Annotated in this window: 101 protein-coding genes and 6 tRNA genes (2 of these 107 running past the window's edge); 73 read left to right on the top strand and 34 right to left on the bottom strand. The window is 58.5% G+C overall.

What is annotated here, in order from left to right:
• On the bottom strand, positions 1–601 hold the 5' portion of the coding sequence (locus tag ACMG4N_RS12445; RefSeq protein ID WP_414431874.1) for an alpha/beta fold hydrolase. It extends 332 nt beyond the left edge of the window; the window shows 601 of its 933 coding nt (coding positions 1–601); the start codon lies at positions 599–601; its stop codon lies off the left edge, out of view.
• Between the two features lie 209 nt (positions 602–810).
• On the opposite strand from ACMG4N_RS12445, the gene ACMG4N_RS12440 reads away from it, so the two are divergent.
• From ACMG4N_RS12440 to ACMG4N_RS12405, 8 genes are all read left to right on the top strand, one after another.
• Positions 811–2,610, top strand: a complete 1,800-nt coding sequence (locus ACMG4N_RS12440) for a M61 family metallopeptidase (protein ID WP_414431873.1) — start codon at positions 811–813, stop codon at positions 2,608–2,610.
• Between the two features lie 149 nt (positions 2,611–2,759).
• Positions 2,760–6,644: an ATP-dependent RNA helicase HrpA gene (hrpA, locus tag ACMG4N_RS12435; RefSeq protein WP_414431872.1), complete on the top strand. Its 3,885-nt coding sequence runs from the start codon at positions 2,760–2,762 to the stop codon at positions 6,642–6,644.
• Positions 6,645–6,911: 267 nt separating this feature from the next.
• Positions 6,912–8,042 (top strand): beta-ketoacyl-ACP synthase III, encoded by a 1,131-nt coding sequence (locus tag ACMG4N_RS12430; protein WP_035244038.1) that lies wholly within the window; start codon positions 6,912–6,914, stop codon positions 8,040–8,042.
• A gap of 192 nt (positions 8,043–8,234) precedes the next feature.
• Positions 8,235–8,582, top strand: a complete 348-nt coding sequence (locus ACMG4N_RS12425) for a hypothetical protein (protein ID WP_035244042.1) — start codon at positions 8,235–8,237, stop codon at positions 8,580–8,582.
• 18 nt (positions 8,583–8,600) lie between these two features.
• Positions 8,601–9,458: a DUF692 domain-containing protein gene (locus tag ACMG4N_RS12420; protein ID WP_272998086.1), complete on the top strand. Its 858-nt coding sequence runs from the start codon at positions 8,601–8,603 to the stop codon at positions 9,456–9,458.
• A complete protein-coding gene (locus ACMG4N_RS12415) occupies positions 9,455–10,225 on the top strand; it encodes a DUF2063 domain-containing protein (protein WP_414431871.1) in 771 nt (256 codons plus the stop codon). Before ACMG4N_RS12420 ends, ACMG4N_RS12415 begins: the two co-directional genes overlap by 4 nt.
• Positions 10,226–10,234: 9 nt before the next feature.
• On the top strand, positions 10,235–10,885 hold the full coding sequence (locus ACMG4N_RS12410) for a DoxX family protein (protein ID WP_414431870.1): 651 nt from the start codon (positions 10,235–10,237) through the stop codon (positions 10,883–10,885).
• Positions 10,886–10,976: 91 nt separating this feature from the next.
• Positions 10,977–11,759, top strand: a complete 783-nt coding sequence (locus ACMG4N_RS12405) for a VacJ family lipoprotein (RefSeq protein WP_414431868.1) — start codon at positions 10,977–10,979, stop codon at positions 11,757–11,759.
• Between the two features lie 152 nt (positions 11,760–11,911).
• On the opposite strand, the gene ACMG4N_RS12400 is transcribed toward ACMG4N_RS12405, so the two are convergent.
• From ACMG4N_RS12400 to dusA, 3 genes are all read right to left on the bottom strand, one after another.
• Positions 11,912–12,349, bottom strand: a complete 438-nt coding sequence (locus tag ACMG4N_RS12400) for a TerB family tellurite resistance protein (protein ID WP_414431866.1) — start codon at positions 12,347–12,349, stop codon at positions 11,912–11,914.
• A complete protein-coding gene (locus ACMG4N_RS12395) occupies positions 12,346–13,296 on the bottom strand; it encodes a transaldolase (protein ID WP_414431865.1) in 951 nt (316 codons plus the stop codon). The genes ACMG4N_RS12400 and ACMG4N_RS12395 overlap by 4 nt, the downstream gene beginning before the upstream one ends.
• A gap of 237 nt (positions 13,297–13,533) precedes the next feature.
• A complete protein-coding gene (gene dusA, locus ACMG4N_RS12390; protein ID WP_414431864.1) occupies positions 13,534–14,532 on the bottom strand; it encodes a tRNA dihydrouridine(20/20a) synthase DusA in 999 nt (332 codons plus the stop codon).
• Between the two features lie 283 nt (positions 14,533–14,815).
• On the opposite strand from dusA, the gene ACMG4N_RS12385 reads away from it, so the two are divergent.
• The 4 genes from ACMG4N_RS12385 (at position 14,816) to ACMG4N_RS12370 (ending at position 18,004) form a co-directional block, all read left to right on the top strand.
• Positions 14,816–16,300 carry a SulP family inorganic anion transporter gene (locus ACMG4N_RS12385; protein WP_414431863.1) on the top strand — a complete coding sequence of 495 codons (1,485 nt, stop codon included), beginning with the start codon at positions 14,816–14,818 and terminating at the stop codon, positions 16,298–16,300.
• 23 nt (positions 16,301–16,323) lie between these two features.
• Complete coding sequence (locus ACMG4N_RS12380; RefSeq protein WP_414431861.1) at positions 16,324–17,172, top strand: universal stress protein; 849 nt, start codon at positions 16,324–16,326, stop codon at positions 17,170–17,172.
• 56 nt (positions 17,173–17,228) lie between these two features.
• Positions 17,229–17,573, top strand: coding sequence for a TraR/DksA family transcriptional regulator (locus ACMG4N_RS12375; RefSeq protein WP_414431860.1), 345 nt, complete (start codon positions 17,229–17,231; stop codon positions 17,571–17,573).
• 95 nt (positions 17,574–17,668) lie between these two features.
• Positions 17,669–18,004 (top strand): YnfA family protein, encoded by a 336-nt coding sequence (locus ACMG4N_RS12370; RefSeq protein WP_414431858.1) that lies wholly within the window; start codon positions 17,669–17,671, stop codon positions 18,002–18,004.
• A gap of 75 nt (positions 18,005–18,079) precedes the next feature.
• On the opposite strand, the gene ACMG4N_RS12365 is transcribed toward ACMG4N_RS12370, so the two are convergent.
• Positions 18,080–18,640, bottom strand: coding sequence for a DUF4399 domain-containing protein (locus tag ACMG4N_RS12365; protein ID WP_414431856.1), 561 nt, complete (start codon positions 18,638–18,640; stop codon positions 18,080–18,082).
• Positions 18,641–18,802: 162 nt separating this feature from the next.
• Here ACMG4N_RS12365 and gltX point away from each other — a divergent pair, with 162 nt between their 5' ends.
• The 3 genes from gltX (at position 18,803) to ACMG4N_RS12350 (ending at position 20,774) form a co-directional block, all read left to right on the top strand.
• Positions 18,803–20,287: a glutamate--tRNA ligase gene (gene gltX / locus ACMG4N_RS12360; protein WP_414431855.1), complete on the top strand. Its 1,485-nt coding sequence runs from the start codon at positions 18,803–18,805 to the stop codon at positions 20,285–20,287.
• A 330-nt stretch (positions 20,288–20,617) separates the two neighbouring features.
• Positions 20,618–20,693: transfer RNA gene (locus ACMG4N_RS12355), tRNA-Ala, on the top strand.
• A gap of 5 nt (positions 20,694–20,698) precedes the next feature.
• Positions 20,699–20,774, top strand: a tRNA-Glu gene (locus ACMG4N_RS12350).
• A 209-nt stretch (positions 20,775–20,983) separates the two neighbouring features.
• Here ACMG4N_RS12350 and ACMG4N_RS12345 read toward each other — a convergent pair.
• The 8 genes from ACMG4N_RS12345 to gltA all read right to left on the bottom strand — a co-directional run bounded on the left by ACMG4N_RS12345 (position 20,984) and on the right by gltA (position 28,971).
• Positions 20,984–22,348 (bottom strand): nicotinate phosphoribosyltransferase, encoded by a 1,365-nt coding sequence (locus ACMG4N_RS12345; RefSeq protein WP_414431853.1) that lies wholly within the window; start codon positions 22,346–22,348, stop codon positions 20,984–20,986.
• A 1-nt stretch (position 22,349) separates the two neighbouring features.
• Positions 22,350–22,919: an isochorismatase family protein gene (locus tag ACMG4N_RS12340; RefSeq protein WP_414431852.1), complete on the bottom strand. Its 570-nt coding sequence runs from the start codon at positions 22,917–22,919 to the stop codon at positions 22,350–22,352.
• 59 nt (positions 22,920–22,978) lie between these two features.
• Complete coding sequence (locus ACMG4N_RS12335; protein ID WP_414431851.1) at positions 22,979–23,755, bottom strand: TIGR01458 family HAD-type hydrolase; 777 nt, start codon at positions 23,753–23,755, stop codon at positions 22,979–22,981.
• 72 nt (positions 23,756–23,827) lie between these two features.
• Entirely contained in the window at positions 23,828–24,535 is a 708-nt protein-coding gene (locus ACMG4N_RS12330) for an RES family NAD+ phosphorylase (protein WP_414431850.1), read from the bottom strand.
• Positions 24,526–24,933, bottom strand: a complete 408-nt coding sequence (locus tag ACMG4N_RS12325) for an MbcA/ParS/Xre antitoxin family protein (RefSeq protein WP_297764377.1) — start codon at positions 24,931–24,933, stop codon at positions 24,526–24,528. The genes ACMG4N_RS12330 and ACMG4N_RS12325 overlap by 10 nt, the downstream gene beginning before the upstream one ends.
• A gap of 410 nt (positions 24,934–25,343) precedes the next feature.
• Positions 25,344–26,222: an NAD(P)-dependent oxidoreductase gene (locus ACMG4N_RS12320; protein ID WP_414431849.1), complete on the bottom strand. Its 879-nt coding sequence runs from the start codon at positions 26,220–26,222 to the stop codon at positions 25,344–25,346.
• On the bottom strand, positions 26,209–27,321 hold the full coding sequence (locus ACMG4N_RS12315; RefSeq protein WP_414431848.1) for an SMP-30/gluconolactonase/LRE family protein: 1,113 nt from the start codon (positions 27,319–27,321) through the stop codon (positions 26,209–26,211). The genes ACMG4N_RS12320 and ACMG4N_RS12315 overlap by 14 nt, the downstream gene beginning before the upstream one ends.
• A 366-nt stretch (positions 27,322–27,687) precedes the next feature.
• Complete coding sequence (gene gltA, locus ACMG4N_RS12310; protein ID WP_297764370.1) at positions 27,688–28,971, bottom strand: citrate synthase; 1,284 nt, start codon at positions 28,969–28,971, stop codon at positions 27,688–27,690.
• Positions 28,972–29,425: 454 nt separating this feature from the next.
• On the opposite strand from gltA, the gene sdhC reads away from it, so the two are divergent.
• The 9 genes from sdhC to sucD all read left to right on the top strand — a co-directional run bounded on the left by sdhC (position 29,426) and on the right by sucD (position 40,823).
• Entirely contained in the window at positions 29,426–29,800 is a 375-nt protein-coding gene (gene sdhC / locus ACMG4N_RS12305; RefSeq protein ID WP_273009616.1) for a succinate dehydrogenase, cytochrome b556 subunit, read from the top strand.
• On the top strand, positions 29,794–30,165 hold the full coding sequence (gene sdhD, locus ACMG4N_RS12300) for a succinate dehydrogenase, hydrophobic membrane anchor protein (RefSeq protein ID WP_273009614.1): 372 nt from the start codon (positions 29,794–29,796) through the stop codon (positions 30,163–30,165). Before sdhC ends, sdhD begins: the two co-directional genes overlap by 7 nt.
• A 3-nt stretch (positions 30,166–30,168) precedes the next feature.
• Entirely contained in the window at positions 30,169–31,944 is a 1,776-nt protein-coding gene (gene sdhA, locus ACMG4N_RS12295; protein WP_297764365.1) for a succinate dehydrogenase flavoprotein subunit, read from the top strand.
• Positions 31,945–31,958: 14 nt separating this feature from the next.
• The gene (locus tag ACMG4N_RS12290) at positions 31,959–32,675 is read left to right on the top strand and encodes a succinate dehydrogenase iron-sulfur subunit (protein ID WP_273009610.1); all 717 of its coding nucleotides are present in this window, start codon (positions 31,959–31,961) and stop codon (positions 32,673–32,675) included.
• A 394-nt stretch (positions 32,676–33,069) separates the two neighbouring features.
• Entirely contained in the window at positions 33,070–35,904 is a 2,835-nt protein-coding gene (locus ACMG4N_RS12285) for a 2-oxoglutarate dehydrogenase E1 component (protein WP_286827250.1), read from the top strand.
• A 13-nt stretch (positions 35,905–35,917) separates the two neighbouring features.
• Positions 35,918–37,177 carry a 2-oxoglutarate dehydrogenase complex dihydrolipoyllysine-residue succinyltransferase gene (gene odhB, locus ACMG4N_RS12280; protein ID WP_297764358.1) on the top strand — a complete coding sequence of 420 codons (1,260 nt, stop codon included), beginning with the start codon at positions 35,918–35,920 and terminating at the stop codon, positions 37,175–37,177.
• 93 nt (positions 37,178–37,270) lie between these two features.
• Positions 37,271–38,710 (top strand): dihydrolipoyl dehydrogenase, encoded by a 1,440-nt coding sequence (lpdA, locus tag ACMG4N_RS12275; protein WP_297764355.1) that lies wholly within the window; start codon positions 37,271–37,273, stop codon positions 38,708–38,710.
• 71 nt (positions 38,711–38,781) lie between these two features.
• A complete protein-coding gene (gene sucC / locus ACMG4N_RS12270) occupies positions 38,782–39,951 on the top strand; it encodes an ADP-forming succinate--CoA ligase subunit beta (protein ID WP_286827256.1) in 1,170 nt (389 codons plus the stop codon).
• A complete protein-coding gene (gene sucD / locus ACMG4N_RS12265; RefSeq protein ID WP_272962660.1) occupies positions 39,948–40,823 on the top strand; it encodes a succinate--CoA ligase subunit alpha in 876 nt (291 codons plus the stop codon). The genes sucC and sucD overlap by 4 nt, the downstream gene beginning before the upstream one ends.
• A 166-nt stretch (positions 40,824–40,989) precedes the next feature.
• Here the strand turns inward: sucD and ACMG4N_RS12260 are convergent, their stop codons facing one another.
• Positions 40,990–41,226 carry a PA3496 family putative envelope integrity protein gene (locus ACMG4N_RS12260; RefSeq protein WP_035244089.1) on the bottom strand — a complete coding sequence of 79 codons (237 nt, stop codon included), beginning with the start codon at positions 41,224–41,226 and terminating at the stop codon, positions 40,990–40,992.
• A 499-nt stretch (positions 41,227–41,725) separates the two neighbouring features.
• Here ACMG4N_RS12260 and ACMG4N_RS12255 point away from each other — a divergent pair, with 499 nt between their 5' ends.
• From ACMG4N_RS12255 to sixA, 5 genes are all read left to right on the top strand, one after another.
• A complete protein-coding gene (locus tag ACMG4N_RS12255) occupies positions 41,726–43,351 on the top strand; it encodes a hypothetical protein (RefSeq protein WP_414431846.1) in 1,626 nt (541 codons plus the stop codon).
• Positions 43,348–44,250, top strand: a complete 903-nt coding sequence (locus tag ACMG4N_RS12250) for a TIGR01777 family oxidoreductase (RefSeq protein ID WP_297764343.1) — start codon at positions 43,348–43,350, stop codon at positions 44,248–44,250. The genes ACMG4N_RS12255 and ACMG4N_RS12250 overlap by 4 nt, the downstream gene beginning before the upstream one ends.
• Before the next feature lie 72 nt (positions 44,251–44,322).
• On the top strand, positions 44,323–46,176 hold the full coding sequence (gene htpG / locus ACMG4N_RS12245) for a molecular chaperone HtpG (RefSeq protein ID WP_297764341.1): 1,854 nt from the start codon (positions 44,323–44,325) through the stop codon (positions 46,174–46,176).
• Positions 46,177–46,380: 204 nt separating this feature from the next.
• Positions 46,381–47,412 carry an NAD(P)H-dependent glycerol-3-phosphate dehydrogenase gene (locus ACMG4N_RS12240; protein WP_297764432.1) on the top strand — a complete coding sequence of 344 codons (1,032 nt, stop codon included), beginning with the start codon at positions 46,381–46,383 and terminating at the stop codon, positions 47,410–47,412.
• Entirely contained in the window at positions 47,409–47,885 is a 477-nt protein-coding gene (gene sixA / locus ACMG4N_RS12235; RefSeq protein WP_035244101.1) for a phosphohistidine phosphatase SixA, read from the top strand. The genes ACMG4N_RS12240 and sixA overlap by 4 nt, the downstream gene beginning before the upstream one ends.
• A gap of 330 nt (positions 47,886–48,215) precedes the next feature.
• Here the strand turns inward: sixA and ACMG4N_RS12230 are convergent, their stop codons facing one another.
• Genes ACMG4N_RS12230 through xthA form a run of 4 tightly spaced genes read right to left on the bottom strand, consistent with a single transcriptional unit; the run spans position 48,216 to position 51,882 of the window.
• Entirely contained in the window at positions 48,216–49,430 is a 1,215-nt protein-coding gene (locus tag ACMG4N_RS12230; protein ID WP_297764338.1) for a serine/threonine-protein kinase, read from the bottom strand.
• A gap of 52 nt (positions 49,431–49,482) precedes the next feature.
• A complete protein-coding gene (locus tag ACMG4N_RS12225) occupies positions 49,483–49,986 on the bottom strand; it encodes a two-component system response regulator (protein WP_035244105.1) in 504 nt (167 codons plus the stop codon).
• Positions 49,987–50,037: 51 nt separating this feature from the next.
• Positions 50,038–51,063 carry an ion transporter gene (locus ACMG4N_RS12220; RefSeq protein ID WP_297764334.1) on the bottom strand — a complete coding sequence of 342 codons (1,026 nt, stop codon included), beginning with the start codon at positions 51,061–51,063 and terminating at the stop codon, positions 50,038–50,040.
• A gap of 3 nt (positions 51,064–51,066) precedes the next feature.
• The gene (gene xthA, locus ACMG4N_RS12215) at positions 51,067–51,882 is read right to left on the bottom strand and encodes an exodeoxyribonuclease III (protein WP_297764332.1); all 816 of its coding nucleotides are present in this window, start codon (positions 51,880–51,882) and stop codon (positions 51,067–51,069) included.
• Between the two features lie 300 nt (positions 51,883–52,182).
• On the opposite strand from xthA, the gene ACMG4N_RS12210 reads away from it, so the two are divergent.
• The 6 genes from ACMG4N_RS12210 to ACMG4N_RS12185 all read left to right on the top strand — a co-directional run bounded on the left by ACMG4N_RS12210 (position 52,183) and on the right by ACMG4N_RS12185 (position 57,254).
• Positions 52,183–52,995, top strand: a complete 813-nt coding sequence (locus ACMG4N_RS12210) for an alpha/beta fold hydrolase (RefSeq protein ID WP_297764330.1) — start codon at positions 52,183–52,185, stop codon at positions 52,993–52,995.
• Positions 52,995–53,843: an alpha/beta fold hydrolase gene (locus tag ACMG4N_RS12205; protein WP_297764328.1), complete on the top strand. Its 849-nt coding sequence runs from the start codon at positions 52,995–52,997 to the stop codon at positions 53,841–53,843. The genes ACMG4N_RS12210 and ACMG4N_RS12205 overlap by 1 nt, the downstream gene beginning before the upstream one ends.
• Before the next feature lie 108 nt (positions 53,844–53,951).
• Positions 53,952–54,413 carry a MaoC family dehydratase gene (locus ACMG4N_RS12200; protein WP_297764325.1) on the top strand — a complete coding sequence of 154 codons (462 nt, stop codon included), beginning with the start codon at positions 53,952–53,954 and terminating at the stop codon, positions 54,411–54,413.
• Positions 54,414–54,713: 300 nt separating this feature from the next.
• A complete protein-coding gene (locus tag ACMG4N_RS12195) occupies positions 54,714–55,667 on the top strand; it encodes a hypothetical protein (protein WP_297764322.1) in 954 nt (317 codons plus the stop codon).
• A complete protein-coding gene (locus ACMG4N_RS12190) occupies positions 55,660–56,748 on the top strand; it encodes a diguanylate cyclase domain-containing protein (protein WP_297764319.1) in 1,089 nt (362 codons plus the stop codon). The genes ACMG4N_RS12195 and ACMG4N_RS12190 overlap by 8 nt, the downstream gene beginning before the upstream one ends.
• Entirely contained in the window at positions 56,745–57,254 is a 510-nt protein-coding gene (locus ACMG4N_RS12185) for a DUF2505 domain-containing protein (protein WP_297764316.1), read from the top strand. The genes ACMG4N_RS12190 and ACMG4N_RS12185 overlap by 4 nt, the downstream gene beginning before the upstream one ends.
• 169 nt (positions 57,255–57,423) lie before the next feature.
• Here the strand turns inward: ACMG4N_RS12185 and ACMG4N_RS12180 are convergent, their stop codons facing one another.
• Positions 57,424–58,224: an SDR family NAD(P)-dependent oxidoreductase gene (locus ACMG4N_RS12180; protein WP_297764313.1), complete on the bottom strand. Its 801-nt coding sequence runs from the start codon at positions 58,222–58,224 to the stop codon at positions 57,424–57,426.
• A 101-nt stretch (positions 58,225–58,325) separates the two neighbouring features.
• Between ACMG4N_RS12180 and ACMG4N_RS12175 the strand changes: the two genes are divergently transcribed.
• On the top strand, positions 58,326–58,535 hold the full coding sequence (locus tag ACMG4N_RS12175; protein ID WP_297764310.1) for a hypothetical protein: 210 nt from the start codon (positions 58,326–58,328) through the stop codon (positions 58,533–58,535).
• Here ACMG4N_RS12175 and ACMG4N_RS12170 read toward each other — a convergent pair.
• From ACMG4N_RS12170 to ACMG4N_RS12150, 5 genes are all read right to left on the bottom strand, one after another.
• Positions 58,520–59,848 carry a dicarboxylate/amino acid:cation symporter gene (locus tag ACMG4N_RS12170; RefSeq protein WP_297764307.1) on the bottom strand — a complete coding sequence of 443 codons (1,329 nt, stop codon included), beginning with the start codon at positions 59,846–59,848 and terminating at the stop codon, positions 58,520–58,522. The genes ACMG4N_RS12175 and ACMG4N_RS12170 overlap by 16 nt on opposite strands.
• A gap of 100 nt (positions 59,849–59,948) precedes the next feature.
• Entirely contained in the window at positions 59,949–60,566 is a 618-nt protein-coding gene (locus tag ACMG4N_RS12165; protein ID WP_297764304.1) for a hypothetical protein, read from the bottom strand.
• On the bottom strand, positions 60,563–61,858 hold the full coding sequence (locus ACMG4N_RS12160; protein WP_272974625.1) for an ammonium transporter: 1,296 nt from the start codon (positions 61,856–61,858) through the stop codon (positions 60,563–60,565). Before ACMG4N_RS12160 ends, ACMG4N_RS12165 begins: the two co-directional genes overlap by 4 nt.
• Positions 61,859–62,031: 173 nt before the next feature.
• Positions 62,032–62,511: an EVE domain-containing protein gene (locus tag ACMG4N_RS12155; protein ID WP_297764298.1), complete on the bottom strand. Its 480-nt coding sequence runs from the start codon at positions 62,509–62,511 to the stop codon at positions 62,032–62,034.
• On the bottom strand, positions 62,508–62,888 hold the full coding sequence (locus ACMG4N_RS12150) for a hypothetical protein (protein WP_297764296.1): 381 nt from the start codon (positions 62,886–62,888) through the stop codon (positions 62,508–62,510). The genes ACMG4N_RS12155 and ACMG4N_RS12150 overlap by 4 nt, the downstream gene beginning before the upstream one ends.
• 295 nt (positions 62,889–63,183) lie before the next feature.
• On the opposite strand from ACMG4N_RS12150, the gene prmB reads away from it, so the two are divergent.
• The 3 genes from prmB (at position 63,184) to ACMG4N_RS12135 (ending at position 66,539) form a co-directional block, all read left to right on the top strand.
• Positions 63,184–64,110: a 50S ribosomal protein L3 N(5)-glutamine methyltransferase gene (gene prmB, locus ACMG4N_RS12145; RefSeq protein ID WP_414431840.1), complete on the top strand. Its 927-nt coding sequence runs from the start codon at positions 63,184–63,186 to the stop codon at positions 64,108–64,110.
• Between the two features lie 73 nt (positions 64,111–64,183).
• Positions 64,184–65,275, top strand: coding sequence for a chorismate synthase (gene aroC, locus ACMG4N_RS12140; RefSeq protein WP_297764290.1), 1,092 nt, complete (start codon positions 64,184–64,186; stop codon positions 65,273–65,275).
• A 109-nt stretch (positions 65,276–65,384) separates the two neighbouring features.
• Entirely contained in the window at positions 65,385–66,539 is a 1,155-nt protein-coding gene (locus ACMG4N_RS12135) for an MFS transporter (protein WP_414431838.1), read from the top strand.
• A gap of 4 nt (positions 66,540–66,543) precedes the next feature.
• On the opposite strand, the gene ACMG4N_RS12130 is transcribed toward ACMG4N_RS12135, so the two are convergent.
• Entirely contained in the window at positions 66,544–67,419 is an 876-nt protein-coding gene (locus ACMG4N_RS12130) for a LysR family transcriptional regulator (RefSeq protein WP_084573342.1), read from the bottom strand.
• Positions 67,420–67,578: 159 nt separating this feature from the next.
• Between ACMG4N_RS12130 and leuC the strand changes: the two genes are divergently transcribed.
• The 21 genes from leuC to ACMG4N_RS12025 all read left to right on the top strand — a co-directional run bounded on the left by leuC (position 67,579) and on the right by ACMG4N_RS12025 (position 91,680).
• Positions 67,579–68,997 (top strand): 3-isopropylmalate dehydratase large subunit, encoded by a 1,419-nt coding sequence (gene leuC, locus ACMG4N_RS12125; RefSeq protein WP_414431836.1) that lies wholly within the window; start codon positions 67,579–67,581, stop codon positions 68,995–68,997.
• Between the two features lie 10 nt (positions 68,998–69,007).
• Positions 69,008–69,646, top strand: coding sequence for a 3-isopropylmalate dehydratase small subunit (leuD, locus tag ACMG4N_RS12120; protein ID WP_297764282.1), 639 nt, complete (start codon positions 69,008–69,010; stop codon positions 69,644–69,646).
• A gap of 42 nt (positions 69,647–69,688) precedes the next feature.
• Positions 69,689–70,129: a hypothetical protein gene (locus ACMG4N_RS12115; RefSeq protein WP_414431834.1), complete on the top strand. Its 441-nt coding sequence runs from the start codon at positions 69,689–69,691 to the stop codon at positions 70,127–70,129.
• 45 nt (positions 70,130–70,174) lie between these two features.
• Positions 70,175–71,251, top strand: a complete 1,077-nt coding sequence (gene leuB / locus ACMG4N_RS12110; protein WP_297764276.1) for a 3-isopropylmalate dehydrogenase — start codon at positions 70,175–70,177, stop codon at positions 71,249–71,251.
• 62 nt (positions 71,252–71,313) lie between these two features.
• Positions 71,314–72,426, top strand: a complete 1,113-nt coding sequence (gene asd / locus ACMG4N_RS12105; RefSeq protein ID WP_297764272.1) for an aspartate-semialdehyde dehydrogenase — start codon at positions 71,314–71,316, stop codon at positions 72,424–72,426.
• A 125-nt stretch (positions 72,427–72,551) separates the two neighbouring features.
• On the top strand, positions 72,552–73,565 hold the full coding sequence (locus ACMG4N_RS12100) for an aspartate-semialdehyde dehydrogenase (protein ID WP_414431832.1): 1,014 nt from the start codon (positions 72,552–72,554) through the stop codon (positions 73,563–73,565).
• A gap of 164 nt (positions 73,566–73,729) precedes the next feature.
• Positions 73,730–76,870: a FimV/HubP family polar landmark protein gene (locus ACMG4N_RS12095; RefSeq protein ID WP_414431830.1), complete on the top strand. Its 3,141-nt coding sequence runs from the start codon at positions 73,730–73,732 to the stop codon at positions 76,868–76,870.
• Positions 76,871–77,097: 227 nt separating this feature from the next.
• Complete coding sequence (truA, locus tag ACMG4N_RS12090) at positions 77,098–77,901, top strand: tRNA pseudouridine(38-40) synthase TruA (protein WP_414431828.1); 804 nt, start codon at positions 77,098–77,100, stop codon at positions 77,899–77,901.
• 86 nt (positions 77,902–77,987) lie between these two features.
• Positions 77,988–78,644: a phosphoribosylanthranilate isomerase gene (locus tag ACMG4N_RS12085; protein WP_414431826.1), complete on the top strand. Its 657-nt coding sequence runs from the start codon at positions 77,988–77,990 to the stop codon at positions 78,642–78,644.
• A complete protein-coding gene (gene trpB, locus ACMG4N_RS12080) occupies positions 78,637–79,848 on the top strand; it encodes a tryptophan synthase subunit beta (protein WP_297764259.1) in 1,212 nt (403 codons plus the stop codon). The genes ACMG4N_RS12085 and trpB overlap by 8 nt, the downstream gene beginning before the upstream one ends.
• A 9-nt stretch (positions 79,849–79,857) precedes the next feature.
• Positions 79,858–80,661, top strand: a complete 804-nt coding sequence (gene trpA, locus ACMG4N_RS12075; RefSeq protein WP_414431823.1) for a tryptophan synthase subunit alpha — start codon at positions 79,858–79,860, stop codon at positions 80,659–80,661.
• A gap of 12 nt (positions 80,662–80,673) precedes the next feature.
• Entirely contained in the window at positions 80,674–81,555 is an 882-nt protein-coding gene (gene accD / locus ACMG4N_RS12070) for an acetyl-CoA carboxylase, carboxyltransferase subunit beta (RefSeq protein ID WP_035244153.1), read from the top strand.
• A complete protein-coding gene (locus tag ACMG4N_RS12065) occupies positions 81,548–82,783 on the top strand; it encodes a bifunctional folylpolyglutamate synthase/dihydrofolate synthase (RefSeq protein ID WP_414431821.1) in 1,236 nt (411 codons plus the stop codon). Before accD ends, ACMG4N_RS12065 begins: the two co-directional genes overlap by 8 nt.
• A complete protein-coding gene (locus ACMG4N_RS12060) occupies positions 82,776–83,390 on the top strand; it encodes an SPOR domain-containing protein (RefSeq protein WP_414431820.1) in 615 nt (204 codons plus the stop codon). Before ACMG4N_RS12065 ends, ACMG4N_RS12060 begins: the two co-directional genes overlap by 8 nt.
• 140 nt (positions 83,391–83,530) lie before the next feature.
• The gene (locus ACMG4N_RS12055; RefSeq protein WP_035244160.1) at positions 83,531–84,016 is read left to right on the top strand and encodes a CvpA family protein; all 486 of its coding nucleotides are present in this window, start codon (positions 83,531–83,533) and stop codon (positions 84,014–84,016) included.
• 68 nt (positions 84,017–84,084) lie between these two features.
• A complete protein-coding gene (gene purF / locus ACMG4N_RS12050; RefSeq protein WP_414431818.1) occupies positions 84,085–85,608 on the top strand; it encodes an amidophosphoribosyltransferase in 1,524 nt (507 codons plus the stop codon).
• Between the two features lie 30 nt (positions 85,609–85,638).
• Positions 85,639–86,850 (top strand): O-succinylhomoserine sulfhydrylase, encoded by a 1,212-nt coding sequence (locus ACMG4N_RS12045; protein WP_414431817.1) that lies wholly within the window; start codon positions 85,639–85,641, stop codon positions 86,848–86,850.
• Between the two features lie 92 nt (positions 86,851–86,942).
• Complete coding sequence (locus ACMG4N_RS12040; protein ID WP_297764238.1) at positions 86,943–87,854, top strand: AAA family ATPase; 912 nt, start codon at positions 86,943–86,945, stop codon at positions 87,852–87,854.
• Between the two features lie 3 nt (positions 87,855–87,857).
• A complete protein-coding gene (locus ACMG4N_RS12035) occupies positions 87,858–88,814 on the top strand; it encodes a DUF58 domain-containing protein (protein WP_414431815.1) in 957 nt (318 codons plus the stop codon).
• A gap of 8 nt (positions 88,815–88,822) precedes the next feature.
• Positions 88,823–90,877: a transglutaminaseTgpA domain-containing protein gene (locus tag ACMG4N_RS12030; RefSeq protein WP_414431814.1), complete on the top strand. Its 2,055-nt coding sequence runs from the start codon at positions 88,823–88,825 to the stop codon at positions 90,875–90,877.
• A gap of 68 nt (positions 90,878–90,945) precedes the next feature.
• Positions 90,946–91,680, top strand: coding sequence for a TenA family transcriptional regulator (locus tag ACMG4N_RS12025; RefSeq protein WP_414431812.1), 735 nt, complete (start codon positions 90,946–90,948; stop codon positions 91,678–91,680).
• 100 nt (positions 91,681–91,780) lie between these two features.
• Here ACMG4N_RS12025 and ACMG4N_RS12020 read toward each other — a convergent pair whose 3' ends face one another.
• Complete coding sequence (locus ACMG4N_RS12020) at positions 91,781–92,347, bottom strand: hypothetical protein (protein ID WP_414431810.1); 567 nt, start codon at positions 92,345–92,347, stop codon at positions 91,781–91,783.
• A gap of 140 nt (positions 92,348–92,487) precedes the next feature.
• On the opposite strand from ACMG4N_RS12020, the gene hrpB reads away from it, so the two are divergent.
• Entirely contained in the window at positions 92,488–94,935 is a 2,448-nt protein-coding gene (gene hrpB / locus ACMG4N_RS12015; protein ID WP_414431809.1) for an ATP-dependent helicase HrpB, read from the top strand.
• Between the two features lie 89 nt (positions 94,936–95,024).
• On the opposite strand, the gene acnB is transcribed toward hrpB, so the two are convergent.
• Entirely contained in the window at positions 95,025–97,625 is a 2,601-nt protein-coding gene (acnB, locus tag ACMG4N_RS12010) for a bifunctional aconitate hydratase 2/2-methylisocitrate dehydratase (protein ID WP_297764219.1), read from the bottom strand.
• Between the two features lie 172 nt (positions 97,626–97,797).
• Entirely contained in the window at positions 97,798–98,706 is a 909-nt protein-coding gene (locus ACMG4N_RS12005; RefSeq protein WP_414431808.1) for a lysophospholipid acyltransferase family protein, read from the bottom strand.
• 129 nt (positions 98,707–98,835) lie between these two features.
• On the opposite strand from ACMG4N_RS12005, the gene ACMG4N_RS12000 reads away from it, so the two are divergent.
• A complete protein-coding gene (locus ACMG4N_RS12000) occupies positions 98,836–99,456 on the top strand; it encodes a tRNA-(ms[2]io[6]A)-hydroxylase (protein WP_297764213.1) in 621 nt (206 codons plus the stop codon).
• A gap of 122 nt (positions 99,457–99,578) precedes the next feature.
• Here the strand turns inward: ACMG4N_RS12000 and ACMG4N_RS11995 are convergent, their stop codons facing one another.
• From ACMG4N_RS11995 to ACMG4N_RS11985, 3 genes are read right to left on the bottom strand one after another with little or no spacing between them, the layout of a single operon-like run.
• Positions 99,579–100,310 carry a UDP-2,3-diacylglucosamine diphosphatase gene (locus tag ACMG4N_RS11995; protein ID WP_297764210.1) on the bottom strand — a complete coding sequence of 244 codons (732 nt, stop codon included), beginning with the start codon at positions 100,308–100,310 and terminating at the stop codon, positions 99,579–99,581.
• 2 nt (positions 100,311–100,312) lie between these two features.
• A complete protein-coding gene (locus ACMG4N_RS11990; protein ID WP_297764208.1) occupies positions 100,313–100,909 on the bottom strand; it encodes a peptidylprolyl isomerase in 597 nt (198 codons plus the stop codon).
• A gap of 4 nt (positions 100,910–100,913) precedes the next feature.
• Positions 100,914–101,411 (bottom strand): peptidylprolyl isomerase, encoded by a 498-nt coding sequence (locus ACMG4N_RS11985; protein WP_297764205.1) that lies wholly within the window; start codon positions 101,409–101,411, stop codon positions 100,914–100,916.
• A gap of 161 nt (positions 101,412–101,572) precedes the next feature.
• Between ACMG4N_RS11985 and ACMG4N_RS11980 the strand changes: the two genes are divergently transcribed.
• Complete coding sequence (locus ACMG4N_RS11980) at positions 101,573–103,255, top strand: glutamine--tRNA ligase/YqeY domain fusion protein (RefSeq protein ID WP_297764202.1); 1,683 nt, start codon at positions 101,573–101,575, stop codon at positions 103,253–103,255.
• 241 nt (positions 103,256–103,496) lie between these two features.
• Here the strand turns inward: ACMG4N_RS11980 and folD are convergent, their stop codons facing one another.
• Positions 103,497–104,342: a bifunctional methylenetetrahydrofolate dehydrogenase/methenyltetrahydrofolate cyclohydrolase FolD gene (folD, locus tag ACMG4N_RS11975; RefSeq protein WP_297764199.1), complete on the bottom strand. Its 846-nt coding sequence runs from the start codon at positions 104,340–104,342 to the stop codon at positions 103,497–103,499.
• Positions 104,343–104,585: 243 nt separating this feature from the next.
• Between folD and ACMG4N_RS11970 the strand changes: the two genes are divergently transcribed.
• The 10 genes from ACMG4N_RS11970 to ACMG4N_RS11925 all read left to right on the top strand — a co-directional run bounded on the left by ACMG4N_RS11970 (position 104,586) and on the right by ACMG4N_RS11925 (position 113,779).
• Positions 104,586–104,662 (top strand) — tRNA-Pro (locus ACMG4N_RS11970).
• Positions 104,663–104,688: 26 nt separating this feature from the next.
• A tRNA-Arg gene (locus ACMG4N_RS11965) sits at positions 104,689–104,765 on the top strand.
• Positions 104,766–104,793: 28 nt separating this feature from the next.
• A tRNA-His gene (locus tag ACMG4N_RS11960) sits at positions 104,794–104,869 on the top strand.
• Positions 104,870–105,048: 179 nt separating this feature from the next.
• Positions 105,049–106,362, top strand: a complete 1,314-nt coding sequence (gene tig / locus ACMG4N_RS11955; protein ID WP_297764196.1) for a trigger factor — start codon at positions 105,049–105,051, stop codon at positions 106,360–106,362.
• A 280-nt stretch (positions 106,363–106,642) separates the two neighbouring features.
• Entirely contained in the window at positions 106,643–107,299 is a 657-nt protein-coding gene (gene clpP, locus ACMG4N_RS11950; RefSeq protein WP_297764193.1) for an ATP-dependent Clp endopeptidase proteolytic subunit ClpP, read from the top strand.
• Between the two features lie 131 nt (positions 107,300–107,430).
• Complete coding sequence (gene clpX, locus ACMG4N_RS11945; RefSeq protein WP_035244193.1) at positions 107,431–108,711, top strand: ATP-dependent Clp protease ATP-binding subunit ClpX; 1,281 nt, start codon at positions 107,431–107,433, stop codon at positions 108,709–108,711.
• Between the two features lie 28 nt (positions 108,712–108,739).
• Positions 108,740–111,136: an endopeptidase La gene (gene lon / locus ACMG4N_RS11940; protein WP_297764187.1), complete on the top strand. Its 2,397-nt coding sequence runs from the start codon at positions 108,740–108,742 to the stop codon at positions 111,134–111,136.
• Positions 111,137–111,321: 185 nt separating this feature from the next.
• On the top strand, positions 111,322–111,594 hold the full coding sequence (locus tag ACMG4N_RS11935) for an HU family DNA-binding protein (RefSeq protein ID WP_035244197.1): 273 nt from the start codon (positions 111,322–111,324) through the stop codon (positions 111,592–111,594).
• Positions 111,595–111,604: 10 nt separating this feature from the next.
• Positions 111,605–111,681, top strand: a tRNA-Asp gene (locus tag ACMG4N_RS11930).
• A gap of 166 nt (positions 111,682–111,847) precedes the next feature.
• Positions 111,848–113,779, top strand: coding sequence for a SurA N-terminal domain-containing protein (locus tag ACMG4N_RS11925; protein WP_297764179.1), 1,932 nt, complete (start codon positions 111,848–111,850; stop codon positions 113,777–113,779).
• An 84-nt stretch (positions 113,780–113,863) separates the two neighbouring features.
• Here ACMG4N_RS11925 and ACMG4N_RS11920 read toward each other — a convergent pair whose 3' ends face one another.
• Positions 113,864–114,664: an enoyl-ACP reductase gene (locus tag ACMG4N_RS11920; RefSeq protein WP_366516901.1), complete on the bottom strand. Its 801-nt coding sequence runs from the start codon at positions 114,662–114,664 to the stop codon at positions 113,864–113,866.
• A gap of 135 nt (positions 114,665–114,799) precedes the next feature.
• Positions 114,800–114,871: the 3' portion of an ABC transporter ATP-binding protein gene (locus tag ACMG4N_RS11915; protein WP_414431803.1), read on the bottom strand. The gene runs 1,503 nt beyond the window's last position; only the last 72 of its 1,575 coding nucleotides appear in the window; its start codon lies off the right edge, out of view — the gene reads right to left on this strand; it ends in the stop codon at positions 114,800–114,802.

The raw sequence follows: 114,871 nt of genomic DNA, 5'->3' as shown, positions 1-114,871 counted from the left end.
GTACCTGATCGCGATCATTGCTCAGCCAGTCGAACTCGGTGCTCGGGTCCGGCACTCGTTTGGCCCAGGCCCCGAAGGTCATTCTGCGAATCAGCGGACTGACCCCGCGCTTGCCATTACGGCGACGGGTCAGTTTCACCGGCAGGCCCATCAGGGTGTAGTAGGCTGCCGGGTGGTAATCGCTGGCGCATAGCACCAGCCCCGACAGATTCTCACCGCTGCGTTGGGCTGCTGCGAGGGCAATAAAAGAGCCCATGCTGTGGCCGCCAAGCACGCAGGGCAGACCCGGGTGGGTTTCACGGGCCATGGCGATCACTGCCAGGGCATCCTCAACCAGACAATCCCAGCCGTTGTCGTCGCCGAAATGCCCTTTCGGGCAGGCCTCGCTAACACTCAGGCCATGGCCGCGATGATCCGGACAATACAGATGCCAGCCCTGTTCGTTCAGTGCTTTCGCAAGGGGCTCATAACGGGCACCATGCTCCGCCATGCCGTGCAGCCAGACCAGAATGCCTTTGGACGTTGCTGCCTGGGTAGGCCAGTGGTGGATAGCGGTGGAATGGCCGTCGCCCGTGTTCAGGTAGCGCATCTGCTTGCTCATAACATTCTCCGGCGGCGCGGTCAGTGGACAGGTTGGTGCCTGTGTTATTAAGGCGTCCCTGGCGAGGATAAATGCTCAGCCGGCAGCCTGCCGGCCAGGCTTCCTGAGCCTGTTCCGGACCATGGCATAATAACAGCTATGGCAACAGGGTGATGCAGCAACTACCATGCCGGACGCTGTTGTACGCTGCCCGATTTCCAGGAGAGACCATGATTGAATACCGGATTCGCCCACTGCGCCCTGAAGCTCATCTTTTTGAAGTGACGCTCACCGTGGCGAACCCGACCCCGGAAGGGCAGGCGTTTACCCTGCCGGCCTGGATTCCCGGCAGCTATATGATCCGTGATTTTGCCCGCCATCTGGTGTATCTGGAAGCCAGTTGCCAGGGTGAGACTCTGCCAGTCGCGAAAATCGACAAGCAAACCTGGCAAGTACCGCCCTGCGACGGTCCGGTGCAGCTGCATTATCACGTTTACGCCTGGGACCTGTCCGTACGTGGTGCCCATCTGGATACCACCCACGGCTATTTCAATGGCACTTGTGTCTTCCTGGCGCCCATGGGGCACGAGGATCAGCCCTGTGAAGTGGACATCGAAGCACCGGAAGGCCCCGCCTATCTGGGCTGGCACCTGGCCACCGGGCTGCCGCGGCTGAGTGGTTCGGAGCTGGCATTTGGCCGCTTCCGGGCAGACAACTACGACGCCCTGATCGACCATCCGGTGGAAATGGGCCCGTTCGAGTATGCCCAGTTTGAAGCCTGCGGCGTACCGCATTGGGTGGTGATGGCCGGTCGTCACAGGACCGATATGGCGCGGCTGTGCCGGGACCTGAAACCCATCTGCGAGCACCATATCCGCATGTTCGGCGAACCGGCGCCCATGGACCGCTATCTGTTCATGACCCTGGTCACCGGCAATGGTTATGGTGGCCTGGAACATCGCAATTCCACCAGCCTCATGTGTGCCCGCGATGACCTGCCCAAACGTACCGACGAGCCGGGCAAGGTGCGCGATGGCTATCGCAATTATCTGGGCCTGTGCAGCCACGAATATTTCCATACCTGGAATATCAAGCGGATTAAGCCGGCGGCGTTTACGCCGTTCGACCTGTCTCAGGAAGTGCACACGGAATTATTGTGGGCCTTCGAGGGCATCACCAGCTACTACGATGACCTGTCGTTGACTCGCACCGGGCTGATTGCGCCGCAGAGCTATCTGGAGTTGCTCGGGCAGACCCTGAGCCGGGTGTATCGCGGCCAGGGCCGTCACAAGCAAACCGTCACCGAATCCAGTTTTGACGCCTGGACCCGTTTCTACAAGCAGGATGAAAACGCCCCCAATGCCATCGTCAGCTATTACACCAAGGGTTCCCTGGTGGCGCTGGCGCTGGATCTGACCCTGCGCAACCTGACCGGTGAGGAAAAGTCCCTGGACGATCTCATGCGTTTGCTCTGGGCCCGTTACGGGCAGACCGGCGAAGGCGTGCCGGAGCAGGGCATACAGCCCCTGGCCGAGGAAGTGGCCGGTTGCGACATGAGCGACTTTTTCGAGCGGGCGCTTTATAGCACCGAGGATCTGCCCCTGGCAGAGCTGCTGGCCGAACGGGGCGTGGAGCTCAACTGGCGCAGTGCCGCCGGTCACGGCGACAACGGGGGGAAACCGGGCAAGGAGGGTATTGCCAATCTGGGTGTGCGGGTGGTCGGCGATTCGATGGGCGCCAAGATTGCCGTGGCATTCGAGCAGGGCCCGGCCATGGCGGGAGGCCTGTCCGCCGGCGATGTGATTATCGCCGTGGATGGCCTGCAGGCCACCCAGAGCAATATCGACAACCTGATGGCCAACTTTTTGCCCGGCGAAATCGTGGAAGTGCATGCTTTCCGCCGCGACGAACTGATGAAGTTCAAGGTGAAAGTGGCGCCCAGCGAGCCCAGCACGGCGTATTTGACCATCGCCAAGGGCGGGTTAACCGAGAAGGGTAAAGCCTGGCTGCACTGGGAAGGCAATGAATAGTTAATAGTTGAGAATGAATAACGACAGAAAACAGGCCGTAGGAGCGGCGCTTGAGCCGCGAACCTGCTTGCGAAGGAGATTCGCTGCTCATACCCGCAGGGCGCAGAGAGCGCCGCTCCTACGACGTTTTATGGTTGATTGAATTTTTCATGTCTTTGAAAGCACTTTACAGCCAGCTTGATAACGTTCGCAGAGCGGACCATTTTCGTTTGAAAAAGCGGATTGATGGTCTGTCACGCTTGCCTGCCGACAAGCGCAATGACAAGGCGCTGGAGAAGATATCCACGGCTATTGCCGATTCCATTGCCAATCGGGAAAAACGCCAGGCGTCTCAGCCCGTTCTAAACTGGCCGGACCTGCCGGTAGTTGCCAGTCGCGAGGAGATCAAGACTGCCATCCGCGACCATCAGGTGGTGGTGATTGCCGGGGAAACCGGCTCTGGCAAGACCACCCAGCTACCCAAGATCTGCCTGGAGCTGGGGCGGGGCATCGAGGGCACCATCGGTCACACCCAGCCACGGCGCCTGGCGGCACGAGCGGTGGCAAGCCGGGTAGCGGAAGAGCTGAACAGTCCTCTCGGCAGCACCGTGGGCTTCAAGGTGCGCTTTTCCGAGCAAGTCAGCGAGACCAGCCTGATCAAGGTACTTACCGATGGCATGCTGCTCAATGAGATCCAGCGGGATCGCTTTCTCAACCACTACGACACCCTGATCATCGATGAGGCCCACGAGCGCAGCCTGAATATCGATTTTCTGCTCGGCTATCTCAAGCAGCTGTTGTCGAAGCGCCCCGATCTCAAGCTCATTATTACCTCGGCCACCATCGACCATGAACGCTTTGCCAATCACTTCGGTGATGCGCCAGTGCTGGAAGTATCCGGGCGGACTTTCCCGGTGGAAATGCGTTATCGACCGCCTGCTGAAGGTCAGGAACTGTCCCGACAGATCGAAGAGGTGCTGCAGGAGATTCAGCGCGAGGAGCGCCGTGATGGCCTGCCCGTGGCCCGGGATGTACTGGTATTTTTGGCCGGCGAGCGGGACATTCGCGATGTGCATCATCACCTGAAGCGGTGCGAGCTGAGAGACACGGAAATCCTGCCTCTCTATGCGCGGCTGAGTCAGGCCGAGCAGCACCGTATCTTTGCTTCTCACCGGGGCAGGCGGGTGGTGCTCAGCACCAATGTGGCGGAAACCTCACTCACCGTGCCGGGCATCCGCTATGTGATTGATGCCGGTACCGCCCGGATCAGCCGCTACAGTGTGCACTCCAAGGTGCAGCGCCTGCCGGTGGAGCCGGTCAGTCAGGCCAGCGCCAACCAGCGGGCCGGGCGCAGCGGGCGCATCATGCCCGGTATCTGTTTTCGTCTGTACGACGAAGACGACTTCCTGAATCGGCCCGCGTTTACGGATCCGGAAATTCAGCGAACCAATCTGGCGGCAGTGATTCTGCAAATGGCGGATCTGCGCCTGGGGCGTGTGGAAGACTTTCCCTTTATCGAACCGCCGGACGGTCGACTGATCCGTGACGGTTACCGGCTGCTGGACGAGTTGGGCGCGTTGACGCCGAAACAAACCCTGACCCCCCTGGGTCGACAACTGGCCCGCTTCCCGCTGGATCCTACCCTAGGGCGTATACTGGTAGCCGCTGCACAGCAGAAGGTGCTGCGAGAGGCGCTGATCATTGTCTCGGCCCTGGCCGCCCAGGATCCCCGTGAGCGGCCCCACGACAAGCAACAGCAAGCGGACCAGGCGCACCAGCCGTTCACCGACAAGGACTCGGATTTCCTGTTTTTCGTGAAGCTGTGGCAGTGGGCGGACAGCCAGCGCGAAGCACTCAGCCGCAACCAGTACGAGAAGCTGCTGAAGAAAACCTTTCTGTCGCCCACCCGCATGCGTGAATGGCGCGATACCCACCGCCAGTTATTGTTGCTGTGCAAGGAGCAGGGCTGGGCGCTGAATGCGCCGACTATGAATGAGCAGGGGCTCGCAGAGGGTGCCTATGGGCCCTTGCATCAGGCCCTGTTGCCCGGCCTGCTGGCCAACGTGATGCAGCGCACGGACGAGGGTGAGTGGCTGTCCACACGTAATCGCAAGCCCCTGATCTGGCCCGGCTCGTCGCTGTCGAAAACCAAGGCCCGCTGGCTGATGGCGGCGGAGCAGGTGGAAACCAGCCGACTGTTTGCCCGTACCGTAGCGCGTGTCGAGCCGGAATGGGTGGAGGCCGCCGCCGCTCATCTGGTCAAACGCCAATATTTCGAGCCGCACTGGTCGAAGAAACGGGGCTGTGCCATCGCCAAGGAGCAGGTCAACCTGTTCGGCCTGATCCTGGCCACTGGTCGGCGCGTCAACTATGCCCCCATCCATCCCCAGGAAGCCCGCGAGCTGATGATTCGGGAAGGACTGGTGATGGGGGAGTTGCACCGCGAACCGCCCTTTGTGAAGGCCAACCGGGAGCAGTTCGAGGCGCTGGAGGAGATGGAACACAAGCTGCGCCGGCGCGATATCCTGGTGGATGAGGAGGTCCGGGTGGCCTTCTACGATGAGCGGTTGCCGCAGGATGTGACCAGCCTGGCCGGGCTGATGAGCTGGTATAACAAAAAGGCCACTCAGGCGCAGAAGGATGCGTTGTTGATGGCGCGGGATTTCCTGCTCTCGCGAAGCCCGGATCTGGGCAACGACCAGTTCCCGGATCAGCTGCGCCTGGATGGCATCAGCCTGCCCCTGGAGTACAGCTTTGACCCCACCGGCGAGCGCGACGGCGTCACCCTGATTGTCCCCGTGGCGGTCCTCAATCAGGTGCCGGATACCCGCCTGGACTGGCTGGTGCCCGGGCTGCTGCGGGAAAAACTGGAAGCCCTGATCCGGGCGTTGCCCAAGGCCCGTCGGCGTCACTTTGTACCGGTGCCGGATTTCGTCAGTGCGCTGCTGGAAACCCTGAATCCGCAGGAGCCGTTGTTGTCTGCCATGACCCGGGAGCTGCAACGCATGACCGGTGTACGTATCGAGCGGGAAGAGTGGCAGGATGCCACGCTGCCAGATCATCTGCGCATGTTCATCCAGGTGGTGGACCGGGTGGATGGCAAACGCAAGGTGTTGGCCCAGGGACGCCACCTGGACGAAGTCCGTGACAAGCTGGATGGCGTTACCCGTAACCTGCCGGAACCCGCGGCGGAGGAGCCGGCCCTGCGCGGCCAGGAATGGCTGTTCGGCACCTTGCCGGAAACCAGGGAACAGGATCTGGGGGGCATGGTGGTTCGCCGCTATCCGGCGCTGGAAGGTGATGGTGATGCGGTGGTGCTGCGCTACCGGGATGATGCCGATGACGCGCGCTGGAGCCATCGGTGGGGCACGGCGCGACTGCTGGGCTTCAAGCTCAGTGTCCAGCTGCGGGACCTGCGCAAACAGGCCTCGCAGATGCCCGGTTTCCAGAAGCTCAAGGGCGAGAAGGGCGCCATGGCCCGCCAGGCACTGGATCATGCGGTACTGCGTCTGCTGGCAGAGCATTTCCGGCTGGACGAGCCGGTACGCGATGAGGCCGCCTTCCGGGCCCGTCTGGATGCCCACCGTGGGGATTTCGTGCCCTGGGCAGGCCAGCAATTGACCGCCTTCGGCAAGCTGTTCGCCGATTATCGGCAGCTGATGGGTAAGCTGGAAAAAAACTTCCCGCTGGCCTGGGCCCATGCCCACCGGGACCTGAAGCAACAACTGGGCAACCTGTTCCGTGACGACTTCCTGTTGCAGGTGCCCTGGCCCTGGTTAATGGAGTATCCCCGATACCTGGAGGCCATCGGTCATCGTCTGGACAAACTAGGTGGCCAGATTGGCAAGGACCGCACCCTAACCGCAGAGCTGGAGGCCTGTGACAAGCAATACGCCACTCGTGCTGCGGGTCTGCCCCTGTGGCAGCAGCCGGCGCATCTACAAGAGTATTTCTGGATGTTGCAGGAATATCGGGTGAGCCTTTTTGCACAGCAGCTAGGCACCCGGGTCCCGGTCTCTGCCAAGCGGCTCAACAAGCAGTGGGAACTCTGCTGATCAGCGATCCTCTCTACGAAGCCGTTGTAGGAGCGCCGCTTGAGGCGCGAACCTCGCGTGCGAGGAAGGGTAGGGAGACGATCAGGCATAACAAAACGCTACGCCCGGTTCGCGCCTCAAGCGGCGCTCCTAAAGTGGCCCTGTAGAAAGCCTGACAGCTATCTACTCACCCCCTTTGCGCTGGCCACCCCGAATCCGGATAATCGACCCATTATTCCCATTTGTGGAGCGGGGCCCTTTGCCTCGCTCGAGTGCGAGGACTCGCTTGTGAGCTATTCTGTAGTAATCAGTGGCACCGGTCTGTGGACCCCGGAGCAGACCATCACCAACGACGAGCTGGTGGAATCCTTCAACGAATACGTGAAGCGTTTCAATGAGAAAAATGCCCAGGCCATCGAGGCTGGCGAAGTGGAGGCATTGGGTCCCTCCGATAGCGCCTTTATCGAAAAGGCGTCCGGTATCAAACAGCGTTTTGTGATCGATAAAAGCGGCATTCTCGACCCGGAAAAAATGGCACCGAACATTGCCGAGCGATCTGACGATGACGTCTCCATTCAGGCAGAAATTGCCGTAAAAGCAGCAAAGCAGGCTTTGGAGAATGCCAATCTGACCGCCGACGACCTGGATGCGGTATTGGTGGCCTGTTCCAACATGCAGCGCCCGTACCCGGCCATGGCCGTGGAAGTACAGGCGGCGCTGGGCATGGATCATGGCTGGGGTTATGACATGAACGTGGCCTGTTCCAGCGCCACGTTCGGGATTCAGGCCGGTGTCGATGCCATTCGTAATGGCAGCGCCCGTCGGGTGCTGATGGTGAATCCGGAAATCTGCTCCGGGCACCTGGCCTGGGAAGATCGCGACTGCCACTTCATCTTTGGGGATGTGGCTACCGCCGTGATCCTGGAGCGTAAGGAAGACGCTACCTCCGCCAACCAGTGGGAAGTACTGGGCACGCGCCTGCAGACCAAATTTTCCAACAATATCCGCAACAATTTCGGGTTCCTGAACCGTGCCGACGAAAGCGGCGTTGGCGCTCGCGACAAGTTGTTCCGCCAGGAAGGGCGCCGGGTATTCAAGGAAGTCTGCCCGATGGTAGCCGAGCAGATTTCCTCCCATCTGTCCGATACCGGTGTGGCGGTGGAGTCCTTGAGCCGAATGTGGCTGCACCAGGCCAACCTGAGCATGAATGAACTGATCTCCAAGCGGGTACTGGGTCGCCCGGCCACCCGTGAGGAAGCCCCGGTCATTCTCGACGACTATGCCAATACCAGCTCCGCCGGTTCCATTATTGCTTTCCACAAGTACAACGCGGACCTGCCGGTGGATACCAAGGGGGTGATCTGTTCCTTTGGCGCCGGTTACTCCATCGGTAGTGTGATTGTGAACCGGATCAAGTAACCGCCCGCCGGTTTCACGTCAGCTTCACGAAGGCCGCATTCTGCGGCCTTTTTTCATGCTGCCTGTAACGTTTACCTCACGGCTTCATCTCTATATTGTCTGAATCAGGCGCTACGCAAAACAACGTGGTTTGCCTGAGCCGCATTGTGCGGTTTCGGATACAACCTTAATAATGATGTATGGAGACTGAACATGGCTAAGTTGAGCAAACTGAACCCCCTCGCTGCGACTGTTGGTGCGGCTGTTGTGGCTTCCGCACTTTCCGCCCCTGTGGCGATGGCTGCAGAAAACCCGTTCGCAGCCGCTGATCTGCAAGCCGGTTACCAATTGGCTGGTGCCCATGCTGAAGGTAAGTGTGGTGAAGGCAAATGCGGTGACAAGAAAGCAGAAGGTAGCTGCGGCGAAAAAAGTGGCGAAGGTAGCTGTGGTGAAAAAAGCGCTGAAGGTAGCTGCGGCGAGAAAAGCGCCGAGGGCAAATGTGGCGATGACAAGAAAGGCGAAGGCAAGTGTGGTGAAGGCAAATGCGGCGGTGGTGCCTAATAAGGCAGGAGCTAATGCATGAAACCTGAGACACCAGTGTCCGGAGTGGGCCTGGGTCTTCGGCGGGCCCTGATGGGCCCGCTTTCTCCGACCCTCGACTCTCCGCAAAGTGCGCCCTTTGATTTTATGGAGGTGGCACCCGAAAACTGGATCCCCATGGGCGGCCGTCTGGCCAAGCAGTTCCGTGCTTTCACGGAGCAGTTCCCCTTTGTGACCCATGGCCTTAGCCTGTCCCTCGGCGGGCCTGAGCCTCTGGATTTTGAATTATTGAAATCGGTGAAAGGGTTCCTGAAGGAACACAATATTCGCCGTTATACAGAACACTTGAGCTACTGTAGCGATCACGGCCACCTCTACGATTTGATGCCGATTCCTTTTACGGAAGAGGCAGTACATTACGTGGCAGACAGGGTTCGCCAGGTACAAGATTTTCTTGAGCAGCCCATCGGCATCGAGCACGTGAGTTACTATGCTGCTCCCGGCGCGGAAATGTCAGAAATTGAGTTCGTTAATGCGGTACTGGAAGAGGCAGACTGTGAGTTGTTGCTGGATGTGAACAACGCCTACGTGAACAGCATTAACCACGGTTATGACCCCCGCGATTTTATCAGTGCGTTGCCGGGTGAGCGTATCTGTTACGTGCATATCGCCGGCCACTTTGATGAGGCGGAAGATCTGAAAGTCGATACCCACGGCAGTGCGGTGATTGATCCGGTGTGGGCATTGCTGGAGCATGCCTACCGTGAGTTTGGTGCCTTGCCTACCTTGTTGGAGCGGGATTTCAATTTCCCCGGCAATGAAGAGCTGTTCAGTGAGCTTCAGAAAATTGGCCGTTATCAGCATCAGCAGCCGTCAACGACACGGAAATTGGGATGAGCCAGGCCGATTTTCAAACCCTGCAGCGGCGATTTGCGGCACATCTACGCAATCCGCAAAACCACTCGGCCCCCGGCGATATCGAAGAGCGTCGACTGGATATTTACCGAACGCTTTTTTTCAACAACGTAAACGGTTTTATCACCCAGGGGTTTCCTGTGCTGTATTCCATTCTGGATGCGCAGCGTTGGCAACGGCTGGTTCGTACCTTCTTTGATCAGCATGCCTGTCAGACCCCTTATTTTCTGGAAATCCCCCAGGAATTTGTCACCTTCCTGGCTTCCGGTCAGGGCCTGGAGGAGGGCGATCCGCCTTTCCTGCTGGAACTGGCTCACTATGAGTGGATGGAGCTGGTGCTGGATGCGTCTACAGAAACCTTTCCGGCCACCGGGTTTCATCCCGAGGGCGACCTGTTGCGTGCCATTCCCCAGCTAAGCCCCCTCCATGTTGTGTTGAGCTACCAGTACCCGGTCCATGAAATATGTGCCGAATTTCAACCCCAGACTCCGTTAGAGCAAACATTATGGTTGCTGGTCTATCGGGGCAGGGATGACAAGGTGCGCTTCATGGAAATTAATGCGCCAACCGCCCGGTTGTTACAGCTCATTGATGAAAACCCTGGATTCACGGGGCATGAGGTTGTCGCGGTACTGGCCAAAGAGATGCAATTTGCGGATGTGAGCAAATTGGCGACCTTTTCCCTGGAAATTCTGCAACAAATGCGTGAGCGAGACATCCTTATTGGGACGACACTAAGCAGCCTGTAAGGATTCCTGATGAGCAATGCGTTTTTGGTTTCTATTCATGATGTGCTGAACCGTACCCGGTCCCTGGATTTTCTGGCGCCTCTGGCGCTGCGCTTGTATCTGGCTCCGGTAATGATCAGTGCCGGATACAACAAGGCGGTGAGTTTCGACAGCACGGTCGCCTGGTTTGGAAACCAGGAATGGGGGTTGGGCTTGCCCTTGCCGGCGTTATTGGCTTTTTTGGCTACTGCTGCAGAGCTGTTGGGTGGGATGCTTTTACTACTGGGGCTACTGACCCGGTACATCACATTGCCGCTTATGTTTACCATGCTTATTGCCATGGCAACGGTGCATTGGCAGCACGGCTGGTTTGCAATCGCACCCTCTGACCCTGCTACCAGCACGGCATTACCGTTGGCCCAGGTGGGCTTTCCCGGGGCTCAGGCCAGCCTGGAGAACAGTGAGGCTGTGGGTGAGCGGCTGACACGAGCCAAGAAGATTCTGCGTGAGCATGGTAATTACCCCTGGCTGACGGAAAAGGGCAACTTGGTCGTTCTTAACAATGGCATCGAATTCGCTGCTACCTATTTCATCATGCTTCTGGTGCTGTTCTTTTACGGGGCTGGCCGATATCTGAGCCTGGATTATTGGTTCGCTCGCCGCCTGTCCCGGCCGGCTTAAGGGAGCGATAGCATTGTAGATTGCTCGCCCCCCTGTTCGGGGGGGCGACAGGGTCGCTATAATGCTGCGTCTATGACTTTTCGGGGTGACCGTGCGTTATTTCCTACTGACTGTATTGCTGAGTGTTTCCTGCGCCGTCGCTGGCGCGGAAGGTGAAGACTGGGGTGATGCCTCGTCTCCCTTCGATGCTCCGAAAGGCAGCGAGCCAAAGGATGATGACCCCTGGGAAGACATCAACCGCAAGATCTTTGCCTTCAACGAAACCCTCGACAAGTACGCCCTCAAGCCCGCCGCCAAGGGCTATCGCAAGGCGACTCCCGGCTGGTTCGATGACACCGTGACCCGTGTTTTCGAGAACCTGCGGGATTTTCGTAGCGGCCTGAACAGTGTGCTGCAGTGGCGGTGGAGCCATGCCGGCCATAACTTTGGCCGTTTTACGGTCAACAGTACCCTTGGCATTGGTGGCCTGTTTGATGTGGCCAGCAAGGTCGACCTGGACAAGCACAACACCGATCTGGGCCTGACGTTCGCTCGCTGGGGAATTCCGGAAGGCAATTACCTGGTGCTGCCATTCTGGGGTCCGTCCACCGTGCGTGATGCGGCGTCCATTATCCCGGAAGATTACATGCGTCTGCGGCATTACATTGAGCATGACCTGACCCGCTACAGCGTGACCGCCACCTATGTGGTGGATTTGCGTGCTGATTTGCTGGATCTGGAGCGAAATATTGTTGGTGACCGCTACACCTTCCTGCGCAATGCCTACCTGCAGCGCCGTCGCTTTGAATCCGGCGATGCGCCTTCTCTGCGTTTCCCGGATATAGAACAGCGGGATTCCGAGCTGGAAGACGAGTATGAGGATGAAGGGTGGTGAAAGCAGTTAACAGTGAATAGTTAACAGTGAACAGCGCGCGTCAGGCGTGTTTCAGGTTTTAAACGTATGAGGCCGCGCCCATCAGTTGGGCGCGGCCTCATTGCATGAAAATAAAGACAAACACTACTCGAGCGGCTGTTAACTATTCACTGTTAACTGTTCACTGCTTTCAGTTTCGCCCGAATATAGTCCCCATGCGACACATACAGCAGGTCGCTGACTCGGCGGATCAGGTGTTCTTCGTGGACATCGGCGTGGCCGTCGGCGGCGGCCATGGCCCACATTTCCTCGATCAAGGTGACTCTCGGTTCCGGTCCCCAGTGATCGCGCAGCGGCCGGGTGAACTCGAACAGATCGGTGGCTTCGTCCACGCGATTTTCCAGTTCCGTGAGGATGTCATTCATTTCCTGCGGGTCCAGATGCCAGTGCTTTTCCACTGCCTTGATCAGGCGTTGTGATTCTTCCGGGGCCACGGTGCCGTCGGTGCGAGCCACTTCCAGCAGCAGGGCGGCCGCCGCCCGGTGCAGGTCGTGCTCGCTGGTCTGTTGTTGGGGCTGGTCGGGGCGAAAGAGTCGGTTCAACCAATTCAAATTACACCTTCCTCCTGCAATAGGGTTTCCAGCGCCACCTGGTCGTTGGCGAAGCGGCGGATGCCATCGGCAAGCAGGTCACTGGCCATGGCATCATCATTGAGTTGCCAGCGGAAGGCGGCCTCGGTGACGGCGTGCCAATCGTCTTCCGGGGCCACCAGCTCCGCATCCAGTACTTGAGTCAGACTACCGGTATCGGCGGCCAGTTCCCCCAGCAGGGCCGGGCTGATAGTGAGCTTGTCGCAGCCGGCCAGGGCTTCGATCTGGCCGGCGTTGCGGAAGCTGGCGCCCATCACGATGGTCTCCAGGCCGCGGGCCTTGAAGGTGCGGTAGATCTGGCGAACCGACTGCACGCCCGGATCGTCATCCGGGGTGGCGATGTTCATGCCCTGTTTGCGGTGCCAATCGAAGATGCGGCCCACAAAGGGAGAGATCAGCGTGGCGCCGGCTTCCGCAGCGGCCAGGCCCTGGGTCTGGTTGAAGACCAGGGTCACGTTGCAGCGGGTGCCTTCTTCTTCCAGCACTTCCACCGCGCGGATGCCTTCCCAGGTGGCCGCCGTCTTGATAAGGATGCGTGCCGGGTCCACGTCCAGTTCCCGGTAGATGGCCATCAGCCGACGCGCTTTTTCCACGGTGGCGCGGGTATCGAAAGACAGGCGCGCGTCCACTTCACTGGAAACCAGGCCCGGCACCCGCTCAAGGATGGCCTGACCGGCCAGGCAGGCATAGCAGTCCGTCAGCCAGTCCATCTCGCCGCCATGACCCAGGGCGCGGCACAGGTCCGCTGCCTGTTGCAGCATGGGCCGGTAACGCTCGTCACGGGCCGCTGCCAGCAGCAGGGAAGGGTTGGTGGTGGCATCCTCCGGCGCCAGTTCGGCGATCATGTCCAGATCACCGGTATCGGCTACCAGGGAGGTCCATTGGGCTAGCTGTTCGCGTTTGTTCACGGTATCCGTTCCTTTCAGTGTCATGGCTGGCGACAGGGTAAAGGCCAACTATGACAGGGGGCTTTCTGTGCCGTAGGAGCGGCGTTTGAGCGGCGAATTTTCCAAGTTACGAGGAGCGAGTTACGAGTTGCGAAAACCCACATCGGTTTTGCCTTTCGAAACTCGCTACTCGTAACTCGAAACTGTTTTATTCGCGGCTCGAGCGCCGCTCCTACAACGTATATAGATACCCACAGGCTAAGGCAGTTGTGCCAAAGCGTCCATGAGCACTTGCGGCGTGGTGTCCGGCTTGTGCATGTTTTCGCTCAGGTGGCGGCGGAAGCGGCGGGCGCCCGGTTCGCCCTGAAACAGGTTGAGGATATGGCGCAGGGAATGCTTGGGGGCATGGCCCAGCGCATAGCGACGTTCCACATAGGGCAGAAATTGTTCGGCCACATCCCGGCGGGTGGGCACAGGGTGGTCATCCGCGAACACGATGCGATCCGCGTCGGCCAGGAAATAGGGGTTCTGGTAGGCCTCGCGACCAATCATCACGCCATCCACGTCACCCATGTGCTCGTGCACCTCATCCAGTGACTTCACGCCGCCGTTGAGAATGATCTCCATATGCGCAAAGGCCTGTTTGATGGCGTAGGCACGCTGGTAAATCAGCGGCGGAATCTCCCGGTTTTCCTTGGGAGACAGTCCGGAAAGGATGGCCTTGCGGGCATGGATGGTGAGGCTGGTGCAGCCGGCCTGTTCCATGCAGGTGACAAAGCGATAGAGAAAGTCGTAATCATCCTGGTCATCAATGCCGATGCGGGTTTTTACCGTCACAGGGACGCGGACCGCCGCCTGCATGGCCTCCACGCACTGGCCCACCAGGTCCGGCTCGGCCATCAGAATGGCGCCGATCTTGCCCTGCTGTACCCGATCCGACGGGCAGCCCACATTGAGATTGATCTCGTCGTACCCGTATTGCTCGGCAATCCGGGCCGCTTCCGCCAGATCCTGCGGCTCGCCGCCGCCGAGCTGTAGAGCGACCGGATGCTCTTCGTCATTGAACGCCAGAAACCGCTCACGATCGCCGCGCAGTATCGCCTGGGCTACCACCATTTCGGTATAGAGCAGGGTGTGGCGGGTAATCAGCCGGGCCAGAAACCGATAGTCGCGGGTGGTCCAATCCATCATCGGGGCGACGGACAGGCGTCGATCCGGCTGTGGTAGCGGGGCTGTTGTCGTCACAGTGTCATTCATGCAGGGCGGCAAGCGGGTGTCAGGGGCCGTTATTGTCGCATGTTGTTGCGTGTGGGCGTAGGGGGGACGGCGGTGGCGCCTGTCAAAGCCGGGTTCGCTCTGCTAGACTCCGCGCCTTTCCAGATCACTCGAGACTGTCATGATCCTCCCTCGGCTGAGTCCGCCCTAGTAGACTGCCTGTCCCCGGCTTTGCCGTATGGTGCTTTGCGCCATGTCATCCCGTATTCTGCTGCTCCCGCGCAGCCTCTTTGTTTGTCGTATTCCCAAAACAGGATTGTTCTTCATGCTTCGATCTATTCAGCAGGAATGGTTCAGCAATATCCGTGGTGATTTGCTGGCTGGTTCCGTTGTTGCTCTGGCCCTTATTCCTGAGGCGATTGCCTTTTCCATTATTGCCGGTGTGGACCCCAAGGTGGGGTTGTACGCGTCGTTCTGTATCGCCGTTGTTATTGCTTTTGTGGGCGGTCGCCCGGGGATGATTTCGGCGGCAACCGGGGCCATGGCGCTGGTGATGGTGACGCTGGTGAAAGATCATGGCCTGCAGTATCTGCTGGCGGCGACGGTGTTGACCGGGGTATTGCAGATTGTTGCCGGCTTTCTGCAGCTTGGCAATCTCATGCGATTTGTCTCCCGCTCCGTGGTCACCGGCTTTGTGAATGCGCTGGCTATCCTGATTTTCATGGCCCAGCTGCCGGAGTTGGTCGGGGTGACCTGGCATGTGTATGCCATGGTGGTCGCCGGCCTGGCGATCATTTACCTGCTGCCGTTGCTGACCACTGCCGTGCCATCCCCGCTGATCTGTATTGTTGTGATGACCGGTATTGCCATGTATCTGGGGCTGGATGTGCCCACCGTCGGTGACAAGGGCGATCTGCCGGACAGTCTGCCGGTATTCCTGTTGCCGGATATCCCGCTCAACCTGGAAACCCTGAAGATCATTCTGCCGTACTCTCTGGCCCTCGCCGTGGTAGGCCTGCTGGAATCCATGATGACAGCAACCATCGTGGATGATCTGACCGATACCGATAGCGAAAAGAATCGCGAATGCAAAGGGCAGGGCGTGGCCAATATCGCCTCCGGGTTCCTGGGTGGCATGGCCGGGTGTGCCATGATCGGTCAGTCCGTGATCAATGTGAAATCCGGTGGCCGCAAGCGCCTCTCCACCCTGTTTGCCGGCTGCTTCCTGCTGGTGCTGGTGGTGTTCTTGGGTGAGTGGGTGTCCCGGATTCCCATGGCCGCGCTGGTGGCGGTGATGATTATGGTGTCCATTGGCACCTTCAGTTGGGAGTCCATTACCAACATGGCCAAGCATCCGGCCAGCAGCACCGTGGTGATGTTGGCTACGGTGACGGCTACCGTGGCGACCCATAACCTGGCCATCGGGGTGGGTATCGGTGTGGTGCTCAGTGCGCTGTTCTATGCCAATAAAGTGGGGCGTGTTTTCTATGTGCGCTCGGATCTTGAGGAAACCAACAGCAGCCACCGCCGCTACGAGGTGCTGGGGCAGGTATTTTTCACCTCCGCAGATCAGTTCATTGCCTCCTTTGATTTCAAGGAAGCACTGGATAAAGTGACTATCGATGTGCACCGTTCCCATTTCTGGGATATCACTGCCATTGGTGCGCTGGACAAGGTGATCATCAAGTTCCGACGCGAAGGCACCGAGGTGGAGCTGATCGGCCTGAACGAGGCCAGTGCCACCCTGGTGGATAAATTTGCCGTGCACGACAAGACCGAGGCGGTCGAAAAACTCATGGGCGGCCACTAGCAGCCTGCTAAAGGAGAAGAACAATGAGTGATGTTATTGCCTGTATTGATGGCTCTCCGGCCGCGGCCCGGGTGTGTGATTATGCGGTGTGGGCGGTGCAGCGTCTGAATGCGCCGTTGACGTTGCTGCACGTTCTGGATCACTCCCGTTACCCGGTGGAAAGTGATCTTAGCGGCAACTTGCTGCTGGGCGGTCGCGAGTCCCTGCTCACTGAACTGTCCGAACTGGATGCCAAACGCAACAAGCTGGCCCTGGAGCAGGGCAAGCTGATGCTGGAAGCGGCTGCCGGGCGCGCTATCGAAAAAGGCGTAAGCGAACCCAAACAGCGTCAACGTCATGGTGGCCTGGTAGAGACCCTGGCGGGCATGCAGGAGCAGACCCGCATCCTGGTGATCGGCAAACTGGGAGAGGAACACACCGGCGAGGCTGAGCAGGTGGGCGACCACGTGGAGCAGGTGATTCGCACCATGCACAAGCCGATTCTGGTGGTGCCGTCCGATTTTACCGAGCCCGGCAACATCATGCTGGCCTTCGATGGCAGCCCAACCTGCCGTGACGGCGTGAAAATGCTGGCCGCCAGCCCGCTGTTCCTGGGCTTGCCTTGTCACCTGGTTGCCGTAGGCAAGGACAAACAGCTGAGCGAGGATCTGGCCTGGGCTCGCGACACCCTGGAGCAATCCGGTCACGAGGTGGAAGTGGCGCAACTGGAAGGGGACGTGGAGCCCGCCTTGCATCAATACCAGCAGGATAACGGCATTGATATGGTGGTGATGGGGGCCTACGGCCATTCCCGTATCCGCGAGTTCTTCGTGGGCAGCACCACCAGCAAGATGATCAAGAACGCCACGGTACCGCATTTGTTGCTGCGATAAGCATGTACCCCGGCGAGGTTGATTGCGCCGGGGTTCTTGTCCCCTGGGGGAGCCAAATGGAGCAGGCAGAACAGGAACGTTTTCGCCTGAAATTGCTGGAAGAGAAACAGGCATTAGGCGAAAAGAATGATGCGGCTGATTCAGCCACCAAGCCCGTGGAGCTGGATCAGCAAAGTGTCGGGCGCCTGTCGCGCATGGATGCCATGCAGGGGCAGGCCATGGCCCTGGCAACCCGCCAGCGTCAGCAACAGCGGATGCGCCAGCTTGTTGCCGCCCTTCGCCGTATTGATGAGGATGATTACGGCTACTGCGAGGATTGCGGCAAGCCTGTCAATCCCAGACGTCTCGAGATTGATCCCGCCACCCTGTTCTGCCTTGAGTGCGCCAGTGCCCGCGAATAGGCCTGAGCTTTCGGTTCACTCTTTGTACTCTCTACATGCTTTGCTCCGCTGGTGCGTTGCGGTGTGTTGATCTGACGATATATCGGGAGGTCTCCTTGCCGGAGTTGAAGATTCTGGGGTTGTTTCTGATCACGGCGGTTGCCGAGATCGTGGGCTGTTATTTGCCTTATCTGTGGCTTCGTGAGGGGAAATCCGTCTGGCTGTTGATTCCAGCTGCGTTGAGTCTGGCGGCCTTTGCCTGGCTGCTGTCTTTGCACCCCACAGCGGCGGGGCGGGTCTATGCGGCCTATGGAGGCGTGTATATTTTCGTGGCCATTCTCTGGTTGTGGGGCGTTGACGGGATTCGTCCCACGGGCTGGGATATTGTCGGGTCGCTGGTGGCGCTGACGGGGATGGCGATCATCATGTTTGCGCCACGGCAGATAGGATAACGCCTGAGGCTTGATGCCGGACGTTTGACGCCGAAAGACAAACCCTTCTGGCGTACGACGTCCGGCGCTTAATGCTTACTCAACCGTAATAGTGATTTTTTCGGACATCACCGGCGGTTGATGGGGCACGTGCATGTGGTCACCCAGCAGCAATTGCAGGGTATGGGTGCCCGGTTCCAGTTCCAGCTCGGTCTGGGTCTGGCCCTTGCCGAAGTGCACCACGTTGTCGTTGGCCGGCAGCGGGAAGTCCATGGCAGGCATGGAATCCTTGTCCAGATCGATCAGCAGATGGTGATGACCGGCATGCTCCTGCTCGGTACCGGCGGGCACCACGTCCATGCCTTCCAGGCCGAATTCCACTGTTACGGGGCTGGTCACAGTCGCACCATCAGCGGGGCTGAGAATGGTGGCTGTGGCACCTTCCGGGGCGCTGCTGCGGGTCATGCCGCTATTGCTGGTGGCATCGTTGGCATTGGTGTCTTCGGCCATGGTGGGGTCAGCCTGGCTTTCAGTGGCGGGCGCTTCAGTTGCCGGGGCTTCGGCCATGGGTTCTTCGTTGTTGTCCGAGCAGCCCTGCAGCAGGGTGGCGCCGGCAATCATGGCCACTAGTAGAGAATGTTGAAAGGGAATACGCATGGTTTCTTCCTTTTCTTCCTGTCGCGTTGATGAAGTCTGCAGGCGGTGTGCCGGCAGAAGAATGAGTTGCGTTCAACCTTAGCAGAAAGGCGCAGGTGGATGTCTATATGGATCACGCTTTGGCAGGTATAATCCGCGCCAGTTTGCCTTATTGGAGTCAGCATGACCGTCCGTACTCGCGTAGCGCCGTCGCCCACCGGTGACCCCCACGTAGGCACCGCCTATATCGCCCTGTTCAATCGCTGCTTTGCCCACCAGCACGGTGGCCAGTTCATTCTGCGTATTGAAGATACGGACCAGACCCGCTCCACTGATCAGTCCGAGCAGATGATTCTGGATTCGCTCAAGTGGCTGGGGCTGAGCTGGGATGAAGGCCCGGATGTGGGCGGCCCCCATGGCCCGTATCGGCAGAGCGAACGCAAGCATATGTATGCGGAGTATGCGCAGGCGCTGATTGGGAAGGGCCATGCCTTCAAGTGCTACCGCACCAGTGAAGAACTGGACACTCTGCGTGCCGAACTGAAAGAGCAGGGCCAGAACCGGGCGTTGAAGCCGATGGATCTGGAACTGCCTGCGGAAGAACAGGCAAAGCGCGAAGCGGAAGGGGCGCCTTACGTGATCCGCATGCGTGTGCCCACAGACGGTCGCTGTGAAATTCAGGACATGCTGCGCGGTACCGTGGAGCTGGACTGGGCGCTGGTGGATGCGCAGATCCTGCTCAAGTCCGATGGCATGCCCACCTATCACCTGGCCAATATCGTCGATGATCACCTGATGGAGATCACCCACGTGATCCGTGGTGAGGAATGGCTGAACTCTGCCCCCAAGCACAAGTTGCTGTATGAGTATTTCGGCTGGGACATGCCGGTACTCTGCCATATGCCACTGCTGCGCAACCCGGACAAATCCAAGCTCAGCAAGCGCAAGAACCCCACCAGCATCCTGTTTTACCAGCGCATGGGCTACCTGCCGGAAGCACTGGTGAATTACCTGGGGCGGATGGGTTGGTCCATGCCGGACGAGAGCGAGAAGTTCACCCTGGCGCAGATGCAGGACGCCTTCGATATCAACCGGGTGTCCCTGGGCGGCCCGGTCTTTGATGTGGAAAAGCTGAGCTGGCTGAACGGGCAATGGCTGCGTGAGCAGAGCGACGAGCAGTTCCTGGATACCTTGTTGGACTGGGCCTACAACCGCGATTACGCCATGAAGATCATCCCTCACCTGCGCCAGCGGGTGGAAACCCTGTCGGATGTGGCGGACAAGGCGGCCTTCTGTTTCAACGGCATGCCGGCGATAAGCGAAGCCAGTTTCGAGCACAAGCAGTACGGTGGCGAGGACATGAAGGTGTGGCTCCAATACCTTCTGTGGGCCTATGAGGCGCGCAATGACTGGAACCGTGACGGCCTGTTTGCGGATGCCAAGGCCATTGCCGATGCCCTGGAAGTGAAGATCAAGGATTTCCTGTTCCCTGCCTTCGTTGCCATTGCCGGTACCAGCGCCAGCTTCTCGGTGGTGGATTCCATGGAAATCATCGGCGCCGACCTGAGCCGCGCCCGCCTGCGCAATGCCATCGAGGTGCTGGGCGGTGTGTCCAAGAAGCAGATGAAGAAGCTGGAGAAGGCTTACCGGGATTTGCCGGTAGGCTGAGGCCTGACTGTGGGAGCGTCGCTGGCGGCGCGATAAGGTCAGTTGCGAGTAACGAGTTACGAGAAGCGAAAATCATCGGGCTTTCCCGGGTTTTGGGGTTTGTCTTTCGAAACTCGCTTCTCGCAACTCGAAACTTTGGTTATCGCGCCGCCAGCGACGCTCCTACGGCAGAGGCTGTGGATTTTGTCCAGTTTTTCAGCAGCTTGTTCAGGATGTAGCCAAACGGACTTCATTCTGAAAAAAACACCAGGCCAGCGCTTGACAGAGTAGGGGGGCTGGGTAGAATACGCCGCACCAACCGGGACGTACCTTGTCCCGATTGTCGTATTTGGGGCCATAGCTCAGCTGGGAGAGCGCAACACTGGCAGTGTTGAGGTCGGCGGTTCGATCCCGCCTGGCTCCACCAAATACGTCCCCTTCGTCTAGTGGCCCAGGACACCGCCCTTTCACGGCGGTAACAGGGGTTCGACTCCCCTAGGGGACGCCATATAGAAAAGCCCTGCTCGAAAGAGTGGGGCTTTTTTATTTGTGGGCATCGCGCGCGGATTAGCGCAAGCGGCCAGCTAGCTGCCCGATATGGATGACAGAACCGTAAATCTGCCTCGCCGTCGCTGATTGTGTAGGGTGCACTGAGCCCAAGGCGAACTGCACCATCAAACGCCGGATCGGTGCAGTTCGCCTTGGGCTCAGTGCACCCTACGTCCCGGAATGCAGCAATGCACCTTCCAGTTCCTCCAGCACCGTTTCTCGCAGGGCCATCAGCCGTTGACTGAATTCCACCGGGTAGCTCGATTGCGCGGGATGCAGGCTAAGCAGAGCTTCGGGTAGCTTTCTCAGATGCCTGGCGACGTTTTCCCGGGTAACCGCCAAATCCGGCGCCTCGCGGCAGGGTTCGCCGCCCTGGATAACGGGCTGTAACAGCGGTTCGCCTTCACTTTGCTCGTCCCGGGCGGTAATCCGGTCCTGTTGATAATGTCCCTGCTCATCGGTTTGTCGCCATACCTGCTTGCGGCCCGGGTGTAGTTGCTTGCCGGGGGAGTTTTTCAGCCTGGGATGGCCCGCATAGTCGGTGAGTTTATAGGCCAGATCCAGGGTGGGGGCATCACTGGAGGCGCCCATGCTGGTGCCCACACCAAAACCGTCGATGGGTGCCCCAGCGGCCATTAGGCCGGCAATGCGGTATTCATCCAGACCACCGCTGACCAGGATGCGAACCTGCTGCAGCCCTGCAGCATCCAGTTGCCGACGGGCGTCTTTGGCCTGCTGTGAAAGGTCGCCAGAGTCCAGACGGATGGCTCCCACGTCTAGGCCTTCATCGCGTACCAGTCGGACCACTTTCTCCACGCCTGCCTGGCTGTCGTAGGTATCCACTAGCAGGGTGGTGCCGGGATACAGCTGGGCGTAAGTCCGCAATGCCGCCATCTCGCTGTCATGGGCCTGGATATAGGAATGGGCCATGGTGCCGCGTAAGGGCAGCCCGTGCTGCAAGCCGCCCAGCACATTGCTGGTGCCCGCCAGGCCGGCGGCGCGGTAGGCGCGCACCCCGCGCAGGGCAGCGTCGCTGCCATGCATGCGACGCATGCCGAAATCCACCACTGGCCGGCCATCGGCGGCGAGGACCATGCGCAACGCCTTGGAGGCCAGCACGGTCTCCAGATGCACATAATTCATCAGCAGGCTTTCCAGTAGCTGCGCTTCCATCAGCGGGGCGGTGATTTCCAGCAGGGGCTCCTGGGGGAATACCGGGGTCCCTTCCGGCAGACAGTGGATCTCGCCACTAAAGCGGAAGTCCTGCAGCCATTGCAGAAAACCATCCTGAAACAGGTCCAGCGTCTTGAGCCGGTTAACCTGCCGGGAGGGGAAGTGCAGTTGGCTGACTTGTCGGGCGGCGTACTCCTGCCCGCAGGCCAGCATGACGTTACGTTGTTCTGGCATTTCCCGATAAAACAGGCTGAAGGTCGCTGTGTCATTCATGCCTTCATGCCAGTAGGCCTGCAGCATGGTCAGTTCGTAGAGATCGGTCAGCAGGCCCTGCGCATCATTGTCAGCAGAAAGATCCATATCAGGGGATATCTTCCAGTTCGGCACCGGCTTCCTGGAGAGCCTTCAGAGTCGGGCCTTTCTGATCCGGGAAAACCGGGCGGGTGGCGCTGCAAAGCAGGTGAATCTGAAAGCCGGCTTCACAGGCGTCCTTGACGGTGTGGAAGACGCAGACGTCTTCAGCCAGTCCGCCGACCCAGAGCCGTTTAACGCCCCGTTGCCGTAACCAGCCCGTCAGGCCGGTGCCATCAAAGGCGGAGTAGGCATCCTTGTCAAAGGCGGTACCCTTGCTGACGATGACCGTGCCTGCGGGCAGGGACAGATCCGGGTGAAAGGCGGCGCCCGGCGTGTCCTGAATGCAGTGAGGTGGCCAGGGGCCGCCCTGAGCCTGGAAGGAGCAGTGGTCCACGGTGTGCCAGTCGCGGGAGGCGATCACCGGCAAGTTGGCGTCGGCGGCGGCGTTCATCCAGACGTTCATTACGGGGACTACCTGATCGCCATCGGGCACGGCCAGGGCGCCACCGGGGCAGAAATCATTCTGGATATCCACGGCCAGCACAGCATCGCCGGCCTTCAGGGGAAGATGTCCCATGGTTGCCAGTCCTCTGTTGCTTGTGGCGACTTCCAGTGTCGGAGCCTGATGGCAGTGATTCAAGGGGTGGGCGATTCGAGCAGACTGACGACGCGCTCTGCGACAGTGCCTATGTCGCTTTCCAGCTGGAATTTTCCGCTGATGGCCTGCTCGTCACCGGTCCGGTATTTCCCGGTTTGCACTAGGCAGGCCTGCATGCCGCTGTTCAGTGCCCCTTCCACATCGCCATGGACATCGTCACCGACCATCAGGGTATGTTCGGGGCTGGTTCCCAGGTCGGCCAAAACCTGTTCAAAGAAGGCGGTGGAGGGTTTGCCGGTAATGATGGCCTGGCAGTCGGCGGCATATTCCAATGCCCTGACAAAGGGGCCGGCATCCAGATGCAGGCCGTCATCCAGCTGGTAGTAACGGTTTTCGCCGATGGCAATCAGCGGTGCCCCGTCGTGCAACAAGCGGAATGCCTGGTCCAGATGCTCGTAGCTGAATTTCCTGCCGGCATCGCCGATCAGTACGGCATCGGGTTGCTTGCCTTCCAGGTCAGAAAACTCTTCTTTCAGGTTGGGGTGGAACAGGCAGAAGGGCGTTAGCCCTCGGCGAGTCAGGTAGTCGTGGGCGGCTTGTGGCGCGGTGAACAGTTCTGACTCATCAACCGCCAGGTTCAGACTGGCCAGGTCATTGAGTATCTGGTTGCGGTTGCGCTGGGAGGTATTGGTGACAAAGCGCAGGGGCAGACCGGTGGCGCGCAGGCGTTGAAGGGCGTACTGGGCGCCGGGTAGCAGGCGCGGCCCCTGGTAGAACACGCCGGCCAGGTCCAGGCAGATGGCATGCAGCGGCATAGCACTCCTCCGTGAGAGCCTGTGTATGGCGGGAAATCAGGCTCTACTCAGAGCATAGGCGTGGCGGTGTGGTCAGCTCAAGCGGCGAATGGTCAGCGTGTGGGCAATTTTCTCGCCATCCCAGATGTACTCGTAATGCGCGCTGGGGGTGATGGCCTCCACCGGCAGGGGGGAGAACAGGGCATAGCAGTGGCTGCCGGGGGCACGGACGGATTCGTAGTGAAGGCCGGTTTCGCGTAGCTGATACAGCTGCTGGCCGAGCTGTTGTGGGGCTTGGTAATTGTCCGGAGCATGCCAGCGCGGATGCCGGCTGGCCGGGGTGATATCGCACAGGGTGGCCGAGAAGTGGACCTTGAGGCCACGCATGACAATGCGGTCGTATTTCAGGCCTTCTACCTGCTGGAAATAACGCTGTTGGTGGTAACGGGTTTCGGCAAGGGCCGTTGCCATGCGATCCGCGCAGTAGAAGACGCCGTAGGCACCATCAGAAAAGCGGGAGCCGGCGGGGTTTACGTGGACAAAGGGTCCCAGGGCATAGTTGCAACCGGGAATACCCCAGGGGCGCTCTGCGGGGGGTACCCGGTTCAGGTCACCCACTTCGTTCTGCAGGCGCGGGTTGGTCAGGGCCTGCACGGCAAACAGGGCATCGAAGTCGGCCTGATCTGCCACATCGTCAAAAATGGCGATGGGCGGATATTTGCCGTTGATCAGCCGGTAAGCAATCTGCGAGGGAAAAGTCTGTCGGGGCAGGGCCTGTATATCGGTTTGCGTTATCCCCATTGCCCGCCCCGCAGGCTGTCCAGCTGACGGTGTACTTCGTAGAGGCTGGCCACGCGGCCGTTGCTCATGATGTCCATGGGGGTGGCGCCGTTGAAGAACGGGTTGTGGTTGGCCATGCGCACGAAGCCGTAAACGTTTTCCCGGTTACCGAACAGGGTGCGCAGCGCCTGGTGGATATTCAGCAAGTAGCTGAGACGTTCCAGCAGGTCGTTGCCGACCCGGGCGCTGTCCGGCTGGCTCTGGTACTTGTGCAGGGTGGAGCGGCCCACGCCGAGCAGGGCCATCTTTTCCTTCTCACTGCACTGCCAGTGCTCCAGCAGCTTGAGTACGGCGCGCAGGGCTGCATGGCGGGCGCCGTCGTCCAGTGCCTGAGGGGGCTGTTGTCTGACTGCTTCCATGGTGCCTCCTGACTTGATGGTTCAATAATGATCCTTTTTGTGTTTTTTGTCTATATGTGGATTTATGGGCAGGCCATGACTCTGCTTAGGAAGGAGGCCGGTTGCTTGAGTCGATTGTCCTGTTTTCTGGCATCGAGCACAGAGAGGTGAGGTAAATCGGTGCCGGGCTGCATAGAAGGTAGGCGCGGACACTGATAGTGAGTGGCTACGCGGGCTTTATGCCGGTTCGTGTTGCCAAATGTCTGATGAATGATTGCCAATTTCCTGCCCCAAAAAATGGCAGAGCATGGGTGAAATGGCAGTGATGCAGGGCTTGCGCCCGAAAAGGGTGCGCAATAACGGAAAGATTAAGGGGCATCGGAAAACCCCGCTGTTATCTCGCTGGAATAAAACAACGGGGGCAGGAGGGGTTACTGCGGCTTTTGTAGCCGGCGCAGCAGGGCGGAAGTATCCCAGCGTCCGCCGCCCATGGTCTGAATCTCTCGATAAAAATCATTTACCTGCGCCGTCACCGGCAAGAGGGTGCCGTTGCGAGCGGCTTCTGCCAGGCAGATATCCAGATCTTTGCGCATCCAGTCCACGGCAAAGCCGTGTTCATACTGGTCGTTGATCATGGTCTGGTGGCGATGGCTCATTTGCCAGGAGCCAGCGGCGCCATGCTGGATGGTCTCGAACACTTTGCCGGCATCCAGGCCGGCATTCTGGGCGAAGGCGACGCCTTCGGCCAAGGCTTCCACCAGGCCTGCCACGCAGATCTGGTTGACCATTTTGGTGAGCTGCCCGCTGCCTGCCGGGCCCATCAGATTGACCGCTTTGGCATAGTGGTTCAGCACGGGAACCGCGCGCTGGTAGGCCGCCTCATCACCGCCACACATGATCGACAGCTGGCCGTTTTCGGCTCCCTGCTGGCCGCCTGACACCGGCGCATCGATAAAGTCTGCCTGGCGATCCCGGCAGGCGGCATCCAGCTCCCGGGCCACTGCGGCGCTGGCGGTGGTGTGATCCACCAGCAGGGCGCGTTCGCTGAGAGTTTCCAGTACGCCGCCGGGGCCCAGAGTGACCTGGCGCAGGTCATCGTCATTGCCCACGCAGACGAACACCATGGCGGCGCCTGCAGCGGCCTCTGCGGGGGTGGCAGCGGTACGGCCATTAAAATCCCGGGCCCACTGGTGAGCGCGGCTGGCGGTGCGGTTGTAGACGGTCATGGACAGCCCGGCTTCGGCCAGGTGGCCGGCCATGGGGTAGCCCATGGTGCCAAGTCCGATAAACGCGGCGTTAATTTGTGGCATTGCTGGGATCCTGCTCGGTAACCGTTGCGGGGTCATTGGCCGGTAGCGGGTAGGTGGCAAACCGGGGGGCGGTGAGGCTGCCCAGATACAGGGTATTGCCGTGTTGTTCCACGCTGGTGATGGGGGCGAAGGCGTCGGCGCTGGTGTCCTGCAGGTTGTGAGTGACTTCCCCCTGTTCGTTCAGACCCAGTACGAAACCGTGGTGGGCAGGCTGGGGCTGCAGGAATGAGGGCAACCGGAAGGCCACCTTGCGCAGCAGGGGCTTGTCGGACATGGCGTCCAGCATGGCATTACGCGGGCTGAACAGGGCGACCCAGAAGGTGCCGTTACCGTTGCTGGAGATGCCGTCCGGAATACCGGGCAGGTTGTCGAAGAAAACATCATGGCTGCCGGCTTTGTCGCCTTTCAGCCAGTAACGAACAATCCGGTAACTGCCGGTTTCATTGACCAGGACAAAGTCTTCGTCCCGGGACAGGGCCACGCCGTTGGCGAATTGCAGGCCATCCAGCAGGACCTGGGTCTGATCGCTGGCCGGGTCGTAACGCAGCAGACGGCCGTGGCCTCCGTGTTCGAGAATGTCGTCGCGGGCGTGCAGGGCGGGGCCGAACTTGCTGGACGCATCGGTGAAGTAGATAACACCGTTGCTGTCCGCATCCACATCGTCGGTGAATTTGTAATCCACACCGTTGGCCCGCTGGGAAAGCGCGGCAATGGCCCCGGACGGGCTGATGCTGAGCAGCCCCTTGTAGCCATCGGCCACGATCAGATTGCCTTGCGGGTCAAAATCCAGGCCCAGCGGTCGCCCCTTGGTGTCGGCAATCAGGTCCGGGTTGCTGCCATCCGGGTTGAAGCGGACGATGCGGCCGTCCACGTAGCCCACATAGAGAAAACCGTCACTATCGATAGCCACATCTTCCGGGCCGATGCCGTCGTCAACGGCCAGGGAGCGGCTTTGCGCCAGGGCGGAGTTGCTGGCATAGGGGCCTTCAAGCGCGGGTGCTTCCGGTGCCTGCCAGGCCACTGGATCAATGGATACCGGCCAGAACAACAGATAGCCAACCAGAATGATGAGAATCAGCAGTGCAATGTTTTTTATCATTGGAATCCGGAAGATCGGTTAACGGAACGTCGATGCTTGCATGGAGGGAGCAGTCGCGCAAATGCAGGGTGCTAATCATTGTGGATGAGCGTGGTTGGGGTGGGCGGTAAAGGCAGAATCTGTTTTTACCACAGCGGGCACAGAGTTCACTGAGGAAAAGACATCGCAGCGGCAGGTTTTCTGGGGCGCGCTATGCAGATAGCCAGTTAATTCGCCATGCAAGCAGTGCGTTCTTGTCTCTGAAAAGAAAGGGTTTTACTCAGTGAACTCTGTGCCCTCTGTGGTAAAAAGCCTTTGAACTTAACAGGCAGCAGGCACAAAAAAACCGCCCGGAGGCGGTTTTTTTGTGTGGCGCTAACGAGGCGGTTATTTGCGCTCGTTGACCGGTACGAACTCGCGTTCGGTCTCGCCGGTGTACAACTGGCGAGGGCGGCCAATTTTGTACGGGTTGGAGATCATTTCGTTCCAGTGTGCGATCCAGCCCACGGTACGGGACAGAGCGAAGATCACGGTGAACATGGAGGTCGGAATGCCGATCGCCTTGAGGATGATCCCGGAGTAGAAATCCACGTTCGGGAACAGCTTCTTCTCTTTGAAGTAGGGGTCGCTCAGGGCGATTTCTTCCAGCTTCATGGCCAGTTCCAGTTGCGGATCGTTGACACCCAGTTCGGCCAGAACATCGTGGCAGGATTCGCGCATCACGGTGGCACGCGGATCGTAGTTCTTGTAAACGCGGTGACCGAAGCCCATCAGCTTGAACGGGTCGTTCTTGTCCTTGGCTTTGGCGATGTAGGCGTCGATGTTATCCAGCGAGCCGATTTCGTCCAGCATGTTCAGCACGGCTTCGTTGGCGCCGCCGTGTGCCGGGCCCCACAAGGCAGAGATGCCAGCAGCGATACAGGCGAACGGGTTGGCACCGGAGGAGCCAGCCAGACGCACGGTAGAGGTGGAGGCGTTCTGCTCGTGATCCGCATGCAGGATGAAGATGCGATCCATGGCCTTGGCCAGGGTCGGGCTGATCTTGGATTCTTCACAAGGGTTGCCGAACATCATGTGCAGGAAGTTTTCTGCGTAACCCAAGTCGTTGCGCGGGTACATGAAGGGCTGGCCGAGCGCGTACTTGTAGCACATGGCCGCGATGGTGGGCATCTTGGCGATCAGGCGGTACGCGGTGATTTCACGGTGCTCGGGATTATTGATGTCCAGAGAGTCGTGGTAGAAGGCAGACAGCGCGCCAACTACGCCACACATGATGGCCATCGGGTGGGCATCGCGGCGGAAACCGTTGAAGAAGTTGCGGATCTGCTCGTGCACCATGGTGTGATTCTTCACGGTGCTGATGAATTGATCACGCTGTTCTGCGGTGGGCAGTTCGCCGTAAAGCAGGGTGTAACACACTTCCAGGTAGTCGGACTTGCCGGCCAGTTCCTCGATGGAGTAGCCGCGATGCAGCAGCTTGCCCACTTCACCATCAATAAAGGTGATCTTGGATTCACAGGAGGCGGTGGAGGTGAAGCCCGGGTCGAAGGTGAAGACACCGTTGGCTACCAGTTTGGACACGTCAATAACATCGCGGCCCAGGGTCGGGGTGTAGATCGGCAGGTCCAGGTCCTTACCATCTACCTTGAGAGTGGCTTTCTTCTCGGTCATGGGAATCTCTCCATTGGCGGACGAGGGAACGTTCCTCAAGGCAAGGAAGGTCCTCCAAAGCGCGGGGGAAGGTAAAGTTTTGACACACCTTTGTCAACGCGAACCCGGGAACCGGTGGGTCAGACTTTTGTAGGGTAAACAGCCTGTTACAGCAATAACCGCATTTTGCATCAGGCTGGTGCAAGCTCTTTTTAGGGCGCTCACATCCGGTGCGCCATTGTAAATCAAGGCGTTAGAGGAAAGATACTGTGTTTGAATGGTGCGCAGCGTTTGTTTTGCTCAGGGCGCAGCGATATACTGCCGCCCGGCAGAAACCTCTGACTGGGGGTTTTGTGTGGGCCCACCCCGGCCCAGGCGAGGTTGTTAAGATCAGACTTCACGTTTTGATCTCAACAACTTTGCCAAAGTTCCCGACAACCGCCCCAACCTGGGGCCCGGCTATAAGTAGGCTACCGTGAACGATAAGCGACCCGTTAACCTCGATCTGAGCACGATCAAGTTCCCGGTCACGGCTATAGCATCTATCACCCACCGTGTAACCGGCGTTGCCATTTTCCTGGCGTTGCCGATTCTGTTGTGGATGCTGGATCGCTCCCTGGCGTCTCCCGAGAGCTTTGCGGACCTGAAAGAACTGATGACCTCCCCGCTGGTGAAGTTGGTGGTATGGGCCATTCTGGCTGTACTGCTGTATCACCTGGTGGCAGGTATTCGCCACCTTATTATGGATGCTGGAGTGGGTGAGACCCTGGAAGGCGGCCAGCGCGGCGCCAAACTGGTGTTCATCATCTCTGTAGTACTGATTCTGCTGGTAGGAGGCTGGATATGGTAACCAGTGTGACGAGCCTGGGCCGGAACGGCCTGTATGACTGGCTCATTCAACGTGTGTCTGCCGCTATCATTGGTGTGTACATGATCGGCATGCTGGGCTACCTGATGCTGTCCGGTGACCTGGACTATGGCAGCTGGAAAGCTCTGATGAGCTCTGTCTGCATGCAGATTGCCAACACCCTGCTGGTAGTTTCCGTTGCTGCACATACCTGGGTAGGCCTGTGGGGCGTAACCACCGACTACCTGACCGGCATGACCCTGGGTAAAGCTGCCACCGGCGTTCGCCTGATTGCCCAGCTGGCAATTGCACTGGCACTGGTGGTGTACCTGTTGTGGGGTCTGGTTGTTATTTGGGGAGGGGCGTAATCCATGTCCATTCGCACTATTACGTTTGACGCTATCGTCGTAGGTGGTGGTGGTGCCGGTATGCGCGCCTCACTGCAAATGGCCCAGTCCGGTTTCAAGACTGCGCTGATTTCCAAAGTATTCCCGACCCGGTCGCACACCGTGTCCGCCCAGGGCGGCATTACCTGTGCCATCGCGTCTGCTGATCCCAACGATGATTGGCGCTGGCACATGTACGATACCGTCAAAGGCTCCGACTATATCGGTGACCAGGACGCGATCGAATACATGTGTAATGTGGGCCCGGAAGCGGTATTTGAACTGGACCACATGGGTCTGCCGTTCTCCCGTACCGAAGAAGGTCGTATCTACCAGCGTCCGTTCGGTGGTCAGTCCAAGAACTTCGGTGAAGGCGGCCAGGCGGCCCGTACCTGTGCGGCCGCTGACCGTACCGGTCATGCGCTGCTGCATACCCTTTACCAGCAGAACCTGAAGAACGGCACCCAGTTCTACAACGAGTGGTATGCCTCCGAACTGGTCAAGGACGACGAAGGTAATGTCTGTGGCGTGATCGCCATCGATATCGAGTCCGGCGAGACCGTGTTCTTCAAGGCCAAGGCAACCGTCTTTGCTACCGGCGGTGCCGGTCGTATCTACGCGTCTACCACCAACGCCCTGATCAATACCGGTGACGGTGTTGGCATGGCTTTGCGTGCTGGCCTGCCGGTACAAGACATCGAAATGTGGCAGTTCCATCCCACCGGTATTGCCGGTGCGGGCACACTGGTTACCGAGGGTTGTCGGGGCGAGGGTGGCTATCTGATCAACAAGGATGGCGAGCGTTTCATGGAGCGTTATGCGCCAAACGCCAAAGATCTGGCCTCCCGTGATGTTGTTGCCCGTTCCATGATGATGGAGATCCTGGACGGCCGAGGCGCTGGTCCGGACGGCGACCACGTATTCCTCAAGCTCGATCACCTGGGTGAAGAAGTGCTGCACAGCCGCCTGCCGGGTATCTGTGAACTGGCCATTACTTTCGCGCAGACTGATCCTGTGAAGGAACCGATCCCGGTTGTGCCGACCTGTCATTACATGATGGGTGGTATCCCCACTAACGTTCACGGTCAGGCCATCAAGCTGTCTGGCGGCCATGAAGGTGAAGAGCAGTTCGTCAATGGTCTCTTCGCAGTGGGCGAAGTCGCCTGTGTATCTGTACACGGTGCAAACCGCCTGGGCGGTAACTCGCTGCTGGATCTTGTGGTGTTTGGTCGGGCTGCAGGCCTTTATATCGAGGATCAGCTACGTCAGGGCATGACCCAGTACGAGCCCACCGATGCCAACATCGACGAAGCCATGGCGCGCCTGCGTCGTTGGGATGAGTCTACCAGTGGCGAATCCATTCCGGCCCTGCGCAAAGAGCTGCAGAGTGTGATGCAGAATCACTTCGGCGTATTCCGCAAAGGTGATCTGATGGCGGAAGGTGTAGCCAAGCTTGCGGATTTGCGCGAGCGCATTGGTAAGGCGCATCTTGATGACAAGAGCAAGCCGTTCAACACCGCGCGTATCGAAGCACTTGAGCTGGAGAACTTGCTGGAAGTGGCGGAAGCCACTGCCATTGCAGCAGAAGGTCGTACCGAGAGCCGTGGTGCCCATTCCCGCTACGATTTCCCTGATCGTGACGATGAGAACTGGTTGTGCCACTCCATCTTCGACCCGAAAGCCAAGAAGCTGGGCAAGCGTGACGTGAACTTCAAGCCGAAGACTGTCGACACCTTCCAGCCCAAGGCTCGGACCTACTAACGGAGAGTAATACGATGAAAGTTAGTATCTATCGCTACAATCCGGAAACGGACCGCGAGCCGAGCATGAAGGAGTATGAGGTTGATACCCAGGGTAAAGACCTCATGGTGCTGGACATCCTTGCTCTGGTGAAAGAGCAGGATTCCTCCATGTCCTACCGTCGCTCCTGTCGTGAGGGTGTATGTGGCTCTGACGGCATGAACATCAACGGCAAGAACGGCTTGGCTTGTATTACTCCGTTGTCCCAAGTGGCACCGGGGGTACTGGAAGGCAAGAAGCCGCTGATCCTGCGCCCGTTGCCGGGGTTGCCGGTCATTCGCGACCTGGTGGTGGACATGGGTATGTTCTACAACCAGTACGAGAAGGTGCAGCCGTTCCTGCAGAATACCAGCCCGGCGCCGGCTATTGAGCGCCTGCAGACTCCAGAAGATCGTGCCAAGCTGGATGGCCTGTACGAGTGCATTCTGTGTGCCTGCTGCTCTACCAGCTGCCCGAGCTTCTGGTGGAACCCGGACAAGTTCCTGGGCCCGGCGGCCCTGTTGCAGAGCTACCGCTTCCTGGCGGACAGCCGCGATACGGCTACCGAAGAGCGACTGAGCAAGCTGGATGACCCCTTCAGCCTGTTCCGTTGCCACGGCATCATGAACTGTGTCAGCGTGTGTCCGAAAGGGCTCAACCCGACCCGGGCCATTGGCCATATCCGTTCCATGTTGCTGGAACGGGGCATCTGACCCGAACGAAGAAGGCGGCCATATGGCCGCCTTTTTTGTATCTGTTACCGTAGAAAGTGTCGTTGAATGGTGTCTATTCGACGTTTTGCCAGTGCCGTAATGGATAGAAAAAGTGTTAAGTTGTTTTATCAAATCGGCGTCTAACAAAACCGAAATAAAAGGGCTACACTAGACGGCGATTCGAGGTAATCCCTCGTCGAGACGTGACAGAACACTCACCCTCACCCCACCCGGTGACGATGAGTGGTTTTGTTTCATCTCATGGGTGGGGCAGGGCTTAAAAGGCGCTGTCCCGGACAATACAAAGCGTACGGGAACAGGGTCGCCCCCCTGTGGTCGCAGTGACACCACCTACCACAGAGTGTGACACCTCCCGCTGAAGGAACGAGCTGACATGCAAGACAGTTCCATGCAGCGCCAATGGCAGTCCTCCCATATCGGAGGAGCCAACGCCGCCTATGTCGACGAACTGTACGAATCCTATCTGACTGACCCCAATTCTGTGCCGGAAGACTGGCGCGTCTACTTCGAAAAACTCCCCAGTGTTGATGCCGCCGTCGAATCTGACGTTCCCCATGCGGCTGTTCGTGAATATTTCCTGTTGCAGGCCAAGAATCGTTCCCGGGTGCAAAAGTTCGGTGCCAGTGCTGTCAGCACCGAGCACGAGCGACGCCAGGTGCGAGTGCTGCACCTGATTGCGGCGTACCGCAACCGGGGTCATCAGGTGGCGAAGCTGGATCCACTGGGGATCATGGAGCGCGAAGCAGTACCGGATTTGGAGTTGTCTCACCACGGGTTAAGCCCCGCGGACCTGGATACCGTATTCCAGACCGGTAATCTGTTTATCGGCAAGCCCGAAGCCACTCTCCGTGAGATCGTTGACTGTTTGCAGGGCACCTATTGTTCCAGTGTGGGTGCCGAATACATGCATATCGTCAACACCGCGGAAAAACGCTGGCTCCAGCAGCGCATGGAAGGCGTGCGCAGCCATCCGGAGTACGGTGAAGACGTCAAAAAACATATTCTCGAGCGTCTGTCCGCCGCGGAAGGTCTGGAGAAATATCTGGGCAGCAAGTACCCGGGTACCAAGCGTTTCGGTCTGGAGGGGGGCGAATCCCTGATTCCGCTGATGGACGAGATCATTCAGCGGGTGGGCAGCTACGGGGCCAAGGAACTGGTCATCGGCATGGCCCACCGGGGTCGTCTGAATGTGCTGGTCAACACCCTGGGCAAGAGTCCCAAGGATCTGTTCGAGGAATTCGATGGCAAGAGCTTTATCGAAACCGGCTCCGGTGATGTGAAGTATCACCAGGGCTTTTCCTCCAATGTGCAGACCTCCGGCGGTGAAGTCCACCTGGCCATGGCGTTCAACCCATCGCATCTGGAAATCGTCTCCCCGGTTGTGGAGGGCTCGGTGCGGGCCCGCCAGGATCGCCGGGAAGACCATGAAGGCGAACAGGTCGTACCGATCCTGCTGCACGGCGATGCCGCCTTCGCCGGTCAGGGCGTGGTAATGGAAACCTTCCAGATGTCCCAGACCCGGGGCTTCTATACCGGTGGTACCCTGCACGTGATCATCAACAACCAGGTCGGCTTTACGACCAGCCGTCGTGATGATGCGCGCTCCACCGAGTACTGCACCGACGTGGCAAAAATGGTGCAGGCCCCCATTTTCCACGTCAATGCAGATGATCCGGAAGCGGTGTACTTCGTCACTCAGCTGGCGGTGGACTACCGCATGCAGTTCAAGAAGGATGTGGTGATTGACCTGATCTGCTATCGCCGCCTGGGTCATAACGAGGCGGATGAGCCATCTTCCACCCAGCCGCTGATGTACAAGAAGATCAAGTCCCACCCGACTACGCGAACGCTTTATGCGGAGCGTCTGGTCAGTGAGGGCGTGGTCAGTGAGCAGGCAGCACAGAAAACTGCTGACGATTACCGCAACATGCTGGATGCGGGCGACCACGTGGTGAAATCCCTGGTGCGTGAACCCAACAAGTCCCTGTTCGTGGACTGGTCACCCTACATCGGCCATCAGGTGGAAGATGACTGGGATACCAGCTATCCGCTGAAAAAGTTGCAGGATCTTGCCACTCGCCTGGAAACGCCGCCTGAAGGTCTTGTCGTTCAGCGTCAGGTGAAAAAGATTCTCGAAGATCGCCGCAAGATGACCGCCGGTGCCTTGCCGTTGAACTGGGGGTACGGTGAAACCCTGGCCTACGCCACCCTGATCGATCAAGGCTTCCATGTGCGTCTCACCGGGCAGGATTCCGGCCGCGGCACTTTCTCTCACCGTCATTCGGTGCTGCACAACCAGAAAGACGGTGAGCAGTATGTGCCGCTGCAGCATCTCTATGAGGGTCAGCCACGTTTCGATATTTATGATTCGTTGCTGTCCGAAGAGGCGGTGCTTGGCTACGAGTACGGTTACGCCACTACCACGCCCAAGACGCTGGTGATCTGGGAAGCGCAGTTCGGCGACTTTGCCAACGGCGCCCAGGTGGTGATCGATCAGTTCATTTCCTCCGGGGAGGCCAAGTGGGGTCGCCTGTGTGGGCTGACCATGCTGTTGCCCCATGGCTATGAAGGGCAGGGCCCGGAGCACTCCTCCGCCCGGCTGGAACGCTTCCTGCAATTGTGCGCCGAGCACAACATGCAGATCTGCGTTCCCAGCACCCCGGCCCAGATTTATCACCTGTTGCGCCGCCAGGCGGTTCGCCCGCTGCGCAAGCCATTGGTGATCATGAGTCCCAAGAGTTTGCTGCGGCATAAAAAAGCGATTTCCACCCTGGAAGATCTGGCTGACGGTATTTTCCGTACCGTGCTGGATGACCCGGCAGAGCTGGATCGCGACAAGGTGAAACGGGTAGTGATGTGCTCCGGCAAGGTGTACTACGACCTGCTCGAGAAGCGCGACAGCGATGAGTTGATCGACACCGCGCTGATTCGCGTCGAGCAGCTCTATCCGTTCCCGGAGCAGCGCTTGCAGGAAGTGCTGGAGGGTTACCCCAATCTGGAGAACCTGGTGTGGTGTCAGGAGGAGCCCATGAACCAGGGCGCCTGGTATTGCTCGCAGCACCATATGTACCGGGTGGCCCGCGAGGTCGGAGACCTGCGGGTGCATTACGCTGGCCGTGATATGGCTGCCGCGCCGGCAGCTGGCTCCATGGCCCTTCATGTGGAACAACAGCAGCGTCTGGTCCAGGACGCCTTCGAGATCAAGTAAATAAGGATTAGGCATGGCGACTGATATCAAAGCTCCGCAGTTTCCCGAATCAGTAGCGGACGGCACCGTAGCCACCTGGCACAAACAGGAAGGCGAAGCGGTCAAGCGTGATGAGCTGCTGGTGGACATCGAAACCGACAAGGTGGTGCTGGAAGTAGTGGCACCGGCTGACGGTGTAGTCAGCAAGATTCTCGCAGCTGAAGGCGATACCGTTGAGAGCCAGCAAGTGCTGGGTCATTTCGAAGAGGGCGCCAGCGGTTCGGCGTCATCTGGTGGTGACAAAGCCGATTCGGCTCCGGCGGAGCAGAAAGAAGAGGCTTCGACAGCAGAAAAGGCGCCCGCCAATGAGGCAGCCAGCGACGACGACAGCGCGTCGGACCAGGCCGGCCCGGCGGCGCGCAAGCTGATGACCGAACATGGCGTTGCCGCTGCCCAAGTGACCGGCACCGGCAAAGGCGGCCGCATCACCAAGGCGGACGTGGAAAAAACCATCAGCGACAAGGAAGAGAAGCGGGCCAGTCAACCGGCACCGCAGCAGCCGGCTACCCTGGATGTACCGGCAACGCCGGGTGAACGCGAAGAGCGTCGGGTTCCCATGACCCGTCTGCGCAAGCGTATCGCCGAGCGACTGGTGTCTGCCCAGCAGAACTCCGCCATGTTGACCACCTTCAACGAGGTCAACATGAAACCGATCATGGATATGCGCAAGCATTACCAGCCGGAATTTGAAAAGGCCCACAACGTGCGCCTGGGCTTCATGGGCTTCTTCACCCGTGCCTGTGTGGAAGCGTTGAAACGGTTCCCGGCAGTGAATGCGTCCATCGATGGCGAGGACATTGTCTACCACGGTTACTACGACGTGGGTGTGGCGGTGTCCACCGAGCGAGGTCTGGTGGTTCCGGTGATTCGTGATGCAGACCAGCGCGGTCTGGCGGAAGTGGAATCCCAGATCATCGAGTACGGCCAGAAAGCTCAGAAGGGCAAGCTCTCCATCGAGGAAATGACCGGTGGCACCTTCACCATTTCCAATGGCGGGGTATTTGGGTCACTGATTTCCACACCGATCCTCAACCCGCCGCAGACGGCCATCCTTGGCATGCACAAAATCCAGGAGCGCCCCATGGCGGTGGACGGCAAGGTGGAAATCCTGCCGATGATGTACCTGGCGCTGTCCTACGACCACCGTTTGATCGATGGCAAGGAAGCGGTGCAGTTCCTGGTGGCAGTGAAGAACTTTATCGAAGATCCGGCGCGTTTGCTGCTGGATATCTGAATGTATGCCTGCACGCATCACGTTGGCACGCAACCACGCTAAGGGCGTGCCAGCGTGTTGCGTGAAGCGTGCCAGCGATTGAAGGAATAGATCATGGCTGACAAGTACGACGTCATTGTCATCGGTGGTGGCCCCGGCGGTTATGTGGCTGCCATCCGTTGTGCGCAACTGGGTTTCAACACGGCCTGTATCGAGAAACGTATCAACAAGCAGGACGAGCCCGCACTGGGTGGTACCTGTCTGAATGTGGGCTGCATCCCCTCCAAGGCCCTGCTGGATTCTTCCTGGAAGTATCACGAAGCGCAGAGCTCCCTGGCGGACCATGGCATCAAGCTGGGCGACGTGAGCCTGGACCTGGATACCATGCACAAGCGCAAGGACACCATCGTCCGTAACCTGACCGGTGGCATCGCCCAGCTCTTCAAGGCCAATAAGGTCACGTGGCTGCAAGGCAGTGGGCAGTTGAAGAGTGGCAAACAGGTGGAATTTTCTCCCCTGGACGGTGATGCGCAGACCCTGCAGGCTGAGCACATCATTCTGGCCGCTGGCTCCGTGCCGGTAGAGATTCCACCGACCCCGGTTGATCAGAAGATTATCGTCGACTCTACCGGCGCCCTGGATCTTCCCGAAGTGCCCAAGCGTCTCGGTGTGATTGGTGCCGGTGTGATCGGGCTGGAACTGGGTAGTGTCTGGGCCCGTCTCGGCAGCGAAGTGGTGGTGCTGGAAGCAGTGGACACCTTCCTGCCGACGGTGGATCAGCAGATCGCCAAGGACGCCAAGAAGCAGTTCAGCAAACAAGGCATGGATATCCGCCTTGGCGCCCGGGTTACCGGCTCCGAGATGAAGAAGAACCAGGTCGTGGTGAACTTCACCGACAAGGACGGTGATCAGCAGGAGACCTTCGACCGACTGATCGTGGCCGTGGGCCGTCGCCCCTATACCGAAGGCCTGCTCAGTCAGGATGCCGGTGTCAGCCTGGATGAGCGTAATTTCGTTTACGTGGACAACCAGTGCCGTACCGATGTGCCCGGCGTCTACGCCATTGGTGATCTGGTGCGCGGCCCTGCACTGGCCCATAAGGCCATCGAGGAAGGCGTGATGGTGGCCGAGGTGATTGCTGGCGAGCACACCCAGGTTAACTACGATGCCGTCCCCGGGGTGATCTACACCCATCCGGAAGTGGCATGGGTGGGCAAGACCGAAGAAGAGGTCAAGGAATCCGGTGAAGCCTACAAGACCGGGGCTGTGCCTTTTGCGGCCAATGGTCGCGCCATGGCGGCCGGTGAGACCGGGGGCATGGTGAAGTTTGTGGCCGATGAGAAAACCGACCGCATTCTCGGTATGCATGTGGTGGGGCCTCAGGCCTCAGAACTGATCCAGCAAGGCGTGGTGGCGATGGAATTCGGCGCCACCATAGAAGATTTGCAACTGATGGTGTTCGGTCATCCGAGCCTGTCGGAAACCGTTCATGAAGCCGCCCTGGCCGTGGATTACAAGGCAATCCATGTGGCGCAGCGTCGGCGCAAGAAATAACGCCGCAGAACGGTCGCGAAGTGACGGCGTCCAGACGGGCGCCACTCATTCATTGATATGGAAGTATTGGCATGAATCTCCATGAATATCAGTCAAAGCAGCTTTTTGCTGATTATGGTCTGCCAGTTTCTACCGGTTTCGCCTGCGATACTCCGGAAGAGGTCGCAGCCAAAACCAAAGAAATTGGTGGTGAAAAGTGGGTGGTAAAAGCCCAGGTACACGCCGGTGGCCGGGGTAAGGCCGGTGGCGTGAAACTGGTGAACAGCCCGGAAGAAGCGGCGGAGTTTGCCAAAAAGTGGCTGGGTAAAAACCTGGTCACATTCCAGACCGATGAGCATGGTCAGCCGGTGTCCAAGATCCTGGTGGAAACCTGCACCGACATCGCCAAGGAACTGTACCTGAGTGCGGTGTTTGACCGTGCCTCCCGGCGCGTTGTGTTCATGGCCTCCACTGAAGGTGGCGTGGACATTGAAACCGTTGCCGAAGAAACCCCGGAAAAAATCCTGCGTGCGGAAATCGATCCGCTGGTCGGTGCGCAGCCCTATCAGGCCCGTGACATTGCTTTCAAGCTTGGCCTGGAAGGGAAACAGGTTGGGCAGTTCGCAAAGATCTTTGTTGGCCTGGCGAAATTGTTTGAGGACAAGGATCTGGCGCTGATCGAAGTCAATCCGCTGGTGATCACGGACCAGGGCGATCTGCATTGCCTGGACGCCAAGATCAACGTGGATGGCTCTGCGCTGTACCGCCACCCGGATATCAAGGCCCTGGAAGATCCCAGTCAGGAAGACGAGCGTGAGCGTCGTGCGGCCGAGTGGGATCTGAACTACGTGGCACTGGACGGCAACATCGGTTGCATGGTCAATGGTGCTGGCCTGGCCATGGGCACCATGGACCTGGTGAAGCTGAAAGGCGGTGCGCCGGCCAACTTCCTGGACGTGGGCGGCGGTGCCACCAAGGAGCGAGTTACCGAAGCCTTCAAGATCATTCTCTCCGATGATCAGGTGAAAGGCGTGCTGGTGAACATCTTCGGCGGTATTGTTCGTTGCGACCTGATTGCCGAGGGCATCATTGGTGCCGTGGAAGAGGTGGGTGTCACCGTGCCGGTGGTCGTTCGTCTGGAAGGTAACAACGCGGAGCTGGGCTCCCAGAAGCTGGCGGAAAGCGGCATGAACATTATCGCCGCGCAAAGTTTTGATGATGCTGCCGAGCAGGTAGTAAAAGCAGTGGGAGGTGCCGCATGAGCGTACTGATCGACAAGAACACCAAAGTGATCTGCCAGGGTTTCACCGGCAGCCAGGGCACCTTCCACTCCGAGCAGGCTATCGAATACGGCACCAAGATGGTGGGTGGTGTGACCCCGGGTAAGGGCGGCCAGACGCATTTGGGCCTGCCGGTGTTCAACACCGTGGCCGAGGCGGTTGCCGAAACCGGCGCCACTGCCAGTGTGATCTATGTGCCGGCACCGTTCTGCAAGGACTCCATTCTCGAAGCTGCCGATGCTGGCATCGAACTGATCGTCTGCATCACCGAGGGTGTCCCGGCGCTGGATATGTTGTACGTGAAGGAATACATCACCCGCAAGGGCGGTGTGCGTCTGATCGGCCCCAACTGTCCTGGCGTGATTACCCCGGGTGAGTGCAAGATCGGCATCATGCCGGGGCATATCCACCAGCCGGGCAAAGTGGGCATCGTATCGCGTTCAGGCACCCTGACCTATGAGGCGGTCAATCAGACCACCAAACTGGGTTTTGGCCAGTCTACCTGTATCGGTATTGGCGGCGATCCGATCCCCGGCACCACCTTTATTGATGCTCTGGAACTGTTCCAGAACGATCCGCAGACCGAAGCCATTGTCATGGTCGGCGAGATCGGTGGCACCGCGGAAGACGAAGCGGCTGCCTATATCAAGGAGCACGTGACCAAGCCGGTAGTGAGCTATATCGCCGGTGTGACCGCGCCTCCGGGCAAGCGTATGGGCCATGCCGGCGCTATCATTGCCGGCGGCAAAGGCACGGCGGACGAGAAGTTTGCCGCCCTGGAAGCGGCCGGTGTGAAAACCGTACGTAACCCTGCGGAAATTGGTAAGGCCGTGAAAGAAGCGACTGGCTGGTAATACAATCCTTCGCTGATACACAAAAAAGGCCGGCATTTCGCCGGCCTTTTTTGTGGGGTTTGCCCACACTATTTCTATAGTCTCTGGCAGTGGGAAAAGGGGTCAGCCTTTTCCTCCCGGTTTGAACCCTCCACAGGGGCCATAGAAATAGTGTGAGCAGCGCCCTTCAGTGGAGAATATCGTCGTCCAGATCGAAGAACTCGTACTCGTTGAGTTCCTTTTTCAGGCGACGGGCCTCCAGACGATCTTCGATGCGATGACGCATGTCCATGTTGAACGCACGGGAGCGCGCGCTGCGTTCCTCTTGTTCTTCATCGTCCACGTCGTCATCCAGGATATCGAAATCTTCGTTCATCAGCAGATCTTCCGAATCAAGGTCTTGCTCATTACGATGGTTACTCATGGTGGCCTCCTGTGTCTGACCTCCTCAAACAACCTGTTAATCGGCTAGTCAGGTCCGGGGCACCGGTTTCCTAACGTCCTCAGCGCCTGTATATCTCCAGATTTTCCCGCTTACAAGTTTTTTTTTATTTCCGATGATAAGTGGTGGTGGCTGGAGCACCTGACGGCGCAGCAAGCGGATCTGGCCGGCTGCCGCAGGGCGGAGTGTGATGGAGATCATGCCTGGCCACTGGATAGAAAAATCAGTCACTTAAGTGCTGGAATGCCCGGCCCCGGCTTTGTAAAGTGGAGGCATCGGGATGACCTTTCCGTCTGGAGCCTGCAGAGCCTGTTCCGGCGTGTCCCGCAGGGCGGCTTGTGCAGCCACCCGGTTACCTTGGCCGAGAATCTGCAGAGGCCATATGCGTATTGCTGGCTAGCAGGGCAAAAGCGCCAACAACGCTTCACGGAAGCGTATTCAACGCTCCGTTGAGAGAATCATCTGTTGAGAGAATAAGAAGATGGCAGAACTGCTGATCATTATTGGGGTAAGTGGCTTCATCATCAGCACCCTTGGCCTGATGCACGAGGCGGGTAGCCGGGGACACAGTGCCTTGTTTTTCCTGTTACCCCTGGCAAGCCTGGGTCAGGTGCAGCAGCACTGGGAAGAATATCGCTGGTGGGCGCTGGGGCGAGTAGCGTCTTTGCTGACGGCGGCGGTAGGGGTAGCGCTGTTTCTGGCAACCGGGCAGAGCCCGCTGGAACAGGCTCCCCGACAAAACCTGGCGGGGCAGGCGGGCCAGGTTTTGCGGGGCGATAATATGGCCACCAGTACTGCATTTGTGACTTCTGAGGAGGCCGCGCTGCTGGTTGTAGAAGGTCAGGGAAAAGCCCTGTCTGGCCGTTTGCATGGAAAAAAATTCCGTTATGACCGGGTGGCGCTGATAGACGGAGTCCTGACAGCCAGCCAGGGAAAAGGCTTCCTGCCGGAACTGGAAGTACGCGTTCTTCTGGGTTGGGACCCTGAAGCAATCACCGAGCGCCGTTCAATGCTGGTGAACCCATCCGATGAAGGGGCCGCGGTGGTGCATTTGTCCTGGAAACCGGAGGGGCAGGACTATCCGGAAACCCGCATTTTCTCCGGTGGCTACCGTCTGGAGCTGGCGTTGGCACCGCTGGATACTGATCAGCTTTCTGGTTCCATGGTGCTGGTCATGCCGGACAGCTTTAAAAGCTATCTGGTCGGTGACTTCACGGCGTATTCCAATCATCTTCGCTATCGTAATGGCAATGTGGATTTGCATTTTGACCACGATGACACCCTCGCCTATGTGGCAGAGGAGTATCTGGCGACCCAGTTCCCGGAAGGGATGCTGGAATCCGTGCAGGCGGAGCATGTGCAGCTGCGTCGCGCCGAGGCCACTGGGCAGGTAATGTCCCAGGTAGTCTTGACCAGCGGTGCGGTGGAACAACGGCATGTGCGCCTGGAGAAGAGCGAAGTGGGTTGGGCCGTGGTCCCGGGCTCAATGGAAACACGGGTGATTACTCCGCCGCGGGAGGGCAGCGCAACCCTGAGATCCCCCGTTTTCGAAACGTCGCCCTCAGAACAGGTACAGGCCGTGCCGCCCGTGGAGAAGACCTTTCCGGAGCTTGTTGCCTATATGGACAGAAAGGTACTGCTGGAAACTCGCAGTGGCCGTGAGCTGGAAGGGGTGCTGCGCCGTGTCAGCGGAGACCGCTTATGGCTGGTCATGAATGTGGGTAGCGGTAATGTGGAGCGCAGTGTGTCCGCAGAGGAGCTCAAATCACTGACGTTGTCCAATGGGCAACGGGTTGATCTGGTATCAGAAGGCGACGGCAACGGGGAGGCGGAGGTTGTCTACGACAATGACCCTCGGGTTGAACAACCGTCGCAGCAGGTCAGTAAGGCAGAGGAGCCTGTTGAGGAAATTTCTGCGAAACTGAAGGAGCTCCGTGCCCTGGTGGGTAAATCCGTCACTATCACCGCCAGTGGCGTCGCCACCCGTACAGGAATTTTGCAGGCGGTCACCGAGGATCATTTGACCTTGAGTGTGGCGATGGGAGCAGGCAACATCGAATACTTCTATGACATGAACAGCATTCAAAAGGTTGAGGCAGCACGTTGAAGATACTGATTACCGGAGGCAGTGGATTTATTGGCCAGCACCTATGCCGGAGACTGGCGGCCCATGGGCACGATCTTGTTGTGCTCAGTCGTCGTCCGAGACGGGTCGCCAAGCTGTTGCCGGAGGAAACCCGTATCGTGTCGTCCCTGGATGATATTGCCGATGATGATCCTATCGACGGCATTATCAACCTGGCCGGCGAAAGCCTGTTTGCCGGGCGCTGGACGGAGCGTCGCAAAAAGGTGCTGTTTGATTCCCGTATAGGTGTTACCCAGGGTCTGGTGGCACTGGTCTCCAGATTGCAACGCAAGCCGGCGGTGATGGTGTCCGGCTCTGCGGTGGGCTTCTACGGGGATGCCGGTAATGCGGAGCTGACGGAAGACAGCTCTGCCCGCAAGCGTGATTTCGGTTACTTGCTCTGCGATGCCTGGGAGCAATCGGCACGGCCAGTGTCCCGGCAGGGAGTGCGGTTGTGTCTGGTGCGCACCGGTATTGTGTTGGGCCGTGATGGCGGCATGCTTGGCAAGCTGCTACCGGTTTACCGGCTCGGGTTTGGTGCCATGCTCGGCGATGGTAGTCAGTGGTTGAGCTGGATCCACATCGACGACATGGTGGCGATTCTGGTCCGGGCTGTGGAAACCCCGGGGATTGATGGAGTGTTCAATGCCACGGCACCGGCACCTGTTACCCAGCGTGAGTTCCATCGATCCCTGGCAAGTGCGGTCAAGCGTCCGGCTTTTCTGCGAGTGCCCTCAGTGGCCCTGCGAGCCGGCCTGGGCGAGCAGTCAGAGATCCTGTTGGGCGGGCAGCGGGTCTACCCACGGCGCCTGGAACAACAGGGTTTCGTGTTCCGCTTTCCGGATCTGAGATCGGCCCTGGCTCATCAGATCAAGCGCTGATCCCTGTTCCCCCTTGAAAAAAACACGGCTGCCCCTATTACTCCCGGGTGATTAAACCCAGAGGAGTCAGCCGTGTCTGCAGAAAAACAAACCCATGGTTTTCAGGCGGAAGTATCCCGCCTGCTGCACCTGATGATTCATTCCCTGTATAGCAACCGGGAAATCTTTCTTCGTGAATTAATCTCCAACGCGTCCGATGCCTGCGACAAGCTGCGTTTCAAGGCACTGGATGAGCCGTCGTTACTGGAGTCAGGGAACGACCCGGCCATCAGCCTGCGGATAGACAAGGAAGCGGGCACCCTCACCATCGCCGATAACGGCATTGGCATGAACGAGGAAGAGGTGATCGAGAACCTGGGCACCATCGCCCGTTCCGGCACCGAAAAATTCCTCGCTTCGCTCAGTGGTGATCAGAAAAAGGACGCCCAGCTGATCGGTCAGTTTGGTGTGGGTTTCTATTCCGCATTCATTGTCGCGGATAGGGTAACTGTGGAAAGCCGCAAGGCCGGTACCGATGTCTCCGCCGGTGTACGCTGGGAAAGCGATGGCCAGGGTGAGTTTACCGTGGAGACCATTGACCGGACAGAGCAGGGCACGGCGGTGATTCTGCATCTGCGCAAGGATGCCGGGGAGTTTCTGGATGACTTCAAGGTGCGTCAGGTGGTGAACCAGTATTCGGATCACGTCGCCTTTCCGATCACGCTTGTCACCCCGGCAGACGGCGACGAGGAGGAAAAAACAGAAACCCTCAATTCCGCCACGGCCCTCTGGCAGCGGCCCCGTCAGGAGATCAGTGACGAGGAATATCAGAATTTCTACAAGCATATCAGCCACGATTTTCAGGATGCGCTGAGTTGGAGTCACAACAAGGTTGAGGGCAAGCTGGAATATACCAGCCTGCTTTACATACCGGCCCGGGCACCTTTTGATCTGTATCACCGTGAAGCCAATCGTGGTCTTAAGCTCTATGTGCAGCGTGTCTTTATCATGGACGATGCGCAGCAGTTTCTGCCCCAGTACCTGCGTTTTATCAAGGGTGTGATTGATGCCCCGAACTTGCCTCTGAACGTAAGCCGCGAGCTGTTGCAGGACTATGGCCCGGTACAGAAAATCCGTGCAGCGCTGACCAAACGGGTGCTGCAGATGCTCAAGAAATTGGGCAATGATGAGGAAAAATACGCCACCTTCTGGTCCCAGTTTGGTCAGGTGATCAAGGAAGGTATCGGCGAAGACCGGGACAATCAGGAAGCGGTTGCCGCCCTGTTGCGCTTTGCCAGTAGCAATCAGCCGGGGAAGGTGGCCACGTCGCTGGATCAGTACCTGGAGAACAAGCCGGCTGACCAGGACAAGATTTATTATCTGTTGGCTGACAGTCCGTCAGCGGCAGAGAACAGCCCCCATCTGGAAGTCTTCCGCAAGAAGGGCATCGAGGTGCTGTTGCTCAGCGATCCGGTGGACGAGTGGATGGTCAGCTACCTGGATAGCTACAAGGATGTGAAGCTGGTCAATGCGGCTCGTGGCGAGCTGGACCTGGGTGAAGAGACAGACAAGGCTGATAACGATAATCCGCTGATTGGCCGTCTTGGCAGCATACTGGCAGAACGGGTAGAAACTGTGCGGGCGACCTCCCGTCTGGTGGATTCCCCGGCGTGTCTGGTGTTGGCCGAAGATCAGTTGGGACCACAGATGCGCCGCATGCTGGAAGCGGCAGGGCAACCGGCGCCGGAGAATAAGCCGGTGCTGGAAGTGAATCTGAGCCACGGTTTGTTGCAGGCGTTGGCCGGGATGGAAGAGGGCGATCGGTTCGACGACCTGGCCGCGCTGCTGCTCGATCAGGCTATGTTGGCAGAAGGGCAGTTGCCTAAAGATCCGGCGGCCACCGCGCGACGCCTGCAGGAAATGCTGGTGAAGGCAGTGAACAGTTAACAGCGACCCGATCAGGGTAGCTTATTTCCAACCGCAAGAGGCCGCGCCCAGGATATGGGCGCGGCCTCTTGCGGTTCTGATATGACAATAATTCTCCGTGCAGCGGTTAACGATTCACGGTTCACTGTTAACTGCTCTGCCGCGTTGTATCCCTGACGGGGGGCGCTTATGATGCCTCAAAAGCTGCTATACAAGGCGTTCCGTATGGAGCAGGAAAGACATAACGCAACAATTCTGGGCGGTGGCAGTTTTGGCACCGCCATGGCCAGCATTTTGGCCGCCAATGGCCACCGGGTGAATATCTGGGTGCGTGACCCGGAAACAGCTGCGGCGATCAATCTGGATCGGGAAAACAGCCGCTATCTGCCCGGTGCTGAATTGCCTGCGGGAGTGAATGCCACAGACAGTCTGGAAGAGGCACTGGATCAGGCATCCCTGGTGTTTGTGGCGATTCCCAGCAAGGCGTTTGTGGACGTTCTTCGTCAGGCCAGGGAATGGGTGCCAGCTGGCACCATGGTGATCAGCTGTACCAAGGGGATTTATTCCGAAGGCTTTCTGCTGATGAGCGAAGTGTTGCAGCAGGAGTGGCCGCACGCCCGTATCGGTGCGCTCAGTGGCCCTAATCTGGCCAAGGAAATCGTCGAGCAGAAATTTAGCGGCACCGTGGTAGCCAGCCCCGATGAGGAGTTGTGCCAGGTGGTGCAGACGGCACTTAGCTGCGATTACTTCCGCGTCTATGACAACCCGGACGTCTACGGCGTGGAACTGGGCGGTGCCCTGAAAAATATTTACGCGGTGGCCTCCGGCATGGCCGCGGCCATCGGAGTGGGTGAAAACAGCCGCAGCTTCATGATTACCCGTTCCCTGGCGGAAATGAGCCGTTTTGCGGTGGAGTTGGGTGCCAACCCGATGACATTCCTGGGACTGTCCGGGGTGGGGGATCTGATCGCCACCTGTAGTTCGTCGTTGTCGCGCAACTATCAGGTGGGCTTCCAGCTAGGCCAGGGGAAGAGCCTTGAGGAGGCGGTGGAAAGCCTGGGGCAAACGGCTGAAGGTATCAACACTATCAAGCTGGTGGCGGACAAGGCCGCGGAGCTGGACGTCTATATGCCCCTGGCTACGGCCCTGTATCAGATCGTTTACCATGGCCAGCCGCTGGAGCTGGTTATCCAGCAGTTGATGAGCGGGGAATACAAGCACGATGTGGAATTCCAGCTCGCTGGAGCCAGTGCATGAAGCTTTATCTCAGCCGCCACGGTCAGGCTGTTTCCCGGGCTCCTACCGATGCGCAGCGCCCATTGACCGAGACGGGCAGGGCGGCGCTGCTTGCCCACTGGCAAGGCATGCGGGACAGCGGAATCGCCGTATCGGCGCTGATCGCAAGCCCTTTTGTGCGCGCCCAGCAGACCGCAGATTGTATCGATCAGGTCTATGGTGGCTTGCCCCGACAAACCTGCGAGCAACTAGTGCCGGATGCCAACCCGCAAGCGCTTTTTGACTGGTTGCTTGCCAACCCGCCCGCAGATAACGCCGTGCTGGTGAGTCATATGCCGTTGGTGGCCCAGTTGACCGCAAGCTGGACCGGTTCGGTCGAGCGTATTGGTTTCAATGTGGGGACCGTGGCCTGTCTGGATGTGGAGGTGGCCGCTGCAGCCGGTGCCCGCCTGTTGTGGTTACGCAGCCCTGGCGAGGCCGTTTCTGGCCGCTAATCCGGAAAACCCTACCCTTGATAACGCGTTGCGTACCTTTCGCCGATAGGCGCTGGTCAGGTTGTTTGCGATTGCCCTAACCTGACCTTGATGACACTGGAACGCATGGCAGACTCCTGAACGGTGTCATCGGTACCACCCTAAGGGGGGGAATGTGATGTCTCCTTGCATCACATCAACTTAGGCAGATCCTCGAGCACCAACCTATGTTGGTGCTTTTTTTATGTCTGTTATTCGGCGATCGCTATCCCGGCAGAAACCCTGTTTTCACAGTGAGTTCGCGAGGGGTAATGACACGGTTTTACTTTGTGAAATTGTGGATACTGGGTTTTAACTGGATTCAGAATCCGGTTCCCAGGCTAACCGTTCAATGGGCTGACCATCGGCGGCCACCAGGTTGAGCAGAATTGGCAGACCACCGAGAAATTCCAGCCCCTCTGACTGACGAAGCTCTTTGAGATACTGCTTTACCCGGCCACTGATCCACGGGTGCAGGGTCGCCTTGATGGTGACACCCTTGCAGCGCGAGCCCCTTTGCCGGTGCCAGTCCTGCAGAGCAGAGCGCAGTACCGGAAAGTGGGACTGGAACTGCTCGAAGTCGTCGGCCACCAGATAAATGTCGTACTGGTAGAGATTGCCTCGCCAGCTCATTCCTGCCTTGGTTTCCTTGAGCCGCAGCCGTGGTGCCAGGGTACCGTTGATGCCGGCTTCCCGTGGGCGGTAGCGGGCCCGTTCACGGGTGTAATGCTCCGGGGATTCCAGGTGGTCGAGGGCGTCAACCAGAGCGGCGCCGCTTTCCGGGCGATCTGCCGGGGCCTTGGCCAGCAACTGGCGCAGCAATGGCTGATAATGGCGGAGTGTGACAGGCAACAAGGGTATCGGCTCACGCAGGTGGGCCAAGGCCATAGTGCTGGCATCGTCGCCCTGATAGGGCGGCTGGCCAGTGAGCATTTCGTAGAACACACAGCCCAGGGAATAAAGGTCGGATTGTGGTGTCAGCGGCTGGGAGCGGTGCTGTTCCGGGCTCATGTATTTGGGGGTGCCCATGACGCTGTTAGTGCCGGTGACGCTGGTATCGCTCAGCATGTTGGCGGCGATGCCGAAGTCCATCAACAGCGCAGACCCGTCGGCACGGAACAACACATTGTCCGGCTTTACGTCCCGGTGGATGAAGCCATGCAAGCCGGCGTAGTCCAGGGCGCCGGCCAATTGCCGCAGCACGTTTTCTGCGTCCCTGGGCTCCATGCCATCGCGAATGCGTTGTTTCAGGCTGCCCCCGGTCACGTACTCCATACTCAGGTAATAGTAACCCTCGTGCTCGCCGACGTCGTACACCGGTACGATATGGGGATGATTGAGGCTGGCCACAGTGCGGGCTTCCTGCATAAAGCGTTCGGCAAAGCGTGGTTCCAGGGCGAGGGAGGGGGTGAGTATCTTGATCGCAACCTGACGCTCAAAGGAATGCTGGGTGGCGAGAAAGACATGCGCCATGCCGCCCTTGCCAAGGCGTTCGGTAATACGGTATCCGGGAAGTCTGATGGGCATGCTGTTATCGAGGTCGTCCTGACCGATTATTGTTGTCGGGCCCGGTGGGCATTTACTCGGGCGGTTCACCGTAAAGCGCCTTCATTTCGGCTTCTGAGCGACGGGCCTGGGCCAGTTTCGCTTCCAGTCGCTTCTTCTGTTGATCGAGGCTGAGGAAGAAGCTGACCTTGCTCTGCAACAGTTGCGGATCAATGGGCTTGAACAGATAGTCTACGGCACCACTGCGATAACCTTGTTGCACAAAGCGGGTTTCTTTCGAGATCGCAGTCACAAAAATGATAGGCACATTCTGGGTGCGCTGATGGGAGCGCATGATGCCGGCTACTTCGAAACCGTCCATTTCCGGCATTTGAACGTCCAGCAGGACCAGGGCGTAATCTTCCTTGAGGAGCTTGGCCAGGGCCGCATTGCCGCTGGTCACGCTGTCCAGATCACAGTCCATGTCTTCCAGTACCACCTCGAGTGCTACCAGATTCTGTGGCGTGTCATCCACCAGCAGGATACGGGAGCGAGGTAGCTGCAAATTGTCGTCACTGGAGTCGGCAGTGGTACTCATGATGTGATCCGGTTGGCGTAGTCGCTGAGACTTTAGTCTTACTCGATGTTATCAACTTTTTTCGGGGCCGTCTTGCTCTTCCAGCTTCCATTGTTGCACGGCCATCTGCGCTTTTACCTGTTCCAGCACATCCAGCAAGGTGTCGCGGATCAGCTGGTCGAGCTGCTCGCCTTCTCCCTTGGCGGCACCGATCAGATCGTGGAGAAGTTGCTCCAGCTGGGGTCGGTTGGCGGGTGACGCCAGGTCATCCACCAATTGATCCACGAAAGCGGTACCGGTCTCGCGCACGGCGTCGCCGAGCAGGGCGATAGCCCGTGGCCCGGCCACGGGGATGGCCGCCAGGCGTTTACCGGCCTGGGTTCGGGTGAGCGATTCGTCGGTCAGGTGGGCGAAATATTCCGCCAGTTGATCGCGATACTGGCCGTGGCTTTTCTGGGTGGCGTCGGCGATCCGGGTAGCGATAAAACTCACCAGCTTCTCCTGACGCGGTGCCAGTACCTGGGTTTCGATACGATGCAGTAGCGGGCTGCCGCCACCGATCTCTCGCTGGGCACCGCTTAATACATTGATCACCACCCGGTCGGAGACTTCCTCTACCACGATGCCGTAATACTTGAGGATAGTCTGGCCCAGCCAGGTTTGTGACAGGTCGATAATGCCCATGCGCTGCAGACGCATGACCAGGCCAACCACACGTAGAATCCGCAACCAGCGGAAACTGCCCACCGGAATACAGCCGAGCAGGTCATACCAGTGGGCAAAGGGGTAGAAGAACCACCGGTGGTAGGTGCTACGGGCAATGGCGACAATCCAGCGGATCACGAACTCGGTCAGGTAGACAGCGACGAAACAGAGGTCATAAAACAGAAAATTGCTGTGGATGGTATCCCGGTAGAAGGCATGGAATGCCGGCGTCATATCGGCCAGAAACCCTTGTACCGGCGGCACCTGGAAAAGCCAGTCGAACAGGATCAGGCCAAGGTTGAGGATGACCAGGGCAATCATCAACAGATCGATAACAAAACCGACCGTGTCCAGATTGAGCTTTAGCTTTTCCGGGTGCAGTTTGATCTTCATGGCTTAGCCGCGAAACCTGGCCCATACTGGGCAGTGGTCGGACGGTTTTTCCATGCCGCGCAGGTCATAGTCCACGCCGGTGGTATCGAGCTTTTCCAGCAGCGGGGCTGTGGCCAGTACGGTATCGATGCGCAGGCCCCGGCGTGGCTCGCGCTCGAAGCCACGGGAGCGGTAGTCAAACCAGGAAAAGATGTCATCAGTGTCTGGATTCTGGTGCCGGAAGGTATCGGTTAGCCCCCAGTCGATCAGGCGTTGCCACCATTCCCGTTCTTCCGGCAGAAAGCTGGTTTTGCCTTCGCGCAGCCAGCGTTTGCGATTGGCTTCGCCGATGCCGATGTCGAGATCGGTGGAGGAAATATTGAAATCTCCCATGACGGCCACCTGCTGGTCGGGTTGCTGGTGGTTATCCAGGTAGCTCTGCAGATCCTGATAAAACTTTTCCTTGGCAGGAAATTTCAGCGGGTGCTCGCGGTTTTCGCCCTGGGGAAAATAGCCGTTGAGAACGGTGATGGCAGAGCCATCGGTATGACGCAGGGTGCCGATGATCATGCGTCGCTGGGCGTCTTCATCATCGGTGGGAAAGCCGTACTGAACCGATTCCAGCGGTTCGCGGGTAATCAGTGCCACGCCATAGTGGCCTTTCTGGCCAAAATAGTAGGGGTGGTAGCCCATGTCACGAACCGCCTGCTCGGGAAACTCCGGGTCATGGACCTTGGTTTCCTGCAGGCCGATCAGAGCCGGCTGATATTTATCGATGACTGCCTGCAACTGGTGCAAACGGGCGCGAATACCATTGATGTTGAATGAAATCAGGGTCATGGAGCCTCCTTTGTGCGGGCATTGTACACCAACAAAAGATGACCTAGCGGTTCATCCGGAATGCTCTGTAACAGTTCGCGTCGCCAAAGTGCCCAGCTCTGTGTTGAGAAAGCTTGAATTAGCCCACTAGTCCTGCGCTTTCTCGCCTTGATCTGAACACTTTGGTTTTGCTCCTTTGTCACACAGCTTCCCGAATGAACCACTGGCAGACCACTCTGTGGCGTTATCGGACATGGTCCGGGGTGAACAGTTGCGGCTATCATGTCTCTTTTGTTTTCGTGCCCAATTCAGGGAGACACCATGTCAGCAATTTCTGCCGGTCGCCAGACGCTGGTCTTTGCCCACGCCAACGGCATTCCCGGCCATAGCTATGACACCTTTCTGGCGCCCCTGGCGGACGAGTTCGATGTCATCATCATTGACCGTCTGGGCCACAACCCGGCTTACCCGGTGGATGCGGACTGGCACAGCCTCAGCCTGGAGCTGGAAGCCAGGCTCGAATCCCTGCCCAAGCCGCTGGTTGGAGCCGGACATTCGCTGGGGTCGGTCGTCATGTACCTGGTGGCGCAACGGCGCCCGCAATGGTTTTCCGCGCTGATCATGCTGGACCCGCCAATGATGAATGGTTGGCACGGAGTGATGATGCACGCCGCGAAGCTGACCGGCATGATTGACCGCGTGACACCGGCGGGCAAGAGCAAGGGGCGGCTGGATTACTGGCCGAACTGGGACGCCGTGGAGAGCTACTTTTCCTCACGCGGCCTGTTCAGGGCCTTTGATCCACGTTGCCTGGCAGATTATCTGCGCGCGGGTCTGGAGCCCTGGGAGGGCGGCTGGCGATTGCGTTTTCGCCCGGAGGTGGAAGTGGATATTTTTCGGCATACGCCCACGGCCGCCACACGCATGCCCAGGCTGAAAGTGCCGGGGGCGATTATTACCGGCAAGGGGTCGCCGTCCCCGTTTCTCGATAGCGCACGCCGCCATGTGCGCCGCCACGGCATGCTTCACCGCCTTGCTGATGGGTCGCACATGTATCCACTGGAGAAGCCTGAACAGACCCTGGCCCTGTTCCGCGAAACCCTGCAAACGCTGCAACAGGGGGAGGCGAGTTAATGGCCGCAAAAGAGAAACAATTTCACGTTTTCGGACAGACCCTGGCCGCCCTCAGCTGGGACGGTGAGGGCGAGCCGGTGTTGGCTCTGCATGGCTGGCTGGACAATGCCGCTTCCTATATTCCGCTGGCAGCGCAATGGCAACGTCCCATGGTGGCGCTGGATTTTTCCGGCCATGGTCATTCCGATCATCGCCCGGACGGTGTGGTAACCCACCTGGTGGATCATGTGCGTGATGTGCTGGCGGTGGCAGATCAGCTCGGCTGGCAACGCTTTACACTGGTTGGCCACTCAATGGGGGCGGGGATTGCCTGCCTGTTTGCGGCAGCGTTTCCGGATCGGGTCTCCCGGCTGGTCCTGATTGAAGGATTGGGCCCGCCCAGCACGCCCGGTAAGGACGTGGCCAGCACCTTGCGCAAGGCGCTGGATGACATGATGGCGCTGGCAGACAAGCGTAAGCCGGTGTACGCGGACATTGCCGACGCGGTTGAGGCACGCACCCGCGGTTTCGGTGGCCTCAGCCGTGAGGCGTCTGCGTTGCTGAGTGAGCGTGGCCTGATGCCGGTGAACGATGGCTGGACCTGGCGGGCGGACAGCCGCCTGCGGCTGACCTCGTCGTTGCGGCTCACTGAAGAACAGGTGGAGGGCTTTGTTCGTGCCATTCAGGCACCGGTTTGCCTGATTCTCGGTGAGCAGGGCATGGGCGGCAACGGCATGTTCGATCACCGACTGGACTGGTTGCCGGACGCCACCGTGGTGCGGTTAGCGGGGCGGCATCATTTGCATATGGAAGCGCCGGAGGCCGTGGCAGAGGCAATGAATACCTTTCTTGATGGCAATAACCGCTGACTGACCAAAAGCACCAGACCTGTCCGGGCCAGTGCCTGAAAGGGTCATGTATTGCCTTGCTCAGGCTCGCTAAGCTTCAGAAAAAATGTATTCAAGGAGCGCGTTACGATGAAAGTGGTTGAGGTAGCCTCGCTGACCGATTACGTAGGCAAGGAACTGGGAGCCTCCGACTGGTTCCAGATAAATCAGGACAGGATTGACGCTTTTGCTGACGCGACCCTGGATCATCAGTTCATTCATGTGGATCCGGATCAGGCCAAGAACACCCCTTTCGGCACCACCATTGCACACGGTTATCTGACTCTGTCTCTGCTGCCTTATCTGCAAGCTTCCATTGATGGGTTCTTGATGCCCAAAGGCATGAAAATGGCCATGAATTACGGCTTCGACAAGCTGCGATTCATGGCGCCGGTAAAACAGGGAAAGCGGGTTCGAGCGGTGGCCACCTTGCTGGATGCCACAGAAAAGCGGGAAGGGCAGTGGTTGCTGAAATTCGCCTTTACTGTGGAAATCGAAGGAGAGGATAAGCCGGCACTGGTTGCCGAATGGTTGCTGATGTACTTCGTTTGAGACAAATAGCGCCATAAAGAGCCTGTTGAGAGAATCACAAGGTCTCCTGGTCAGGTCTGTCGTTTTGTGCACGGCAGGCCTGTTTTTTTATCGCACATCTTGCTCTTCAGAGATAACCGCCATGAGCCTTGAAAGTTCGGGTTCTACACAAGGTTGATCAAATAAGCTGCTGATTTGGTTCAAGTTGAGTTGTTGTGCTGGCCGTTATTGCTGCTGGCAAAATACCGCATTTCGACGTACTGTACGGGGGAACTTTCGTATTAGAGCGAATTTGTCATCACCCCGTATCAGGGCTTCCCAATGTTGCACCGTCCCCGACAATGGCTTCGCCGTCTGGTAGATAACCGTTCTGCCATCCGACGTGATCTTCGCCTTAGCCTGACCCATGCAGCGGATATTCCCCGCATGGTTCTGCCATTGGGCCGGGAGCCAGGTGTTCGCTCGGAACTGGCCTGGTCATCCTACTCCAGCCGTGGTGAGGCCCTGTTCTCGCTCTTGCAGTTGCTGGTGCCGGCCACCCGGGAATCCATCAGCCAGGGCACCCTGGTCTGCCATCCTCCGCGGGCCACCCATGAAGCGCGCTCTTCGCGCTGGTTCTTCATCAATGGCATGGGAACGGCCGGGCCAGTGGCACTGCTCAATGCCAGCGAGATCGCACGGATTTTTCGCCGCCCTGTGCACCTGATTCATACCCCTACCTGGGGACTGATCCGCGATCTGGCCGAGTCGATTACCGCACGCACCCTTCGCAAGGACGGCAAGCTGTCGCGCCCGGCGTTGAATATCCTGATGGAAGCGCTTGAAAATAATGATCAGGTGGTACTGGTCTGCCATTCCCAGGGCACCATTGTGGCCAGCTATATCGTGCGCAAGCTGTTACGTCACCCGAGCGCCCGGCAGCTGGTCAAAAAGCTGGAAATCTATTGTATCGGTGGGGTGGCTGATAGCCTGGAAATCGATCCGCAGCTTACGCTTGCGGCCGGTCACCCGGTGCCCTATGTGGAACACTTTGCCAACGGGCGTGATTATTTGGCGCAGATCGGCATCCTTTCCCATCTGGACAGCACCGCCGGCACCGTCTATTGCCTGGCCGACCGCCCCGGGCATCTTCTCAACGAACATTATTTACCTGCCATTGCGCGCGGGGATTTTTGTCAGCGTAGCTCCCGGCTTTACGGGTATGTGCGAGGGCGAGAGCCCGGCCCGAAAGGGGCGCTGTCCGTGGTAAAAAAGGGAATGAAGCCACATGGATAACAAAAACAAGCCGGTGTTGTTGTTTGTCGATGACTCGAAGGTGATGCGTCTTGCCGCAGACAAAATGCTGGGCAGGGAATTCCGTGTGGAAGTCGCGGAAAACGGCGTCGAAGCCTGGGAAATGATCTGCCACAACCCGACCATCAGCGTGGTCTTTTCCGACCTGGCCATGCCGGAAATGGATGGCTTTACGTTACTGAAAAAAATACGCACCAGTGAGGATGACGGCATTGCCGGCCTGCCGGTGATCATCGTTACCGGTGCCGAGAACGATGAGGAAACACGCAGCGAAGCCCTGCGTCTGGGCGGCACCGACTTCATCAGCAAACCGTTCAATTCCACCGATCTTCTGGCCCGTGCTCGTGCCCATGCCCACTACCAGCGTGAGCGCAAGGAGCTGGCTCGCCAGGCCATGATCGATCCGCTCACCCGACTGGGTAACCGTCGTTATCTGCAGCATCGCCTGCGCCAGGAGCTGGCGCTGGCCAGTCGTCAGCAGATCCCGTTATCGGTTGTGCAACTGGAGATTTACCAATTCAATCAACTTTTCGTACAGCTCGGTAAACGCAGAACCGATATGGTGCTGATGAAAATGGCGCAATTGATGCGGGGAGTGGTACGCAAGGAGGATTCGCTGGCAAGAAGCAGCGTAGCCCAATTTACCATTCTGCTGCCCAGTGCCGGTGCCAATGGCGCCCAGCGTTTTGTCGAGCGGGCGTTGAAGGTCAGCGAAAAGCTGGCGTTTCAATTTCGCGGCCAGGCACAGCAATTGCCGCTGTCGGTGGTCATTCATACGCCCACCGCGCATACCGGCCTGATGCCCCGCCAGGTACAGGCGGTATTGGATGAACAGATGAGCAAGGCGCGGCTGGCCGGGCCAGGGGCGGTGGTCAGAGATGGCCCCGATGAGCCTCTGGCCACCGCCCAGGCGGCGCCCTCGATAACCATAGAGCAGGCACTCACCCTGTTGCGGGCAGGCAAGCCCCGTGTGGTGGTGAATGCATTGCCGGAATTGAAACGCCAGCTGGCGCCCCTGTTGAAATTGATTAAGCAGACGCCGGCGGGTCAGGAGACAGCATGAAGGTAATGGTTGACCGGGAATTTCCCGTCGGCGTGGACCGGCTTTATGAGATTCTCACCAGCAAGGCTTATTTCGAACAACGGTTCGAATGGGGCAAAGTAAATGACTACAGTTTCCAGGCCTTCCAGGAGACGGGAGAAGGTCTGCTGATACAGATCGTGCAGCCGATACAGATTCGCACCGACAAGGTGCCGTCATTTGCGCGGCGTTTGCTGCCCAGTCAGGCTGACCTGTTGACGGAATTCCTGTGGCAAGCCACCGGCCGGGCGGGTTGCTATCAAGCCCGCTATCGCTTTCAACTTGGCAATGTGCCGATGAAAATCAGTGGCACCATGCGGCTCGAGGCCGACGGTGAGTCCCAGTCCATCCAGCAAACCCAGGTGGAAATTACCTCATCGGTTCCCCTGGTGGGCAGGAAACTGGTGGATCTGGTAGCGCCGAAAATCGACGATGCTCTGGCAGGCGATTACCGGCATACGCTGCGTTACGTAGAGCAGTTTGCCTGATGTGGCTGTAATAGTTTTTACCACAGAGGGCACAGGGAACACTGAGTGAAAATCGAGCTATGACTGCGATGTTATCGCGGGCAAAGTGGAAAGCGGCGAGGGACGGGCAGGGCTGTTGATCTTTCTCAGTGCCCCCTGTGCCCTCTGTGGTGAAACCAGTCTTTCGCTCTTAACGCCGATACCTCGCCCCTAACTCCCGCAAGGCTCGCTCCCAGCGCTTTCTGAACCAGCGTTTGCGGCGCCATTTGGCCCGGGTATAGCCGGAGGCGATGTGCAGAGCGTTATCACTGTCCAGGGCATTCAGGATTTGCTGGCTGAGCTCCTCTCGGCTGACCGGGCTGCGAGCAATCTTGCGCTGGAAGCGGGCGTCGCTAAGCGGGTCGGTGGCGCACAGGCTGCTGGCCTGCTCCTGATACAGGGGGATCACCAGGGTGGTCACCCTGATACAACTACTGTGCAACTCACTGTGCAGGCTTTCTCCCAGGGCCACGATGGCGGCGCTGGCAGCGCTCTGGGCGCTAGCCAAAGGCCCTGGCAGGATGCCGTATTCCGGCACCACATTGAGAATCCGGCCCCCTTGTTCCTGGCGGTGCATGGCGCTGATCGCGCTCTGGCACAAGTTCACCGTATCCATTAGTTGCTCGTCCAGCACCCGCTGCCAGTGTGCTGTCTGGGTCGCCTCGAAAGGGCCGAGGGTCAGTGGTGCGGGCAAGCTGATCACGGTATCCAACTGTTGCCAGCGACGTAGCACTCGTTCTACACCCCGTTGACGGTCGCGGGCACTGCCGGGAAGACAATCCAGAAAAAGGGCTTCTCGACCAGCGCCGTGCAGGTTGGCACACAGCTGGTTTCCGAGCTGCCCATCAGCGTCTGCCAGGGCCACCCGAAAATGCTCGGCAGCGTCACTGACCAGGGCCTGACCAAGTTCGGAGCAGGCATTGCTGATAAGCAGGGTAGGCTGATGTTTCAAGGGATCTCCGGGAAATAATCACTGAAAGTGAACAGGTGTTGACTTTCTATTCTTGTGAGTTAACATGTGTTCACTAAAACAATTTAAGAGGAGCGTTTCCCATGACTACTATCTCTCGTATCAGTAAAGACATTTTCGCTCTGGTTGTGGCTGTTCTGTTCACCGTGCTGATGGTAGCCGGTCTGGCCGATCAGGGGAAAAATCTGTTCCCGGCCATGCTGGCGTTTGCCGCCATGGTGCCGGTCGTTGGCAGTGCGGCGGTGGCCATCAAGCGTGACTGGGACAACCGCGACCATCACCTGTCAGTTTGACCTTGCCCGGCGTGGGCGCTTGCCGCCTGCGCCATTCTCTCTGCGTCGGCTACCGGCCTCTGCAACACCTGTTCTTCCCCTTCGCTGCGTGCCAGCACCACGGTGACCACACTGTCGCCCCAGACGTTGACCGCGGTGCGGAACATGTCCAGTAGCCGGTCGGTGACCAGAATCAGGCCGATGGCTTCCGCCGGTAGACCGATGGCGGCCAGTATTACGGTGATTGCCACCAGGGAAGCGGCCGGAATACTGGCCACGCCGATGGAGGTGAGCACTGCGGTTATCACGATCATGAATTGTGTTGCCAGGGACAGGTCCATGCCATAGGCCTGGGCGATAAACATGGCTGCCACGCACTCATAGAGAGCGGTGCCGTCCATGTTGACGGTAGCCCCCAGTGGCAGCACGAAGCTGCTGCTCCGTTGTGATACCCCGGCACGGTTCTGCACGCATTCCATGGTCAACGGCAGGGTAGCTGCGGAGCTGGCCGAGGAAAAAGCGGTGAGCAGGGCCGGTGTCATGGCCTGGATGTGCCGAAACGGTGAGCGTCGGGCCAGGAAAAACACCAGTGCCGGCATAAAAACAAAGGCATGCAGGGTGAGTGCGACGACCACCGAAACGAAAAACCAGGCCAGCGGCTCAATGGCATCAAGGCCGGTGCGGGTCACCGTGGCGGCAATCAGGGCGAACACCCCCAACGGTGTGAAGCGAATAACCAGCATGGTGATTTTCATCACCACCTGATAAATCCCCTCAATCAGATCACGCAGACTGCGGCCGGCATCATTACGCTCGGTACGTAGAAAATAGCCGAACAACAGGGCGAACACGATAAGGCCAAGCATTTGCCCATCGGCAGCGGCAGCAATCAGGTTGGGAGGCAGCATCTGCATCAGGATCTGGGTGAAATCCCCGGCGCCTCGCCCTTCGATGCCGGCCAGCACGGCCTCGGTATCACTGGCCAGGCCCAGTAGGTCTCGGGCCGGTTGGCCGTCGATCACTCCGGGGCTGAACAGATTGACGACAATCAGCCCGATGGTCACCGCGACCACGGTGGTGGTCATGTACAGAGCCACCGTCTTCAGTCCCATGCGCCCCAGGTTCTTGCCATCCCCGACGCTGGTCATGCCGTTGATGATGGCGGTGACAATCAGGGGCACGACCACCATTTTCAAGCCATTGATGAACAGACTGCCCACCAGGTCGTAACCGGCCAATACCGGTACTCCGAACAAGGTGCTGGTCTCAGCGGTCAGACTGCCGACAAGGGCGCCGGCCAACATGGCAATAAAGATCTGGTGATGCAGTTTCATGGTCGTCCCTATCGGCTGTTGTTATGACTCAACGCGCGAACAGGGTTACAAGACTACCTGATCCTCTCTGGTGTCACATGGCTGAAATGGCAGGAAAATGTCACAGCAGCTGGCGCAGGGCGGCCGGATTAGGCGCCGTGCGCAGACTTTCCTGGTAAGCCGCTTTCAGGTGCTGGTCCGCTTCCACCGGGCCAAGGCGTTCGCAGAGGAGTACATAGGTCCGATTCAGTTGATCGCGCAGGGCGTTCAGGGCCAGCGGTGCCAGGGGGCGTTCCGGAGCTTGCAACCAGTATTCCATGGTCAGGCGAATTTCCGCGCCGATCTCGTTGCTGCGAAGCTGGGCCGCCAGGTCCAGGCGTAACTGGCTGGCGGCCCGGGCACCGATGCCTTGCCACAGCGCGCGCATGATCAGCTCGAAAGCCTGGCTGCAGGGGTGTTCCCGGGCGGGATTGTCATCGCTTTCGGCCAGCGGATCGTCGGCCAGTTCCTGTTCCGACAGAGTCATGGCCTGCACCAGGCTCATATGGATCTGATGCCGGCGCTCACCCAGGTCGAACAACTGGCACAGCTCACTGACAAAACCCTGCAGGGAAAAACGAGGGCGTTCGGCATAGGTTTGTTGCCAGAGGCTGATTGCCTCCAGCAGCAGAGGTTCGTTCATGTAGGGCGTTAGCCCGGTGGCGATGGCACGCCGACGACGTTGAAGTTCCTGGCTCATGGACGAGACTCCGCCGAGCGGGTCAGTTCACTGTTGTAGAGCGTGTTCTGGGGGAACTCCGGATAGCCGCTTTCCGCATGTTCGCTCAGGTCCAGGCCACGTTGTTCATGCAGGGCCGGTGCCCGCAGGCCAGTGAGTAGCGACACCAGCATGTACATCACCAGGGCAGTGAAGAAGGCCCAGCCAAATGCCACCACGATGCCCAGCAGCTGCACGGTAATCCGTTCCGGGTTGAACAGGTCGCCATCATAGAACAGGCCAGCGGCCAGGGTGCCCCAGGCACCGGCGAAGGCATGTACCGGCACCGCGCCGACCACATCATCGAGACGCAACGCCAGCAACATTCTCGCCCCGAAAGCTGCCAGCGCGCCGGCGACCAGGCCGGTGAGGACAGCAAAGCCAGGGGTCATCACGGCGCAGCCGGCGGTGACTGCCACCAGACCAGCCAGGCTGCCGTTAACGGTTTCCGTCAACAGAATCGGTCGGCGGCTGACCATGCGGTAGATCACGCTGCCCACCGCGCCGGCGGCGGCGGCAAGTTGGGTATTCAGGTTCACCTTGGCAATATCCACGCTGGCAGCCAGGGTGGAGCCGCCATTGAAACCGAACCAGCCGAACCAGAGGATAAAACCACCCAGGGCCACGTAGGACAGGTTATGCCCCGGGATGGTACGGGGCTGGCCGTGACGGTCAAAGCGGCCCAGTCGTGGGCCAACCACCAACACGCCGGCCAGGGCGCACCAGCCGCCGATGCTGTGCACCACCGTAGAACCGGCAAAATCAATAAAGCCGAGTTTGGCCAGCCAACCCTCACTGTTCCAGGCCCAGTGGCCGTAGAGCGGATAGATCAGCCCGGTAATGACAATGGCCCCGCACAGGTAGCCAACGTAACGGGTGCGTTCTGCCATGGCGCCGGAGGCGATGGTAGCGGCGGTGGCAGCAAACATGATCTGGAACAGCAGCATGGCCCAGGTGCTGCCGTCGGCGTGGCTGAGCATGAACTGGTCTTCACCAAACCAGCCGGTGCTACTGGTGCCGAACATCACGCCAAACCCCACAGCCCAGAACACCAGGGTGCCCACGCACAAGTCCATGTAGTTTTTCATCACCACGTTAAGTGCATTCTTGGCGCGGCTCATGCCACTTTCCAGCAGGGCGAAGCCCGCTTGCATGAAGAACACCAGGGCGGCAGCCACGGCAATCCAGACCGTATCAACGGCACTGAGCGAATCCGCCCTGGCCAGGCCGGGGAGAAGCAGTAAGGCAAACCAGGGTAAGCGGCGCTGTGGCATGGTATGAACCCCATTCGTGAGTAGTGACGAAGAGGCAATTGCAACCGTTGTGCCAAGCCGGTGAGAGAGGGTATCCGCGGTGATGTCGTGCTTTTTTCGTATCTGCCTGCGCGGTTTTGGGGCGAAGTCTTGCAATGGTGCGGCACTGTGCACCGCACTGGTTCGCTTGCCTGTCAGGCGCTGATGTTTTCCGGCATACAGAGCTGCTGGACTCGCTGAAACTGACGTTCGGTGACTTTCTGTACCGACAGGCGAGGGCGAACAACCAGTTCCATATCAGCAAATTCAGCGTACTGACGAAGGGTTTTCAGCGACAGGGGTTGCGGATAGGTACACAGATAACGGATATCCACCTGATACCAGCGTGGTTGTTCGCGGCTGCTGCGCTTGTCGAACCCGGCTGAGTCTTCTTCAAACTGGCTGGGGTCCGGGTAGGGGGCACTGACCACGCAGGCTTCGCCGACAATGGCCGGTTGCGCGCAACTGGAGTGATAGATCAGCACGCAATCACCTTCGTGCATCTCGTCGCGCAGACGATTGCGCGCCTGGTAATTGCGCACGCCGTCCCAGCCGCTGGTGCCGTCAGTGCAGGCACGCAGGTCATCAATGGAAAAGGTGTCGGGTTCGGTTTTCAGTAACCAGATCGCGCTCACTGTTCCTCCCGGGGGTGATTTTCCTGCAGGCATGCCTTGGCCTGTGCCAGGCTGCCACACACGTAGACCGGGAATTGTGGTTTGTTCAGGGACAGCATCATGTTGGCAAAGGTACGGTTGAGGACACTTTCCAGCACCAATACCTTGGCCTCAGTAATCTGCTCGAAGTCTTCACCGCAGGCGTACCGGGCAGCGGTAAAGTCCAGCCCGCAGATGCGACCTACATAGATCGCAAGCTGTTTGCGCTGACGATTCATGTTGAACAGGGTCAGTCGCTGGCGATAGATCGACAATTCCACACGCATGTCCACCAGGGTGCCGTTTTTCAGATCCACCAGGGTGAAGGGGCCGTCTTGTGACACCGTAGCTGCAGTCATGCTTAACCTTTCATCTCGGGCTGTTGGCAAGCCTCTTGTGTTCTCAGCGTGCGCTGCAGGCTGCGCCTTTATGCTCTGTGAGTGCTGCCGGGGCATTCAGGGTAGCCCGCAGTTTATACGCAATCCTGTTGTCGCTGAAATGATGGCACTTGATTCTGTCATGTCGATATTGCGGCTAACTGACACCATTTCCAGGATAACGAGCATACCTGTCTCCTGGCCAACAAGTTACCGTCTGGCAGGCTTTCATGGCGGATTCTATGCTAATCTTCGCCGCCTGCTCGAGGAGGATGCCGTGATTAGCCCGCAACAACATAAAGAAGCCGTTATTGCCCTGCAGACAGTCAGGGATTGCCTGCGTTTTGGTGAGAGTGCCCTGCGTGCCGGCGAGGTTTTCTTTGGCCACGGCAATGATGATCCCTGGGACGAGGCGCTGGCCTTGTTGATGCACACCTTGTCACTACCGCTGAATAGCGATCCCCGCATTCTCGATGCCCGTTTGTTGCCCTCTGAAGTCAGTGACTACCTGGACCTGCTGTGTCGGCGGGTGAACGATCGGGTGCCAGTGCCTTATCTGACCCATGAAGCCTGGTTCTGCGGGCTACCTTTTTACGTGGACGAGCGCGTCCTGATTCCACGCTCGCCGTTGGCGGAGCTGATCGAGCAATCCTTCACTCCCTGGGTGGAGCCTGGGCAGGTCCATGCGGTGCTGGATCTGTGTACTGGCAGCGGCTGTATTGCCATTGCCTGTGCCTACGCGTTTGAGCAGGCGAGGGTGGACGGCAGCGATATCAGTGAAGAGGCGCTGGCGGTATGCGAAGACAATATTCGCCGCCATGGCCTGGAAGGGCAGGTGAGAGCTCTGCATTCTGATGGCCTGGCCCAGGTGGATGGCCCCTACGACCTGATCGTCTCCAATCCGCCCTATGTGGACGCACAGGATATGGCCAGCCTGCCGGATGAATACCGCCACGAACCGGAACTGGCGCTGGCCTCCGGCGATGACGGCCTGGACTTTACCCGCCGCCTGCTGCGTGAGGCCCCTGATAAGCTTACCGAACACGGGGTATTGATCGTGGAGGTGGGCAATAGCTGGGAAGCCATGGTCAACCAGTGGCCGCAGGTGCCCTTCTTCTGGTTCGAATTCGAGCGCGGTGGTCACGGGGTATTCATGCTTACCCGCCAACAGCTGCTAGAATACCGCGAACAGTTTTCTTCCTGAGCCGCTGATGCCTCCTTTTACCGGGCAGGTGAAGGGGGGGAAGCACTGGCCCAATGCTTTTTTGAGGATCCGCATGTCCGGCAACAGTTTTGGTGAACGTTTTCGCATCACCACCTTTGGTGAGAGTCATGGCCTGGCACTGGGGGCCATCGTTGATGGCTGCCCGCCGGGGCTGGAAATCAGCGAGGAGGACCTGCAGATCGAGCTGGACCGGCGCAAGCCCGGCACCAGCCGCTACACCACCCAGCGTCGCGAGCCGGATCAGGTGAAGATCCTCTCGGGGGTGTTCGAGGGCAAGACCACCGGCACCTCCATCGGCCTGCTGATCGAAAACACGGATCAGAAGTCCAAGGACTATTCCGACATTGCCACCACCTTCCGGCCTGGGCATGCGGACTATACCTACACCCAGAAATACGGCTTTCGCGATTACCGGGGTGGCGGTCGCTCCTCCGCCCGGGAAACCGCCATGCGCGTGGCGGCCGGCGCCATTGCCCGCAAGTATCTGGAGCAGACCTTGGGTATTCGTATCTATGGCGGCTGTACCCAGATCGGTGAGGTAAAAGCGGAGCAGCTCGACTGGAGCACGGTGAACAGCAACCCCTTCTTCTTCCCGGATGCGGCGAAGGTGCCGGAGCTGGAAGCGCTCATTAATGCCCTGCGCAAGGATGGTTCTTCCATTGGCGCGCGGGTGGAAGTGTTTGCCGACGGCGTACCGCCGGGCTGGGGCGAGCCGGTATTCGATCGTATCGACGCGGACCTGGCCAAGGCGATGATGTCCATCAATGCGGTCAAGGGCGTGGAAGTGGGTGACGGCTTTGCGGTGGTCAACCAGCGCGGTGAGCAACACCGGGATGAGATGACCCCGGAAGGGTTTCTCAGCAACCACGCCGGCGGCGTGCTCGGCGGTATCAGCTCCGGTCAGACCATCCGTGTGGCCATGGCACTCAAGCCCACCTCCAGCATTCTGATTCCCGGCAAGAGTATTGATCTGCAAGGCAATCCGCTGGAAGTGGTTACCAAGGGGCGTCATGATCCCTGCGTGGGTGTGCGTGCCACCCCCATCGCTGAAGCCATGCTGGCGCTGGTGCTGATGGATCACTGCCTGCGCCATCGGGCCCAGAATGGTGATGTGAAACCGCCTTTCCCGCCGATTCCCGGGTAAGTAAGCAGACAATGGGGGATACCAACGGCAGCCTGTGCAGGTTACAGGGTGTTGTTCGTATCCTTCTGGCTCTCCATGTACCGGTTTTGGCAAAGGACTGTGTTTTCTGATGCCCTATTACTGGCGACTGTCAGGCTTCTATTTCCTCTATTTCGGACTACTGGGCACCCTGGTGCCTTACTGGTCCCTGTACCTGAAGGACCTGGGTTTCAGCGCTGCTGCTATCGGCCTGCTGATGGCCATTCCGCAGCTGACCAAGATTGGTGCGCCTAACCTGTGGGGCTGGCTGGCGGATCGTAGTGGCCAGCGGCTACGTATCATTCGTACTGGCAACCTGCTGGCGGCGATCGTGTTCTTGCCGGTGTTCTGGGTCGATCAGTTCTGGTCCATGGCGGCACTGCTGGTGTCGTTCAGTTTCTTCTGGAACGCGGTACTGGCCCAGTTTGAAGTGCTTACCCTGCAGTCTCTGGGGCGTCAGTCTCACCGTTACAGTCTGGTGCGCCTGTGGGGGTCGGTGGGGTTTATCCTGGCGGTGCTGGTGCTTGGCGAGGCGCTGGACCGGCTCGGCACTGACCTGCTGCCCTGGGTGTTAAGCGCGCTGCTGTGGCTGCTGTGGCTGGGTACGCTGACCTTGCCGGCGGGTGACGGGCGGGCGCGTCACCGGGAAGAGGGTGGCCCATCGGTGTGGCGTGTGTTGCGCCGCCCGGCCGTTTCCCTGTTTCTGGTGTCGGCCTTTCTGATGCAGCTCTCTCACGGGCCTTACTACACCTTCTACAGTATCTATCTGCAGGATCTGGGCTTCAGCAAGTTTGTGGTGGGTAGCCTGTGGGCGCTGGGGGTTCTGGCAGAAGTGGGGCTGTTTCTGATTATGCATCGGTTGATGCGGCGTTTCTCCATTCCCTGGATTCTGGTCGCCAGTCTGCTGTTGGCGGCCCTGCGTTGGCTGCTGATTGGGGTGGTGGCCGATTCGTTGTTATGGCTGGCACTTGCCCAGCTGCTCCACGCTGCCAGTTTTGGCAGCTTTCACGCGGCCAGTATTGCCTGGGTGCACAAGCAGTTCGGGGCGTCACTGGGTGGTCAGGGGCAGGCCCTGTATTCCAGCCTGGGCTTTGGCGCAGGTTGGGCGGCGGGGGCCGGGTTGTCCGGGTTGCTGTGGCAGCAGTGGGGGGCGAATCTGTTTTTCGGTGCCGCGCTGGCCGCCGTGCTGGCGGCCATCTTGCTGGTCGTTGGCGGGGTTACCCGTTCCCGGGATGCAGCCGCTTAAACAACTATAGACCGGATGCTTCCAGCGCTTGCAAAAACGCCCTGGCGGCATTGGAGCGAGTGCGTGCAGGGTGGATTACCACGCCCAACTCCCGCTCCGGCAACGGCACATCCACGGCCAATTCCACCACTGAGCCATCCACCATGGTGGCGGGGAGTACGCTCCACCCCAGGCCGATGGAGACCATCATGTGAATGGTTTCCAGATAGTTGGTGGACATGGCGATATTGAGCTTCAGATTGTGCTCGTCAAATAGCCGCTCCACGATGCCACGGGTAAAGGTAACCGGTGACGGCAGGATAGCGCTGTAGCCGGTGAGGGTTTCCAGGGTGATATTGTCCACCTTGGCAAGCGGGTGTTCCGGTGCGCACATGAACACCAGCGGATCGCGCCAGATCACATCACTTTGCAAGCGCTCATCCGGCTGCGGGGGCAGGGTGACTACACCCATTTCCAACTCCCCGTGCAGCACTCCCTCCCAGGCTTCTTCCGAATCGATAAAATGGATGTCAAGTTCCACTTGCGGGTAGTCCCGTGAGAACTGACGCAGCACCGGTGGCAGACGATGCAGGCCGATATGGTGGCTGGTGCCGATGCGCAATTTGCCGGTGACAGAGCCGGACAGGTCGTGGATGGCCCGAGCCATGTCTTCCACGTCCATCAACACCTGTCGGGCCCGGGGCAGCAGGGAGCGGCCCGCTTCGGTAAGCTGAATCTGGCGACCCACCCGGTCAAACAGACGGGCGCCAAGCTGCTGTTCGAGCAGGGCAATACGCTTGCTGATGGCGGGCTGCGTGATGTAGAGGCGCTCTGCGGCGGCAGAAAACGAGCCGGTTTCAGCCACTCCCATGAAGGCGCTCAGGGTCGGTGTGTCTATCATTACCGGGGCATCCAGTTGTTCGGTTGCGAGATAATAATTGGTTATCTTAAAAATGAAAAATATGAATTGGATTTATTGATGGGTGAACCCTACATTAATAGTTATTGACAAACCAGTCGTGATTGCAGCGTTGCTGCAGGGCGACGCAGGGAGAGAAACATGGCCGGCAAGACCCTCTATGACAAATTGTGGGACGCCCATCTCGTCACCGAGCGTGAGGATGGCTCCGCCCTGATCTACATTGATCGTCAGATCATCCATGAGGTGACGTCGCCCCAGGCGTTTGAGGGTCTGCGTCTGGCCGGCCGTAAACCCTGGCGCATTGGGGCCAGTGTGGCGACCATCGACCATAACGTGCCCACTACGCCGTTCAAGTCAGCTGCTGAAATCGTGGATGAAACCTCACGGATTCAGGTGCAGACCCTGCAGGACAACACCCGGGAATTCGGCATTACCGAATTCGGCATCGGCGATGTGCGTCAGGGCATCGTTCACGTGATGGCCCCGGAGCAGGGCGCTGTGGTCCCCGGCATGACCGTGGTCTGTGGTGATTCTCATACCTCCACCAATGGGGCGCTGGCTTGTCTGGCCCATGGTATCGGTACCAGTGAGGTGGAGCATGTGTTGGCCACCCAGACGCTGGTGGCCAAGAAAATGAACAACATGCGTGTCAGCGTGGAAGGCGAGCTCGGCCCGGGTGTTACCGCCAAGGATGTGGTGTTGCATATCATCGGTATTATCGGCACCGCCGGTGGTACCGGCTATGCGCTTGAATTTGCCGGCAGTGCCATTCGCAGCCTCTCCATGGAAGGCCGCATGACCATCTGCAACATGTCCATCGAGGCGGGTGCCCGTGCCGGGATGGTAGCGGTGGATGATGTCACCATTGACTACGTCAAGGGCCGTCCCTTTGCACCCAGTGGGGCAGACTGGGACAAGGCCGTGGAATACTGGCGCACCCTGGTTTCCGACGAGGATGCAGTCTTCGCTCAGGACATCACCATCGACGCGGCGGATATCCGCCCGCAGGTGTCCTGGGGCACCAGCCCCGAGATGGTGGTGCCGGTGGATGCCATGTTGCCGGACCCGCAGGCCGAGAGCGATGAGGTGAAGCGCTCTGGCATGCAGCGCGCCTACGAGTACATGGGGCTGAAACCGGGTATTCCGGTCACGGATATCCAGGTGGACCGGGTCTTCATCGGCTCCTGCACCAATTCCCGTATTGAAGACCTGCGAGCCGCCGCCGAGGTGGCAAAGGGTCGCCGCAAAGCGGATTCCGTCAAGCAAGTGCTGGTGGTGCCTGGCTCTGGCCTGGTCAAGCAGCAAGCTGAGAAGGAAGGTCTGGACAAGGTCTTTATTGCCGCAGGTTTTGAATGGCGGGAGCCGGGTTGCTCCATGTGTCTGGCCATGAATCCTGACCGCCTGGAAGCCGGTGAGCACTGTGCGTCCACCTCCAACCGTAATTTCGAGGGGCGTCAGGGCAATGGCGGTCGCACGCATCTGGTGAGTCCGGCTATGGCCGCGGCCGCTGCGGTGGCGGGCCATTTTGTGGATATTCGCGAACTCGACCAGGCCTGAGGAGCACATCATGGAAAAGTTTATTCGTCAGGAAGGGCTGGTCGCGCCGTTGGATCGTGCCAATGTGGACACCGACCAGATCATTCCCAAGCAATTTCTCAAGTCCATCAAGCGTACCGGTTTCGGGCCGAATCTGTTTGATGAGTGGCGCTATCTGGATGAAGGGTTTCCTGGCCAGGACAGTAGCCAGCGCCCGAAAAACGAGGGCTTTGTGCTGAACCAGCCCCGTTATCAGGGTGCCAGCATTTTGCTTACCCGTCGTAACTTCGGGTGCGGCTCCAGCCGTGAGCATGCGCCCTGGGCGCTGATGGATTTTGGTTTCAAGGCCATCATCGCACCGAGTTTTGCGGATATCTTCTACAACAACTGCTTCAAAAACGGGTTATTGCCCATTGTGTTGTCTGAGGATAACGTGGAAGCCCTGTTCAGAGCGGTGGAAGGGAAGGAAGGCTTGCGAATCACCATTGATCTGGAGCAACAGCAGGTGATCCCGGAAAGCGGGGAGCCGCTGGCGTTCGAGATTGATGAATTTCGCAAGCATTGTCTGCTCAATGGTCTGGATGAAATCGGCCTCACGCTCAACGAGGCAGATACCATTCGTGCCTATGAAGCACGCCGCGCCGAGCGGGAACCCTGGATTTTCCAGTAACAGAGTCCGGGACCATTAAAAGAAAAAACAAGGAGGCGACACATGTTGCGAATTTTATCTTTGCTGTCAGTACTGACTCTGGCCGGGTGTGCGACCGGCATGTACAACGAACCGGACGCGGGTGATGCGGCCAAACTGAGCATGGACAACCAGCTTTCCGTAGCCGCAAAAGGTGATGGCGGTGGTGGCTGGCAGATGCCCAGCAGCAGCTCAGCCAAGGCGGAAATTTTCAAGGTCGACGGTGACCGGATTTCCGAGCAGGGCGGTGTGGAGTCGGTATTCATTGATGCCGGCGAGCGTTCCGTGGAAGTGTTTGCCGACCAGGGCGGCATCCTGCGGTTCGGCAAATTCCGCCATACCTTTGAAGAAAAGGGGATTTACCAGGTGCGGGTGAAGCCGTCGTCCGGCAACAAGGGTGACTACACTCTGGAGCTGGTCAAGGCCTCGGCACCTGACGATGTGCTGGTAAGCAAAAACTTTTAATCAAGCGATCAAGCACTTGGATCAAGTAGTAACAGGAAGCAGGTAATGAACAAGGTACTGGTGTTGCCCGGTGACGGTATTGGCCCGGAAATCGTGGATGAAGCGGTGAAGGTGCTGAATGTCGCCAAACAGAAGTTTGGCCTCGATGTAGAGCTGGACGAGGCCCTTGTGGGCGGCGCGGCGGTGGATGCGGAAGGTGATCCGCTGCCGGAAGGTACTTTGGAGAAGGCCCGCGCTGCGGATGCGATCCTGTTTGGCTCCATTGGTGGCCCCAAGTGGGACACCATCGAGCGGGACAAGCGCCCGGAGCGCGGCCTGCTGCGCCTGCGTTCCTCGTTGGGGCTGTTCGCCAATCTGCGCCCGGCGATCCTGTTTCCGCAGCTGGCGGATGCCTCAAGCCTGAAACCCGAAGTGGTTTCCGGCCTTGATATCCTGATTGTGCGTGAGCTGACCGGCGGCATCTACTTCGGTCAGCCCCGCGGTATCAAGGAAGAGAACGGCGAGCGCGTGGGTTTCAATACCTACGTGTACACCGAATCGGAAATGCGCCGTATCGCCAAGGTCGCTTTCGAGCTTGCCATGAAACGTGACAAGCGCGTTTGTTCGGTGGACAAGGCCAACGTGCTGGAAGTCACAGAACTCTGGAAAGAAGTGGTCACCGAGGAGGCCAAAGCCTACCCGGAGATCGAGTTGTCTCATATGTATGTGGACAACGCGGCCATGCAGTTAGTGCGTGCGCCGAAACAGTTTGATGTGATTGTCACCGGTAACCTGTTCGGTGACATTCTCTCCGATGAAGCCGCCATGCTCACCGGCTCCATCGGAATGCTGCCCTCCGCGTCCCTGGACGAGAACCGCAAGGGCTTGTACGAACCCTGCCACGGCTCGGCACCGGATATTGCCGGCCAGGGTATTGCCAACCCGCTGGCGACCATCATGTCGCTGGCCATGCTGATGCGTTATAGCCTGGAGCGCGGCGATGTGGCTGATGCCATTGAAGCTGCGGTAGAGCGGGTACTGGATCAGGGGTTGCGTACTGCGGACATCTACACCGAGGGCACTCGCAAAGTGGGCACTGAAGAGATGGGTAACGCCGTGGCTGAAGCTCTGGCCCAGGCGTAATAGCGCGTTCACCTGTTTATTCACAGATAGAAAGGGCAATCCTTTCAGGAGACAGTTTTCCAATGAAGAAAGTCGGTTTTGTCGGCTGGCGTGGCATGGTGGGTTCCGTTCTGATGGAGCGCATGATTGCCGAAAATGATTTTGCAGATATCGAACCGGTCTTTTTCTCGACCTCCCAGGTCGGACAGGCGGGCCCCGATGTGGGCAAGGATATTCCTGCCCTGGGCGATGCCAAGAGCATTGATGAGCTGAAAAGCCTGGATGTGATCGTGACCTGTCAGGGTGGCGATTACACCAATGAGGTGTATCCCAAGCTGCGTGAAGCTGGCTGGGACGGTTACTGGATTGATGCTGCTTCTGCGCTGCGCATGGCGGACAACAGCGTTATCGTGCTGGACCCGGTCAACCGCAATGTGATCGACAATGCCCTGGATAAGGGTGTGAAGGATTATGTGGGTGGCAACTGCACCGTCAGCCTGATGCTGATGGCCTTGGGTGGCCTGTTCAATGAAGGTTTGGTCGAATGGGCCAGTGCCCAGACTTACCAGGCAGCCTCCGGCGCCGGTGCCCAGAACATGCGCGAGCTGATCGCCCAGATGGGCAAGATTCATGGCGATGTGGCAGACAAGCTGGCTGACCCGGGCAGTGCGATCCTGGATATCGACAGCCAGGTAGCCGCGACCATGCGCAGCAGCGATCTGCCCACGGACCATTTCGGTCATTCCCTGGCGGGCTCTCTGCTGCCCTGGATCGACAAGGAAATGGAAAACGGTCAGAGCAAGGAAGAGTGGAAGGCTCAGGCCGAAACCAACAAGATCCTGGGCCGAGGCGCGGATCCCATTGCTCTGGATGGCACCTGTGTGCGTATCGGTGCCATGCGCTGCCACGCCCAGGCGCTGACTGTGAAGCTCACCCGCGATGTGCCGCTGGATGAAATCTACGACATCATCGGCAAGGCCAATGACTGGGTGAAAGTGGTGCCCAACGAGAAAGAGGCCACCCTGCGGGATCTGACCCCCACGGCGGTGACCGGCACCCTGAGTGTCCCGGTCGGTCGCTTGCGCAAGCTCAACATGGGCGGCGAGTACCTGAACGCCTTTACCGTGGGCGACCAGCTGTTGTGGGGCGCGGCGGAGCCGCTGCGTCGCATGCTGCGTATCCTTATGGAGCGCTGATAAGTCGCTAACAGTTGGGAAGTGTAAAAACGCGGGCAGGGCCGGGGGATATCAAGGCCGTGCCCGCGTTCGTATTTGTGGGGGCGTGATCCGTGCTCCCGCAGCATCGTTGTAGCGAGGTTTCTATGCGTTCAATCAATCTTGCCATTGTCGGTGCAACCGGACTGGTCGGCGAGGCTATTATCAAGCTGCTGGCAGATCGGCAATTCCCGGTCGGCGAGCTTTTTGTGTTGGCATCTGAAAACGGCGCCGGGGGCAAGGTGTCCTTCGGCGGCAAATCGTTGACCGTCAAGAAAGCTGAGGACTTCGACTTTTCGCAAGTGGAGGTGACGTTGTTTGCTGCCGGGGCCACTGTGAGTCAGCAATTGGCGCCCCGTGCCGCCGAGGCAGGTGCAGTGGCGGTGGATTTGTCACCGGCGTTTCGTTACGGATCTGGTGTGCCGCTGCTGGTAGCCGATGTTAATGATGAGCTGCTTGGTCAGGCCCGGGAAAACAATCTGGTGGCCTGCGCGGATGCCGCCACCGTGCAGCTGGTGCGGGCGCTCAAGCCTCTTGCTGATATGGCCCCGCTGCAGGAAGTGGTGGTGACACAGTTTCAGGCGGTGTCTGCAACAGGCAGGAGTGGGGTAGATCAACTGGCCCAGCAGAGCGTGCGCTTGCTCAATGGCTTGTCGCCCAGTGAGGCGGCCCAGGCCCAGATTGCCTTTAATGTACTGCCGGTCAGCGGACAAGCTCAGGAAAACGGTTTTACCAGCGAAGAGCTCAAGCTGATGCTGGAAACCCGCAGAGTGCTGGCCGACCAACCCTTGTCGGTCCAGGTCACCACGGTGCGGGTGCCGGTGTTCTACGGCCACGGCCAGAGTGTGTCGGTTCGTAGCATTCAGCCCCTGGCAATGGCGCAGGCGCTGGCGGTCTGGGAGGGACAGAATGATCTGGATGTACTGGAAAATGACGACCCCCAGGCAATGTCCCCGGTGGCATCGGTGGAAGGGGAGCCGCGCCTGCGGATTTCCCGAACCCGGGAAGACATGGAAGGCAGCGGCGGTTTGAGCTATTTTAGCGTCGCCGACAATGTCCGTTGGGGGGCCGCTCTTAACGCGGTGAAGGTGGTCGAGAAGTTGCTAAAAGACTATCTGTAATGGATACTTACTGACATTATGTGACGCGGTTTCTAGGTTTTGACTCCAGCCTGGGGCAGAATGTGTGATCAGCGTCATAGGACTGCTTGCCGCCTCGGGTTCGTCCGGTAGCGCCCGCGGGATCGGGCTGAGCGCGGGAAACATAATAAATAAAGGGTTCGACCATGCTTCGAAAACTTGGGTTTGGCTTAACCGCACTGGTAATCATGTCACCAGGCGTTGCGGCGGCTTTAGGGGTTGGGGAATACGAGCTTAATTCCTACCTGAATCAACCCCTGGATATGGAAATTTCCCTGCATGAGGTTGGGGATCTGACCGCAGAGGAAATCCTCGTAAACCTGGCGTCGCAGGCCGAATTCGACGCAGCCGGGGTGGATCGTGCCTATTTCCTCAACCGTATGGATTTTGCGGTTGAGCTGCAGGCCGGTGACAAGGCGCTGCTGCATATCACCACGGATCAACCGGTTCGCGAACCTTATCTGAATTTTCTGGTGGAGTTTCTCTGGCCCACCGGTCGTCTGATGCGTGAGTACACGGTGCTGCTGGACCCGCCCAGCTATGCCGACAGTGCTTCTACAGCTGCACCCACCATCAGCCGGGCGCCACAGCCGGTAACCCGCAGTGAGCCGGAATTTGAGCCGCAGGCTGCACCGAGTCGCCCGGCCGCCCAGTCATCCCCGTCAGAATCTGTAAGCTCGGCTCCCGCTGCCAGCCAGCCTGTGGCGGATAGCGGTCAGCGCAACACCTACACGGTAAAAGCCTCCGATACCATGTGGCGTATCGCTCTGGACAACCGTCCTGCAGAGAGCGTTTCTGTGCAGCAGATGCTGGTTGCTATCCAGACCATGAATTCTGACGCCTTTATCAACAATAACGTCAACCTGGTTCGGGAAGGCACGGTGCTACGCATTCCCAACGAACAGGAAGTGCGCAATATCTCTACCCGTAATGCCATCGTGGAAGTCGCTGACCAGAATCGTAAATGGCGCGAGATGCTGGAGGCCCGTGGCATTGCGGCTCCTCAGCAGCGTGCCCAGCTTGATGGTAGCCGCCAGGTTGCCGGCAGTGATGACGATGAGCAGGGTCCGACCACCGGGCAGGTGAAGCTGGTTTCTCCGGAATCCACCTCTGGTGTGGATGATGGCGACAGCACCGGCTCGGCCCGTGATGGCAGCGCCAGTACTGCCGTGCTTGAGAATGAGTTGGCCATTCGTGACGAGAATCTGGACCGTCTTGACCGGGAAAATTCCGAGCTCAAATCACGCCTGGATGATCTTGAGAGCCAAACTCGCACCAGCGAGCAATTGCTGAAGCTGCGTAACGACCAGATTGCGCAATTGCAGGACGAACTGCGCAAGTTGCGGGAAGAGCAGGGTGTCGCCGTGGAAGGCGATGATCCGCTAATGGAAGAGCCGGCTGAACCAGTGGTGGCTGCGGATGATGAAACGGATGTCACCGCCAGCGGCGACGATGGATTAGCGGCAAGCGGTGATGACGCCTCCGGGCCGACTGCTGGCGACGATGCTGACAGCGCTGCTGTTGCACAAACCGATTCCGGCGTCACCGAGGATGTCTCTGCAGCGGCTGGCGATGGCGACGGTGTTGACGCTGAAGCGCAGGAAAATACTGATGCAGCCGTTACTGCGGCTGAGCCTGCAGTGGAAAAAGCGCCAGAAGTGGCCAAGCCAAAGCCGGTGGCACCTGCGCAGCCTCCAGTCCAGGAGCAGGGCGGTATTGTCGCTTTGTTACTCGATAACCTGATGTATATCGGCCTGGGGCTGGTTGCCATCCTGCTGTTGGTCTTCCTGCTGCTGCGCGGCAAGAAGAAGGATAGCGGCGATGAAGAGTCCGATGGCGCGCTGTTTGAAGACCTGGATGATGAAGGCCAGGACGAATTCGGCCTCAACCTGGACGATGACAATGTCGCCACAGGTGCTGTCGCTGACCACGATGAAGATGCCGAGGTTCCGCAGCAGACTAGCAGCCAGGATCCGCTGGAAGACGTGGAAGTCTATGTGGCCTACGGCCGCTACCCGCAGGCGGTGGATTTCCTGCGCAACGAAATCAACAAGCATCCTCAGCGGGCGGACCTGAAAGTTCGCTTGTTGGAACTGCTCAAGGAAATGAATGACGAGGCTGCCTTCCAGCAGCAGACCAGCATTTTTGCTGGCACGTCCCCCGAGGTTGATGAGGCCATTGCCCGTCTGGGGGGTAGCGCCCCATCCCAGACAGCAGACAGTGATGACGACGCGCTGTCCCTGGATGATCTGGAAATGGGCCTGTCCTCGGGTCTGGATGACGATGTTCCCACCATGCAGGCCGATGAGCCGGAATCGTCTGCTGCCACCTCTGATGACCTGGCGAAAGGGGATCAGGGCGATGAGCTGGCTGATTTTGATTTCGAGCTGGATGCAGATGAGGACAGCGACAGTGAAGATCACACCCTGATGCTGGATCCTTCCGAGGATACGGCCTCTCTGGATGATGATTTCAGTCTGGATTTTGAAGACGACAGCAAGGCGGAAGCTGAGCAGGAAACGCCGCTTTCCGATGCCGACAAGCAGTCCCTGGGTGCCAGCCCTGTTCTGGAGCTGGACGATGTCAGCAGTTCCTCCATGGGCGACGGTGATGCCGAGTACGGGGATCTGAATCTGGATGATATGAGCCTCGAGTTCGATGAGTCCGGTGACAGTGAAGACAGTAAGGAAGAGCTGGATCTTTCCCTGGATGACCTGGACCTGGATGGCGACTCTGGTGAAAGTGTTGATGACACCCTGACGGATCTGGACCTGGAACTGGACGCGGCGGAGAAATCCCTGGCCGGTTCTGCGGACACTGACGCCAAGGATGATCTCGCCGATCTGGATCTGGAGATGCCCGCTGACGAGCCGACCCCGGCGCCGGATCAGGCCGCATCCCTCGAAGATTTGCTGGGCGACGATGATCTGCAGCTGGACGACCAGGACGACAGCCTGTCTCTGGATGAGGAGCCAGTTCAGGAAGAGTCACAGCCTGAAGCGCCAATCCCTGCGCCTGAGCCGCAAGCCCCGGTTGCTGCCGCTGAGCCGGAAGACGACATTGAGCCGTCTGTTGCACCCCAGGCCTCCGGCGATGTTCTGGGTGACGAGGACGATTTCGACTTCCTCGGTGAGACCGACGAAAACGCTACCAAGCTGGATCTGGCCAAGGCCTATATCGACATGGGTGATAGCGAAGGTGCCCGTGATATCCTCAACGAGGTGATCTCTGAAGGTAGCGATCAGCAACAGGCGGAAGCCCGTGAGCTGATGGGGCAGGTTGGTTAACCCTCTGCCGCTAGGAAATAAGGGGGCGATGCCTTAAGGTATCGCCCCCTTTTTGTTTTAGTTGCGAGTTGAACGTTCGGCGTTGAAACAGCGTGTGGTGGTGGGGCGTTGAACGTTGATCGCCCTGCCCGTGAAGCAGGCCTCCACATGCGGGTTTATCTTGTCGGCTGGATGGCACTTCGGTTCGCGATTTAACTTTCAGCTTTGACCTTTCAACTGAGGTTGCCATGGCCCGGATCGCCCTTGGAATTGAATACGACGGTACCGACTTTCGTGGCTGGCAGACCCAGCAAGCCGGTGTAAGAACCGTGCAGGAATGCCTTGAGAAAGCGCTATCGAAAGTAGCGGACCATCCTGTGTCTGTGGTCTGTGCCGGTCGCACCGATGCGGGCGTGCATGGCACCGGCCAGGTGGTGCATTTTGACTCCAATGCCCCCCGGGAAATGAAAAGCTGGATCATGGGAGGCAATACCAACCTGCCTCGGGATGTGACCGTGCGCTGGGCCACCCCGGTAAGCGAAGATTTCCACGCGCGGTTTTCTGCTGTCAGTCGCCGCTATCGTTACGTCATCTACAACCACTCACGCCCACCGGCCTTGTATCGCAATCAGGTGACCTGGAATTATCGGCCGCTCAATCTCAACGCCATGCGTGAAGCGGCTGGCCACCTGGTTGGCAGCCACGATTTTACTGCTTACCGCAGTGTGCACTGTCAGGCGAAGTCACCGCACAAGACCCTGCACAGTCTGAAACTGCATGAAGTTGGCAAGGTGATCGTGCTGGAAGCTCATGCTAACGCCTTCTTGATGCATATGGTGCGTAATATGGCAGGTGTGCTGATGACGATCGGTGCGGGCAAGCGACCAGCCTATTGGGCTCGTGAGGTGCTGGAATCCGGGGATCGTCGCAAGGGGGCAGCAACAGCACCACCCTTTGGCTTGTACCTCGTGGACATCGAATACCCGGACCATTTCGATTTACCCAGAGAGCCGCTTGGCCCCCTGTGGTTGCCGCATTCTCTTGAGGCATAATGAGCAACGGGGCAGTGGTGAATGATTTATGGCTAATGCCCCGAAACATCCCTAATCCGCCGGGCTTTTGATACACTGGAGAACCCATGGCCATACCCCGGGTCAAAATCTGTGGCATCACCCGCATCGAAGATGGACTGGCGGCGGCAAACGCCGGTGCCGATGCCATTGGTCTGGTGTTTTACGAGCCCAGCCCCCGTTACGTGACGGTCGCCAGGGCGGCGGCAATATGTGCGAGTCTGCCACCGTTTGTGACCACGGTTGGTTTGTTCGTGAATGCATCGCAAGCCGCCATTGACCATGTATTGGCTCAGGTGCCGCTGGATCTGCTGCAATTTCATGGTGATGAGCCGGCGCAGTTCTGCTCCCGTTTTTCGCGTCCCTGGATCAAGGCGGTGCGAATGAAAGATGATGTGGATCTGTATCGCTACGCGATGGAATATCGGGAAGCGGCTGGGCTTTTGGTGGATAGCTATGTGCCCGGTGTCCCTGGTGGTACCGGTGAGACGTTTAACTGGGGCAGATTACCCAAGGGTCTGCCCCTTCCCGTGGTGCTGGCCGGTGGCCTGCATCCGGGCAATGTGGCCGATGCCGTAGCACAGGTGCGGCCTTGGGCGGTGGATGTCAGTGGCGGCGTTGAGCAGAAGACTGTTCAGGGCGGCCGCAGTGGAGGGGTCAAGGACCCATCCGCCATCCGCGCCTTTATCAAAAGTGCGAAAATACGAGGAGTAGCTGGTGTCTGAACGCCCTGATTTTTCTGCTTTTCCTGACGCCCGAGGCCATTTCGGCCAGTTTGGCGGCTGTTTTGTTTCCGAGACCCTGATGGGGGCTCTGGACGATCTGGCCGCTATGTATGAGCGTCTCAAGGATGATCCGCAGTTCCGTGCGGATTTCGACTATGACCTGGCCCACTATGTTGGCCGTCCGTCCCCGCTGTACCTGGCGGAGCGATGGTCGAAGCAGCTCGGCGGTGCAAAGATCTGGCTCAAGCGTGAAGACCTGAACCATACCGGTGCCCACAAGGTGAACAACACCATTGGCCAGGCGCTGTTGGCCAAACATATGGGCAAGCCGCGGGTGATTGCGGAAACCGGGGCAGGGCAGCACGGTGTGGCAACGGCCACTGTGGCGGCTCGGCTGGGTCTCAAGTGTCAGGTGTATATGGGCGCTGAAGATGTGGAGCGGCAAAAGCTCAACGTCTACCGCATGAAGCTGCTGGGCGCTGAGGTGATTCCGGTGACGTCCGGTTCAAAAACCCTCAAAGACGCCATGAACGAGGCAATGCGTGACTGGGTAACAAACGTAGATGATACCTTCTACATCATCGGTACCGTGGCCGGCCCGCACCCGTATCCGCTTCTGGTGCGTGACTTCCAGTGCGTGATCGGTCGTGAAGCCCGCGAGCAGAGCCTCAAGCAGGCGGGCAAGTTGCCTGATGCGCTGGTGGCATGTGTCGGAGGTGGTTCCAATGCCATTGGCCTGTTCCATCCTTTCCTCAATGATGATGGTGTGGCCATGTATGGCGTGGAAGCTGCGGGTGACGGTATCGAAACCGGCCGCCATGCAGCACCGTTGAGTGCCGGTCGTCCGGGTGTATTGCACGGTAACCGTACCTACCTGATGGAAGATGATAATGGCCAGATCATCGAGACCCATTCCGTGTCTGCTGGCCTGGATTATCCTGGTGTGGGCCCAGAGCATTCCTGGCTGAAGGATCTGGGTCGGGTAAATTATGTGTCGGCGGATGACAAGGAAGCCCTCTCGGCGTTCCGTGAGCTGACCCAGGTAGAGGGCATCATGCCGGCTCTGGAATCGGCTCATGCGCTGGCCTATGCTCGCAAACTGGCTCCGACCATGTCTCCGGATCAGGACATCGTTATCAACCTGTCCGGTCGTGGAGACAAGGATATTCTGACTGTCGCCGCCATCGATGGCATTGAATTTTAAGGAGCAGTAATGCGTCGTATTGAAAGCTGTTTTCAGCGGTTGGCCGAGCAGAAGCGCAAGGCCCTGATTCCCTTTGTGACCGCCGGTGATTCCAGTAAGGAAGTGACAGTGCCGTTGATGCACGCCATGGTGGAAGCGGGTGCCGACATCATTGAGCTGGGCGTGCCTTTCTCGGACCCAATGGCCGATGGCCCGGTGATCCAGAAGGCCTGTGAGCGGGCCCTGGCCCATGGCACCTCCACCCATGATGTGCTGGCCATGGTCAAGGAGTTCCGCGAGCGCGATACCCATACCCCAGTCGTACTGATGGGCTATCTGAACCCGGTGGAGGCGCTTGGCTACGAAAATTTTGCCAAGGCCGCCTCGCAAGCCGGCGTGGATGGCATCTTGCTGGTGGACCTGCCGCCGGAAGAAGCCCTGGAAATCAAGCCGGTGATGGATGCCCACGAGCTGGACATGATTTTCCTGGTGGCGCCCACTACGTCGGATGCCCGTATCAAGCTGATTGGCAAGGCCGGCTCCGGCTACTTGTATTACGTTTCCTTGAAGGGCGTGACCGGCTCCGCATCACTGAATGTGGACGAGGTAGCCGGACGGGTTGAAACAATTCGCAACCTTGCTCAATTGCCCATTGGTGTCGGCTTTGGTATCAAAGACGCTGAATCTGCACAGGCGGTGAGCCGGGTGTCCGATGGTGTGGTCGTTGGTAGTGCTCTGGTGAACCAGATCGCTGCCAATCCGGATAACCCGGAGGCGATCAATAAGGCCATCAGTGACATCCTGGCCGCCATGCGCAACGCTATGGATCAGTAACGGGACCTTTGCATGAGCAACAGCAACTGGCTGGAGAAAATCCTGCCTGCAGTACGTCGCCCCCAGGAAAACCGGCGCAACAACATTCCCGAGGGGCTGTGGCGTAAATGCCCGCGCTGCGACGGGGTGGTGTACCGGCCCGAACTGGACCGCAACATGGATGTTTGCCCGAAGTGTGAGCATCACCTGCGAATCAATGCCCGGCGGCGGCTCAAGCTGTTTCTGGACGAGGGGCCGCAGACGGAAATCGGTGCCGAACTGGCGCCAGTAGACCGTCTCAAGTTCAAGGACTCCAAAAAGTACAAGGACAGACTGGTTGCTGCCCAGAAAGCCACCGAAGAGAACGATGCCCTGATTGTCCTGAAAGGCGCCCTGCACGGTGAGCCCCTTGTGGCCTGTGCCTTCGAGTTCAACTTCATGGGTGGTTCCATGGGCTCGGTGGTCGGCGAGCGTTTTGTTCGCGCGGTGGATGTGTGCCTGGAGCAGAAGCTTCCGCTGGTGTGTTTCTCGGCAAGTGGCGGCGCGCGCATGCAGGAGGCGCTTTTCTCCCTCATGCAGATGGCCAAGACCAGCGCGGCGCTGGAAAAGATGCGCCAGGCGGGGTTGCCGTTCATCTCTGTGCTGACCGATCCAGTGTATGGCGGTGTGTCTGCGTCCCTGGCCATGCTGGGTGATGTGAATGTGGCTGAGCCCAATGCCCTGATCGGCTTTGCCGGACCCCGGGTGATTGAACAGACCGTGCGACAGAAATTACCCGAGGGGTTCCAGCGCAGTGAATTCCTGGTTGATCACGGTGCCATCGACATGATCGTGTCTCGCCACGATATGCGCGATACCCTCCATCGCCTGCTGGCGAACATGATGGGCTGGCCCCTCCAGACTGTTGATGACTGAAGACTCTGCCGCTTCCGTTCTGGCCGCCTGGCTGGAGCGGATCGAGGCCATGCATCCCACCGAAATCGAACTGGGTCTGGAGCGCATCCGCCAAGTGGCACGTCGTCTTGGGGTGGATTCCATGCCGGTGCCGGTGATCACCGTGGCTGGTACCAATGGAAAAGGCTCCACCCTGCGCCTGATGCAGGTTCTGGCTGAGCGCCATGGCCGTAGAGTCTGTCTCTACACCTCTCCTCATCTGCATCGTTTCAATGAGCGTGTGTGTCTGCCCGACGGTTTAGCCTCGGATCAGCAGCTCTGTGAGGCGTTTGAGCAGGTCGAGCAGGCACGCCAGGATATTTCCCTGACCTATTTTGAGTTCAGTACCCTGGCGGCACTGTGGCTCTTCCGGCGCAGCGAGGCGGATCTGGTGCTACTGGAAGTCGGTCTGGGTGGCCGGCTTGATGCGGTGAATATCGTCGACCCGAATGTGGCGGTGGTCACCTCTGTAGGACTGGATCACCAGGACTGGCTGGGTGACACCCGCGAGGCCATTGCCCGGGAAAAATGCGGCATTGCTCGTTCCGGCAGACCGCTGGTTTTCGGTGAGGCAGACTGGCCGAACAATCTGTCGGCCCTGGCAGAGCACTATGGCGTTGAGCCGGTGTTCGCCGGGCGGGAGTTTCGCCTCAATAAGCAGGGAGTCACGCTCTGTGATGGTCGTGAGTTGGGCTTTCCCGGCAGGGTGACCCTGGGTCGGGATAACCTGGCGACCGCGTGTCAGGCGCTTGTTCTGGCTGGGGTCCCGGTTACTACACAGGACTGCATGGCGGTGGCCGATGTGCCGCTGTTCGGGCGTTGTGAATTTCGCCAGTTGCAGGGACACCCCTGCTGGTTTGATGTGGGGCATAATCTGGCGGCGGTGACCCGCTTCCTGCAACTGTTGCCACCCTGCGAAGGCCGGCGGCATCTGGTGTTCGGAATGATGGCGGACAAGCCCATTGAGGATGTGGTGGCCTTATTCGCCGACCAGCCGGTGAGCTGGCACCTCGCTGCCCCGGCCATGGCTCGGGCAGCATCGCCATCCAGGCTGGCAGCTGCGTTGCCGGCGCAGGCGCCATCCAGTCAGTATGAGAGTATCTCCGAGGCACTGAGGGGAGCCCTGGGCGCTGCACAGAGCAGCGATCAGGTGCTAATCTTTGGGTCTTTCTATACCGTTGCGGAAGCGAGGGGAGAGCAAGGTGGATAAACGAACCCGCCAGCGCATTATCGGCATTGTCCTGTTGTTGGTTCTGGCGGCTGTCCTGGCGCCCTTTGTGTTCCGGTCTCCGGACCAGATTCGCAATGCGCTGGATATGCAAATTCCGGATCAGCCAGAAATGACCGCGGTGAATGTGGAGCCGGTGGTCTCAGAAGAGATGGAAAGCGCTGCAGCGGAGCGTATCCAGTCCGAGCGTGACGCTGTCAAAGAGGCGGCCCAAGAGCAGTTGCGGGCCGAGACGGACAGCGCCGATGAATCTCCTGCTGATGACCGTGAAGACAGCCAGGCAGCGCCGATTATCGACGACGCGCCCGTGCCACCGCCGGTTAAACCGGATGATAGCCCGGTTCTGGCCGGTTTCGTGGTCCAGGTGGGCAGTTATTCCAGTGCTGATAATGCTGCAGGTGTGGTGGACAAGCTGAAAGCCGCTGGCTACCGGGCCTATAGCGAAACCGACAGCCACCAGGGCAAGGTCGTTCATCGCGTCATGGTGGGCCCGGAAATCCACAAGAAGGATGCCGAGCGAACCCGCCAGCAGCTGGCGGATGACAGTCGTTTTGGCTTCAAGGGGCTGGTGCGGATTTATGCACCCTGATTGCCAGCGCCCATCGGGCGTATCCATGGGCAAGTGCTCCTGCCTCTGTTAAACTTCCCCCTCTGAATTTTCCGGGCAGCCTGGTGCGGACAAGCGCGCCTGGTTGCCTCAGGAATCAAGCCGGTGAGAGCACGCTTTACATGAATCTGGCAGACGCCATCATTCTGATCGTCATCGCAATTTCCGCTTTGCTGAGCGTGCGCCGTGGCTTCACCCGCGAAGCCTTTTCATTGCTCACCTGGGTGGCTGCCTTTATCATCGCGCGCCTGTTCAGCCCGGCCCTGGATCTCCTTCTTCAAGATCAGATTGCCACCCCCAGCCTGCGAGCCGCCGTTGCTTTCGGTTTGCTGTTTGTCCTGACGCTGGTGGTGGGCGCCCTGATTAACCATCTGCTCGGTGAATTGATCCGTGTTACCGGGCTGAGCAGCACTGATCGCTTACTGGGAATGGTCTTCGGCGCCTTGCGAGGGGTGCTGCTGATGGTCGTGCTGGTAGCCTTGGGTCGGCATATGTTTGGCGCTGACCCGTGGTGGCAAGAATCTACTCTGGTTCCGCATCTGGTCATGATGGAAGCGTGGACTCGGGACATGGGTGAGAAGCTGCTCGCCCTGGTCATGAACGTATAAGCAACGAGGGTGTGTAAGACATCATTGATATCGATGGTGTTAGCAGGCCCTAACGAGAGGAAAGTACCATGTGCGGCATTGTGGGCATTGTCGGCCATCGCTATGTGAACCAGGGCATCTATGATGCGCTGACAGTCCTTCAGCATCGGGGGCAGGATGCAGCCGGTATCGTTACCTGTGACGGGGATCGTCTCTATCTGCGCAAGGACAATGGCATGGTGCGCGACGTGTTCCGCACCCGCCATATGCGCCGTCTGGTGGGGAACATGGGCATTGGCCATGTGCGCTATCCCACAGCCGGCAGCTCCAGTTCGGCCGAAGCTCAGCCGTTCTATGTGAATTCGCCCTACGGCATCACCCTGGCTCACAACGGCAACCTCACTAACGCTGAGGCACTGGCGGAGCACATTTTCCGGGCTGATCTGCGCCATATCAATACCACCTCCGATTCCGAGGTGCTGTTGAATGTGTTCGCTCACGAATTGCAGAGCATTGGCAAGCTGCAGCCAGAACCAAACGATATTTTTGATGCCGTGGCCGCGGTTCACAAGCGGGTCGAAGGCGCTTATGCAGTGGTGGCCATGATCACCGGTTACGGCATTCTGGCATTCCGCGACCCCCACGGTATTCGTCCGGTCTGCTTTGGGCGCAAGGATACGCCCAGCGGCCCCGAGTACATGGTGGCTTCCGAGTCTGTGGCTTTGTCTTCCCTGGGCTTTCATATCGAACGAGACCTGGAGCCGGGTGAAGCCATTTATATTACTGCCGAAGGGGAAATGCACACCCGTCAATGTGCCGATAAACCCAGCCTTCACCCATGCATTTTCGAACAGGTTTACCTGGCTCGTCCTGACTCGATCATCGACGGTATCTCGGTGTACAAGGCGCGTTTGCGCATGGGTGAGAAACTGGCGGAGAAAGTGGAGCGAGAGTGGCCGGATCACGATATTGACGTGGTGATTCCAATTCCGGATACCAGCCGTACTTCGGCCCTGCAGATGGCCAATCACCTTGGCGTCAAATACCGCGAAGGCTTCATCAAGAACCGTTATATTGGCCGCACCTTCATCATGCCCGGCCAACAGCAGCGCAAGAAGTCGGTACGCCAGAAACTCAATGCCATCGAGTTGGAATTCAAGGGCAAGAATGTGCTGCTGGTGGATGATTCCATTGTGCGCGGCACCACCTGTAACGAGATCATCCAGATGGCGCGCGAAGCCGGCGCCAAGAAGGTGTATTTTGCCTCCGCGGCGCCAGCGGTACAGTTCCCCAATGTCTATGGCATCGATATGCCGGCTGCCCAGGAGTTGATTGCCCACGGTCGTACCACCGAGGAAATCGGCAAACTGATTGGTGCGGACAAATTGATCTATCAAGATCTGGAAGATCTGGTGGAAACGTGCAAGGAAGGCAATCCCGGAGTGGAGTCCTTTGACTGTTCCGTGTTCAATGGAGTCTATCTGGCAGGAAACATCACACCGGAATACCTGGCAAGCCTGGAAGCACGGCGCAATGACATGGCCAAGGGCAGTAATGAAAAAACCCAGGCACTGGCGGATAACGAGATTATCGACCTGCACAACACAAACTGAGTAAGACCCAAGGGAAAATTGAGGCTATCAATGAACGATCTTGATCCGACACAACTCGATGTGGAAACGCTGGCAATCCGCACTGCACAGTTGCGTACGGACGAGATGGCGCACTCGGATCCGATTTTCCTGACATCCAGTTTTGTCTATGAAAGCGCCGCCCAGGCGGCAGCGCGATTTGGCGGGCAGGAACCGGGCAATATCTATTCCCGTTTCACCAACCCGACCGTTCGTGCTTTTGAACAGCGCCTGGCTGCGCTGGAAGGAGGGGAGGCCTGTGTGGCCTTTGCCTCCGGTATGGCCGCTATCAGTGGCACTTTCTTTTCCTTGTTGGCACCAGGCGATCATATCGTCAGCTCCCGCAGTGTGTTCGGTACCACCAATGTGGTATTTGACAAATATCTGTCCAAATTCGGCATCGAGACGTCACTGGTGGACCTTAGCGACCTGAAGGACTGGGAAGCGGCAATCCGCCCGGAAACCCGTATCTTGTATCTGGAAACGCCGTCCAATCCGCTATCGGAAATTGGTGATATAGGTGCCTTGGCCAAACTGGCCCACGACAATGGCGCCTTGCTGGTGGTGGATAACTGTTTCTGCACACCGGCCTTGCAGAAACCGCTGGAACTGGGCGCGGATATCATTATTCACAGTGCCACCAAATACCTGGATGGTCAGGGTCGCTGTCTTGGTGGCGCGGTGGTCGGGCGTAAAACGGAAATGGAAGAAGTGCTGGGCTTTGTCCGTTCTGCGGGTGCCTGCATGAGCCCATTCAACGCCTGGGTATTCCTGAAGGGGCTGGAAACACTGTCGTTGCGCATGGAAGCACAGAGTGCGCGCACTCAAGCGTTGGCCGAGTGGCTGGAAAGCCAGCCGGGCATCGTGCGGGTGCACTATGCGGGTCTGAAGAATCATCCCCAGCATGCACTGGCCGGTAAGCAGCAGTCCGGTTACGGTGCGGTCATGTCTATTGAAGTAGAAGATGCCGCGGGTAACCGGGATAGACAGGCAGCCTGGCGCTTTATTGATGCCACCCGACTGATTTCCATTACCGCAAACCTGGGGGATGTTAAAACGACGATTACGCATCCGGCGTCAACCACCCATGGGCGCGTGAAAGAGGAAGAAAAACAACGGGCCGGGGTTACCGAAAACCTTATCCGTCTGGCCATTGGCCTGGAATCGGTCAAGGATCTCAAGGCAGATTTGAGCCGCGGGTTACAGGCGCTCGGTAGCGCATAAAACGAGACGTTGCATACATAGCAACCTGTGAACAGAAAACGCTTTGGCATGCCGCGTGAAGCGTGCAGCCTGTTGCGTTTGAAAGGGGAACCATGCAGGCACTGGATAAAGCCCTGGCCCAGGTGGGTCGTGTGGTACTGGGCAAAGAAGAACAACTGAAGCTCGCGCTTACCTGCATGCTGGCCAATGGCCATCTGCTTATCGAAGACCTGCCCGGCATGGGCAAAACCACCCTTGCACATGCCCTGGCCAGGGTGTTCAAGCTTGAGTACCGGCGAGTGCAATTCACCAGTGACATGTTGCCGGCGGATATTCTCGGCGTCTCCGTATTCGATCCCAACACCCAGCAATTCTCCCTTCGCGAAGGGCCGGTGTTCACCCAGTTGCTGCTGGCCGATGAGATCAACCGGGCCACACCGAAAACCCAGAGCGCTTTGCTGGAAGCCATGGAAGAGCGACAGGTGACCCTGGATGGGGTGACCCGCCCCTTGCCGCAACCGTTCTTTGTTGTCGCCACCCAGAACCCGGTGGACCAGGCGGGCACGTTTGTGTTGCCTGAATCCCAGCTTGACCGTTTTCTGATGCGGATTTCCCTGGGTTACCCAGCTCCGGAAGTGGAGTTGCAGTTGCTGGCCGGTGGCGACCTGCGCGAGCAGGTTCGCGAACTGCAGGCTGTGATTAACAGTGAAGGACTGATCAAATTGTCACGGGTAGTGGGCAAGGTCCGCGCCAGCCATGAGCTGCTGGACTATGTACAGCGTTTGCTGGATGCCACTCGTTCTGATGATCGTTTCGTTGCTGGCCTCTCTCCCCGTGCCGGGCTGGGCTTGCTAAAGGCAGCCCGGGCATGGGCCCTGGTCAGCGGCCGGGATTATGTGCTGCCGGAAGATGTGCAAGCGGTATGGCCATCCGTGGCGGAGCACCGTCTCAGTGCTCGTCAGGGAGGGAGTGTGGCGGCCATTACCCAATCCCTGCTGCAGTCCGTACCCGTCATCCGCCGCTAGCCCATGCAGCTGCCGGCGCCGATACGAAACCTTTACGAACGCTGGCTGGCCCGGCGTTTGCCGCCGGCCAGACAGATCGTGCTGGATCAACGACGCATCTTTATCTTCCCTACCGGTTACGGTTTCTTTTATCTGTTGGTCGCGGCGTTGTTGTTCATCGGTGGCATCAATTATGAAAATAACCTGATCCTGGCCTTGTCCTTCCTGCTCGCCAGCCTGTTTATGGTGGCAATTCTGCATACCTTCCGGAATCTGTCTGCTCTGGGTATACGTAACGGTGGCAGCGAATCCGGTTTTGCCGGAGAAGAAGGGGCGCTGGAAATCGTATTGTTTGCCCAGCGACGAGAACATCATTGCGTCTGGCTACGCTGGCGTGGCCAGGACGATCAGCAGATCAGCATCCGCCGAGGCGAAGAAGAAAGTTTGTGGCTGAACCTGCCTTTGGCAAAGCGGGGCAGGGTGATGGCGCCACGTCTCAAGGTGGAAAGCCGTTTTCCGCTCGGGCTGCTGCGTACCTGGTCCTATGTGTCGCTGGACCATTATTGCCTGGCCTGGCCGCGACCTGAGGAAAGCCTGGATTGTCCGGCAGATGGCGGTAAGGAAAATCAGCAGGCGTTCAGTAGTGGCCAGTCAGGGAATGACGAATTTCAGGGGCTGCGCAGCTACATCCCCGGGGATTCCCTTCGCCGGGTAGACTGGAAAGGTTATGCACGGGGCCGCGGGCTGAATACCAAGCAGTTCGAAGAGCCGGTGGGTGGCCGCCTTTGGTTGCGTTGGGATTGTTTGCAGGGGCTTGGCGAGGAGCAGCGTCTGTCAGTGCTGTGCTACTGGATTTTGCAACTGGATCCGCAGCGCCAACCCTATGGTTTGAAGTTGCCGGGCCTGACACTTGCACCGGATACCGGTGACGTGCATCGCTGGCGTCTGCTGGACGCCCTGGCCAGTTATCCGGATTTCTGAGGCTCTCCATGGCGCGCATTTATCAGGTTCCGTCCCATACCCGACTCTGGCTCGCCCTGGCTGTCGTGCTGTGCTCCTTGCCGCAACTTGTCAAAGGGCCTCTCTGGCAGGCCGGGTTATTGGTGCTGGTGATTCTGATCCGCTGGTTGGTGGAGCAGCAGCGGCTGATGTTGCCGGGCCGCATGGTTCGTTCGCTGTTGTTGATTGGCGCTGTGGCGCTGACCTTTTACAGCTTCGGTAGACTTTATGGCCCGCAAGCAGGCGTTGCCTTGCTGGTCAGCCTGTTTGCGCTCAAGTATCTGGAAGTGGTGCAGCAGCGTGATGCCTATGTGGTGGTTGTGCTGGGGTATTTCGTCTGTGCAACGGCGCTGCTGTTTTCCCAGACACCAGGCATGTTTCTCTATGTGGTCCTGTGCATGACGGTCCTTACCACCTGCCTGGTGGGGATAAATCACAGTGATACCCGTGCCAGTGGTCTTCTGCATGGCAGGCGTGCGGTGGTGATTACCCTGCAGGCGGTCCCACTGATGGTGGTGTTGTTCCTGTTGGTGCCTCGTGTGGCACCGCTGTGGAATATGCAGGTGGGGGGTGACAAGGCTCGCACTGGCATGACCGACAGCATGTCGCCGGGCCAGATTAGCGAGTTGTCGGAATCCGCAGAGCTGGCTTTTCGGGTGGACTTTCAGGGTGATGTGCCGTCTCGGGCCCAGCGTTATTGGCGGGGGCTGACACTGAGCCACTATGACGGGCGTACCTGGCAGCAGGCAGTACCTCAGGGACAGTCGGAATCGGAATATCTTTACCGACGAGGAACCGAAAAACCGGACTGGTACCAACGGCTTGAGAGCCGTTACTCGTCGGAGCAGCAGCGCTATCGCTACCAGGTGATCGCAGAACCGACTCAGCGGCGCTGGCTTTTCAGTCTGGCCGTTCCTTTCCCCCTGGATGGAGACATGGCGCTGGCAAAGGACATGCGTCTGGTGGCCAACCAACCGGTGTCGCAGCGGTTCGCCTATCGGGTAGAAAGCGTGCCTGCTGCCGCTGAGGTTATAGGCCTGGAGGGGCAAGAGCGGCAACTGATGCTGTCGTTGCCCCAAGATGGGGGAAGCCGGGCTAGAGGGCTGGCACAACAATGGCGTCTGGAAAGTGGCACCGCCGCCGATTCTGCCCGTGATATCGCTCAGCGAGCACTGCGTTATTTCCGTGAGCAACCCTTCCATTACACCCTGCGACCACCACGGCTCACAGCGGATCCGATTGATGAATTTCTGTTTCGTACCCGTCGGGGGTTCTGTGAGCATTATGCCTCCAGCTTTACCTTTCTGATGCGGGCTGCAGGAGTCCCGGCGAGGGTTGTTGTCGGCTATCAGGGGGGCGAGCAGAACGAACTGGGTAGCCATTTGCTGGTCCGGCAGTACGATGCCCATGCCTGGAGTGAAATCTGGCTGGACGGGCAGGGATGGACCCGGGTTGACCCGACCGGCGCGGTTGCGCCCGAGCGTATCGAACTTGGGCTCAGGGAGGCCCTTGAGAATAGTGAAGATGGCAGCGATGTGCTGGATGATCTGGGGCTGCGTCGCTTCTCGGATGGTGGCTTGTTCGCGACACTCAGTCAGTGGATGGATTACGTGGATTTCCGCTGGCAGACCTGGGTGCTGGGCTATGACAGCGCCTTTCAGTACGAACTTCTGGAAGATCTGCTTGGTGCGGTTACGCCAGTGCGCATTGCCATTGCCCTGATTGTCGCCGTGACCCTGTTGATGGGGCTGTATGCATTGTTTCTGTTGTGGCAAAGCGGTAATGAAAAGCTGACCCTGATGGAGCGGGAATACTGGCGGCTGCATCAGCGTGCCAGTGAACGGGGGCGGCCTCTGGTGGCGGGTCTTACTCCCATGCAACTGTGTCAGGCGATCAGTGAACAGTGGCCCCAGGCGGCGGTTGCTGCCGAGAACTGGGCTAAATACTATCAGAAGCTCCACTATGATCCGCTTTCACCGCCGGATAAACAGCAAAAGCGCCATTTACGCAGCCTGAGAAATCGCTTATACAAATTATTGGACTAGTGTGCTATCACTAGATCATGGCCCACCGGCCACGAGCTGCGATAACCGGTTGTTATGGAGAACGACAAATGCGCGCCGCAAATTACAAGAAAGGGCTCGAACTCACTGACCACAGCCCCTGGGCACAGGCCTTCTGGGACGATCTGGTACCGTTGAAAAACCGGGTGGTAGAGCATCCGGTGTTTGTGGAAATGGGGGCCGGGACACTGAGCCTGCCTCGTTTTCGCAGTGCCTTGCTGAATTTCTACCCGTTGGTTGAGAATTTCCCCAAATACATGGGCCTGAATCTGGCCAAGACCCAGCCGGGCCGTTACCCGGGGCACGAAGAAAGCAAGAATTGGTTGATCAGCAATATCAAGGTCGAACAGCGCCATGCCTACTGGTACCAGGACTGGGCCATGGGCTTTGGCATCACCCTGCAAGAGCTTGATTTCGTCGCACCGCCGGCAGCCATGGACGCGGTCAATCATTACCTCTGGCATATGGGCCGACAGGCGAGCCTGGAGGAGGGATTGGCCGCTACCAATCTGGCCATTGAATGGGCCACCGGGGAATGGAGCCAGAGTGTGGTCAAGGGCATGCAGGCCTACCAGGAAAATGGAGTGGCCACCATCAACCGCCATTCCATGGCCTGGTTGCGGGCCCACGCCTCCTACGATGATGCGCATCCCCACGAGGCCATGGAGTTGATCAAACTCACCTGTGCTGATGAAGCAAGCCGGGAGAGGGCTTTCGCGGCAGCGGCCAAGGGGCTCGAATACTACATTTTGGCGCTGGACTACTGTTACTCAGAGTCGGATTGAATCGACGGGCCATACCTGCAAAGCCGGGAAAGCTGCCTATTGAGTCTGGGTGGTTGTTCCCGGCCTGATGGCTTTGTTCACGATTAACAGTTCACTGCCTCTACATATAGACTTTCAGCTTGTCGCGTATGACGCGCTGTATCGCTTTGATCTCCATGGGTGAGCGTTCCGATAGTCTGGAAGGCTGGATTCTGTGCAGATGCAGGCAGGGAAAATCTTTTTTGAAGGCGCGCAGATCCCCTTTGGTGATGACCGGTAAAAACGGAATGTCACTGGACTCCTTTTTCATCAGGGCCCACAGGCCCACTTTCAGGGGCACCGGTTTGATAACCCGCTTGCCGTACTTGAGCAGACGTAACGTCAGAAACAGTCCTTCCTTGCCAAACAAATCCCCCGGCACGATATACATGCCCGTGGCGTGAACACTGTGGTCGCCAATACCGTTGAAGGTATCGTGGTAAGCATAGGGGTTGGGCAGAATCACCAGTGAGCGATCATCATCCGGTGGTATGGAAATATCATAGTTGGTATAGAGCTGTTCCACCGGTGCACTGTAAACGCACAGGGTATCCTGAAACTGTTTGATAAAGTTGACCGCCCGCTGGTGGTTGTCAAAGTCATTCAGTTTCCAGATAAGGTGCTCTGGAATCCCCAAGTCGTTCAGCATATATCACTATATCGAGTAGTTATTAATTATTAGATGATGAGCAGAATATAGCATAGGTTTATCCCCCAACCAGTGGTATTGCCCTATCAAAATGACCAGAAGTGACCGCCGTCACGGCGACTGAGCAATGGACGGAACGAATGCAGAAAGAATTTCCCGTTGATGATGTTGTCGTGCCATTGCGTGACGCCTTGCTGAGTGTGGGCTGTGCGATTCTGGAAGCGCCGCCCGGCGCCGGAAAATCCACCCGGGTGCCGCTACGGCTACTGGACCATTTCGGTGCTGATCAGGGTCGTATTCTCATGCTGGAACCACGCCGGGTGGCGGCTCGTTCCGTGGCCACCTTTATGGCCTCTCAGCTTGGAGAGCCGGTAGGGCAAACCGTTGGTTACCGGACCCGCACCGATACCCGGGTTAGTGCTGCCACCCGGTTGGAAGTTGTCACTGAAGGTGTGCTAACACGCATGGCATTGAGTGATCCGGAGTTGCAGGGCATCTCACTGGTGATCTTTGATGAGTTCCATGAACGCTCCCTGAATGCGGATCTGGGACTGGCGCTGGTCAGTGAAATCCGTGAAGCATTCCGGCCGGATCTCGGGCTGCTGGTCATGTCCGCCACGCTGGATTGCGGACCCCTGGTGACCCTGCTGGATGCTCCGGTGATTCGCAGTGAAGGGCGCAGTTTTCCGGTCGATGTGATCTATCGACCGCCGGCCCCCCGTCAGGATTGGCGTGATCACTGCGTCCAGCAAATTCGCTCTGTGGTCGGTGATGCCCAGGTGGTACTGGTGTTTCTGCCCGGCCGAGGGGATATCCAGCGGGTGGCTCGGGGTCTGTCTGAATCCGGACTCAGCTTGCCGATTGCCGAGTTGCATGGAGGTCTGCCGCTGGCCCAGCAACAGCAGGTGCTGGAGTCAGCCAGAAACGGCGATGCCCTGATTGTGCTGACCACCAATGTGGCGGAAACCAGTCTCACCATCGAGGGGGTCACCCACGTGATTGATAGTGGCCTGGCCCGGGAACCGGCCTATGATCCGGCCCGCCACCGTAGCCGGTTGGTAACGCGTCGGATCAGTGAGGCCAGCGCCCGCCAGCGCAGCGGGCGGGCGGGGCGATTAGGGCCCGGTTGCTGTCTGCGGTTATGGTCCGAGTCCGAGGTCATGGCCAGTCATCAGAAGCCGGAAATAGCCCGAGTAGCGCTGGATCAGCTGGTGCTCGATCTGGCCCGCTGGGGATGCCGAGAGCCGCAGCAGATGCACTGGCTGGACCAACCGCCAGCGCCGGCCTGGCAGAGCGCGGTGGCCAGGCTTCGCGATGGTGGGGCGCTGGATGTGCATGGCGGACTGACAGAGCATGGTGCAGCCATCGCCCGCCTGGGAATCGAGCCGGCACTGGCCATGCTGATACTGGCAGGCAGAGAGCAGGGTCTGCCGGTGGCCGCCGCGCGAGTCGCTGCCTTGTTGTCCGAGCGGGGCATCCTCAATGGTCAGGGCGTGGATTTACGTCGTCGCCTGCGGGCACTGGAAACCAACCCTGACCGTCACAGACTGCTACTGGCTGAAGCGCAGCGACTAGTGCCAGGCAAACCGCGCGATAGCACTGACTGGCGGAATGGTCTGGGTGAACTGCTGGCCCGGGTCTACCCACGACAGGTGGCTCGCCTGCGTCAGGCGCAGGGCAATCGATACCAGATGATGGATGGCCCCGGTGTACAGCTGCCACCGGGAGACAGTCTGGCTGGCACACAATGGCTGTTGATTCTGGACACGGATGGCCAGCCCCGGGATGCCCGCATCCGACTCGCCATGCCGCTGGAAGAGGCAGATCTGCAAGCAGTCATGGCACAGCAGGGACAGTGGCATGAGAAGATTGGCTGGGATAGAGAGCGCCAGCGGGTAACCGGTTGGCGCCAACATAGCCTGGGCGCCATTGTCCTGCAGAGCCAGCCCATGGAATCGTTGAGCGCGGATCAACAGATTGAGGGTCTGCTGGAGGGGTTGCGTGCGGAGGGTTTGAAGCTGTTGCCTTTGTCTGAGGGCAGGCGGCAGTGGCAGGCGAGGGTGAAAAAACTGGCGGCTGTGGACGAAGACGGCTGGCCGGATGTCAGTGATGCGGCCTTGCTTGAAAATCTGGAAAGCTGGCTGGCGCCGTTTCTGGTCGGCATGCGCACGTTGCAGGACCTGCAGAAGGTAGCAGTGCGTGACGCCCTCAATGTGTTGCTGACGGCAGACCAGCACAAGCGTCTGCAACGCTGTATGCCTGAGACTGTCGCCATTCCCACCGGGCGGCGGGTGCAACTCGATTACACGGGGGATACGGTGGTGCTGGCCGCCAAGCTTCAGGAGCTGTTCGGGCTCTCCCAACTACCGGTCATTGCTGAGGGCAGGCTGGCTATCAGTGCCCATCTGTTGACCCCGGCAGGACGGCCGGCAGCGATTACCGATAACCTGGAACGGTTCTGGCGAGAAAACTACCAGGCGGTTCGCAAGGACTTGCGTGGCCGGTACCCCAAACATCCCTGGCCAGAAGACCCTCTTGCGGCAGAGGCTACGGTGCTAACCAAGCGCCGCCTCAATGCTGGCCAGTAACGAGCTTGAGTATCGTTAACGCTTCCGCCACAACCAAAAACGCCCGGCATGAGCCGGGCGTTTTTGGTTCGTGAAGCGATCAGTCAATCTTAAACAGATTGAGCAACCGGGATCTTCACGGTATCTGCCACGTCCTGGTACTCCGCCATCTGGTCGAAGTTCAGGTAGCGGTAGATCTCGGAGGACATGGAATCGATGGTGTTCGCGTATTCCATATACTCTTCGGTGGTGGGCAGCTTGCCGAGGATAGACGCCACAGACGCCAGCTCAGCCGATGCCAGGTACACATCCGCACCCTGACCCAGACGGTTCGGGAAGTTACGGGTGGAGGTGGATACCGCAGTGGACTTCGGCGCGATGCGAGCCTGGTTCCCCATGCACAGGGAGCAGCCCGGCATCTCGGTGCGCGCACCGGCACTGCCGAAGATGTTGTAGTAGCCTTCTTCGGTGAGCTGGTGTTGATCCATCTTGGTCGGCGGAGCGATCCACAGACGGGTCGGCATGGTGCCGCTTTCCACTTTCTGCAGCAGTTTACCGGCGGCACGGAAGTGACCGATGTTGGTCATGCAGGAACCGATGAACACTTCGTCGATCTTGGCGCCAGCCACGTCGGACAGGGTCTTGGCATCGTCCGGGTCGTTCGGGCAGCACAGTACCGGTTCGTTGATCTGGTCCATGTCGATTTCGATGACGGTGTGGTACTCGGCATCGGCGTCGGCACGCATCAGGCTCGGGTTGGCCAGCCACTCTTCCATGCCCTGGATACGACGCTCAATGGTGCGGGCATCGCCGTAGCCATTGGAGATCATCCACTTGAGCATGGTGATGTTGGACTTCAGGTACTCGGTCACGCTGTCTTCCGACAGGGTGATGGTACAGCCGGCAGCGGAACGCTCGGCGGATGCATCGGACAGCTCGAATGCCTGCTCGACGGTCAGGTCGTCGAGACCTTCGATTTCCAGGACGCGACCGGAGAACACGTTGACCTTGCCGGCTTTGGCAACGGTCAGGTGGCCGTCTTTGATGGCCTGCAGTGGAATCGCGTGTACCAGGTCACGCAGGGTGATGCCCGGCTGGCGTTTGCCCTTGAAGCGAACCAGAACCGATTCCGGCATGTCCAGCGGCATAACGCCGGTAGCGGCAGCAAAGGCTACCAGGCCAGAGCCCGCGGGGAAGGAGATGCCCATGGGGAAACGGGTATGGGAGTCACCACCGGTGCCGACAGTGTCTGGCAGCAGCATGCGGTTCAGCCAGGAGTGGATGATGCCGTCGCCCGGACGCAGGGAGACACCGCCACGGTTCATGATGAAGTCGGGCAGGGTGTGCTGGGTTTCCACGTCAACCGGCTTGGGGTAAGCAGCGGTGTGACAGAAAGACTGCATCACCAGGTCTGCCTGGAAACCCAGGCAAGCGAGATCTTTCAGTTCATCACGGGTCATCGGGCCAGTGGTGTCCTGGGAACCCACGGTGGTCATCTTCGGCTCGCAGTACATGCCGGGGCGAACGCCGTCCAGGCCGCAGGCCTTGCCGACCATCTTCTGTGCCAGGGTGAAGCCCTTGTTGGAGTCGCCCGGTTGTTCCGGCTTGCGGAACAGTTCGGAAGGTGCCAGACCCAGGGCTTCGCGAGCCTTTGTGGTCAGGCCGCGGCCGATGATCAGGTTGATACGGCCGCCAGCGCGAACTTCGTCCAGCAGTACCTGGGAGCGTAGGTCGAATTCGGCAATCACTTCGCCGTTCTTTTCTACCTTGCCAGCGAACGGGTAAACGTCGATCTGGTCACCGGTTTCCATTTTGGAAACATCGCACTCGAAGGGCAGGGCGCCGGAGTCTTCCATGGTGTTGAAGAAGATGGGCGCGATCTTGCCACCGATGCAGACGCCGCCGGCGCGCTTGTTCGGTACGAACGGAATGTCGTCACCAAAGTGCCACAGCACGGAGTTGGTGGCGGACTTACGGGAGGAACCGGTACCCACAACGTCGCCCACGTAGGCAACGGGGAGGCCTTTGGCCTTCAGTTCTTCCATTTGCTTGAGCGGGCCGATTTCGCCGTCTTTTTCCGGGTGAATGCCTTCACGGGCATTCTTCAGCATGGCGTTGCCGTGCAGCGGGATATCCGGGCGGCTCCAGGCGTCCTGGGCCGGGGACAGGTCATCGGTGTTGGTTTCGCCGGTTACCTTGAAGACGGTCAGAGACATTTTCTCTGCCAGGTCTGCGCGATTGGTGAACCACTCGCCTTCAGCCCAGGACTCAATGACTTCCTTGGCCTTGGCGTTGCCGGCTTTCATCTTGTCTTCCACATCGTGGAAAGCATCGAAGACAAGCAGGGTGTGCTTGAGTTCGTCAGCAGCGATTTCTGCCAGTTCGGCATCATCCAGCGCTGAAACCAGCGTGGCCACATTATAGCCACCCTGCATGGTGCCCAGCAGCTGTACGGCACGTTTACGGTCGATCAGGGGAGAGCTGGCTTCACCGTTAACAATCGCGGTCAGGAAGGCGGCCTTCACGTAGGCGGCCTGGTCCACGCCCGGCGGTACGCGGTTAACGAACAGGTCCTGAATGAATTCTTCTTCGCCGGCCGGCGGGGTTTTCAGTAGTTCGACCAGCTCGGCAACTTGCTGCTCGTTCAACGGCTTGGGCGGCACACCGTCAGCGGCGCGCTCTTCAACATGTTTGCGATAGGCTTCTAGCACAGCGTTTCCCTCTTTACTCGAATTGGCTGATTTCTTTTGGAAATCAGTCTTTTAGGGTGTTACTGGGGGTTGGAATTGCGCGCGGAGTATAGCCGAAATGCCATCAACTGTTAAGCCAAACCGTGGTTACAGCCATTCATGTGATGAATACTCGCAATCACTGAAGGCGTGGTCAGTAGGGGGCTTTGTGGCCAGCGGGCGGTCGTCTGAAGCGTTTGTAGCTCCACAGGTACTGGGCGGGCTCTTCGTCGATCAGTCCTGCGATGGAGCGGTTCATGGCCTGGAGGGCGGTATCCAGATCTTCATCGGCGACTTGAGGGTCCGCCTGGCGCACGCGAATTTCGAAACCCTGACCCTCAGGGAGTCGGCGAGCCCAGGCCATGAAGGTCACCGCGCCGGTCTGACGGATCAGCTTGCAGGCCAGTGTGCCCGTGTACGTGGGCTGGCCATAAAAGGGAGCGTGCCGGCCACTGCGGCGATCCGGCACCTGATCGGGCAGGATGGCAGTAAGCGCACCTTTCTTCATGGCGCGCACCAGACCGGCCACCCCTCGTGCAGTAGTCGGGTACATGGTGGACCCAAAGTGTTCGCGGCCGGAACGTATCAGATCATCCACTTCCGGCAGTCCCGAGGGGGCAAACATGGCATGCAGCCCGAATTCGGTGGCCAACCAGAAATTGAGTACCTCCCAGCACCCCAGATGGGGAGCCAGAATCATCACTGGTTTACCCTCCATGACAGCCTGGCGGAGGGGGGCGTCGCCATCCACTGCCACGATCCGTTTCAGTCCTTGCTCAGGGTGTCGCCAGAAAAGAGCAATCTCGAAGGTGTTGCGGGCGCTTTCAAGAAGGGACTGACGGGCCAGATGGTGTCGTTGTGTTTCATCCAGATGGGGGTAGCACAGGGCCAAATTGATTCGGGACACGCGCTGGGCCTCGCTGGGGAGTCGCGCCAGCAGTGCTCCGAACAGGCTGGCTATGCAGCGGTTCACAGCATATGGAAGACAGGCGATCAGTCGCAGCGTGGTGACTGCGGCTACACCTTTGATGCGTTGAATTGTCGGATTGGTTCGTCGGCCCATGGCGGGAGAGTATAGGACGCTGGACGCTGGATGCCAGACGCTTGAGGCTTAAAAGTCAAAACAGACGATACCAGTCGGTGTCCGGAGTGATTATGTACCGCTATAATGCGCGCCGACCCTGAGGACGCCATGCACGATATTTCCCACATCCAAGCATTTCTGCCCTGCGCCACTCCGCCAGCCTGGATCGACTGGGCGCTGCAGCACCCGGACACCTTGCTGATTGACCATGCCCATTGCGAGAAGAAGGCCGCGAGCACAGCCCTGAATCTCATGTTCCGCTATGTGGACCGACCGGAATTGCTGGACGCCCTGAGCCAGCTTGCTCGTGAGGAGTTGCTGCATTTTGAGCAAGTGCTGCAGATCATGCGCCAGCGCGGCGTCACCTATGACCACATGACGCCGGCCCGCTATGCCAAGGGCCTGCGCCAGCATGTGCGCACCAGCGAACCCGGGCGGCTCATCGACACCCTGATTGTCGGTGCCCTGATTGAAGCGAGAAGCTGCGAGCGCTTTGCTGCGCTGGCTCCCCACGTAGATGAGGAACTGGGCCGCTACTACCGCTACCTGCTGAAAAGCGAATCACGGCACTTCGAGGATTACCTGACCCTGGCCGAACAATATGCCGGCGAGCCGATCGGGGAGCGGGTGGATTTCTTCAAGGAAGTGGAACGGGAGCTGGTGGAGTCGCCGGATTCGGAGTTTCGGTTTCATTCGGGAGTACCACAGCAGTTAACAGTGAATCGTTAATAGTTAACAGCTGCGCGAGCAGAGATTGTCTGTACCCTTAAACAACGAGGCCGCGCTCATCTTATGGGCGCGGCCTGATGCCTTTGAAAATCAGAAGCACGCTTAACGCGCGCTGTTCACTGTTAACTGATTTCAAAGCTTTCCAGTCTTAAGCCCTTCTCACTGTCCGCCACAATCTGCCACCCCAGCTTGCCCCAATCACCCAACACCCAGCGTTTACCCTGGCCGTCGGCCAGCTCCACGTCGTGGACGTTGGGGCGGTGGGTATGGCCGTGGATCAAGTGTTTGACGCCGGCGTCTTCCATGACTCGGACTACTTCATCCGGGGTCACGTCCATGATGTTTTCCGCCTTGTTGGCGTTGTTGCCCTGGCTTTGCATGCGCATGCCCTGGGCGATCATGCGGCGTTCCTCCAGGGGCTTGGCGAGCATCCCCTGTTGCCACTGGGGGTTACGGGCCATGGTGCGAAACTGCTGGTAGGCCGTGTCCAGGGTGCAAAGGCTGTCGCCGTGCATCAGCAGGGCGTGGGTGCCATACAGATCCACCACGGTACCTTCGTCAAGTAAAGTACCGCCACAGGCGGCAGCGAAATCGTCACCGAGCATGAAGTCCCGGTTGCCGTGCATGAAGTAGAGCTGGCTGCCGTTGTCGCTGAAGCTGCGGAAGGCGCTGATCGCCTCCTGATTGAACGGGGTGTCATCGTCGTCGCCGATCCAGGCTTCGAACAAGTCGCCCAGTACGTAGAGCGCCTCTGCCTTACCGGCGTGGGCTTCGAGCAGCTTGCCCAGGGCTTGGAGATGTTCCGGTCGGGCCGGGTCCAGATGCAGGTCGGAAATAAACAGGGTGTAGCTCATGGTCACTGTGCGCCTTTTTCTTCTTCGCCGGCTGAATCCAGGCGGTAGGCTCGGGTAATCAGAATGGGCACTTGCGGCACGTCCCGCGCCAACATGCCGTTGAGGCGCTGGCTGGTAGTGCGTTCACGGGCAATGTTGTCCACCACCGCCATGCCGTCTGTGACCTTGCCAAAGACGGCATATCCCCAGCCACGGGCATTCTTGCCTGAAAAGTCCAGGTTGTCATTGTCGACCAGATTGATGAAGAACTGGGCGGTGGCCGAGTGCGGGTTGCCGGTGCGGGCCATGGCCAGGGTGCCACGCTCATTGCTCAGACCGTTGTCCGCTTCATTCTGGATCGGTGAGCGGGTGGCCTTGCGCTGCCCGCTCTGGTCAAAGCCGCCGCCCTGGATCATGAAACCGCGAATCACCCGGTGGAACTGGGTGCCGTCGTAGAAGCCGTCATCCACATACTTGAGGAAGTTGGCGACGGTCTGCGGGGCCTTGTCTTCGTAGAGTTCCACGGTGACCGGGCCGGCAGAGGTTTCCAGACGAACCTGCGGGTTGGCGAACAGCAGGGTCGGTAACAGGGCGAGCAGGGCAGTGACCAGAACGCGCATGGGCTCAGTCCTCGATCAGTTCAGCGGATTCGATCAGTACCGGCTCCACCGGCACATCCTGGTGGCCGCCGCTGTTACCGGTGGCTACATTGCGGATTTTTTCCACCACGTCCATGCCGTCACTGACCGCACCAAAGACCGCATAACCCCAGCCGTCCTGGCTGCGTTCCTTGTCCAGGAAGTGGTTGTCGGCCACGTTGATGAAGAACTGGGCGGAAGCGGAATGGGGGTCCGGGGTACGCGCCATGGCGATGGTGCCGGCCTTGTTGGACAGGCCATTGCCGGCCTCGTTCTGGATGGTGTCACGGGTGGGCTTCTGTTGCATATCTTCGTTGAAGCCGCCGCCCTGGATCATGAAGTTGCTGATAACACGGTGGAAGATGGTGCCGTCGAAGTGGCCATCCTTGACGTATTGAGCAAAGTTCTCGGTCGTAATCGGCGCTTTCTCTGCGTCCAGTTGCAGGGTGATTTTGCCGTAGGTTGTTGTCAGCACCACTTTCATCAGGTTTTCTCCGCAAGATGGGCCTGGTTGGGGTTTTTGTTCCCGGGCTGGCCCTGAGTCTTTGACTGTTGGGGGGCGTACAGTACACTAGCGCACCTTCATTTTCACCGTGAGAGCCTGCCCATATTCAGGCTCTCTGCCTTCCGGACTGGCCAAGACCCATGAGCGAAACGAAAGCGCCCAGCAATTTTATCAGACAGATCATCGACCGTGACCTCGCAGAAGGTAAAAACGACGGCCAGGTGGTGACCCGTTTTCCACCGGAACCCAATGGGTACCTGCATATTGGTCATGCCAAGTCTATCTGCCTGAACTTCGGGATTGCCGAAAGCTATAACGGCAGTTGCAATCTGCGCTTCGATGATACCAATCCCGAGAAGGAAGAGGATGAGTACATCCAGTCGATCAAGCAGGATGTGCAGTGGCTTGGGTTCACCTGGAATGGTCAGGAGAAGTTTGCCAGCGACTATTTCGACCGGCTTTATGAGCTGGCTGTGGAGCTGATCCACAAGGGGGTGGCCTACGTGGATAGCCTGAGTCCGGAGCAGATCGCGGAGTACCGCGGTAATTTCACCACGCCAGGCAAGCCAAGCCCCTATCGCGAGCGCAGCGTGGAAGAGAATCTGGCCCTGTTCGAGCAGATGCGCAGCGGTGAGCTGGACGAGGGGGCGGCGGTACTGCGTGCCAAAATCGACATGCAGAGCGCCAACCTGACGTTGCGCGACCCGATTCTCTATCGGATTCGCAAGAAAGTGCATCATCAGACCGGTGACAAGTGGGTGATCTACCCCATGTACGATTTTACCCATCCGTTGTCCGATGCCATTGAAGGGATCACTCACAGCCTCTGTACCCTGGAGTTCGAAGAGCACCGGCCCTTCTATGACTGGGTCATCGAGCACACCTCCGTGCCGGCGAGCCCGCGACAGTATGAGTTTGCTCGCCTCAACCTGAATTACACGGTGACCAGCAAGCGCAAGCTCAAGCAGCTGGTGGATGAGGGGCATGTGGAAGGCTGGAACGACCCGCGTATGCCGACCATCTGTGGCCTGCGCCGCCGTGGCTATACACCGGCCTCATTGCGGACTTTCTGTGAATCCGTGGGCGTCAGCCGGGCGGATTCCGTGGTGGATATGGGGATGCTGGAAGCCGCCATCCGCGATGATCTGAATCAGCATGCCCCCCGCGCCATGTGTGTGCTGAATCCCTTAAAAGTCGTCATCGAAAACTGGGAAGAGGGCAAGGAGGAATCCCTGACCGCCCCGGTGCATCCACAGAACGAGACCATGGGAACCCGCCAGGTACCCATGACCCGGGAGATCTATATTGACCGGGAAGATTTTCGCGAAGAGGCCAACAAGAAGTTCAAGCGCCTGGTGCTGGGTGATCGGGTTCGCCTGCGCTATGGCTATGTGGTCCGTGCCACCGATGTGGTGCGTGATGACAGTGGCGAGATTGTGGAAGTGCGCTGTACCTATGACCCGGACACCCTGGGCAAGAACCCGGAAAATGCGGATGACCAGGGCAAACTGCGTGGGGTGATTCACTGGGTCAGCGCCAGCAAAGGCGAGCCCTGCGAGGTACGCCTGTACGACCGCCTGTTCACCGCCGCGAACCCCAACAAGACAGAAGAAGGGCAGACATTCCTGTCTCACATCAATCCGGATTCCTTGAGTGTACTGGATGGTTGCTGGGTAGAGCCGGGTCTGCGTGGGGTTCTGGCCGAAACCCGCTACCAGTTCGAGCGTGAGGGCTACTTCTGCGTGGATCAGAGCAGCAGCGCTGACAAGCTGGTGTTCAATCAGACCGTCGGTCTGCGTGAGTCCTGGCCCAAAGAGAGTTAATAATTAACAGTGAAGAGTTAATAGCTGCGAGATGTCGCGTGTTGTTGACAGAAAGCAAAGAGGCCGCGCCTAAGGTTTGGGTGCGGCTTTTTTGTGGGAGATTACATTTGCGGAACGCGATCGCCAGTAGGGCCGGGCGCCTGTTAGTGTTGTAGTGGCGGAACCGTTAGAGGCGCGAATTAGGCAGTAGTGGCGACCCAAAAGCCGCGACCATAATGAACGCGGCTTTCGGCTTGGTTGGTTAGCCCAGTGCTTTTTCGCCGGACTGCAGGGTCTGGAAAATCAGGGTGTTGATGGTCATGGGGCCGACGCCACCGGGCACCGGGGTATAGGCGCTCACCCTGTCCACCAGCGGGGCCAGTTCGATGTCACCACATTTTTCCGGGTGGAAGCCGGCATCGACGACCACAGCGCCATCCTTGATCCAGTCTGCCTTGATGAACTCCGGCTTGCCCACGGCGCCGACAACGATGTCAGCCTGTTTGACCAGGGCTGGCAGATCCTGGGTGCGGCTGTGGCAGATGGTGACCGTGGCATTGGCCTCCAGCAGCATCATGGCCATGGGTTTGCCGAGAATGGCGCTGCGGCCCACCACAACGGCGTGCTTGCCCTCCAGCTCCACCTGGTAATGCTCCAGCAACCGCATGATGCCCTTGGGGGTGGCGCAGCCGTAGGCGGCCTCGCCCATGCTCATGCGGCCAAAGCCCAGGCAGGTGACGCCGTCCACATCCTTTTCAAGGCTGATGGCGTCGAAACAGGCGCGTTCATCAATCTGTGCCGGCACCGGATGTTGCAGCAGAATGCCGTGTACATCCGGGTTGTTGTTGAGTTCGTCAATTTTTGCCAGCAATTGTTCGGTGCTGGTGTCGTCGCCCAGCTCAATGGCGACAGATTCCATTCCGACACGCTGGCAGGCGTTGCCTTTCATCTTTACATAGGTGGCAGATGCCGGGTCGGCACCCACCAGAATGGTGGCAAGAATCGGCGTGCGGCCGTCGGCCTTGGCTTTCAGGGCGTCGACGCGCAGGCGCATCTCCTGTTCAAACTGCTGGGCCAGGGTTTTGCCATCAAGAATCTGGGCGGTCATGTGGGCGGTCTCTCTGAAATTGACTACAATAGAGGGCGGCTTGGCGCGGTTGCGGTAATTGCAGCCTGCCGGGGGTAGCCGTGAACGGCGCGATTCTCGCACGCGCAGGCACAGCGCGCAAAAGTTGACTAAAATCTGAACGTTAGACATTTTTTTGCGTCGAACCCCGTTGACGCTCATGGGGGTGCCGAGTATTATGCGCGCCTCGCTTTCGAGCTTAGTCACTGACGCAGCTTTACAAAACGGGGTGTAGCGCAGCCTGGTAGCGCGCCTGCTTTGGGAGCAGGATGTCGGGGGTTCGAATCCCTCCACCCCGACCAGTTGGCTTGATGGCGGAAATCTGCAAGCGCCTGTAGCTCAACTGGATAGAGCAACGGCCTTCTAAGCCGTAGGTTGCAGGTTCAAGTCCTGCCAGGTGCGCCAGGCAGGAAAGAAAGCAGACAGTTTTATGGTGATTGTAGCTCAGTTGGTAGAGCTCCGGATTGTGATTCCGGCGGTCGTGGGTTCGAGCCCCATCAGTCACCCCATATTAAAAGCCTCCGGGATAGATCCCCGGAGGCTTTTTCGTATGGGCTTCAGGTACTGCTGAACAGCCAGGCTGTAGGCAGCGAAGCCCCCTTTGATTATAATCTCCGCCCTTCATTAGGCCGTCTTCGCGTTATTTCGGCGGCGGGCAGAGATAAAAGTCTTTTTTAAAGAGGATGTTATGCAGGTTTCTGTTGAAACGACTTCAGGTCTTGAGCGCCGTGTGACGGTGGGTGTACCCGCGGAAAAAGTGGACGTAGCAGTAGAAGGCAAGCTGCAGGAAGCCCAGAAAACGATCCGTCTGGACGGTTTCCGCCCGGGTAAAGTGCCCATGCGTGAAGTAAAGCGTCGCTTTGGCGGGGCCGTGCGTAACGAAGTGCTGGCTGACGTCATGCGTGAAGCCTTCATCGAAGCGGTGGAGCAGGAAAAGCTGCAGCCAGCGGGTATGCCGGGCTTTGAAGCCAAGACCAATGAAGCAGGCAAGGATCTGGAATTCGTGGCCACCTTCGAGGTGTACCCGGATGTCGAGCTGGCGGCTTTTGATTCCATCGAAGTGGAAAAGCCCCAGGCTGAAGTCTCCGACGCCGACGTGGACACCATGATCGAAACCCTGCGTCAGCAGCGCGCCGAGTTTGCCGATGTGGACCGTGCCGCCGAAACCGGTGACCGCGTCAACATTGATTTCAAAGGTCTGAAAGATGGTGAAGCCTTCGAAGGCGGTAGCGCCGAAGGGCAGAACCTGGAGCTGGGCTCCGGTCAGATGATCCCGGGTTTTGAAGATGGCATCGTTGGCCTGAAAGCCGGTGACGAGAAAGATATCGACGTGACCTTCCCGGAAGACTACCAGTCCGAAGAACTGAAAGGTCAGGCTGTGGTGTTCCAGATCAAGGTCAACAAGGTTGAAGGCAAGGCGCTGCCGGAAGTGGATGCCGAGTTCATGAAAGCCTTCGGCGTTGAGGATGGCGACGAAGCCAAATTCAAGGCTGAAGTGCGCAAGAACATGGAGCGCGAGCTGAAGAATGCGGTAACTGGCAAGGTGAAAGAGCAGGCGATGGACGGCCTGGTCAACCTGCACGAGTTTGATTTGCCGGGCGCCCTGGTCACCCAGGAAATCCAGCGTATGCGTCAGCAGATGATGCAGCAGTTCGGTGGTGGTCAGCAGTTTGATGCCTCCATCCTGCCGGATGATCTGTTCAAGGAACAGGCTGAGCGTTCCGTGCGTCTGGGCCTGGTGGTTCGCGCTATCCTCGACAAGCACGAGATCAAGGCCGATGCCGACAAGGTGAAAGCTCGTGTAGAAGAAATCGCCGAGCAGTACGAGAAGCCGGAAGAAGTGGTGAGCTGGGTTTACAGCAATCCGCAGCAGCTGCAGCAGATTGAAGGCGCTGTACTGGAAGAGCAGGTGGTCGACCTGGTTCTGGATAGCGCCAAGGTGGAAGAGAAAGCCATGTCCTACCAGGACGCGGTGAAGCCACGCGAGCAAGCAGAAGGCTGATTCTTTCCGCTTTTTGACAGCAAAACGGGGCCTTCTGGCCCCGTTTTGCGTTATTTATGCACAATTTGCGCAAGTTTTGCGCATTCAGACCCCGCCAACGCCCACTTTTATAGACGCCCCCCATACACCGTCATAAGATGCTGGAAGACCTGTTCGTCCGGCCTGCCTTGTTTTTGGCTATGTTAGCCCCCATTGCAGCATTCAGGATGAGGTCGGCCACCGCCGATACCAATAAATCGCAAGAACGTCCCCGGACGATCGACGAGAAGGAAAGCGCTACATGATCGACTTGAGCCGTATCAACTCCATGACCCCGGAAATGCAGCAACTGAGCAACGACCCGACCAATCTGGGTCTGGTGCCGGTGGTGATCGAGCAGACCGCCCGTGGCGAACGTTCTTTTGACATCTACTCCCGCCTGCTCAAAGAGCGGGTGATTTTCATGATCGGCCAAGTGGAAGACCACATGGCCAACCTGATCGTGGCCCAGATGTTGTTCCTGGAGTCGGAAAACCCGGACAAGGACATTCATCTCTACATCAACAGCCCGGGTGGCTCGGTAACGGCAGGCATGTCCATTTATGACACCATGCAGTTCGTCAAGCCGGATGTGTCCACCATGTGCGTGGGGCAGGCCGCCAGCATGGGCGCCTTCCTGTTGGCCGCAGGTGCGGCAGGCAAGCGCTATGCGCTGCCCAATGCGCGGATCATGATTCACCAGCCGCTGGGCGGTTTCCAAGGCCAGGCCTCGGATATCGAGATCCATGCCAAGGAAATTCTCAAGATCAAGGGACAGCTCAACAGCCTGTTGGCCCACCACACCGGCCAACCGCTGGAAAGGCTGGAGAAAGATACCGACCGCGACAACTTCATGGGCGCGGAGCAGGCACAGGAATATGGCATCGTTGACGCGGTGTTGCGTCAGCGTCCGGTGTAATTCGGTAACCTTCGTACAAAAAGTGTCCTAACGGAAGGCCTGAGAGGCCCGGCGGGCTTGAAAAAGCCCCCGTCTCCCTGCATTTTGAAAGAGACGCAAATACTCAAATACACAGGTTTAGAGGCGATTCAATGACCGACTCCACTGGCAAGGGCGACGACGGCAAGCTGCTGTACTGCTCTTTTTGTGGCAAAAGCCAGCATGAGGTCCGCAAGCTGATTGCGGGGCCCTCGGTCTTTATCTGCGACGAATGCGTGGATCTGTGTAACGACATCATCCGCGAGGAAGTGCAGGAAGACACCGGGGACACCGGCGGAGAAGCCCTGCCCAAGCCCAATGAAATCAAGGAAACCCTTGATGAGTACGTGATTGGGCAGGAGCGAGCCAAACGCGTCCTCGCCGTGGCGGTATACAACCACTACAAGCGCCTGCGCAGCAGTAGCAAGGGCCGTGATGAGGTGGAACTGGGTAAGAGCAATATTTTGCTTATTGGTCCCACCGGTAGTGGTAAGACGCTGCTGGCCGAGACCCTGGCGCGGTTGCTCAATGTGCCCTTCACCATCGCGGATGCCACCACCCTCACCGAAGCCGGTTATGTGGGTGAGGATGTGGAAAACATCATCCAGAAACTGCTGCAGAAGTGCGATTACGATGTGGACAAGGCCCAGCGCGGTATTGTCTATATCGATGAAATCGACAAGATTTCCCGCAAGTCCGACAACCCCTCCATTACCCGTGATGTGAGCGGGGAGGGCGTGCAGCAGGCCCTGCTCAAGCTGATTGAAGGCACCGTGGCCTCTGTCCCTCCTCAGGGAGGGCGCAAGCATCCCCAGCAGGAATTCCTGCAGGTGGACACCTCCAACATGCTGTTTATCTGTGGTGGTGCCTTTGCCGGCCTGGACAAGGTGATTCGCGAGCGTTCCGAGAAGGGCGGTATCGGCTTCTCGGCAGAAGTGAAGAGCAAGGATGATGCCCGTAACCTGGGTGAATTGCTGGTAGATGTGGAACCGGAAGACCTGGTCAAGTATGGCCTGATCCCCGAGTTTATCGGTCGTCTGCCGGTGATCGCGACCCTTGAAGAGCTCAGTGAAGAGGCGCTGGTTCAGATTCTCACTGAGCCACGCAATGCCCTGACCAAACAGTACGCCCGCCTGTTCGAGATGGAAGGCGTGGAGCTGGATTTCCGCGATGATGCCCTTCGCGCCGTGGCCCACAAAGCCATGGAAAGAAAGACAGGGGCCCGCGGTCTGCGCTCCATTCTGGAAAGTGTGCTGCTCGATACCATGTACCAGGTTCCTTCCATGGACTCTGTTGCCAAGGTGGTTATCGACAGTCCCACTATCAAGGGCGAATCCGATCCGTTGTTGATTTACGAGAACAACGAGCAGTCTTCCAAGGTGGCACCGGATTAAGGTGCCACCACGGCAATAGAGGCAATACGTGCTGAAAGATATCCCGCTTTTACCACTGCGTGACGTAGTGGTGTATCCCCATATGGTGATCCCGCTGTTTGTTGGCCGGGAAAAGTCCATTGCTGCGCTTGAAACCGCCATGGCGGACGACAAACAGATCATGCTGGTCGCCCAGCGCAATGCCTCTGACGATGACCCGGGTGCGGATGACATTTACCGGGTCGGCACCGTTTCAACCATTCTTCAGTTGCTCAAACTGCCCGATGGCACCGTCAAGGTGCTGGTTGAAGGCGGTCAGCGGGCCCACGTGGTCAAGGCCGAGTTCGGCGACCAGGGTGGTATCGCTGATGTGCGTGAGTTGGAAGAGGGGCTGCCCGATGAAGGGGAGCAGGAGGCTCTGTCCCGCTCGCTGCAGTCCCAGTTCGAGGATTACGTCAAACTCTCCAAGAAAGTGGCGCCGGAAGTCACCGGCTCTGTTTCCTCCATCGATGAAGTCAGCCGCCTGGCCGACACCATTGCCGCCCACCTGCAGTTGAAACTGGAAGAAAAGCAGGACGTGCTGGAAATGGTGGACGTGCGTGAGCGGGTTGAACACCTGATTGCGCTGATGGAATCCGACATTGATGTGCTCAAGGTGGAAAAACGCATTCGTGGGCGCGTCAAAAAGCAGATGGAGAAAAGCCAGCGCGAGTACTACCTGAACGAACAGATGAAAGCCATCCAGAAAGAATTGGGTGATCTGGACGACAGTGGTAACGACCTGGAAGATCTGGAAAAGAAAATCGACGGCGTGGGTATGCCCAAGGAAGCCCGCGAAAAGTCCATGAACGAGCTGAACAAGCTCAAAATGATGTCTCCCATGTCCGCAGAGGCGACGGTAGTGCGTAGCTATCTGGACTGGATGACATCGGTGCCATGGAAGAAACGCAGCCGAGTACGTCATGATCTGGCCCATGCCAAGGAAGTACTGGATCAGGATCATTATGGTCTGGAAGAAGTAAAGGACCGTATCCTTGAATTCCTGGCCGTACAAAGCCGCGTGGGCAAGGTCAAGGGCCCGGTGTTATGTCTGGTGGGGCCTCCGGGCGTGGGGAAAACGTCCCTGGGCCAATCCATCGCCCATGCCACCAATCGAAAGTTTGTCCGCATGGCACTGGGTGGTGTGAGAGACGAAGCCGAAATTCGTGGCCACCGTCGCACCTATATCGGTTCTTTGCCGGGCAAGGTAATCCAGAAGCTGTCCAAGGTTGGTGTCCGCAACCCACTGTTCCTGTTCGACGAAGTGGACAAGATGGGTATGGATAACCGTGGTGATCCGGCGTCCGCCCTGTTGGAGGTGCTGGACCCGGAACAGAATGACACGTTCAGTGATCATTATCTGGAGGTGGACTACAACCTGTCCGAGACGCTGTTTATCTGTACCTCCAACTCCATGAATATTCCGGCACCCTTGCTGGACCGTATGGAAGTCATTCGTCTGCCAGGCTACACCGAGGACGAGAAGGTCAACATCGCCCTCCAGTATCTGGTTCCCAAGCAGATCAAGAATAACGGTCTGAAAAAGGATGAAGTGGTTTTCGACGAAACCGTGCTACGTTACGTGGTCCGGCACTACACCCGTGAAGCGGGGGTCCGTGGACTTGAGCGTGAAGTCAGCAAGATTTGTCGCAAGGTAGTCAAGGAACACCTGTTGGCCGGAGAGAGCACCAGTGTCGTGCTGACCGAGGACCTGGTGGAACAATACCTGGGTGTGCGCAAGTTCAGCTTCGGCCGTGCGGAAGAAAAGGATCAGGTCGGGCAGGTTACCGGACTGGCGTGGACCTCCGTTGGTGGTGAGTTGCTGACTATCGAAAGTGTTTCCACTCCGGGCAAAGGCCGCGTAATCTCTACCGGCTCCCTGGGCGATGTGATGCAGGAATCCATTCAGGCGGCCTGGACGGTTGTGAAAAGCCGTGCTGGCACTCTTGGTATCCGTCGCCGCACCCTGGACCGTAACGACCTGCACATGCATGTGCCGGAAGGCGCCACGCCAAAAGACGGCCCCAGTGCGGGCATTGGCATGTGCACTGCCATGGTGTCGGTACTCACAGGTATCCCGGTGCGTGCCGATGTGGCCATGACCGGTGAAATTACCCTGCGTGGCCAGGTTCTGCCCATTGGTGGGCTGAAAGAGAAATTACTGGCTGCTCACCGTGGTGGCATCAAGACGGTATTGATACCGGAAGAAAACGAGCGGGATCTCAAAGAGATCCCGGACAATATCAAGTCGTCCCTGGATATCCGTCCTGTTAAATGGATTGACCAGGTGCTTGATGTGGCGCTGACTCATCAACCCAGCCCGCTGAGTGAAGCGGAACTGGAAGAGGATTTGGCGCTCGCAGAAGAGAAAAACCAGGAAGGCGCAAAGCGGCCCAGTACACACTAATGAGCCGGAATTGAAGCTTTTTAAATTATTGATCTATATGGTTTTTCATTTTTTTTAACTTGGGTGCGATGATACCTTTCCTTTCTTGACGCTCCTTATACCCGTTGGTATAAAGGCGGCTTGCTCAGGAGGAGAGTACATCACGCCTCGACCATAAAACCGGGAAAAACAGAAAGGGGAACTTTGTGAATAAGTCAGAGTTGATTGATGCGATTGCCGCTAGCGCGGATATTTCCAAAGCCGACGCAGGTCGTGCACTGGATGCTACTTTGGAAGCGGTTACTGGCGCCCTGAAAAAAGGTGACAGCGTTTCTCTGGTAGGTTTTGGTACTTTTGCTGTGAAAGAGCGCGCTGCTCGCGAAGGCCGCAACCCGCAAACTGGCCAGACCATTCAGATCGCCGCTGCCAAAGTACCGGGCTTCAAAGCCGGTAAGGCACTGAAAGACGCGGTGAACTAAACTGTTTGCTGGAGCGGTAGTTCAGCTGGTTAGAATACCGGCCTGTCACGCCGGGGGTCGCGGGTTCGAGTCCCGTCCGCTCCGCCAGTTTGAGGAAGCGCAGCCGTAAGCGGGTGCGCTTTTTTCCGTTTAGGGGAACCTGTGGTAAAAATTGCGGTTCTCACATAACAATATCGAATTCGACAGTTTTCACCTGAAGCCATGCTGAAGTCACGGTTCCAGGTTTTAATAAGAGTCCCTACGGAGTATTTTCATGCAGGAGTTCAGACGGTTTGTCCGCGGTCCCGTGGGCAAGGTCCTGCTTGCCGCGATTATCCTTCCTTTTGTCATTTCCGGTTTCTATGGCTATTTCACCGGTGGTGGAAGCGGGGATGTGGTTGCCGAAGTAGAAGGCAACAAAATCACCCGCAGTGTGGTCAATCAGCGCGTGGAGCGCGTTCGTGACATGCTGCGCCAGCAGAGTCCGAATATGGACCCGTCCATGCTGGATTCCTTTGTTCGCCCCGAAATGGTGCTGGAAGGACTGATTAACGAGCAGCTGATTCTTGCTGCAGCGCAGAATGCCAAACTGGCATTCAGCGAAAAGCAGGCCGCCCGCGATATTTATCAGGTCCCCCTTTTCCAGGAGGATGGCAAATTTTCCGAGACCCGGTTCGAACGGGAGCTGCGTAGCCGCGGCTTGACGCCACAGGGTTATATCCAGGGCCTGCGTCAGGACATGCTCAAAGAGCAGTATCGCTCCGGTTTCATGGCAACCAATTTTGCGTTGCCGGCGGAACTGCAAGAGCAGCGTCGGCTGGGTGAACAGGTTCGTGACATTCGCTATGTGACGCTGGACCTGAACGGTCTGCGTAGCGATTTTGTCGTCAGTGATGAAGACATCAAGGCTTACTACGATGAAAACCAGGCGGAGTTCATGCGTCCGGAAGAATTCCGGGTCGCCTATGTGAAGCTGACAGCGCAGGACTACACCGACCAGGTATCCGTGAGCGAGGACGACGTGGCTGCGGAGTACGAAGTGCGCCGCTCCATCATGGAAGAATCGGGTGCTACTACGGCGCGCAAAGTGGCCCATATTCTCGTCGAGATCAATGGCGACAGAGATCTTGAACAGGCTCAGACCCGAGCTACTGAAGCCGCACAGGCAATTGCCGCCGGTGAGTCCTTTGCCGAGGTGGCTGAGCAGTATTCCGACGACCCTGGCTCAGCCGGTGCCGGTGGCGATCTTGGTGTGGTATCCAAGGGCGCATTGCCTGAAGAGATGGAAGAGGCGATTGCCAGCCTGGAGCCCGGTATGGTTTCCGATCCGGTCGTGACCGATGCCGGTGTGCATCTGATCAAGGTATCTGATGTTGTCCGTGAGCAGGATTTGCCAACACTGGAGGAACTGGCCGAGCAGATTCGTGCAGATCTCAAGCAGGGCCGCGCGGAAACGCTGCTAAATGAAGATGTGGCACGTCTGGAAGAGCTTCTCTACGAACACAGTGACATGACTGTTCCCGCCGAGCAGGTTGGCATCGATGTAGTCACCACCGACTGGGTCTCCCTGGCGTCGCTGCCTCAGCCACTGTCTGCGCGTCAGGTGCAGCAAGCGCTCAACAGTGACCAGGTTCGCAAGGATCGCCACAACAGCGATCTGATCGAGACGGCTCCTGGTGAGTACCTGGCCGTCAGTATCCTCGATGACAAACCGGCGGAGCCGTTACCGCTGGAAGATGTCTCCTTCGCAATTCGCGAACGCCTGAAGGGCGAGCGAGCTGCTGACAAGGTGCAGGAACTGTCTGCGCAGGCCGAAGAGAAATTGCAGCAGGGCGCAACCCTGGATGAGATCGCCGCCTTGTTTGAGGCCGGGATTGAAGAGCAGGAAGGTCTTCAGCGTGGCGGGGCTGAGCCGTCCATGGAAGTGGTCAACGGCGCCTTTGCACTGCCGAAGACGGCGGAAGGGGAAAGCTCTGCCATTGAGCTGACTCGAGTGGGTGACGGTTCCCTGGTTGCCTATCAGGTAACCCGTGTGGAAGACGGTAATGCCGAACCCCTTTCCGATGCGCAGCAACAAGCCGCGCTCCTGGAGCTGGGAAATATCGAAGGGCAACGTAACTTCCGTCAGGTGGTTGCCTTGTTGCGTGACGAAGGCGATGTGGATCTCAATCCGGAACGCCTGAGTAGCAGTTCTGCCGATCAGTAATCAGCGGCAGAAACAAAAAAAGCTCACCATTGCTGGTGAGCTTTTTTTTTGCCGCAATTCCGGTTGCGGGATCGTCTTCTGGTTTTACTCGTTTTCAAGCTCAAAGGGCATGGATACCGTGCTGGCACCGGCATCCACATAGGTGATTTCGCCGGTGATACCGGATGCCAGGTCAGAGCACAGGAAAGCAGCAACATTCCCCACTTCCTCAATGGTCACATTCCGGCGTAACGGTGCCTTGGCGGCGTTGTAGTCAAGCATGCTGCGGAATTTCTTGATGCCGGATGCCGCCAGGGTGCGGATGGGCCCGGCGGAAATCCCGTTCACACGAATGCCGTCAGGCCCCATGCTGGAAGCCAGATAACGGACAGAGGCTTCCAGGCTGGCCTTGGCCAGGCCCATTACGTTGTAGTTGGGCACGGTCTGACGCGCGGCATGGTATGTGAGTGTCAACAGAGAGCCATTGCGGTTGGCCATCATCTGACGCCCGGCCTTGGCCAGGGCAACGAAGCTGTAGCTGGAAATGTCATGGGCGATGCGGAAGCCTTCGCGTGTTGCCACTTCCGCAAAGCTGCCATCCAGTTCATTGCCGGGAGCAAACCCCACAGCGTGGATAATCCCATCGAGTCCGTCCCATTGATCGCCCAGCGCTGTAAATACTGCCTCGATCTCTTCATCACTGACGACATCGCAGGGGTAGCACAGTGTTTCGTTGCTGCCATAGCGTTCCGCCGCTTTCACGACACGGCTTTTCAGTTTTTCGTTCTGATAGGTAAAGGCCAGCTCGGCGCCTTCACGGTGCATGGCTTCGGCAATACCGGTAGCAATGGAGCGGTCACTGGCGACGCCGACAATCAGGTAGCGTTTGCCTGCTAGAAATCCCATGGTCATCCCTCGTGGTTCTGGTTATTCCGATTGGTGGCCAACATAACGACTGGGCTAAGTATAGGCAAATAAACCGGGTTTGACGCCTTTTCACAGACTGACAAATGCAACGGTGTGTTTCCCTGCGGCTTCTGTTCAGGCAAAGGCGGCAGACATCAGCTTATGCGTGTAGCTGTGTTGTGGCTGGTCGAAAATAGCGCCTGTATC

It is taken from the genome of Alcanivorax sp. IL2, assembly GCF_047495475.1.
GTDB lineage: Bacteria > Pseudomonadota > Gammaproteobacteria > Pseudomonadales > Alcanivoracaceae > Alcanivorax.
Note: the sequence above shows the minus strand (reverse complement) of the source record. Positions and strands in the feature narration are given on the sequence as shown.

Excerpts from the sequence above, each read along its gene's own strand:
- tig (WP_297764196.1), top strand. The coding sequence starts at position 105,049 with ATGCAGGTTTCTGTTGAAACGACTTCAGGTCTTGAGCGCCGTGTGACG.
- accD (WP_035244153.1), top strand. The coding sequence starts at position 80,674 with ATGAGCAACAGCAACTGGCTGGAGAAAATCCTGCCTGCAGTACGTCGC.
- ACMG4N_RS12220 (WP_297764334.1), bottom strand. The coding sequence starts at position 51,063 with ATGAAGATCAAACTGCACCCGGAAAAGCTAAAGCTCAATCTGGACACG.
- ACMG4N_RS12290 (WP_273009610.1), top strand. The coding sequence starts at position 31,959 with ATGAAAGTTAGTATCTATCGCTACAATCCGGAAACGGACCGCGAGCCG.
- ACMG4N_RS12005 (WP_414431808.1), bottom strand. The coding sequence starts at position 98,706 with ATGGGCCGACGAACCAATCCGACAATTCAACGCATCAAAGGTGTAGCC.
- ACMG4N_RS12190 (WP_297764319.1), top strand. The coding sequence starts at position 55,660 with ATGGATAACAAAAACAAGCCGGTGTTGTTGTTTGTCGATGACTCGAAG.
- ACMG4N_RS12440 (WP_414431873.1), top strand. The coding sequence starts at position 811 with ATGATTGAATACCGGATTCGCCCACTGCGCCCTGAAGCTCATCTTTTT.
- ACMG4N_RS12165 (WP_297764304.1), bottom strand. The coding sequence starts at position 60,566 with ATGAGCCAGGAACTTCAACGTCGTCGGCGTGCCATCGCCACCGGGCTA.
- gltA (WP_297764370.1), bottom strand. The coding sequence starts at position 28,971 with ATGACCGAGAAGAAAGCCACTCTCAAGGTAGATGGTAAGGACCTGGAC.
- sdhA (WP_297764365.1), top strand. The coding sequence starts at position 30,169 with ATGTCCATTCGCACTATTACGTTTGACGCTATCGTCGTAGGTGGTGGT.
- ACMG4N_RS12335 (WP_414431851.1), bottom strand. The coding sequence starts at position 23,755 with ATGCCGCTGCATGCCATCTGCCTGGACCTGGCCGGCGTGTTCTACCAG.
- hrpB (WP_414431809.1), top strand. The coding sequence starts at position 92,488 with ATGCAGAAAGAATTTCCCGTTGATGATGTTGTCGTGCCATTGCGTGAC.
- ACMG4N_RS11985 (WP_297764205.1), bottom strand. The coding sequence starts at position 101,411 with ATGAAAGTGGTGCTGACAACAACCTACGGCAAAATCACCCTGCAACTG.
- ACMG4N_RS12325 (WP_297764377.1), bottom strand. The coding sequence starts at position 24,933 with ATGGAAGCAGTCAGACAACAGCCCCCTCAGGCACTGGACGACGGCGCC.
- ACMG4N_RS12415 (WP_414431871.1), top strand. The coding sequence starts at position 9,455 with ATGAGCCAGGCCGATTTTCAAACCCTGCAGCGGCGATTTGCGGCACAT.
- ACMG4N_RS11925 (WP_297764179.1), top strand. The coding sequence starts at position 111,848 with ATGCAGGAGTTCAGACGGTTTGTCCGCGGTCCCGTGGGCAAGGTCCTG.
- ACMG4N_RS12380 (WP_414431861.1), top strand. The coding sequence starts at position 16,324 with ATGAGTGATGTTATTGCCTGTATTGATGGCTCTCCGGCCGCGGCCCGG.
- ACMG4N_RS11980 (WP_297764202.1), top strand. The coding sequence starts at position 101,573 with ATGAGCGAAACGAAAGCGCCCAGCAATTTTATCAGACAGATCATCGAC.
- ACMG4N_RS12425 (WP_035244042.1), top strand. The coding sequence starts at position 8,235 with ATGGCTAAGTTGAGCAAACTGAACCCCCTCGCTGCGACTGTTGGTGCG.
- ACMG4N_RS12100 (WP_414431832.1), top strand. The coding sequence starts at position 72,552 with ATGCGTTCAATCAATCTTGCCATTGTCGGTGCAACCGGACTGGTCGGC.
- ACMG4N_RS12205 (WP_297764328.1), top strand. The coding sequence starts at position 52,995 with ATGGCCGCAAAAGAGAAACAATTTCACGTTTTCGGACAGACCCTGGCC.
- ACMG4N_RS12025 (WP_414431812.1), top strand. The coding sequence starts at position 90,946 with ATGCGCGCCGCAAATTACAAGAAAGGGCTCGAACTCACTGACCACAGC.
- ACMG4N_RS12030 (WP_414431814.1), top strand. The coding sequence starts at position 88,823 with ATGGCGCGCATTTATCAGGTTCCGTCCCATACCCGACTCTGGCTCGCC.
- ACMG4N_RS12365 (WP_414431856.1), bottom strand. The coding sequence starts at position 18,640 with ATGCGTATTCCCTTTCAACATTCTCTACTAGTGGCCATGATTGCCGGC.
- sucC (WP_286827256.1), top strand. The coding sequence starts at position 38,782 with ATGAATCTCCATGAATATCAGTCAAAGCAGCTTTTTGCTGATTATGGT.
- ACMG4N_RS12115 (WP_414431834.1), top strand. The coding sequence starts at position 69,689 with ATGTTGCGAATTTTATCTTTGCTGTCAGTACTGACTCTGGCCGGGTGT.
- dusA (WP_414431864.1), bottom strand. The coding sequence starts at position 14,532 with ATGAATGACACTGTGACGACAACAGCCCCGCTACCACAGCCGGATCGA.
- trpA (WP_414431823.1), top strand. The coding sequence starts at position 79,858 with ATGCGTCGTATTGAAAGCTGTTTTCAGCGGTTGGCCGAGCAGAAGCGC.
- ACMG4N_RS12255 (WP_414431846.1), top strand. The coding sequence starts at position 41,726 with ATGGCAGAACTGCTGATCATTATTGGGGTAAGTGGCTTCATCATCAGC.
- ACMG4N_RS12085 (WP_414431826.1), top strand. The coding sequence starts at position 77,988 with ATGGCCATACCCCGGGTCAAAATCTGTGGCATCACCCGCATCGAAGAT.
- ACMG4N_RS12200 (WP_297764325.1), top strand. The coding sequence starts at position 53,952 with ATGAAAGTGGTTGAGGTAGCCTCGCTGACCGATTACGTAGGCAAGGAA.
- ACMG4N_RS12150 (WP_297764296.1), bottom strand. The coding sequence starts at position 62,888 with ATGACTGCAGCTACGGTGTCACAAGACGGCCCCTTCACCCTGGTGGAT.
- clpP (WP_297764193.1), top strand. The coding sequence starts at position 106,643 with ATGATCGACTTGAGCCGTATCAACTCCATGACCCCGGAAATGCAGCAA.
- ACMG4N_RS12285 (WP_286827250.1), top strand. The coding sequence starts at position 33,070 with ATGCAAGACAGTTCCATGCAGCGCCAATGGCAGTCCTCCCATATCGGA.
- ACMG4N_RS12225 (WP_035244105.1), bottom strand. The coding sequence starts at position 49,986 with ATGAGTACCACTGCCGACTCCAGTGACGACAATTTGCAGCTACCTCGC.
- ACMG4N_RS12185 (WP_297764316.1), top strand. The coding sequence starts at position 56,745 with ATGAAGGTAATGGTTGACCGGGAATTTCCCGTCGGCGTGGACCGGCTT.
- ACMG4N_RS12410 (WP_414431870.1), top strand. The coding sequence starts at position 10,235 with ATGAGCAATGCGTTTTTGGTTTCTATTCATGATGTGCTGAACCGTACC.
- folD (WP_297764199.1), bottom strand. The coding sequence starts at position 104,342 with ATGACCGCCCAGATTCTTGATGGCAAAACCCTGGCCCAGCAGTTTGAA.
- ACMG4N_RS12000 (WP_297764213.1), top strand. The coding sequence starts at position 98,836 with ATGCACGATATTTCCCACATCCAAGCATTTCTGCCCTGCGCCACTCCG.
- ACMG4N_RS12385 (WP_414431863.1), top strand. The coding sequence starts at position 14,816 with ATGCTTCGATCTATTCAGCAGGAATGGTTCAGCAATATCCGTGGTGAT.
- ACMG4N_RS12420 (WP_272998086.1), top strand. The coding sequence starts at position 8,601 with ATGAAACCTGAGACACCAGTGTCCGGAGTGGGCCTGGGTCTTCGGCGG.
- ACMG4N_RS12315 (WP_414431848.1), bottom strand. The coding sequence starts at position 27,321 with ATGATAAAAAACATTGCACTGCTGATTCTCATCATTCTGGTTGGCTAT.
- leuB (WP_297764276.1), top strand. The coding sequence starts at position 70,175 with ATGAACAAGGTACTGGTGTTGCCCGGTGACGGTATTGGCCCGGAAATC.
- asd (WP_297764272.1), top strand. The coding sequence starts at position 71,314 with ATGAAGAAAGTCGGTTTTGTCGGCTGGCGTGGCATGGTGGGTTCCGTT.
- gltX (WP_414431855.1), top strand. The coding sequence starts at position 18,803 with ATGACCGTCCGTACTCGCGTAGCGCCGTCGCCCACCGGTGACCCCCAC.
- ACMG4N_RS12230 (WP_297764338.1), bottom strand. The coding sequence starts at position 49,430 with ATGCCCATCAGACTTCCCGGATACCGTATTACCGAACGCCTTGGCAAG.
- hrpA (WP_414431872.1), top strand. The coding sequence starts at position 2,760 with ATGTCTTTGAAAGCACTTTACAGCCAGCTTGATAACGTTCGCAGAGCG.
- ACMG4N_RS12260 (WP_035244089.1), bottom strand. The coding sequence starts at position 41,226 with ATGAGTAACCATCGTAATGAGCAAGACCTTGATTCGGAAGATCTGCTG.
- leuD (WP_297764282.1), top strand. The coding sequence starts at position 69,008 with ATGGAAAAGTTTATTCGTCAGGAAGGGCTGGTCGCGCCGTTGGATCGT.
- ACMG4N_RS12130 (WP_084573342.1), bottom strand. The coding sequence starts at position 67,419 with ATGATAGACACACCGACCCTGAGCGCCTTCATGGGAGTGGCTGAAACC.
- ACMG4N_RS12055 (WP_035244160.1), top strand. The coding sequence starts at position 83,531 with ATGAATCTGGCAGACGCCATCATTCTGATCGTCATCGCAATTTCCGCT.
- sixA (WP_035244101.1), top strand. The coding sequence starts at position 47,409 with ATGAAGCTTTATCTCAGCCGCCACGGTCAGGCTGTTTCCCGGGCTCCT.
- ACMG4N_RS12040 (WP_297764238.1), top strand. The coding sequence starts at position 86,943 with ATGCAGGCACTGGATAAAGCCCTGGCCCAGGTGGGTCGTGTGGTACTG.
- ACMG4N_RS12160 (WP_272974625.1), bottom strand. The coding sequence starts at position 61,858 with ATGCCACAGCGCCGCTTACCCTGGTTTGCCTTACTGCTTCTCCCCGGC.
- sucD (WP_272962660.1), top strand. The coding sequence starts at position 39,948 with ATGAGCGTACTGATCGACAAGAACACCAAAGTGATCTGCCAGGGTTTC.
- ACMG4N_RS12340 (WP_414431852.1), bottom strand. The coding sequence starts at position 22,919 with ATGGGACATCTTCCCCTGAAGGCCGGCGATGCTGTGCTGGCCGTGGAT.
- purF (WP_414431818.1), top strand. The coding sequence starts at position 84,085 with ATGTGCGGCATTGTGGGCATTGTCGGCCATCGCTATGTGAACCAGGGC.
- clpX (WP_035244193.1), top strand. The coding sequence starts at position 107,431 with ATGACCGACTCCACTGGCAAGGGCGACGACGGCAAGCTGCTGTACTGC.
- ACMG4N_RS12020 (WP_414431810.1), bottom strand. The coding sequence starts at position 92,347 with ATGCTGAACGACTTGGGGATTCCAGAGCACCTTATCTGGAAACTGAAT.
- sdhD (WP_273009614.1), top strand. The coding sequence starts at position 29,794 with ATGGTAACCAGTGTGACGAGCCTGGGCCGGAACGGCCTGTATGACTGG.
- ACMG4N_RS11990 (WP_297764208.1), bottom strand. The coding sequence starts at position 100,909 with ATGCGCGTTCTGGTCACTGCCCTGCTCGCCCTGTTACCGACCCTGCTG.
- ACMG4N_RS12330 (WP_414431850.1), bottom strand. The coding sequence starts at position 24,535 with ATGGGGATAACGCAAACCGATATACAGGCCCTGCCCCGACAGACTTTT.
- ACMG4N_RS12195 (WP_297764322.1), top strand. The coding sequence starts at position 54,714 with ATGTTGCACCGTCCCCGACAATGGCTTCGCCGTCTGGTAGATAACCGT.
- xthA (WP_297764332.1), bottom strand. The coding sequence starts at position 51,882 with ATGACCCTGATTTCATTCAACATCAATGGTATTCGCGCCCGTTTGCAC.
- aroC (WP_297764290.1), top strand. The coding sequence starts at position 64,184 with ATGTCCGGCAACAGTTTTGGTGAACGTTTTCGCATCACCACCTTTGGT.
- ACMG4N_RS12375 (WP_414431860.1), top strand. The coding sequence starts at position 17,229 with ATGGAGCAGGCAGAACAGGAACGTTTTCGCCTGAAATTGCTGGAAGAG.
- ACMG4N_RS12210 (WP_297764330.1), top strand. The coding sequence starts at position 52,183 with ATGTCAGCAATTTCTGCCGGTCGCCAGACGCTGGTCTTTGCCCACGCC.
- ACMG4N_RS11995 (WP_297764210.1), bottom strand. The coding sequence starts at position 100,310 with ATGAGCTACACCCTGTTTATTTCCGACCTGCATCTGGACCCGGCCCGA.
- ACMG4N_RS12170 (WP_297764307.1), bottom strand. The coding sequence starts at position 59,848 with ATGAAACTGCATCACCAGATCTTTATTGCCATGTTGGCCGGCGCCCTT.
- ACMG4N_RS12345 (WP_414431853.1), bottom strand. The coding sequence starts at position 22,348 with ATGGATCTTTCTGCTGACAATGATGCGCAGGGCCTGCTGACCGATCTC.
- ACMG4N_RS11920 (WP_366516901.1), bottom strand. The coding sequence starts at position 114,664 with ATGGGATTTCTAGCAGGCAAACGCTACCTGATTGTCGGCGTCGCCAGT.
- odhB (WP_297764358.1), top strand. The coding sequence starts at position 35,918 with ATGGCGACTGATATCAAAGCTCCGCAGTTTCCCGAATCAGTAGCGGAC.
- ACMG4N_RS12135 (WP_414431838.1), top strand. The coding sequence starts at position 65,385 with ATGCCCTATTACTGGCGACTGTCAGGCTTCTATTTCCTCTATTTCGGA.
- ACMG4N_RS12065 (WP_414431821.1), top strand. The coding sequence starts at position 81,548 with ATGACTGAAGACTCTGCCGCTTCCGTTCTGGCCGCCTGGCTGGAGCGG.
- ACMG4N_RS12320 (WP_414431849.1), bottom strand. The coding sequence starts at position 26,222 with ATGCCACAAATTAACGCCGCGTTTATCGGACTTGGCACCATGGGCTAC.
- ACMG4N_RS12045 (WP_414431817.1), top strand. The coding sequence starts at position 85,639 with ATGAACGATCTTGATCCGACACAACTCGATGTGGAAACGCTGGCAATC.
- truA (WP_414431828.1), top strand. The coding sequence starts at position 77,098 with ATGGCCCGGATCGCCCTTGGAATTGAATACGACGGTACCGACTTTCGT.
- ACMG4N_RS12095 (WP_414431830.1), top strand. The coding sequence starts at position 73,730 with ATGCTTCGAAAACTTGGGTTTGGCTTAACCGCACTGGTAATCATGTCA.
- lpdA (WP_297764355.1), top strand. The coding sequence starts at position 37,271 with ATGGCTGACAAGTACGACGTCATTGTCATCGGTGGTGGCCCCGGCGGT.
- ACMG4N_RS12240 (WP_297764432.1), top strand. The coding sequence starts at position 46,381 with ATGGAGCAGGAAAGACATAACGCAACAATTCTGGGCGGTGGCAGTTTT.
- ACMG4N_RS12035 (WP_414431815.1), top strand. The coding sequence starts at position 87,858 with ATGCAGCTGCCGGCGCCGATACGAAACCTTTACGAACGCTGGCTGGCC.
- leuC (WP_414431836.1), top strand. The coding sequence starts at position 67,579 with ATGGCCGGCAAGACCCTCTATGACAAATTGTGGGACGCCCATCTCGTC.
- ACMG4N_RS12175 (WP_297764310.1), top strand. The coding sequence starts at position 58,326 with ATGACTACTATCTCTCGTATCAGTAAAGACATTTTCGCTCTGGTTGTG.